Annotated in this window: 106 protein-coding genes (1 of these 106 running past the window's edge); 37 read left to right on the top strand and 69 right to left on the bottom strand. The window is 40.2% G+C overall.

The genetic code is table 11. The annotated features are described in order from the left end of the window. A protein-coding gene (locus PR795_RS11605) for an efflux RND transporter permease subunit (RefSeq protein WP_181480841.1) crosses the window boundary here: on the top strand, nucleotides 1-1,277 show its 3' portion. 1,810 nt of this gene lie to the left of the window's left edge; only the last 1,277 of its 3,087 coding nucleotides appear in the window; the start codon falls outside the window, past its left edge; the stop codon is at nucleotides 1,275-1,277. Nucleotides 1,278-1,447: 170 nt separating this feature from the next. Here the strand turns inward: PR795_RS11605 and leuE are convergent, their stop codons facing one another. Beyond that, nucleotides 1,448-2,089, bottom strand: a complete 642-nt coding sequence (gene leuE / locus PR795_RS11600; protein WP_006659852.1) for a leucine efflux protein LeuE — start codon at nucleotides 2,087-2,089, stop codon at nucleotides 1,448-1,450. 462 nt (nucleotides 2,090-2,551) lie between these two features. Here leuE and PR795_RS11595 point away from each other — a divergent pair, with 462 nt between their 5' ends. The 3 genes from PR795_RS11595 to PR795_RS11585 all read left to right on the top strand — a co-directional run bounded on the left by PR795_RS11595 (nucleotide 2,552) and on the right by PR795_RS11585 (nucleotide 4,179). Beyond that, nucleotides 2,552-3,253 carry an AzlC family ABC transporter permease gene (locus PR795_RS11595; protein WP_181480840.1) on the top strand — a complete coding sequence of 234 codons (702 nt, stop codon included), beginning with the start codon at nucleotides 2,552-2,554 and terminating at the stop codon, nucleotides 3,251-3,253. Next, complete coding sequence (locus PR795_RS11590; protein ID WP_006661772.1) at nucleotides 3,250-3,564, top strand: AzlD domain-containing protein; 315 nt, start codon at nucleotides 3,250-3,252, stop codon at nucleotides 3,562-3,564. The genes PR795_RS11595 and PR795_RS11590 overlap by 4 nt, the downstream gene beginning before the upstream one ends. A gap of 147 nt (nucleotides 3,565-3,711) precedes the next feature. Then, nucleotides 3,712-4,179, top strand: coding sequence for a DUF1456 family protein (locus PR795_RS11585; RefSeq protein ID WP_036963622.1), 468 nt, complete (start codon nucleotides 3,712-3,714; stop codon nucleotides 4,177-4,179). Between the two features lie 37 nt (nucleotides 4,180-4,216). Here PR795_RS11585 and PR795_RS11580 read toward each other — a convergent pair whose 3' ends face one another. The 4 genes from PR795_RS11580 to PR795_RS11565 form a co-directional block, all read right to left on the bottom strand. Continuing rightward, a complete protein-coding gene (locus PR795_RS11580; protein WP_036965713.1) occupies nucleotides 4,217-5,107 on the bottom strand; it encodes a LysR family transcriptional regulator in 891 nt (296 codons plus the stop codon). Between the two features lie 44 nt (nucleotides 5,108-5,151). After that, on the bottom strand, nucleotides 5,152-6,111 hold the full coding sequence (accA, locus tag PR795_RS11575) for an acetyl-CoA carboxylase carboxyl transferase subunit alpha (protein ID WP_181480839.1): 960 nt from the start codon (nucleotides 6,109-6,111) through the stop codon (nucleotides 5,152-5,154). A gap of 101 nt (nucleotides 6,112-6,212) precedes the next feature. Then, on the bottom strand, nucleotides 6,213-6,749 hold the full coding sequence (locus PR795_RS11570) for a GNAT family N-acetyltransferase (protein ID WP_036963619.1): 537 nt from the start codon (nucleotides 6,747-6,749) through the stop codon (nucleotides 6,213-6,215). A gap of 8 nt (nucleotides 6,750-6,757) precedes the next feature. Next, the gene (locus PR795_RS11565; protein WP_442960001.1) at nucleotides 6,758-8,185 is read right to left on the bottom strand and encodes an AMP nucleosidase; all 1,428 of its coding nucleotides are present in this window, start codon (nucleotides 8,183-8,185) and stop codon (nucleotides 6,758-6,760) included. A 497-nt stretch (nucleotides 8,186-8,682) separates the two neighbouring features. Here PR795_RS11565 and PR795_RS11560 point away from each other — a divergent pair, with 497 nt between their 5' ends. Continuing rightward, a complete protein-coding gene (locus PR795_RS11560; RefSeq protein ID WP_181480836.1) occupies nucleotides 8,683-9,015 on the top strand; it encodes an MliC family protein in 333 nt (110 codons plus the stop codon). A 77-nt stretch (nucleotides 9,016-9,092) separates the two neighbouring features. Here PR795_RS11560 and PR795_RS11555 read toward each other — a convergent pair whose 3' ends face one another. Further along, nucleotides 9,093-10,001: an AEC family transporter gene (locus PR795_RS11555; protein ID WP_181480835.1), complete on the bottom strand. Its 909-nt coding sequence runs from the start codon at nucleotides 9,999-10,001 to the stop codon at nucleotides 9,093-9,095. Between the two features lie 234 nt (nucleotides 10,002-10,235). Between PR795_RS11555 and PR795_RS11550 the strand changes: the two genes are divergently transcribed. Next, nucleotides 10,236-10,775, top strand: coding sequence for an NADAR family protein (locus tag PR795_RS11550; protein WP_096759650.1), 540 nt, complete (start codon nucleotides 10,236-10,238; stop codon nucleotides 10,773-10,775). Nucleotides 10,776-10,839: 64 nt separating this feature from the next. Here PR795_RS11550 and PR795_RS11545 read toward each other — a convergent pair whose 3' ends face one another. Beyond that, a complete protein-coding gene (locus PR795_RS11545) occupies nucleotides 10,840-11,298 on the bottom strand; it encodes a GNAT family N-acetyltransferase (protein ID WP_006661780.1) in 459 nt (152 codons plus the stop codon). A gap of 102 nt (nucleotides 11,299-11,400) precedes the next feature. Between PR795_RS11545 and pdxR the strand changes: the two genes are divergently transcribed. Beyond that, a complete protein-coding gene (pdxR, locus tag PR795_RS11540; RefSeq protein ID WP_036965707.1) occupies nucleotides 11,401-12,888 on the top strand; it encodes a MocR-like pyridoxine biosynthesis transcription factor PdxR in 1,488 nt (495 codons plus the stop codon). Nucleotides 12,889-12,985: 97 nt separating this feature from the next. Beyond that, nucleotides 12,986-13,567: a YebB family permuted papain-like enzyme gene (locus tag PR795_RS11535; protein WP_006659866.1), complete on the top strand. Its 582-nt coding sequence runs from the start codon at nucleotides 12,986-12,988 to the stop codon at nucleotides 13,565-13,567. Nucleotides 13,568-13,762: 195 nt separating this feature from the next. Here the strand turns inward: PR795_RS11535 and ahpF are convergent, their stop codons facing one another. From ahpF to PR795_RS11505, 6 genes are all read right to left on the bottom strand, one after another. Further along, the gene (ahpF, locus tag PR795_RS11530; protein ID WP_006661792.1) at nucleotides 13,763-15,337 is read right to left on the bottom strand and encodes an alkyl hydroperoxide reductase subunit F; all 1,575 of its coding nucleotides are present in this window, start codon (nucleotides 15,335-15,337) and stop codon (nucleotides 13,763-13,765) included. A gap of 127 nt (nucleotides 15,338-15,464) precedes the next feature. Then, nucleotides 15,465-16,028: an alkyl hydroperoxide reductase subunit C gene (gene ahpC, locus PR795_RS11525; protein WP_006659869.1), complete on the bottom strand. Its 564-nt coding sequence runs from the start codon at nucleotides 16,026-16,028 to the stop codon at nucleotides 15,465-15,467. 189 nt (nucleotides 16,029-16,217) lie between these two features. Then, nucleotides 16,218-17,342 (bottom strand): ABC transporter permease, encoded by a 1,125-nt coding sequence (locus PR795_RS11520; protein WP_181480911.1) that lies wholly within the window; start codon nucleotides 17,340-17,342, stop codon nucleotides 16,218-16,220. A gap of 5 nt (nucleotides 17,343-17,347) precedes the next feature. After that, nucleotides 17,348-20,104 carry a ribosome-associated ATPase/putative transporter RbbA gene (gene rbbA / locus PR795_RS11515; protein WP_181480834.1) on the bottom strand — a complete coding sequence of 919 codons (2,757 nt, stop codon included), beginning with the start codon at nucleotides 20,102-20,104 and terminating at the stop codon, nucleotides 17,348-17,350. Further along, on the bottom strand, nucleotides 20,101-21,171 hold the full coding sequence (locus PR795_RS11510) for an HlyD family secretion protein (RefSeq protein ID WP_006659872.1): 1,071 nt from the start codon (nucleotides 21,169-21,171) through the stop codon (nucleotides 20,101-20,103). The genes rbbA and PR795_RS11510 overlap by 4 nt, the downstream gene beginning before the upstream one ends. Nucleotides 21,172-21,552: 381 nt before the next feature. Then, nucleotides 21,553-22,029 (bottom strand): GNAT family N-acetyltransferase, encoded by a 477-nt coding sequence (locus PR795_RS11505; protein WP_006661794.1) that lies wholly within the window; start codon nucleotides 22,027-22,029, stop codon nucleotides 21,553-21,555. Nucleotides 22,030-22,455: 426 nt separating this feature from the next. Between PR795_RS11505 and PR795_RS11500 the strand changes: the two genes are divergently transcribed. Further along, a complete protein-coding gene (locus PR795_RS11500; protein ID WP_036965697.1) occupies nucleotides 22,456-24,201 on the top strand; it encodes an ABC-F family ATP-binding cassette domain-containing protein in 1,746 nt (581 codons plus the stop codon). A 168-nt stretch (nucleotides 24,202-24,369) separates the two neighbouring features. On the opposite strand, the gene PR795_RS11495 is transcribed toward PR795_RS11500, so the two are convergent. The 5 genes from PR795_RS11495 to PR795_RS11475 all read right to left on the bottom strand — a co-directional run bounded on the left by PR795_RS11495 (nucleotide 24,370) and on the right by PR795_RS11475 (nucleotide 29,987). After that, complete coding sequence (locus PR795_RS11495; protein ID WP_006659875.1) at nucleotides 24,370-24,588, bottom strand: hypothetical protein; 219 nt, start codon at nucleotides 24,586-24,588, stop codon at nucleotides 24,370-24,372. Between the two features lie 22 nt (nucleotides 24,589-24,610). Further along, nucleotides 24,611-25,150 carry a PadR family transcriptional regulator gene (locus tag PR795_RS11490; protein WP_006659876.1) on the bottom strand — a complete coding sequence of 180 codons (540 nt, stop codon included), beginning with the start codon at nucleotides 25,148-25,150 and terminating at the stop codon, nucleotides 24,611-24,613. Nucleotides 25,151-25,400: 250 nt separating this feature from the next. Next, complete coding sequence (gene tyrP / locus PR795_RS11485; protein WP_228075365.1) at nucleotides 25,401-26,549, bottom strand: tyrosine transporter TyrP; 1,149 nt, start codon at nucleotides 26,547-26,549, stop codon at nucleotides 25,401-25,403. 82 nt (nucleotides 26,550-26,631) lie between these two features. Next, complete coding sequence (locus PR795_RS11480; protein ID WP_036963598.1) at nucleotides 26,632-28,572, bottom strand: pyridoxal phosphate-dependent decarboxylase family protein; 1,941 nt, start codon at nucleotides 28,570-28,572, stop codon at nucleotides 26,632-26,634. A 404-nt stretch (nucleotides 28,573-28,976) separates the two neighbouring features. Then, entirely contained in the window at nucleotides 28,977-29,987 is a 1,011-nt protein-coding gene (locus tag PR795_RS11475; RefSeq protein ID WP_117584518.1) for an NAD(P)H-quinone oxidoreductase, read from the bottom strand. Between the two features lie 342 nt (nucleotides 29,988-30,329). On the opposite strand from PR795_RS11475, the gene PR795_RS11470 reads away from it, so the two are divergent. Next, nucleotides 30,330-31,085 carry an FNR family transcription factor gene (locus PR795_RS11470; protein WP_006659880.1) on the top strand — a complete coding sequence of 252 codons (756 nt, stop codon included), beginning with the start codon at nucleotides 30,330-30,332 and terminating at the stop codon, nucleotides 31,083-31,085. 126 nt (nucleotides 31,086-31,211) lie between these two features. Continuing rightward, on the top strand, nucleotides 31,212-32,156 hold the full coding sequence (uspE, locus tag PR795_RS11465) for a universal stress protein UspE (RefSeq protein ID WP_006659881.1): 945 nt from the start codon (nucleotides 31,212-31,214) through the stop codon (nucleotides 32,154-32,156). A 136-nt stretch (nucleotides 32,157-32,292) separates the two neighbouring features. Here the strand turns inward: uspE and pntB are convergent, their stop codons facing one another. Then, complete coding sequence (pntB, locus tag PR795_RS11460) at nucleotides 32,293-33,681, bottom strand: Re/Si-specific NAD(P)(+) transhydrogenase subunit beta (RefSeq protein WP_006661800.1); 1,389 nt, start codon at nucleotides 33,679-33,681, stop codon at nucleotides 32,293-32,295. A gap of 13 nt (nucleotides 33,682-33,694) precedes the next feature. After that, entirely contained in the window at nucleotides 33,695-35,224 is a 1,530-nt protein-coding gene (gene pntA, locus PR795_RS11455) for a Re/Si-specific NAD(P)(+) transhydrogenase subunit alpha (RefSeq protein WP_036963594.1), read from the bottom strand. Between the two features lie 387 nt (nucleotides 35,225-35,611). On the opposite strand from pntA, the gene ydgH reads away from it, so the two are divergent. The 3 genes from ydgH to PR795_RS11440 all read left to right on the top strand — a co-directional run bounded on the left by ydgH (nucleotide 35,612) and on the right by PR795_RS11440 (nucleotide 38,666). Next, nucleotides 35,612-36,562, top strand: coding sequence for a DUF1471 family protein YdgH (gene ydgH / locus PR795_RS11450; protein ID WP_006659884.1), 951 nt, complete (start codon nucleotides 35,612-35,614; stop codon nucleotides 36,560-36,562). A 370-nt stretch (nucleotides 36,563-36,932) separates the two neighbouring features. Further along, the gene (locus PR795_RS11445) at nucleotides 36,933-38,273 is read left to right on the top strand and encodes a basic amino acid/polyamine antiporter (protein ID WP_412033752.1); all 1,341 of its coding nucleotides are present in this window, start codon (nucleotides 36,933-36,935) and stop codon (nucleotides 38,271-38,273) included. A gap of 159 nt (nucleotides 38,274-38,432) precedes the next feature. Next, on the top strand, nucleotides 38,433-38,666 hold the full coding sequence (locus tag PR795_RS11440; RefSeq protein WP_006661803.1) for a hypothetical protein: 234 nt from the start codon (nucleotides 38,433-38,435) through the stop codon (nucleotides 38,664-38,666). A gap of 172 nt (nucleotides 38,667-38,838) precedes the next feature. Here the strand turns inward: PR795_RS11440 and hrpA are convergent, their stop codons facing one another. Continuing rightward, nucleotides 38,839-42,738: an ATP-dependent RNA helicase HrpA gene (hrpA, locus tag PR795_RS11435; protein WP_224120770.1), complete on the bottom strand. Its 3,900-nt coding sequence runs from the start codon at nucleotides 42,736-42,738 to the stop codon at nucleotides 38,839-38,841. Nucleotides 42,739-42,958: 220 nt separating this feature from the next. On the opposite strand from hrpA, the gene PR795_RS11430 reads away from it, so the two are divergent. Beyond that, complete coding sequence (locus tag PR795_RS11430; protein WP_272516843.1) at nucleotides 42,959-43,558, top strand: FMN-dependent NADH-azoreductase; 600 nt, start codon at nucleotides 42,959-42,961, stop codon at nucleotides 43,556-43,558. A gap of 63 nt (nucleotides 43,559-43,621) precedes the next feature. Here PR795_RS11430 and PR795_RS11425 read toward each other — a convergent pair whose 3' ends face one another. From PR795_RS11425 to PR795_RS11410, 4 genes are all read right to left on the bottom strand, one after another. After that, complete coding sequence (locus tag PR795_RS11425) at nucleotides 43,622-43,951, bottom strand: YdbL family protein (protein ID WP_006659890.1); 330 nt, start codon at nucleotides 43,949-43,951, stop codon at nucleotides 43,622-43,624. Continuing rightward, nucleotides 43,948-44,133: a YnbE family lipoprotein gene (locus PR795_RS11420; RefSeq protein WP_036963819.1), complete on the bottom strand. Its 186-nt coding sequence runs from the start codon at nucleotides 44,131-44,133 to the stop codon at nucleotides 43,948-43,950. The genes PR795_RS11425 and PR795_RS11420 overlap by 4 nt, the downstream gene beginning before the upstream one ends. Before the next feature lie 38 nt (nucleotides 44,134-44,171). Continuing rightward, nucleotides 44,172-46,814, bottom strand: a complete 2,643-nt coding sequence (locus tag PR795_RS11415) for a YdbH family protein (RefSeq protein WP_179896344.1) — start codon at nucleotides 46,812-46,814, stop codon at nucleotides 44,172-44,174. Between the two features lie 238 nt (nucleotides 46,815-47,052). After that, nucleotides 47,053-47,385 carry a EutP/PduV family microcompartment system protein gene (locus PR795_RS11410; RefSeq protein WP_179896346.1) on the bottom strand — a complete coding sequence of 111 codons (333 nt, stop codon included), beginning with the start codon at nucleotides 47,383-47,385 and terminating at the stop codon, nucleotides 47,053-47,055. 275 nt (nucleotides 47,386-47,660) lie between these two features. Between PR795_RS11410 and PR795_RS11405 the strand changes: the two genes are divergently transcribed. Together PR795_RS11405 and PR795_RS11400 are read left to right on the top strand one after the other, a co-directional pair. Beyond that, nucleotides 47,661-48,659, top strand: a complete 999-nt coding sequence (locus PR795_RS11405) for a 2-hydroxyacid dehydrogenase (RefSeq protein WP_006659894.1) — start codon at nucleotides 47,661-47,663, stop codon at nucleotides 48,657-48,659. A 14-nt stretch (nucleotides 48,660-48,673) separates the two neighbouring features. Further along, complete coding sequence (locus PR795_RS11400) at nucleotides 48,674-49,111, top strand: META domain-containing protein (RefSeq protein ID WP_006661809.1); 438 nt, start codon at nucleotides 48,674-48,676, stop codon at nucleotides 49,109-49,111. A gap of 81 nt (nucleotides 49,112-49,192) precedes the next feature. Here the strand turns inward: PR795_RS11400 and grxB are convergent, their stop codons facing one another. After that, a complete protein-coding gene (gene grxB / locus PR795_RS11395) occupies nucleotides 49,193-49,837 on the bottom strand; it encodes a glutaredoxin 2 (protein WP_036979364.1) in 645 nt (214 codons plus the stop codon). A 591-nt stretch (nucleotides 49,838-50,428) separates the two neighbouring features. On the opposite strand from grxB, the gene PR795_RS11390 reads away from it, so the two are divergent. Beyond that, nucleotides 50,429-50,740, top strand: coding sequence for a helix-turn-helix domain-containing protein (locus PR795_RS11390; RefSeq protein WP_006659897.1), 312 nt, complete (start codon nucleotides 50,429-50,431; stop codon nucleotides 50,738-50,740). Between the two features lie 250 nt (nucleotides 50,741-50,990). Here the strand turns inward: PR795_RS11390 and PR795_RS11385 are convergent, their stop codons facing one another. From PR795_RS11385 to PR795_RS11350, 8 genes are all read right to left on the bottom strand, one after another. Then, complete coding sequence (locus tag PR795_RS11385) at nucleotides 50,991-52,004, bottom strand: fimbrial protein (RefSeq protein WP_006659898.1); 1,014 nt, start codon at nucleotides 52,002-52,004, stop codon at nucleotides 50,991-50,993. Continuing rightward, a complete protein-coding gene (locus PR795_RS11380) occupies nucleotides 51,995-54,469 on the bottom strand; it encodes a fimbria/pilus outer membrane usher protein (protein WP_036975792.1) in 2,475 nt (824 codons plus the stop codon). The genes PR795_RS11385 and PR795_RS11380 overlap by 10 nt, the downstream gene beginning before the upstream one ends. Nucleotides 54,470-54,477: 8 nt before the next feature. Next, nucleotides 54,478-55,179: a fimbrial biogenesis chaperone gene (locus PR795_RS11375; RefSeq protein ID WP_006661814.1), complete on the bottom strand. Its 702-nt coding sequence runs from the start codon at nucleotides 55,177-55,179 to the stop codon at nucleotides 54,478-54,480. A gap of 88 nt (nucleotides 55,180-55,267) precedes the next feature. Next, nucleotides 55,268-55,843 (bottom strand): fimbrial protein, encoded by a 576-nt coding sequence (locus tag PR795_RS11370; protein ID WP_006659902.1) that lies wholly within the window; start codon nucleotides 55,841-55,843, stop codon nucleotides 55,268-55,270. Nucleotides 55,844-57,448: 1,605 nt separating this feature from the next. Beyond that, on the bottom strand, nucleotides 57,449-57,889 hold the full coding sequence (locus PR795_RS11365) for a YcgN family cysteine cluster protein (RefSeq protein ID WP_006661815.1): 441 nt from the start codon (nucleotides 57,887-57,889) through the stop codon (nucleotides 57,449-57,451). A 20-nt stretch (nucleotides 57,890-57,909) separates the two neighbouring features. After that, nucleotides 57,910-58,566, bottom strand: coding sequence for a fumarylacetoacetate hydrolase family protein (locus PR795_RS11360; protein ID WP_006659905.1), 657 nt, complete (start codon nucleotides 58,564-58,566; stop codon nucleotides 57,910-57,912). Nucleotides 58,567-58,586: 20 nt separating this feature from the next. Next, complete coding sequence (locus PR795_RS11355; protein WP_036975794.1) at nucleotides 58,587-59,690, bottom strand: lytic murein transglycosylase; 1,104 nt, start codon at nucleotides 59,688-59,690, stop codon at nucleotides 58,587-58,589. Between the two features lie 49 nt (nucleotides 59,691-59,739). Continuing rightward, nucleotides 59,740-60,009 (bottom strand): YcgL domain-containing protein, encoded by a 270-nt coding sequence (locus PR795_RS11350; RefSeq protein WP_006661816.1) that lies wholly within the window; start codon nucleotides 60,007-60,009, stop codon nucleotides 59,740-59,742. Nucleotides 60,010-60,138: 129 nt separating this feature from the next. On the opposite strand from PR795_RS11350, the gene minC reads away from it, so the two are divergent. From minC to minE, 3 genes are read left to right on the top strand one after another with little or no spacing between them, the layout of a single operon-like run. Next, complete coding sequence (gene minC, locus PR795_RS11345) at nucleotides 60,139-60,864, top strand: septum site-determining protein MinC (protein ID WP_006659908.1); 726 nt, start codon at nucleotides 60,139-60,141, stop codon at nucleotides 60,862-60,864. A 23-nt stretch (nucleotides 60,865-60,887) separates the two neighbouring features. Then, nucleotides 60,888-61,703: a septum site-determining protein MinD gene (gene minD, locus PR795_RS11340; protein WP_006659909.1), complete on the top strand. Its 816-nt coding sequence runs from the start codon at nucleotides 60,888-60,890 to the stop codon at nucleotides 61,701-61,703. Between the two features lie 3 nt (nucleotides 61,704-61,706). After that, nucleotides 61,707-62,003: a cell division topological specificity factor MinE gene (minE, locus tag PR795_RS11335; protein WP_006659910.1), complete on the top strand. Its 297-nt coding sequence runs from the start codon at nucleotides 61,707-61,709 to the stop codon at nucleotides 62,001-62,003. Between the two features lie 53 nt (nucleotides 62,004-62,056). Here the strand turns inward: minE and PR795_RS11330 are convergent, their stop codons facing one another. The 9 genes from PR795_RS11330 to PR795_RS11290 all read right to left on the bottom strand — a co-directional run bounded on the left by PR795_RS11330 (nucleotide 62,057) and on the right by PR795_RS11290 (nucleotide 75,516). Further along, a complete protein-coding gene (locus PR795_RS11330) occupies nucleotides 62,057-62,836 on the bottom strand; it encodes an energy transducer TonB (RefSeq protein ID WP_232373808.1) in 780 nt (259 codons plus the stop codon). 50 nt (nucleotides 62,837-62,886) lie between these two features. Further along, nucleotides 62,887-65,919, bottom strand: a complete 3,033-nt coding sequence (locus PR795_RS11325) for a TonB-dependent receptor domain-containing protein (RefSeq protein ID WP_272516842.1) — start codon at nucleotides 65,917-65,919, stop codon at nucleotides 62,887-62,889. Between the two features lie 18 nt (nucleotides 65,920-65,937). Further along, nucleotides 65,938-67,347, bottom strand: coding sequence for a surface lipoprotein assembly modifier (locus tag PR795_RS11320; RefSeq protein WP_272516841.1), 1,410 nt, complete (start codon nucleotides 67,345-67,347; stop codon nucleotides 65,938-65,940). 87 nt (nucleotides 67,348-67,434) lie between these two features. Further along, nucleotides 67,435-68,187, bottom strand: a complete 753-nt coding sequence (locus PR795_RS11315) for a Slam-dependent surface lipoprotein (RefSeq protein ID WP_006659914.1) — start codon at nucleotides 68,185-68,187, stop codon at nucleotides 67,435-67,437. Between the two features lie 520 nt (nucleotides 68,188-68,707). Beyond that, the gene (gene rnd, locus PR795_RS11310) at nucleotides 68,708-69,829 is read right to left on the bottom strand and encodes a ribonuclease D (RefSeq protein WP_006661821.1); all 1,122 of its coding nucleotides are present in this window, start codon (nucleotides 69,827-69,829) and stop codon (nucleotides 68,708-68,710) included. A gap of 110 nt (nucleotides 69,830-69,939) precedes the next feature. Continuing rightward, on the bottom strand, nucleotides 69,940-71,628 hold the full coding sequence (gene fadD / locus PR795_RS11305; RefSeq protein WP_006659916.1) for a long-chain-fatty-acid--CoA ligase FadD: 1,689 nt from the start codon (nucleotides 71,626-71,628) through the stop codon (nucleotides 69,940-69,942). A gap of 340 nt (nucleotides 71,629-71,968) precedes the next feature. Further along, nucleotides 71,969-72,571, bottom strand: coding sequence for a Slp family lipoprotein (locus PR795_RS11300; protein ID WP_006661822.1), 603 nt, complete (start codon nucleotides 72,569-72,571; stop codon nucleotides 71,969-71,971). Between the two features lie 220 nt (nucleotides 72,572-72,791). Next, nucleotides 72,792-73,487: a tRNA (adenosine(37)-N6)-threonylcarbamoyltransferase complex dimerization subunit type 1 TsaB gene (gene tsaB / locus PR795_RS11295; RefSeq protein WP_006661823.1), complete on the bottom strand. Its 696-nt coding sequence runs from the start codon at nucleotides 73,485-73,487 to the stop codon at nucleotides 72,792-72,794. A gap of 103 nt (nucleotides 73,488-73,590) precedes the next feature. Next, a complete protein-coding gene (locus tag PR795_RS11290; protein ID WP_181480828.1) occupies nucleotides 73,591-75,516 on the bottom strand; it encodes an ATP-dependent DNA helicase in 1,926 nt (641 codons plus the stop codon). Between the two features lie 148 nt (nucleotides 75,517-75,664). Here PR795_RS11290 and PR795_RS11285 point away from each other — a divergent pair, with 148 nt between their 5' ends. Beyond that, on the top strand, nucleotides 75,665-76,012 hold the full coding sequence (locus PR795_RS11285) for a RidA family protein (RefSeq protein ID WP_181480827.1): 348 nt from the start codon (nucleotides 75,665-75,667) through the stop codon (nucleotides 76,010-76,012). Between the two features lie 366 nt (nucleotides 76,013-76,378). Next, complete coding sequence (gene cui, locus PR795_RS11280; protein ID WP_181480826.1) at nucleotides 76,379-76,909, top strand: colicin immunity protein Cui; 531 nt, start codon at nucleotides 76,379-76,381, stop codon at nucleotides 76,907-76,909. Between the two features lie 28 nt (nucleotides 76,910-76,937). Here the strand turns inward: cui and PR795_RS11275 are convergent, their stop codons facing one another. From PR795_RS11275 to mdtJ, 5 genes are all read right to left on the bottom strand, one after another. Further along, entirely contained in the window at nucleotides 76,938-77,453 is a 516-nt protein-coding gene (locus PR795_RS11275) for a colicin-like pore-forming protein (RefSeq protein ID WP_272516855.1), read from the bottom strand. Nucleotides 77,454-77,530: 77 nt separating this feature from the next. Next, nucleotides 77,531-78,022 carry a hypothetical protein gene (locus tag PR795_RS11270; protein WP_181480825.1) on the bottom strand — a complete coding sequence of 164 codons (492 nt, stop codon included), beginning with the start codon at nucleotides 78,020-78,022 and terminating at the stop codon, nucleotides 77,531-77,533. A 3-nt stretch (nucleotides 78,023-78,025) separates the two neighbouring features. Next, a complete protein-coding gene (locus PR795_RS11265; RefSeq protein WP_154601126.1) occupies nucleotides 78,026-78,253 on the bottom strand; it encodes a hypothetical protein in 228 nt (75 codons plus the stop codon). Nucleotides 78,254-78,683: 430 nt separating this feature from the next. Then, nucleotides 78,684-79,016: a multidrug/spermidine efflux SMR transporter subunit MdtI gene (gene mdtI / locus PR795_RS11260; protein WP_272516840.1), complete on the bottom strand. Its 333-nt coding sequence runs from the start codon at nucleotides 79,014-79,016 to the stop codon at nucleotides 78,684-78,686. Nucleotide 79,017: 1 nt separating this feature from the next. Continuing rightward, nucleotides 79,018-79,446: a multidrug/spermidine efflux SMR transporter subunit MdtJ gene (mdtJ, locus tag PR795_RS11255; protein ID WP_006659928.1), complete on the bottom strand. Its 429-nt coding sequence runs from the start codon at nucleotides 79,444-79,446 to the stop codon at nucleotides 79,018-79,020. 655 nt (nucleotides 79,447-80,101) lie between these two features. On the opposite strand from mdtJ, the gene pdxK reads away from it, so the two are divergent. Together pdxK and PR795_RS11245 are read left to right on the top strand one after the other, a co-directional pair. Then, nucleotides 80,102-80,950 (top strand): pyridoxine/pyridoxal/pyridoxamine kinase, encoded by an 849-nt coding sequence (pdxK, locus tag PR795_RS11250; protein WP_181480824.1) that lies wholly within the window; start codon nucleotides 80,102-80,104, stop codon nucleotides 80,948-80,950. A 122-nt stretch (nucleotides 80,951-81,072) separates the two neighbouring features. Next, nucleotides 81,073-81,309, top strand: a complete 237-nt coding sequence (locus tag PR795_RS11245; protein ID WP_036983073.1) for a hypothetical protein — start codon at nucleotides 81,073-81,075, stop codon at nucleotides 81,307-81,309. An 89-nt stretch (nucleotides 81,310-81,398) separates the two neighbouring features. Here PR795_RS11245 and zwf read toward each other — a convergent pair whose 3' ends face one another. Continuing rightward, nucleotides 81,399-82,874, bottom strand: a complete 1,476-nt coding sequence (gene zwf, locus PR795_RS11240) for a glucose-6-phosphate dehydrogenase (protein WP_006661827.1) — start codon at nucleotides 82,872-82,874, stop codon at nucleotides 81,399-81,401. A 460-nt stretch (nucleotides 82,875-83,334) separates the two neighbouring features. On the opposite strand from zwf, the gene PR795_RS11235 reads away from it, so the two are divergent. Both PR795_RS11235 and pyk read left to right on the top strand, forming a co-directional pair. After that, the gene (locus tag PR795_RS11235) at nucleotides 83,335-84,180 is read left to right on the top strand and encodes a MurR/RpiR family transcriptional regulator (RefSeq protein WP_006659932.1); all 846 of its coding nucleotides are present in this window, start codon (nucleotides 83,335-83,337) and stop codon (nucleotides 84,178-84,180) included. Between the two features lie 200 nt (nucleotides 84,181-84,380). Beyond that, nucleotides 84,381-85,823, top strand: a complete 1,443-nt coding sequence (gene pyk / locus PR795_RS11230) for a pyruvate kinase (protein WP_006659933.1) — start codon at nucleotides 84,381-84,383, stop codon at nucleotides 85,821-85,823. Between the two features lie 53 nt (nucleotides 85,824-85,876). On the opposite strand, the gene PR795_RS11225 is transcribed toward pyk, so the two are convergent. The 8 genes from PR795_RS11225 to znuA all read right to left on the bottom strand — a co-directional run bounded on the left by PR795_RS11225 (nucleotide 85,877) and on the right by znuA (nucleotide 95,299). Beyond that, on the bottom strand, nucleotides 85,877-86,887 hold the full coding sequence (locus PR795_RS11225; RefSeq protein WP_036963557.1) for a fimbrial protein: 1,011 nt from the start codon (nucleotides 86,885-86,887) through the stop codon (nucleotides 85,877-85,879). Nucleotides 86,888-86,894: 7 nt separating this feature from the next. Next, complete coding sequence (locus PR795_RS11220) at nucleotides 86,895-89,390, bottom strand: fimbria/pilus outer membrane usher protein (RefSeq protein ID WP_181480823.1); 2,496 nt, start codon at nucleotides 89,388-89,390, stop codon at nucleotides 86,895-86,897. Nucleotides 89,391-89,393: 3 nt separating this feature from the next. Next, a complete protein-coding gene (locus PR795_RS11215; RefSeq protein WP_036963555.1) occupies nucleotides 89,394-90,059 on the bottom strand; it encodes a fimbrial biogenesis chaperone in 666 nt (221 codons plus the stop codon). 58 nt (nucleotides 90,060-90,117) lie between these two features. Then, a complete protein-coding gene (locus PR795_RS11210; RefSeq protein ID WP_006659937.1) occupies nucleotides 90,118-90,639 on the bottom strand; it encodes a fimbrial protein in 522 nt (173 codons plus the stop codon). A 195-nt stretch (nucleotides 90,640-90,834) separates the two neighbouring features. After that, nucleotides 90,835-91,680: a LysR family transcriptional regulator gene (locus tag PR795_RS11205; protein ID WP_154631141.1), complete on the bottom strand. Its 846-nt coding sequence runs from the start codon at nucleotides 91,678-91,680 to the stop codon at nucleotides 90,835-90,837. 213 nt (nucleotides 91,681-91,893) lie between these two features. Next, nucleotides 91,894-92,868, bottom strand: coding sequence for a lauroyl-Kdo(2)-lipid IV(A) myristoyltransferase (gene lpxM / locus PR795_RS11200; RefSeq protein ID WP_006661833.1), 975 nt, complete (start codon nucleotides 92,866-92,868; stop codon nucleotides 91,894-91,896). Nucleotides 92,869-92,984: 116 nt separating this feature from the next. Then, nucleotides 92,985-94,319 (bottom strand): murein DD-endopeptidase MepM, encoded by a 1,335-nt coding sequence (mepM, locus tag PR795_RS11195; protein ID WP_419179796.1) that lies wholly within the window; start codon nucleotides 94,317-94,319, stop codon nucleotides 92,985-92,987. Nucleotides 94,320-94,339: 20 nt separating this feature from the next. Continuing rightward, a complete protein-coding gene (znuA, locus tag PR795_RS11190; RefSeq protein WP_006661835.1) occupies nucleotides 94,340-95,299 on the bottom strand; it encodes a zinc ABC transporter substrate-binding protein ZnuA in 960 nt (319 codons plus the stop codon). A 73-nt stretch (nucleotides 95,300-95,372) separates the two neighbouring features. Here znuA and znuC point away from each other — a divergent pair, with 73 nt between their 5' ends. Further along, nucleotides 95,373-96,140: a zinc ABC transporter ATP-binding protein ZnuC gene (gene znuC, locus PR795_RS11185; protein WP_006661836.1), complete on the top strand. Its 768-nt coding sequence runs from the start codon at nucleotides 95,373-95,375 to the stop codon at nucleotides 96,138-96,140. Beyond that, nucleotides 96,133-96,918, top strand: a complete 786-nt coding sequence (gene znuB, locus PR795_RS11180; RefSeq protein WP_006659943.1) for a zinc ABC transporter permease subunit ZnuB — start codon at nucleotides 96,133-96,135, stop codon at nucleotides 96,916-96,918. The genes znuC and znuB overlap by 8 nt, the downstream gene beginning before the upstream one ends. An 83-nt stretch (nucleotides 96,919-97,001) precedes the next feature. On the opposite strand, the gene PR795_RS11175 is transcribed toward znuB, so the two are convergent. From PR795_RS11175 to aspS, 7 genes are all read right to left on the bottom strand, one after another. After that, nucleotides 97,002-97,364, bottom strand: a complete 363-nt coding sequence (locus PR795_RS11175) for a hypothetical protein (protein WP_036975824.1) — start codon at nucleotides 97,362-97,364, stop codon at nucleotides 97,002-97,004. A gap of 259 nt (nucleotides 97,365-97,623) precedes the next feature. After that, nucleotides 97,624-98,634 carry a Holliday junction branch migration DNA helicase RuvB gene (ruvB, locus tag PR795_RS11170; protein ID WP_006661838.1) on the bottom strand — a complete coding sequence of 337 codons (1,011 nt, stop codon included), beginning with the start codon at nucleotides 98,632-98,634 and terminating at the stop codon, nucleotides 97,624-97,626. Between the two features lie 16 nt (nucleotides 98,635-98,650). Next, nucleotides 98,651-99,268 carry a Holliday junction branch migration protein RuvA gene (gene ruvA / locus PR795_RS11165; RefSeq protein ID WP_006659946.1) on the bottom strand — a complete coding sequence of 206 codons (618 nt, stop codon included), beginning with the start codon at nucleotides 99,266-99,268 and terminating at the stop codon, nucleotides 98,651-98,653. Between the two features lie 84 nt (nucleotides 99,269-99,352). Next, nucleotides 99,353-99,874, bottom strand: a complete 522-nt coding sequence (gene ruvC / locus PR795_RS11160; RefSeq protein ID WP_006659947.1) for a crossover junction endodeoxyribonuclease RuvC — start codon at nucleotides 99,872-99,874, stop codon at nucleotides 99,353-99,355. 225 nt (nucleotides 99,875-100,099) lie between these two features. Next, nucleotides 100,100-100,843: a YebC/PmpR family DNA-binding transcriptional regulator gene (locus tag PR795_RS11155; protein ID WP_006661839.1), complete on the bottom strand. Its 744-nt coding sequence runs from the start codon at nucleotides 100,841-100,843 to the stop codon at nucleotides 100,100-100,102. 29 nt (nucleotides 100,844-100,872) lie between these two features. After that, nucleotides 100,873-101,307, bottom strand: a complete 435-nt coding sequence (nudB, locus tag PR795_RS11150; protein WP_006659949.1) for a dihydroneopterin triphosphate diphosphatase — start codon at nucleotides 101,305-101,307, stop codon at nucleotides 100,873-100,875. After that, entirely contained in the window at nucleotides 101,307-103,076 is a 1,770-nt protein-coding gene (gene aspS / locus PR795_RS11145) for an aspartate--tRNA ligase (RefSeq protein ID WP_006661840.1), read from the bottom strand. The genes nudB and aspS overlap by 1 nt, the downstream gene beginning before the upstream one ends. 452 nt (nucleotides 103,077-103,528) lie before the next feature. Here aspS and PR795_RS11140 point away from each other — a divergent pair, with 452 nt between their 5' ends. The 5 genes from PR795_RS11140 (at nucleotide 103,529) to cmoB (ending at nucleotide 106,631) form a co-directional block, all read left to right on the top strand. Then, nucleotides 103,529-103,864, top strand: a complete 336-nt coding sequence (locus PR795_RS11140; protein ID WP_006659951.1) for a DUF4377 domain-containing protein — start codon at nucleotides 103,529-103,531, stop codon at nucleotides 103,862-103,864. A gap of 53 nt (nucleotides 103,865-103,917) precedes the next feature. After that, nucleotides 103,918-104,322, top strand: a complete 405-nt coding sequence (locus tag PR795_RS11135; protein ID WP_036963543.1) for an NUDIX hydrolase — start codon at nucleotides 103,918-103,920, stop codon at nucleotides 104,320-104,322. 92 nt (nucleotides 104,323-104,414) lie between these two features. Beyond that, nucleotides 104,415-104,813 carry an MAPEG family protein gene (locus tag PR795_RS11130; protein WP_006659953.1) on the top strand — a complete coding sequence of 133 codons (399 nt, stop codon included), beginning with the start codon at nucleotides 104,415-104,417 and terminating at the stop codon, nucleotides 104,811-104,813. 94 nt (nucleotides 104,814-104,907) lie between these two features. Then, nucleotides 104,908-105,663: a carboxy-S-adenosyl-L-methionine synthase CmoA gene (gene cmoA / locus PR795_RS11125; protein ID WP_006659954.1), complete on the top strand. Its 756-nt coding sequence runs from the start codon at nucleotides 104,908-104,910 to the stop codon at nucleotides 105,661-105,663. Beyond that, entirely contained in the window at nucleotides 105,660-106,631 is a 972-nt protein-coding gene (cmoB, locus tag PR795_RS11120) for a tRNA 5-methoxyuridine(34)/uridine 5-oxyacetic acid(34) synthase CmoB (protein WP_006661842.1), read from the top strand. The genes cmoA and cmoB overlap by 4 nt, the downstream gene beginning before the upstream one ends. Before the next feature lie 105 nt (nucleotides 106,632-106,736). Here the strand turns inward: cmoB and PR795_RS11115 are convergent, their stop codons facing one another. From PR795_RS11115 to PR795_RS11105, 3 genes are all read right to left on the bottom strand, one after another. Continuing rightward, a complete protein-coding gene (locus PR795_RS11115; RefSeq protein WP_181480820.1) occupies nucleotides 106,737-107,165 on the bottom strand; it encodes a hypothetical protein in 429 nt (142 codons plus the stop codon). A 299-nt stretch (nucleotides 107,166-107,464) separates the two neighbouring features. Continuing rightward, nucleotides 107,465-108,226, bottom strand: coding sequence for a copper homeostasis protein CutC (cutC, locus tag PR795_RS11110; RefSeq protein WP_006661844.1), 762 nt, complete (start codon nucleotides 108,224-108,226; stop codon nucleotides 107,465-107,467). 177 nt (nucleotides 108,227-108,403) lie between these two features. Continuing rightward, the gene (locus PR795_RS11105) at nucleotides 108,404-108,958 is read right to left on the bottom strand and encodes a VOC family protein (protein WP_036975827.1); all 555 of its coding nucleotides are present in this window, start codon (nucleotides 108,956-108,958) and stop codon (nucleotides 108,404-108,406) included. A 190-nt stretch (nucleotides 108,959-109,148) separates the two neighbouring features. On the opposite strand from PR795_RS11105, the gene argS reads away from it, so the two are divergent. The 3 genes from argS (at nucleotide 109,149) to amtB (ending at nucleotide 112,755) form a co-directional block, all read left to right on the top strand. Continuing rightward, nucleotides 109,149-110,879, top strand: coding sequence for an arginine--tRNA ligase (gene argS, locus PR795_RS11100; RefSeq protein WP_181480819.1), 1,731 nt, complete (start codon nucleotides 109,149-109,151; stop codon nucleotides 110,877-110,879). A gap of 232 nt (nucleotides 110,880-111,111) precedes the next feature. Then, nucleotides 111,112-111,450 (top strand): P-II family nitrogen regulator, encoded by a 339-nt coding sequence (locus PR795_RS11095; protein WP_006659961.1) that lies wholly within the window; start codon nucleotides 111,112-111,114, stop codon nucleotides 111,448-111,450. A gap of 12 nt (nucleotides 111,451-111,462) precedes the next feature. Next, nucleotides 111,463-112,755, top strand: a complete 1,293-nt coding sequence (gene amtB / locus PR795_RS11090; RefSeq protein WP_181480818.1) for an ammonium transporter AmtB — start codon at nucleotides 111,463-111,465, stop codon at nucleotides 112,753-112,755. A gap of 71 nt (nucleotides 112,756-112,826) precedes the next feature. On the opposite strand, the gene murJ is transcribed toward amtB, so the two are convergent. Together murJ and rimJ are read right to left on the bottom strand one after the other, a co-directional pair. Then, nucleotides 112,827-114,365, bottom strand: coding sequence for a murein biosynthesis integral membrane protein MurJ (gene murJ, locus PR795_RS11085; RefSeq protein ID WP_006661847.1), 1,539 nt, complete (start codon nucleotides 114,363-114,365; stop codon nucleotides 112,827-112,829). A gap of 78 nt (nucleotides 114,366-114,443) precedes the next feature. Then, nucleotides 114,444-115,031 (bottom strand): ribosomal protein S5-alanine N-acetyltransferase, encoded by a 588-nt coding sequence (gene rimJ / locus PR795_RS11080; RefSeq protein ID WP_036965661.1) that lies wholly within the window; start codon nucleotides 115,029-115,031, stop codon nucleotides 114,444-114,446. Nucleotides 115,032-115,343: the final 312 nt, after the last annotated feature.

Raw genomic sequence — 115,343 nt, 5'->3', positions numbered from 1 at the left:
AACATAAGGGTCAGATAATTCTGACATTAACCTCCCCAAATGAACGCGAAATGTCACAAAAACAATTTGAGAATTCAATTGCGCATTTCTTACAACAAACGCCCGATGCCCGTTATACCTTCAGTAACAGTGATGGTAGCAAAGAATTTTCATTAACCTTTACTGGCGCTAACCCAAAAGAGCTAGAAACTCAGATGCATAAACTGCGGGATAGCATCGCTAACATTAAAGGTATTAATAATGTCCGTGTTATTAAACCTCTTTTACGAAAAGAGCTTATTGTCACCCCTAATTTACAAGATTTAGGTCGAACTGCAGTTAATGTGGAAGAAATCGCTAGCACATTAAGAATTGCGACTATGGGTGAAAATAACTCTCGTAGTGCAAAATTTAATTTGCCAGAAAGACAACTCACGTTACAAGTTATTTTACCTGACAACCAAAAAAATGATGTGGATGTCTTAAATAATCTCTATGTCCGAAGCGATGGTGAAAAAGCGGTCCCAATTAAATCGGTTACCCATATTGATTTTAGCGATGGTCCATCACAAATTGATCGTATTAATCGTGCGAGAAAAATGTCTATTGAAGGAAATTTAGACGGATTATCACTTGGTGAAGCATTAGAAAGTGTAACTACTCTTCCTGAATATCAGTCACTGCCAAAAAGCATTGAACCATTAGAGTATGGGGATATGGAATTTATGCTGGATATGTTTGAGCGGTTCAGTACAACTATGTTTTTTAGTGTGTTATTAGTTTTTGCCATACTCATTATTTTGTTTAAGGATTTCATGCAACCTATAACAATTTTAGTTGCTCTTCCATTCTCCATTGGCGGTGCCATTATTGCTTTAGTGTTGTATGGCGCCATGATAGATCTCCCGGTTATCATTGGTATTTTAATGTTGATGGGGATCGTCACTAAAAACTCGATTCTTTTAGTTGAATTTATTCTTGAAAAAGAGCGTTCAGGATTAAATAGACAAGAAGCCATTATCGAAGCTGGGCAAGAACGAATCCGTCCTATTATTATGACCACATTTGCTATGATTGCGGGAATGGTTCCTTTAGTACTTACAACAGGTGCGGATGCCGGATTTAGAGCCCCGATGGCAATTGCGGTCATCGGTGGATTAATGAGTTCTACAGTGCTCAGTTTGTTGTTTGTACCTGTAATTTATAGCCTAATGGATGACTTGAAGAAAAAAATACTGCCATTATTGGCAAAATGCACCTCTGTCACACAAGCGGATAGAAACATAAAGCATTGGTAGGATGAAATGCACTCTATACTTGGTGAATACTTTAATTGAGCAATAATTATTTTTTGATTACTCGCTCAAGTTTATTTCCATGCGAAGAATTACACGTTAAAGGTACCCAAGTAAACACAAAAAATAGCTGACTCACTTGTCAGCTATTTTTAATAATTATTTGTATTTTATTAAGCGGTTAGCGCTAATTTAGCGCCAAACATTAAGAAAACAGCGCCAATACAACTATTAGAGAATTTGGACAATTTCTTATTATGTTTCACCATATTCGTTACAGCAACGGCACCAAATATCAGCATAGATAAATAAAACATACTACAGGCTTCTAATATTACGCCTAATACAAAAAATGGAACGCCTGCATTTGGATAGCTAGGATCAATAAACTGAATAAAAAATGAAACATAGAAAATGATCATTTTAGGATTCAATAAGCTTAAAAAAACTGCTTTTTTATACGTTCCTTTTGTTTCCAAGATAATTTCATTAGCATCTGTGGAAGATTCTTTTTTATGTAACACTGAATATAATGTTTTGATACCTAAGTAAAATAAGTAGGTAGCCCCTGCATACTTGATCACACTAAAAAAGATTGGCGATGTTTTGACTAAAGACGCAACACCTAGAAATGACAAAAAAATGAGCAAAGCATCGCCAGTAAAAACCCCCAGAGCTGCTTTATAGCCATTCTTTACACCATATTTTGCGCTACTCGTTAAAACAAATAAAGAATTAGGTCCTGGTACCAGTGTAATAAAAATAACACCGATAAGGTAAGTCCATAAGTTTGTGATACCCAGATTTTCAAGCATAGGAAACCCGCTAACCCAATAAAAGTTATAACAATTAATTCACATTTATACTGAATGGATACTATGATACACACCTTTAAATTTTAATGAAAGATATCACCAATCATGAATAATAATACAATATATAACTTCAGAATTACCACTAAAATGCAGTTTATTGCATAAGCTTTAAAGATATAATTCAGAGTTAAATATCGAACAAAAACATTTAATCAGCAGGATGCTGAAAATATTTCTTAAGCAGTAAAAAAATTCAATAACCAATAAAAAGCCAGCATTTAAAACCAATTAAATGGCATTAATAGAGGTAGTGATTTGTTGAATATTTCAGGATATAACAATGGATATCTGCAACGTATCAAATAATGATTCTTTACCCTAAATACCTGTAGATAAATCAATGCTGTTTTTTTTAGATTTTTATTTAATGAATTCAATTTTCAACATACAGGATGCACATCAATGTCGTCTCAACAATCAAAGCCATGGCAACGTGCAATGATGGATGGAGCAGTTCATACATTACCGTTAAATCTTGCAGTTATTCCTTGGGGGATCCTTGCTGGATCTATGGCCATCGAAACGGGTCTTTCTTTCTGGCAAAGCATCGCCATGTCCGCAATGGTTTTTGCCGGTGCGGCTCAATTAGTTACCTTAGGGCTACTTAATTCCGGTGCTGGGTATATTACTATTGTGATTTCTGTTTTTTTTATCACATCCCAACACCTTTTATATGGGCTGACGATGCGCCCTTACGTTAAAGACTTCACAACGCCACAGCGTTTAAGTATTGGCTTTTTATTAACAGATGAGCTATTTGCGATTAGTGCAGCAAAACGCCAAGCCTTGAGCTTTGCTTATCTATTTGGAGCAGGCTTTAGTTTTTATCTCGTGTGGTTCATCACCAGCTTATGCGGCATTGTGATGGCAAATTTAATCGGTGATTTAAGTAAATTACACTTAGATTTTTCGGTGGTTGCGACACTATTAGCCATCGTAGTTCCACTCACGAAGAAAATAAGTACAGCTTGTGGAGTTCTCTTTTCATTAATTATTGCAATTACCCTGTCAATGTATTCAATCAGTAGTGCAATTGTCATTGCGGGTGTTGGTGGAATGTTTGTCTCAGTGGGTGTTTCTCGCGTATTAGGGGAAGAAAAATGATCTGGTTTTTAATTCTTAGTTTAACTGCTGTCGTTTTTTCTCTACGCTATGTTTTTCTTATTCCACAATTACCAATACGGTTACCGCTCATTGTACGACAAGCACTCAGCTATTCTGCGCCTTGTTTATTAACTGCAATTTGTGCTCCTGTCATTTTGCTCGAAAACCATGAACTTCGGAGTTTTCCTGATAATCCTTATCTCTGGGGAGCACTATTCTGCGTTGTGGCGGCATCCTTCCTTAAAAATATGCTCATCACAGTCGGATTAACATTAGTGTTTTTCTATGGGTTAATTTACTTTATGGGTTAACTTGATAACAGTGAAAGATTGAGTCATCGATAATGTATCGCTACCCGCCAAGAATTTATAAAGCATTGGAAGCCTCCTTTGCTTTATAATAAAACCTCATAGCTAATCAAAGCTTATTTTTAATCGATCCGTTGGATAAATGACCCCATGCTAAATAACTACGTTTTACGAAGTGTTCGTTATATGTTGGATTTGAGCGACGCTCAGATGGTTACAATCGTAAAACTTGCAGACCTAACAGTCACTAAAGAAGAAATGAATCTGTGGCTAAAAAAAGATACCGACCCTGATTATGTTGAATGTAATGACGTTGTACTTGGTCACTTTCTGAATGGATTGATTTACCATCGCCGTGGTAAAGATGAAAATCGCCCCGCCCCTGACGTTGAAGCTAGAATCAACAACAATATTATTTTCAAAAAATTACGAGTTGCTTTTGAACTAAAAGACGTTGACCTACTGGATATTTATCAATCCGTTGATTTCCGCGTTTCCAAGCCAGAATTGAGTGCCATTTTCCGCAATCCTGAACATAAAAATTATCGTGAATGTGGTGACCAGCTATTACGTTATCTCTTAAAAGGGTTAACCCTGCGCTTACGCAAAAATAAATAACTCACCTCGCAAAGAAAAGGCTGATAGCGATATCAGCCTAAATATTTTGCAATAAATATGTCAAAAAGATATCAATCTTCGGAGAAAGTGAACGCTTTGACGCATAAATTGCACGCAGCTCAATCGGTGCAGGATGCATCCCATTGATATCAATTTCCACTAGTTTTCCTGCCTGAACAGCTGACTGACACGCCTCTTTTGAAAGAATTGCCACCCCCAATCCATTTATTGCCGCAGCGCTGGCAAGGATGCCACTATTCACACGGTATTGGCTGTTTATATGAATTTTTTTTAGCTGCCCATTAGGCGTAATAAAAACCCATGGTTGCCCCTGCAATGCACTTAAACTCGTGATGCAGGGCATTTGGCTTAATGCATCTAGCGTTGTGGGTTGTCCATATTGTTCAATAAGCTTAGGCGCGGCGACGACAATACTTTCCCATGATTTAATCAACTGCGAGTGATAGCTACTGTCTATCAATTCACCTCGATGAAAAGTCAGTAATAAGTCCACATCATCACCAATAACATCTAACGGCGCTAACTGCGTATCACAGTGAATGGTCAGGTCGGGGTGAGCGAGTGCAAATTGAGCCAGACTATCTGCAAATAATAAACTGCCAGATTCACTTGGAATTGTTAACCGTAAAGTCCCACTCAATGTATCTGGAGCACTAATTTGCTGTAGTGTCTCATCTAATTCACAGTACAGTTTTTGACTTTTATTCAGTAATAACGTGCCCTGCTCTGTTAAGCGCATTTGTCGTGTAGTTCGTTCAATTAATCGACAATGAAGTTGACCTTCAAGTAACTTAATTTGTCGGCTCACATTTGATGTTGGCATCGAAAGTTGCCTTGCTGCATTAGCGAAACTTCCTTGCGTTGCAACCGCAATAAATACTTTAAGTAAATTAAGATCAACAGACATTCTTCAGCCTAATTCCAGCATTAATCAATACTTCACTAATAACACTAGCAATAACCAAATTCCATTATTTTTTGGTAACGCTGCTCAAGCAGTGCTGCTTCATCTAATAGACTAAGTTGGTTTAAATCCTCAATAAGTTGCTGCTTCAGATTTTGTGCGGCTAATGAATAATTTCGATGAGCACCACCTAAAGGTTCAGGAATAATAACGTCAATAATTCCTAACTCTTTTAACCTCGGTGCGGTCATACCCATCACCTCAGCTGCAATTTGTGCCTTCTGGGAATCTTTCCATAAAATAGACGCACAGCCTTCTGGGGATATTGCAGCATATGTGCTGTATTCTAACATGTTAATTCGGTCGCCCACGCCAATTCCTAATGCACCGCCAGAACACCCTTCTCCCGTAATCACACAAATAATTGGCGTTTTGAGACAGGACATTTCTTGTATATTACGTGCAATAGCTTCTGCTTGACCCCGTTCCTCAGCCCCAACGCCAGGATAAGCGCCCGCAGAATCAATAAAAGTAATAACGGGCAATTTAAACCTTTCCGCCATTTTCATTAGTCTTAACGCTTTGCGGTATCCTTCAGGGGATGGCATGCCAAAATTACGTTTCACTTTTTCTTTCGTATCTCGCCCTTTTTGCTGCCCGATGACCATGACTGGTCGCCCGTCTAATCGCGCCAATCCACCAACAAGTGCTTTGTCGTCAGCAAATGCGCGATCTCCCGCTAATTCTTGAAATTCAGTAAATATAAGGGAAATATAATCAAGCGTGTATGGTCGTAGTGGATGGCGAGCGAGTTGCACGACTTCCCATGCACCGAGTGAAGCGAAAATATTTTCGGTCAGTGCATGACATTTTTTTTCTAATAATTGAATTTCCTCATCAAGCTTTATTTCAGAGGGATGACCTTTTTGCTTGAAAGCATTCAGAGCTTCAATCTTTTCCTGAAGTTCAATAATCGGTTTTTCAAATGCAAGAAAATGGTTAGACATAGTGACCTTAAAATTAACCAAACAATTTTAAGAGTCTACTAAGGGAATTAATCCTATTCTATGGATAAGAATAGGATTAATTGTTATCGAAAATGGGATAATTAAGATTGAATCAGATTTTTACGCAACAATACTGAGATGCTACCGTTCATAAACACTTCTTTGTCTTGCGTGTACCCCAATTTTTCTGCGACACGCAATGATGGAATATTTTGAGGTCCTATGAAACAAATACTTTCTTGATGTTTTTGTTGGGCTATCAACCATGATAATGCGGCCTTCATCGCCTCTGTCGCATAACCCCTACCTTGATATTCGGGGGCAATCACCCACCCAGCTTCAGGAATTCCTTTAACATGTGGCTCAACAATACGATGAAAATCGGCAAACCCAAGGTCTCCAACGTAGTTCCCTGTCCCCTTTTCTCTAACCGCCCAATACCCAAATCCAAGTAATGGCCATAACCCACCGTACGCTAACATGCGCATCCATGATTCACGTTCAGTTGAAGGAACTCCACCAATGTGTTGAACCATTGACCGCTGTCCCCATAATTGAGAAAGCGCAGAAAAATCACTAACTTCATGTTTCGCTAAAATTAATCTATCTGTTTCAAGTTCAGGGATCACGTATTCCATCCTCGATATTATCTAAATGGTGGCTCGTCAAATGTTCTTAATTTTCGGGAGTGCAGCTTATCGCCTTCTTGCCTCAATAAGTCGATAGCGCGGATCCCAATTTGCAGATGCTCTGATATTGCACCTTCATAGAAACTGTTCGCTTGCCCCGGTAATTTAATTTCACCATGAATAGGCTTATCTGAGACACAAAGTAATGTGCCATAAGGCACACGGAAACGGTAACCTTGAGCTGCAATTGTGGCGCTTTCCATGTCAACAGCAACAGCACGACTTAGACTAAAACGACGAGCCGTTGCAAAAAAACGCAATTCCCAGTTTCGGTCATCCGTCGTGACCACTGTTCCGGTACGTAAGCGCTGTTTAACCAGCTCACCTGGCATATTACTCACTTGTTTCGTCGCGTCATACAACGCGCGTTGCACTTCAGCAATACTTGGAATAGGAATATCTGGCGGTAATACATCATCTAAAATATGGTCATCACGCAAATAAGCGTGGGCTAACACATAATCACCAATTTTTTGACTTTCACGCAAGCCGCCACAGTGACCAATCATTAACCAGGTGTGTGGGCGTAATACCGCTAAATGGTCACAAATATTTTTTGCATTTGAAGGTCCCACTCCGATGTTAACTAGCGTTATTCCCACACCATCACGAGCAATCAGATGATATGCAGGCATTTGGAATTTTTTCCATGTTAAATCAGATGTGGCAAATTGAGGATCTGCATTTTCAGCAGTTAAGTAATTATGCCCTACGCAAGATAATGCTATATAGCGACTTTCTGGGTCACGAATTTGTTCACAAGCCCAATTAACAAATTCATCGACATAGCGATTATAGTTCGTAAACAAAATATAGGGCTGAACATGCTCTGGGGGTGTGCCCGTATAATGTTTCAAGCGTGCTAACGAGAAATCAACTCTCAATGCATCAAAGTGGGATAATGGCATATCGTCTGTTACATGATATAAACCATCGCTAATATCATCACTTATATGGGAAAGATCTGTGATGGGAAAATGAGCAGCCAAACTACTACTCATACTTCTATCGAGAATAAGATCAGAACCGTCAATAACGAATGGATATGGAATCTCTGTTTTAGACGGACGAACTGCAAAAGATACGTCATAGTCTTGTTGGAATATGGTCAATTGTTCCACAAGGTAGGCGCGAAACAGTTCCGGTTGCGTCACGGTAATACTGTAGTCACCTTGTTTCACAAAACGAGCATAAGCTCGCGTTTTTTCACAATGGTCAACCTTACCACCCCATGTTACACACAGTTCAGGGTAAGCAAATAACCCACTATTTCGTGCGTTGACATCCGGTATAGTGCCCTTTTCAACGTAGGTTGCAATTGCATTTCTTAGAGCATCAATGGCATTTGAATAGAGTAATGAGAGTGTTTCGATTGTCTCTTCTATAGAAAGATTTTCATATTTTCGGCATTGTTCCAAAGACACGCTTAACTCCTTATCAAATGACGTAAAATTTACGCCTTCAGTGTATGTTATTCATCGAACACTCACAAGAAATTGCATTTAATCCTTGAAAATTTAATAGGTTAAACTTTTTGTTTATTTTATCTTTTATTTGGCGATTTTTACCTATATCTGTTCCTATCATGAATTCAAGATAAAAATATATATTCAAATTAACTTTAAGACTACACCTATAGATTATTAAAAGCCTTGGATAACTTATTAGCTTCTATTTTAAAAAACAAAAATACATCTAAAAATATTTATATCGTTATTTACAAAGGAGATTAAGTTGAAATTAAGAATATTATTAAATTTCATAAAATAGTGACTAAATGTTTATGCTATGTATATTTAAAAGTAATACTATATCTCTGTAGCTTATCGTTTCAATGTTTATGAACGCTGGTATAAATACTTAAAAGTATTAAGGAAAACCAATGAAAAAAACTCTTTTAGTTTCTTCTATCGCTGCATTATCCGTTTTGGCTATATCGTCATCTGCATTCGCCGCTAAAACACAAACCTATAACTGCGATGGACAAAAAATTAAAGTTTCTTTCCCTAATCAAGATACAGCAGTGATGCTTTACAGCGATGAATTGATTTTACTGAAAAACAAAGAAGCCGCGAGTGGCGCTCGCTATGTTGGTGAAAATTTCCAACTATGGAGCAGCAAAGCAGGATTAAACTTAGCGACTATTTCTGAAGATGATGCTGTTAATAACCGTATTTCTGACGACAAGGGTCGTGATTGTAAACTTGTTAAGTAACTGCATTTCTAACTTCACTTCGCCATAGAAAGCAACATCATAATAATTATGATGTTGCTTTCTATATAAAAATAATATTATTGAGTAATTAATGTTAAAACTAGCGGTAATGTAATAACCGCAAGAATAGTTTGAAAAGTAATAATTCCAGCCATCAATTGGCTATTACCATTGAGTTGTTTGGTTAAAATATAGGACGTCGGGGCAGTAGGAATAGCGAAAAAGATCACCAAAAGAACCCTTTCTAATGCTGGTAATGAAAATAAATGGGCAGTTAATACCGCTAAAATAGGCATCGCGAGCAAACGTAATAATGTTGAAACCATGATTGGTTTAAACTCTTTTCTCAATGTTGCTGTTTGTAGTGCTCCACCAATGCAAATTAACCCTAATGGTAAACTCGCTGCTGCCAGTAATTTTAAAAATTGGTCAGAACCAAATGGTAAACCAATAGGTAATAAATTTAATAAAATTCCGATGACACAAGATATTATCAGAGGGTTTTTAGCAATAGGCATCACAAGTTGCTTTAATGTGACTTTCTTACCTGCACTCAATGATAACACAGCAATCACATTGCAGCTGGGCACTAAAATCGCCATAATTACCGCAGAAATAGCAATCCCTTCCGATCCAAATAGATCAGCAATAATTGCAAGACCTAAATAGGTATTAAAACGAATAATTCCTTGAATATGGGCCCCAAATCTTGGAATCGAGATTTTGAATAAATATTTACTCAGCACCACGAACAATGAGCTTATCGCAAGAATAAACAAAATTGCACATGCAAGATAAGGCAATTTTGGATTATCTAACGGCGCATTTGCTAAACTGCTTATTAGTAAAGCTGGAAATAAAATGAAGTAATTAAGTTTTTCCGCGCTCGGCCAAAAATCAGCAGAAAACAGTGCAGTTCTACGCAATATAAAACCCATTGTAATAAGAGCAAATAATGGCCATAACACCAGTAAAATCTTTTCCATGATTAATTAATTCTGTTTTTTCAAATAATTATAAATTTATATTTGTTATGATATCGTTAAAATAAAAGGTGTGTTAGTTAAAAAAAGCGATACCAATTAATACATTTCAAGAATGTGAGCTTTATTCAAAAATTATTTTTTCTTTGCAACAAGAGTACGGGTAATTCCGATAGCCAAGCCATTGGTTTGTCGTTAATCTAACCGTATCTAATGATTATTTTTCAAGTTAGTCTTATGGATATAAAAAACCTTTGTAAGCTCTACCGAACAGGTAAAAAATTTAAATATGTCTTTTTTTGGGGGCATCAGTCTAAACAACATCAAGTAACAAAAAGCTGTTTTAGCCAATGGTATCCCGCCCCTTTTATCGTTGATAACAATCGCTTTGCTAGCGCCGAACATTTTATGATGGCTGAAAAAGCCCGCTTATTTGATGATAATGAAACGCTACAAAAAATTATTCATGCACCTAACCCTGGTGCAGCAAAAGCATTTGGTCGAGAAGTTCGCGGGTTCAAGCAAGATATTTGGGATGCAAACCGCTATAATATTGTTGTGAAAGCTAATTTGGCAAAATTCTCCCAAAATGAGGCGTTAAAACAATTCCTACTCGCGACTAATGAGCGGGTGCTTGTTGAAGCGAGCCCTGTCGACAAAATATGGGGAATTGGTTTAGCAGAAGATGCAGAAAATATTGAAAATCCACTCACATGGAAAGGTTTAAATCTATTAGGTTTTGCATTAATGGAAGTACGGGCACAATTAGCAAATTAAGATTTTTAGCAATCATATCCCGCTGTTAAAGCAACAGCGGGCACTCGATTTAATGATATCGTCGTTATAGTGGCATTCTATATTCGATAACACCCGGTTTTTCTGCCACCCAATTGTATAACTTCTGTCCCCGTAAATTAGTCTCTTGTGTATGCCAGTACAATCTTCCACACTGTTTTTTTTGCGCTTGCTGTTGAACAAACTCAATGAGTTGTTTACCCACATGGCGACCACGAACTTCAGGCGTTACATACAAATCCTCTAAATAACAAAAGTCATTTTTCGCCCATGTCGAACGATGGAAAAGATAATTAACAAAACCAACAACCTTGTCACCTTCGACTGCTACCGCACAATACATGGGTTCTTTTTCATCAAAGAAGCGCTCCCACGCTTTTAATGTAATTTCTTCACTTAAATCTACTTGATAAAACTTTTGATATTCTAACCAATAAACCAACCATTCTGGGTAGTGATCAGGGGAAACAAATTCGATAGAAACTGGTAATTCTGCATTATTCATAATAACCCTTCCATTAGTAGACATATTACTCGATGGGGTTATAGTACTGAGCTATCTGGTACTGCATAAGGTACACTTTTGTGATTTATTTAGGATCCACTTATGAGAAGAAAGCAGCAGGCTCAGTTTCCACTTTTATTGCTCGAACAAGGTCGAATCAATGAAGGGGTTTATCACACAATCCGTAGTGCAATTCTAGATGGCCGAATTGCCGCTGGCCTGAAATTACCTTCGACTCGGGCGCTGGCTGAGATGATGTCAATTTCGCGTAACTCAGTCATTGCGGGATTTGAACGCCTAATTGATGAAGGTTATTTATACTCAAAACAAGGCTCTGGAACTTATGTTTCTGCTCAAATTCCTGATGAGTTAGTTCGTACCACAGCCTCTCATCAAGCTTGTTCTCAACAAGAAAATCCTGCACTTTATCTGAACCCCATGTTGAATAACCTTCAACCACTTTGGGAACAATCACGCCCAAATACCAATAAGCGCTCAATATTTAATATTGGCGTCGGTTGTGTTGACCAATTTCCCCATGATCTTTGGGGGCGATTATTAGGGCGAGTTTGGCGAAAATCCAAACGAGAAATTACCCACTATAATCACCCTGACGGCTATACGCCGCTCAAAAAATTATTGGCTGACTATGTGCGTTCAACCCGAGGCGTTCATTGCTCTGACAACCAAATTATTATTGTGAATGGAACACAGCAGGCGATAAATTTGGTGGCTAAAGTCTTATTAAAACAAAATGATACTGTTTGGCTCGATGACCCCGGCTATGATAGTGCTCGTGCGATTTTAACCGCCGCAGGCGCCAATATTTCACCGATCCCCTCTGACCATGAGGGAATGAATATTGAATACGCCGCCGCGCATCATAGTGATGCCAAACTGATTTATACTACGCCATCTCATCAGTTTCCGCTTGGAACAACTTTAAGCTTACCCCGCCGCCTCGCATTATTAGATTGGGCGCAACAAAATAATGCTTGGATATTTGAGGATGATTACAACAGTGAGTTCCGTTTTTTATCCAAACCGATTCAAGCCTTACAAGGGCTGGATAATCATCAACGTGTTATTTATGCTGGTACATTTTCTAAAATGATGTACCCCGGTTTTCGCCTTGGATTTTTAATTGTGCCAGAAAGTCTGAGTGAAGCTTTTACGATGATGAAATATTACAGTGATAGTCATTGTAGCTATTTAGAACAAGCCGCTTTAACACAATTTATTCAAGAAGGTCATTATGCGAGACATATCCGTAAGATCCGCAAAGTATGCTATGAACGCCAAACTGTTTTTTGCCAATCCATCAATCAATATCTCCCGCACATTTTTGATGCTCACATGAATGATTCAGGGATCCATACAATCTGTTGGGTAAAAAAAGGCTATAACTTAGAGATTATCCTAGAGCAATGTCGAGCGCTCGGGTTTGGTGCGCAGCCTCTGTCTCGATATTGCATTAATAGCAAAAATAATAATGCCATTCTATTCGGCTATGCCGCCCATACCGAACAAGAAATCATACAAAATATTCAATTATTAAGTTTAGAATTGATGAAAATATACCCAAGCTAAACAGAAGTGATATTCGCCGCTATTCCGATTGTCGCGAATACCTAACGGCTTATAAGATGACGCCAAGGTCAGTTTTATCATCCGCTTGAGGTATTCCATGACAAAAATAAACTACCCTTATGAGCTTGAAGTCGGTGACATTATTTTCACTAGCATTGGTACTGAAGTTTTCCGCCAAATTGCCTCCGCATCACAATGTTGGAGTAATCATGTGGGCATGATCATCGGTCATGATGGCAATGACTATTTAGTGGCAGAAAGCCGTATTCCATTATCGACCACCACCACATTATCGCGTTTTATTGCCCGTTCATCTGAGCATCGTTACAGTGTGCGACGTTTATCCACACATTTAACCGAGACACAAAAACAGGCGTTAGTAACACAAGTTTTCCCCCGCTTAAATAAGTTTTATCATACTGGATTTAAATACGATTCATCACGCCAATTTTGCTCAAAATTTGTATTCGATATTTACCAATCAGCCCTATCTATTCGTATTGGTGAAATCGAAACTTTCAGAGCATTATTAACAAAAAATCCGAATGCCAAATTAAATTTCTGGAAGCTGTGGTTTATTGGCACCATTCCATGGGAACGCACTACCGTCACCCCTGCCAGCTTATGGCATCATCCTGAGCTTTCTTTGGTGTACCGCAGTCACGAAGATATTCATTAAATAGATATCCCAGAGACCATCAAACATGATAATCCCATTGACTATCATCAATATTAATGTCTTATTCCATCACGACATTTAACGGAAGAAAGAATATTGATGTTATTACTTTTCGCTTATCTTGATTATCTTTCACGCACAAAAAAAGGCACTCGCCCCCGAGTGCCTTTTGGCTACAACCCGCTAAACTATGAGCTATTCAGCGGTTCTGGTACTTGTGCGGATGAGGTAATCAAATGCGCTAAGTGCGGCCTTTGCACCTTCTCCGGCTGAAATGATAATTTGTTTGTAAGGCACTGTTGTACAGTCACCTGCGGCGAAAACGCCTTTCACACTGGTTTCATTACGGGCATCAACTTCAATTTCACCCATACGGTTACGTGCAACGGTATCCCCTAACCAATTGGTATTTGGTAATAAACCAATCTGAACAAATGCACCTGCCACTTCCAAAGAATGCACACTTTCATCGGTACGGTCTTTGTACTCTAAGCTAGTCATTTTGCTGCCATCCCCTTTAACTTCAAGGGTTTGTGCATTCAAAATGATGTCGATATTACTCAAGCTACGCGCTTTTTCTTGTAATACTGAGTCAGCTTTTAATTCTGATGCGAACTCCAATACAGTGACATGTTCGACGATACCCGCTAAGTCGATAGCGGCTTCAATACCGGAGTTACCCCCGCCAATGACGGCTACACGCTTACCTTTAAACAATGGACCATCACAGTGTGGGCAGAATGTAATCCCTTTTGTACGGTACTCTTGCTCACCCGGTACGCCCATATTTCTCCAGCGAGCACCGGTTGCGATGATAATACTGCGTGCTTTCATCACGCCGCCTGATGCCGTTTCGATTTGGTGATAACCGCCAATTTGCTCAGCAGGGATAAGCTTAGTGACTGATTGGCCATCAATTACATCGACATTATAGCTATCTACATGATTTTTCAGGGCACCTGCTAAAATTGCGCCTTCTGTTTTCAATACCGAAATATAGTTTTCGATATCAACGGTATCCATCACCTGTCCACCGAAACGCTCACCGATGACGCCAGTACGGATGCCTTTACGCGCAGTATAAACTGCGGCTGATGCACCCGCCGGACCACTACCGATGATTAAAACTTCAAAGGGTTCACGTTCGCTAATCGCTTTTGCCGCACGCGCATCGGCATTGGTATCAACCTTGCTCACGATTTCGCTTAATGTCATGCGACCTTGACCAAATTCTTTGCCGTTTAAGAAAACAGCGGGAACACCCATGATGTTGCGTTCGTCGATTTCATTTTGGAACAGCGCGCCATCAATCGCCGTATGGCGAACGTTCGGATTCAAAACTGCCATCAAGTTCAACGCCTGCACGACATCAGGGCAATTATGGCAAGATAATGAATAATAAGTCTCAAAGTTGAAATCGCCTTCAAGCCCTTTCACTTGGTCCAATAATTCTTGGGCTTCTTTGGATGGATGACCACCCACTTGCAGTAGCGCCAGCACTAAAGACGTAAATTCATGACCCAATGGTGAGCCTGCAAAACGCACGCCAATATTAGTCCCTGGGTTGGTAATTAAAAATGAAGGTGTTCTTTGGGTGGAGTCGTGCTCTTCACGTACAGTCACCTTGTCTGACAGCGACGCAATTTGTTCAAGTAATTGTTTTATTTCAATTGATTTTGCGCTGTCATCTAAATTCGAAACCAGTTCTACAGGTTTAGTTAATCTTTCTAGATAGGCTTTTAATTGAGCCTGTAAATTATTATCGAGCATGTAATCCCCTTGGTCATGAAATCGGGTACATATACCCGTCGTATAGCCCGTTGCAGGCTTTTTACTTAATTGTGTTTAGCGCCTGCAACGTAGCTTATTTTGCAATAGTCTTATCGAGGATAATCGATTAGATTTTGCCGACTAAATCTAAAGATGGAGACAGTGTTGCTTCACCTTCTTTCCATTTAGCTGGGCAAACTTCACCTGGGTGGCTTGCAACATATTGAGCAGCTTTAACTTTACGCAGTAAGTCAGCAGCATCACGACCAATACCTTCAGCAGTGATTTCGATAGCTTGGATGATACCTTGTGGGTCAACAACGAATGTACCACGGTCAGCTAAGCCTTCGTTTTCACGCATATTTTCGAAGTTACGAGTCAGAGCACCTGTTGGGTCGCCGATCATCGCGTATTTGATTTTACCGATAGTTTCAGAGCTTTCATGCCATGCTTTGTGCGTGAAATGGGTATCAGTCGATACAGAGTAGATATCTACACCCATTTTTTGGAATTCAGCGTAATGGTCAGCAATGTCACCTAATTCAGTTGGGCAAACAAAGGTGAAATCTGCTGGATAAAAGAAGAAAACGCTCCATTTACCTGCAACATCTTTCTCTGTGACTTCGATAAATTTACCGTCTTTAAATGCTTGATTAGAAAAAGGTTTGATTTGAGTATTAATTAATGACATTTGATGTCCTCCTGTTTGGTTGACTATTAAGTTACTGTTTCTCAGAGACTTAATCCAATCAGTCGTTGCTATCGATTTGATAGGCAAAATCTAATCATTAATTAAAAATTGATAGGCGAAGCATTAAAACGCTTACTGATAAAATCCGCAAGCGTTTTATGGAAAATAGCCGATACAGTGCGATAAATACTATGCCATCGTGGCAATAGTTTTACGGAAACGCATTAAGGCAAAGCTAAAAAATACGCTACCGATCACAACCAGAATGGCAAATTGAGGCCATACAATTTGAAAGCCTGCGCCGCGATACAAAATGGCTTGCGCTAAGCTAACAAAGTGCGTGGTTGGCATGGTTAACATAATATCCTGCACCAGTTGCGGCATACTTTCGCGGGCGGTCATTCCCCCTGAAAGCATGTTTAATGGCAATAATACCAGAATCATTAGCAGCCCAAACTGCGGCATTGAACGCGCGATGGTCCCCATAAAAATGCCTATCGATGTTGTGGCAAATAAGCTCAGCGCTACCCCACACATAAACAGCAATATTGAGCCCTCAATAGGCACCTGCAATAAGGTTTTAACCACTAACAATAAAGAGATAGCAGAAGCAATTAATACCACTAATCCCATCGACCAAATTTTCGACATCATGATTTCAAAGGGAGTGAGTGGCATCACCATTAAATGCTCGACAGTGCCATGCTCACGTTCACGGATCAACGCTGCTCCCGTTAAGACAATCGATAACATAGTGATGTTGTTAATGATTGCCATCACAGAGCCAAACCAAGATTGTGTTAAGTTTGGGTTGAAGCGCATACGAACTTCAAGATCGACGGGTAAACTCCCTTGGCTACGGTATTTTGCCAAAAATTCATTTACCTCTCCCAAGGTGATATTTTGTATGTAACTGTTCCCCAAAAAAGCCTGACTCATGCGTGTTGCATCGATATTTACTTGCAATTGAGGATGACGTCCTGCTAATACATCTCTTTGAAAATTGGGTGGAATATCAATAGCGAAAGTATATGCCCCTCTGTCGAGTAATCCATCAATTTGGCTTGGTACAATATCCGCCGGCGGCAAGAAATACGGCTCATAGAAACTATTGATGATTCGGTTCGAAAGCTGGGATTTGTCCTGATCCGCAATCGCAATCGGAGCGTTATGCAATGAGCCCGGAGTTACGGTCGCTGATGAATAAATCGAAACCGTAAAGGCAAATACAATCAGCGCCAACATTGCTTTGTCACGCCCTAAACTTCGTAACTCTTTAACGCCCAGGTTAAATATATTCTGTATTTTACGGATCATCCCTATGCCTCCTGTTTTTTCAGGAAATAAACACTTAAGCCAATCACAATCGGGATTGTGATAACCAACGGGATAAATGAGGCTTGTAAATCAAATAGATTGAGACCTTTCGAGAAAGTACCGCGCGTAATGGTTAAAAAATGCGAGGTAGGATAAATCTGCCCAACCCAACGCCCCATTCCCTCCAAAGAAGAGACGGGGTCAATCATGCCGGAGAATTGAGTCGCGGGGATCAAGGTGATGATTGAAGTACCAAAAATAGCCGCAATTTGGCTTTTCATAAAACAAGAAATCAGCAGCCCCATTCCAGTTGCAATTGTGATGTACAAAAAGGCCGCTAAGCTCAACGATAAAAAGCTGCCTTTAAATTCCACACCAAAGACATAGACAGATAAAATGCAAAGTAATACGAAGTTAAACATCCCCAAGACAATATAGGGAAGTTGTTTACCAAGCAGAAATTCTAATTTGGTGATCGGGGTGACATAAAGGTTAATAATCGAACCTAGCTCTTTTTCTCGCACCACACTCAAGGCACTCAGCATCGCGGGGATCATCATCAATAAAAGTGGGATCACCGCAGGAACAATTGCAGGTAAACTGCGAACATCAGGGTTATATCGGTAGCGAGTTTCAATATCCACCGCAGGAATACCCGCTACTCCTGCTGGCTGTCGTGCCGCCATCGTACTTAACCACGCCAAATGCATCGCTTGTACGTAACCGCGTACGGTTTCAGCTCGGTTTGGCATTGCCCCATCGATCCATACGCCCAATTTAACATTGTTTCCTTTGGCAACATCACGAGCAAAGTTAGGCGGAATTTCAATTGCAACGGTGATTTTTCCACTGCGCATACCTGCTTCGAGTTGCTCATAATCCTGCAGAGGCGGCTGCTCAATAAAATAGCGCGATCCGGCTAAATTCAGCGTATAACCTTGGCTTAATCCTGTTTGGTCTCGGTCTAATACAGCAAAACGTAGATTTTCCACATCCATACTGATCCCATAGCCCATAATGAACATCAGAATAACCGTACCTAGCAAGGCCAGTGTGGAGCGAACAGGGTCACGTCGCAGCTCCATGCCCTCACGTATGCTATAGCTAAACAAACGCCGAAAACTAAAGCGCTTTTTGAGCGCTTCTGCCGCTTGCTGTTTTAACTTCGCATCCACATGAAATTCGGGAGCGCTCTCTTGACCCGCATTTTGATCCCCAACCGCATCCTGTAGATACGCGATAAATGTCGCTTCTAAGGTTTCTAACCCACGCTTTTTAATCAGATTTTCTGGCGTATCGCAATCAAGAACTTTACCCGCATGCATCAAGGAAATGCGGTCACAGCGTTCTGCTTCATTCATAAAGTGGGTGGAGATAAAAATAGTGACACCGTCACGTCTTGATAGATCAACCATCAAATTCCAGAACATATCCCGAGCAACTGGGTCAACCCCTGAAGTCGGTTCATCGAGAATTAACATTTCAGGCTGGTGGATCACCGCCACCGCTAACGAAAGGCGTTGGCGTATCCCTAAAGGCAGGTCATCCGGTAAAGTTTCGCGAACATCATCCAAATCAAAACGCTGGCACATTTCATCAATACGCTGATTTATTTTGTCTTCGGGAATGTGGAACAGTTTGGCGTGTAACTCAAGATTTTGCTGGACGCTCAATTCACTATAGAGAGAAAACGCTTGGGACATGTATCCTACACGCTTACGGGTTTCAATGTCTTTGGGGTCAATCTCTTGCCCAAATAGCCACGCTTGCCCTTCACTTGCTTGCAATAAACCGGTCAGCATTTTCATGGTGGTGGATTTACCACACCCATTGGAGCCTAAAAAACCGAAAATTTCCCCTTTAGGTATTTTGAAATTCACATGATCTACCGCGACAAAATCACCAAAACGCATCGTTAAATTTTGCGCTTCAATAGCGATAACGTTGTCATCTCGCGTATCACGAGGCGGAATGACCACTTTTTGGTGACCTGCGCGTTTTTCCTCAGGTAATAAGGCGATGAATGCCTCTTCAAGGTCGTTACAGCCAGTTTGTGCTTTTAATTCAGCAGCATGACCTGTTGCCATTACCTTGCCATCGTCCATCGCAACTAACCAGTCAAAACGCTCAGCCTCTTCCATATAGGCGGTCGCGACCAACACGCTCATATTGGTTTGTCGTTCACGAATACGGTCAATAAGATCCCAAAATTGTGCTCGAGATAAAGGGTCAACCCCTGTTGTTGGTTCATCAAGGATCAGTAAGTCAGGGTCATGAATAAGCGCGCAACATAACCCCAACTTTTGCTTCATACCACCCGACAATTTTCCTGCGGGTCGGTCTTTAAAAGGCGCAAGCCCTGTGCTTTCGAGAAGGTCTTGAATGCGATATGCCCGCTCTTCATTAGATTGCCCAAATAGCCGACCGAAAAAATCGACGTTTTCATAAACTGAAAGCGTGTGATAAAGGTTTTTCCCTAATCCTTGAGGCATATAGGCAATTTTAGGACAAACATTGCGACGATGGTCGCTATCATGCATATCCCCATTTAAAACATTGACTTGCCCTTGCTGGATCACCCGAGCACCCGCAATCAATGATATTAAGCTTGATTTGCCCACGCCATCAGGACCAATGAGCCCAACCATTTTTCGAGCAGGAATAGAGAGGGTTATGTCGTCCAACGCACAGTTATCACCGTAATGTTGGCTGACATGCTGTAAATCAACAATCACATCATCCATCAATTTATCGGTCATTGTGGTAATCTCACCTCAAGATCAGTTGGCCACGGCGTTTGTTCATCTAGGCGAACATAGGCTTTACCGGGTAAACCTGTTTTCACATATTCAAGATGCTTTTCTAATAATTCAGGGGAAATACGTGCACGAACGCGGAACATGAGTTTCAAGCGCTCATTTTGGGTTTCGACTGTTTTTGGTGTAAATTGCGCAACGCTGGCAACAAATGTCGTTTTGGCGGGGATCACAATGTTCGGCGCGGCATCGAGAATAATATGGACTTCACTCCCTAAAGCAACTTTGCCTGCTTGCTCCGTTGGCAAGAAAAAGGTCATATAAACATCGCTTAAATCCACCATATTCAACACTCGACCACCAGCACCCAGTACTTCACCAGGCTCCGCAACACGATATTGAACACGACCACTGCGCGGCGCTTTTAAAATACTGTCTTCTAAATCAGCGGTAATACGCCTTTCTGTGGCAGTGGCAGCTTCTACACGATTTTTAGCTTGAACAATACCGGCTTGTGCGGAATCAATTGCCGCAGTGGATGCTGCCACTTGCGCTTTAGACGCTTCAAGAGCCGCCTTTGCCCCTTGCATTTGGGCAGTGTCATCATCCACTTGTTGTTGAGAAACAGCTTTAGTTTTGACCAACACGCGGGAACGATTTAAGCGTTTTTGTGCTGCATCTAATTCCGCTTCACGCTGGCGAACGACAGCCTGTGCCGCTAGCTTTTCACTTTTTCGTTGTACTAACCCAGACTCAGCGGTCGCAACAGCACTAATCGCTTGGCGTAATTGAGCTTGTACTTCATGAAGTTGTTCCTGCAAAGCACGAGTATCCATACGAGCTAGTTCTTGACCCTGCTGTACAAAATCCCCTTCTTTGACCAAGATGGTATCGATTCGCCCTGCTGTTTTAGTCGCAATATCTATTTCAGTCGCTTCAATTCTGCCATTGCTCTGTGCAAAACCGTCAGGAAGACTACTCGAATTTTGGTTCCAGTAATAATATCCAGCCGCAGCAATCGCCAGAATTAAAATAATGTAAAACGATACCTTGCGCTTATTTATTTTCATACCATCCCTTCTCTATTCATGAAATAAATTAGTGAATACAGTCATTTTTTGGTGTTAATTAAATTAATTAGTCACATTACAAAACTGTTTTTTCTTGAAATAAATATCATCTACATTTTTTGTTTTATTATTTTCATAACAGACAGAAGCTATATTACAGCCAATTATTAAGTCTATCTTGTTATTTATTATAAGTTTATCAGAATTTAGCTTAGGTTAAATCGCTATATATCACAAAAAAGTTATTCCCTCGAAGAAAGAGGCAATATCAAGTGTAGATAGGAATATAAAAAAGTAACAACAAAGCCAGTAACGTTATTTACTGGCTTTGATTTGGTGATGAAAATATTATTTAGCAGTTAATATTGTTTTATTGAAAAATTAATTGGCAAACTTCGCAATTGTTTCAGCATCCATACGGTAACGTACCCATTCGTCTTGAGGTTGTGCCCCAATACTTTGGTAAAAATCAATCGCAGGTTGGTTCCAATCCAACACGCTCCACTCTAAACGCTGGCATTGACGTTTGTAAGCTAGCTGCGCAATATGCTTAAGTAATTTTTTCCCCGCACCAGCCCCTCTGAATTCAGGGGAAACATACAAATCTTCTAAATAAATACCATTATGGCCTAGCCATGTTGAATAACTAGTAAAAAACACCGCATAACCCGCGGGTTTGCCATCAACATAACACAGTAACGCTTCGGTTTTAGAGTCTGGAGCGAAAAGGGAATTTTCAATATCAGCCACACTCGCTTTTACTTCATGGCGTGCTTTTTCATAGACGGCTAATTCAATGATCATCTCTAAAATCAGTGGCGCATCTTCACGGGTAGCCGTTTTAATTTGTATATCCATTGCTATCTCTCTTTTTGTTTGAGATTCGATTTTAACCATCGATGGTACCAAACCCTAACGATCAGCAGTTTTATTCATCAAAATACTGTGATTATAAGAATGATTTATAGCAATGGTTCACAGCAATAGCTCATAACAACAGATAAACAAAATGAATGGCTGCTATTGCTCTAAAATCGCCCTCTTTGCTATCATTCCTCCATTGTTCAACCGCAATACTGAAAATAAAAAGGAGGTTAATCTTATGCTGTTGTGTGATCTTATTGAATATTCACACTTCTTTGGTAATCGTCAGAGCTCAGGCTTTCACAGTTTTATACTGCGATAACCCTGCCTGAGCAAAGCAGCTAAAGAGTCTTTTCTCAGCTTACTGGGTTGTCGTAATGACATTACCCGGCGTTTTTACGCCTAAAATTTGAGTAAGCTATGAGCACATTATTATCCGTAAAATCATTAAACTACGATACATCAACCACATCATTACTGTCAGATATCAGTTTCACTTTATTGCAAGGTGATCGTATAGGACTGATTGGTCACAATGGTAGCGGCAAAAGTACCCTATTAAAGTTATTAACTTCCCAGTTATCTCCAAATAGTGGGCAAATTACTTATGCTAATCATTGTATTACTGCTTATATCGAGCAACATCTTCCTGCGGAAGTGGCACCCTTAACATTAATCGATGCATTGCTGCAAAAACTGCCTCGGCAAGAGCAAGCCTCTGAGCGTTGGCGAGCAGAAATGTTGTTGACAGAATTAGGGTTTGCACCTCATCAATGGGAGCAATCTGCCAATGCTATTAGCGGTGGTCAACATACCCGTTTACTACTGGGACGTGCATTAATCTGCCAGCCTGACTTATTATTGTTAGATGAACCGAGCAACCACCTCGATTTACCTACTCTTATTTGGTTAGGAAATTTTCTACAAAATTGGAAAGGCAGTTTTGTGTTGGTTTCTCACGATCAATCTTTACTCGATAAAGTTACTAACAGTACGTGGATATTACGGGATAAAACCTTACATTTTTACCGACTTCCATGCAGTTTAGCGCGCCAAGCGCTAGCGGAGACGGATCGTACTGATGAGCATCGCTACCAAGCAGAGCAAAAGGAAATTGATCGTATTGCCTCTAGTGCCAAACGTTTAGCTATTTGGGGTAAAGTTTATGATAATGAAGGACTTTCTCGAAAAGCAAAACAGATGGAAAAACAGATAGACCGTTTAAAAGAGGAACAAACTGACCTTACTGACGGTTATCAATGGCAATTACGACTCAATGGCAAATCGATTCCTGCCAATCGCGTCCTTGAGTTTGATAACACCCAAGTATTGACACCTGATGGGCAATGTCTGTTTTCAGTGCCATTTACCCAAGTAAAAAGTGGTGATCGCATTGCGATTATGGGTGCAAATGGTTGTGGAAAATCCACCTTATTGCGCTTAATTTGGCAACAGTATCTCGCTGATTTACGTCACGAAATGCAACTGAAGTTTCATCCCACGATTTCTGTTGGTTATTACGACCAGCAATTAGAACAGCTGAATGATAATGACAGTTTACTCGATGCATTACGCCACTTTGCTCCCCTTACCGATGAGCAACGAAAAATGGCACTGATCAGTGCAGGCTTTGCTTATCCACGCCATCAACAGAAAGTGGCAACTTTAAGCGGGGGTGAACGGGCTCGCTTATTATTTATTGGGCTCAGTTTAGCGCAATATGCGTTAATTTTGCTGGATGAACCGACTAACCACCTCGATCTTGAAGGTAAGGAAGCCTTGAGTGAGCAAATTGCTCAATTCGAAGGGGCGCTATTAGTTGTTAGCCATGATAAGTGGCTAATTGAGAATAGTTGTCAGCGTTATTGGTATATTCACAATAATCGCTTAGAGGAGTATTTAAATCTTGATTCACTATACCAACAGATAGAAGCGCAATCTACCGCTTCAGACGGTGTATTCAAGACGAGTCAAGCCAATTTAACTTTAGAAAATACACAGACTGAAGTGGTCCATTCTCATGAAGATGCCTTGCTTGAACAGTTATTGGCACTGGAAGAAAAGCTAGACGCTGATAAGCAACGCAAAGTTTCACATCAGAAGCCGCAACTTCAGCGACAATGGATTGAAGAAATCGCACGAATCCAAGCATTATTGAATATCTAAAATAATAAAGGCTCTAGCGCACATACCGTGTTCTAGGGCCTTTCATTCGATACATCCAGTGACAAAATAATTATTAATAAAGTAACGCAAATTTCCATTAGTGAAACTTTGTGAATTTCACTCTATTCACTCTCAGTTTATGAATAACTGTTTTGCCACAATATTAACTTAGTATTTCTGTTTTTTTGCCCGCTTAAAGTAAGACATTGGGACGCTTGGGCAAACGACTTCTTTAAATTTAGCTTTATTCTTTGGTACTGAATCAGGCTGTTTTTCTTTCGGTTCAACCTGCTTGTTTTCTTCCACTTGTGTCGCTTGTTCCGGCTGCATGGTTTCTTTCATCTGAATTTGCTCTTTTACTTGGATAATATGACGGGTTTTTGCCATGTTATTTTCCTTCTACTTCAATTTATTCTGTGATTAATAGCGCAGCATTCACCTGTTCAATTCGATTCACTGCTTGGTTAATAATCTCGACTACCTGAGCTGATTCCTTCTTAGACAATTGTTGCAAAACAATTTTATGTCTGAGTAAGGACTTAAATTTATCTACCGCTAACTCAATTTCATTGGCAAACTGATTACCTGCCTTCAGTTCTTGTGCATAATTTAGTTTTATTTTGACTTCCGCGAGGATGTCAGCCTTTAAAAGTAAAAAACAGCGCCCCTCTGGAGTAATCGTAAAACACTTACGCCCTTTTCCTGTTTCTTTACTGGTTGAAATAAATCCAAGATCTTCCAGTAATGTCAATGTAGGATAAATAACCCCAGGACTTGGGCAGTAAAAGCCTGCAGTTTCCTCACTGATTTTTTTTATCAGTTCATAACCATAATTCGCGCCATCTACGAGTAAATGCAAAATATAAATACGCAGCTGTTTAGGATTAAACATACGTCGAACACTTTTTCCCTCGCATAAACATGTTTCGAGAGGTTGTTGATTGTCCATTTGATATCTCAGTGAATGTGCAAAAAATTAAAAACCGATATATCTAATATTGTAATCTGTTTTCGGAATAATGCCAGAATTAGATATATCTGTTTTTATCACAATGTGCTAATGATAATTATTATCATTATAATAGCGGGAAAAATTGGGGTGAAAGGTGCAAAACGTGTTTTTAGTGATCTCTGTAAATGAAAAAAGCCAGTTCTGAGAGAGAACGGGCTTTTTGTACTATAAAAATAACTCGTTAGTGTTAGCCGATATCCGGCAATAATTTAAAAACAATGCCTAATTGAATTCCAATAACAACGATGCCACAGAGGAACACAATGAATAAAGCAGGTTTACCACCGAGTACTTGATATTTACGAGGGTTAATATGGCGGGATTTTAATGCCATCGCACTCGGGAGCAATAACGCTAAAATAGATAATGCGATCGCAGCATAACCTAATGCCATCACAAAACCTTTTGGATAGAACAGCGCGAAAACTAATGGTGGTAAAAATGTTAGCAGACCCGTTTGTATACGCCCTGCCGCATTATCCTGACGCTTAAATAAATCTGCCAAAAAGTCGAATAATCCTAATGCAACCCCAAGGAATGATGTGGCTAATGCAAGGCTCATAAACATCTGCGCGACCAATTCAGTTTTACCTGACTGAGCAACAGATTTAATCGCTTCCAGTAATCCATTCAGCCCAGAGTTCTCTGCTAAAATGCCTACAAACGTATTCGTTCCAATGCTACCCAAAGTGGCTATCTGCCATAAAATATAAGCAACTAACGGAATTGCACTACCTAATATAAAGATAACTCTTAGCTTTTTAACGTCCCCACCCATATATTTCACCACACTCGGCACACTCCCGTGGAAACCAAATGAGGTAAAGAACACAGGGATAGCGGCAAGGATAAGGATTTTGTCTGTCGGAGCTGAGAGTAAATTCAATTGTTCAACATGAGGGAACATCATTGCCAAAATGATCACTAAAAAGACAATTTTAGCCGTAAATAAAATTCGGTTAATAAAGTCCACGGATGATGTCCCAAAACAGACCACTCCACCACCAATAATCGTAAATACAACTATCCCCATCCAGTCAGCCATTTCGATAGCAAAGCTGCCTTTTAGGTTTGATGTAATGATCTGACCCGCACCGGTTACATACGCGGCAGTTAAAGCATACATTAAAAACATCATGCTAAAACCAGTAATAAACTTCCCACTCGAACCTAAATAACGTTGTGCAACGCTACCTATTCCAGTCTCGTGAGACTCATGCTGATACACTTCAACCAGCAAAAGTGCGGTGTAACACATCAATGCCCATAATCCAAATAACATGACTAAACTGACTGAAAATCCATTACTGCCTGCTGCAATTGGCATCGCCAACATTCCAGCGCCGATCGTAGTACCTGCAACAATAAAAACACTACCAAGTGTGCGATTTTTCATATTGAGATCCTAACAAAATTAATTAAACACTAACTTTTTGGATGGAATGATGACGTTTATTTTCTTCATCAATGAGTTGTTGTAATTTGTCTTCAAAGATGTTTCTTAATTCATTCCAGTAGCTTTCGAAATGTTGTTTATCACGCAGGCAATGCGTCATGATTGCAGCCCTTAATACATAAATAGAGTGGACTTTATGCCATTCATCTTCATTAAAGTTTGCATCTAGACACAGACTTTGAGGATTATCACCGTATTCCTCGTAAGTTAATGACGTTGATGAGGTTAAGAAATCATTTGCGTATGTACGCCCAGCGGCATAAGAACACAGCTCATATAGGCGTTTATTTAAATGATTCTGTTTTTCCAAAGAGGTATTCCCCTTCTCCCTAAACATAAAGTTGATCATGTGAAAATCAGGAGTGGGCATAGCAGCAAGCGTGAATTCGCGATCATCAATGATGAATGGTTCGCTCGCATTGATTTTTTCAATCATCCAATTCGCTGTAGTGACACCCGCGGCAATCACCTTGCCATACCCCAATAAGTTTAGTGGCACTAACCGATGCGCAGCCCATACCGCCGCTGCCGTGGCACCCGCTTTAGAGCCTTCCATAATTGATGAGCCCAACAACACATTTTGTTGTTTGTCAGTTTTGCGACTGCTCTCTTTGACTTCTTCAAATACGTACGCAGCATGATAGGAGATCAAATCGACAATACGCTTATCCTTCATACAGATAGCACCTGCTGCATAAGGAATAAAGCCAACTTTATGCGGATCCACTGTAATAGAGTCCGCTTGATTTAAGGCTCGGAAGCTTTGATAAACGTCAGGTTTTGGCCACACTACATCCGAAGGGAAAACGCCCTCATGATGATAACGTTCAATCAGCTCATCATATTCAAGGAATTGGTTGTTTTCATCACGGAACATTGCACAGGCATAGCCCGCATATGCGGCATCAATATGGACATAGAATGAAACACCAAAACGGTGTTCGCACTCTTCGCGTAATTTGATAACTTCGGCAACATTATCAATTGCCCCTGTTTCAGTGGTGCCAACAACAGCCACAACCGCAAGAATTGGCTCCCCTTTTTCAATCAACGAGAACACGATGTCACGCATTTTCGGTACGTCCGTACGATAGCTTTTATTCACTGGAAGTTGGACGATATTCTGTTGCCCTAACCCTAGGATATCCATCGCTTTCATCCAAGAGTAATGTTTGGATTGTGGCACTAATAATTTACCCAGTTTTCCTTGCTCTACCCCAGTTCCTCGACAAGTTAAATCACGGATCTCTTCGAATATCCCTTGCTTTTTTAGTTCATCAATCAGATCAAGTACCTCACTCGTACGCATATTCAGCAAGGCTTTTTCTGATGTATCTGATAACAGATTTTGGGCTTGAGGATGAGCGGCTATCGCTAAAGGTAATGTTTTGATATTCCTTGCGACCCATAACCCTTCATAGTTAGCAACGGTGCCCCCTGAAGTAATGTGTCCCCATGATGTCTGTAAGTCATACCCAAACATCCCACATAAATCTAACCCTGCTTCAATTTCTAATACGGTGGTAGTTGGAGAGGATTCTTGGGCGCAATTATTGGGGTTATACATCATCGCCATGACATAGGCGAGGTTGGAAATCATCAACGTATCTGCATTCATATGCCCCATATAACGCGGTGAAAACCACGGCACTGAGGTTGTTTTCAACTTAGAGGAAAGCTGGTTAAGAATGCCTTCTGTACGATATAACGTATCCCGATACTCCGGTGCATATCTATCGACGGTAGTCACTAAATCTGGATCTTCAGGATGATATCCCGAACGCCAGTGCATATGCTCAGTGACGGCATATTCCATCATTTCTCTGAAAAATACGGCATTTTCAGATTTTGGTCCTAGGAACAATGCATCAACGTTCATATTTTTATTTTTAAAATTATTCATTATCACTACACCTTCAAACTACAGCTGGCTGGCACCAGCTGCATTAAGTTACTCAACTTATTATCATTGGAAAGTGCAATAACGGGGGAATGTCTGTGTCGAATGACAACTTGTTAATGATATGACTAGACTTATATCACTTAACCTATATTCAGTGGTAGACAAGCCGTTAATGAGCCAACTTGTCTATAGATATAATCCATCTTCATTAAAACATTAACAAACTCATCTCAATTTTGTTCGGATTTGTGGACAGCCACAAAAATTCAAAAATTAATTGGCTGTAAAGAGATATTTACGCTTAAAAGACTTGATAATGTAAATTATTTGTTATAAATAAAAAATAATACCCTAAGTTATCGTTAACTAATCATATAAAAAACAGAGAAAAAATCAACATTCATCTATCTGTTTATTAATATAATTTTACCAATCAAATCACCTGACTCCATGTGTTGATGCGCACTCTCCACTTGGTTTAATGTATATATTTTGTTAATGATTGGTTTTATTTTACCGCTTTGGACTATATCCCAAACCTGCTGATATAACTCTCTCGCGATTTGTGCTTTTTCTTCATTACTTCGAGAACGCATTGTCGATCCCGTGTGAATTAAACGCTTCACCATTAATGGCATCATGTTGAGCTGAGTTGGGTTACCTTTCATCATACCAATTTGAATAATTCGCCCAAATTTTGCCGCAACAACATAGTTTTTACTGACATAATCACCGCCAATAATATCGACAACCATATTCACACCTTTATGGCTCGTAAAATCTTGAGTGGCTGTGACAAAGTCATTCGTGCGATAGTTAATCACACAGTCTGCACCAAGCGATTTCGCAACCGCGGCTTTTTCTTCTGAGCCAACGGTCGTTATCACCGTAGCCCCAAACGCTTTAGCTAACATTATTGCTACGCTACCAATGCCCGAAGTTCCTCCATGTATAAGCACGGTTTCCCCTTGTTTTAACTGCCCAATTTGGAACATATTCGCCCAAACTGTAAAAAAGTTTTCAGGAATTGCCGCGCCTTCTTCAAAGGATAAATTTCCAAGTGGTAGTGCGATATCTTGGTGTACTAGGCAATATTCTGCATATCCCCCACCCGCAACAAGGGCACAAATACGATCACCAATGTTCCACTGAGTGACATCATCCGCTTTAGCCACAACAGTACCAGAAACTTCAAGTCCCATGATCGGTGAAGCGTCTGGAGGTGGTGGGTATGATCCTTTGCGCTGAAAAATATCAGGACGGTTAACACCGGCAGCTTCAACTTTAACAATTAAGTGACCAGCGAGTAATTTTGGGAGTGGAATTTCTATTAATTGCAGTTCATCTGAAACGCTAGGCTCTATAATGTCTACAGCTGTCATTAGTGGCGGCAATGACATAAAATTGTTACTCATTATGACCTCTTTTTATAAACTGATAGGAAAAAATGATATTTTTATGTTTATTCTTGTGTTAATTTAATGCTAATAAATCACCTAAAATAAAACCTGTTTTTATTGAGTTTTTTATTCCTCTTTTTATATATTAAATTTATATATTTAATATATGTCAACTCATGAAATTATTAATATGCCGTAGTTTAGCATGATCTGCTAAATCTATTAGATTGGTAAATTTAGCATTCTTTGCTTTTTTAATTAAGAACCTGATTCTGTCTTATATAGATCTTACCTGTTGTCTCATCTTATGCTAAAATTGACTCATATCAATAATTTTAACCTGATTGAGCATTTAATATGATCCCAGAAAAAAGAGTTGTTCGTCGCATCCAGTCTGGTGGTTGTGCTATTCATTGCCAGGATTGCAGTATTAGTCAACTTTGCATCCCTTTTACATTGAATGAACACGAACTGGATCAACTCGATAATATTATCGAACGTAAAAAACCGATTCAAAAAGGCCAGGCTTTATTTAAAGCGGGTGATGAATTACGTTCTTTATACGCAATCCGCTCTGGCACGATTAAAAGCTACACGATTACAGAAGAAGGTGATGAACAAATTACAGGTTTCCATTTAGCAGGTGACCTTGTTGGTTTTGATGCCATTATTCATACACAACATCCTAGTTTCGCACAAGCATTAGAAACTTCAATGGTTTGTGAAATTCCATTTGAAACGCTGGACGATTTATCTGGCAAAATGCCTAACTTGCGTCAGCAAATTATGCGCTTGATGAGCGGTGAAATTAAAGGGGACCAAGAAATGATCCTCTTATTATCGAAGAAGAATGCGGAAGAGCGTTTAGCTGCATTTATTCTGAACCTATCTCATCGTTTTGCTGAACGTGGTTTTTCTCCAAGAGAGTTTAGATTAACCATGACACGCGGCGATATTGGTAATTACCTTGGTTTAACCGTTGAGACCATTAGCCGTCTGTTAGGTCGTTTCCAAAAAAGCGGTATGCTGAGTGTTAAAGGCAAATATATCACTATCGACGATATGGCTAAACTGACTGATATCGCTGGTAAAGTTTCACCTGTTTCTTGCTAATTTTCCTATAAACGGGTCACAAACTTTGTGATCCGTTGTTACTTTTCAATCACATTTCTTGCGTATTTATCCCCAATAACATAGTTTAGATAGATGGAACTATCCGTTTATTGAGAGGATGTCAGCATGGCTAACTATAAAAATCTTCTAGTAGCAATCGACCCAAATCAGGATGATCAACCGGCATTAAGGCGAGCAGTTTATATCGTGCAGCGTAATGGCGGGCGGATAAAAGCATTTTTGCCTATCTACGACTTATCTTATGATATGACCACCCTACTTTCGCCAGAAGAGCGCAATGCAATGCGCAAAGGTGTGATCAGCCAGAAAGCCGCTTGGATCAAGCAGCAAGCTCATTTCTATTTAGAAGCAGGAATTGAGATAGAAATCAAAGTCATTTGGCACAATAAACCGTATGAAGCCATTATCCAGGAAGTGGTTAACGGTCAGCATGACCTTTTACTGAAAATGGCGCACCAAACTGACAATTTAGAATCTATCATTTTTACCCCACTCGATTGGCATTTATTAAGAAAATGTCCATGTCCTGTTTGGATGGTGAAAGACAAAGTATGGCCAGACCACGGCTCTGTTGTCGTTGCCGTCAATCTCTCCAATGAAGAATCCTACCACGATGACTTGAATATCAAGCTCGTCGAAAAAACCCAAGATTTAGCCCAGAGAGTCATCAAAGAACAAGAAATTCATTTAGTCAGCGCCTATCCTATCGCACCGATGAACATTGCGATTGAACTTCCCGATTTTGACCCTAGTCTGTATAACAATGCACTGCGTGGTCAGCATCTGATAGCCATGAAGAGCTTACGTCAGAAATTTGGTATTGATGAGAAATACACTCACGTTCGTGAAGGGTTACCTGAAAAAATTATTCCTGATATGTGTGAAGAGCTGCATGCGGGTGTTGTCGTGCTCGGCATATTGGGTCGTACGGGGCTTTCCGCTGCATTTTTAGGGAACACCGCTGAGCATGTTATTGATAAACTAAAATGCGATTTGCTTGCAATCAAACCGGATGGCTTTGTTTGTCCTATTAATGCCACTGATGATTAAACCCGGTTCATAATATTAAAAGCGCATTAATAGAGTTGTGCGCTTTTTTATTGCACTTCAATGAATCGAAATTAGATGAATAATAAAAACGCCCTGAATTCAGGGCGTTTACGTTTACTTTATAGATAATGATAAATTATAGCGCTTTTAAAATTGCATCTACGCTAGCTTTTGCATCACCAAATAACATTTGGGTATTCTCTTTGAAGAATAATGGGTTTTGTACCCCAGCATACCCTGTATTCATTGAACGTTTAAAAACAATAACATTATTGGCTTTCCACACTTCTAATACCGGCATTCCCGCAATTGGACTATGTGGATCTTCTTGTGCCGCAGGGTTCACGGTATCATTCGCACCAATAACCAGTACCGTATCCGTTTCGGCGAAATCATCGTTGATCTCATCCATTTCTAATACGATGTCATACGGGACTTTTGCTTCAGCCAATAAGACGTTCATGTGTCCAGGTAAGCGCCCCGCAACTGGGTGAATACCAAAGCGAACATTGATACCGCGCTCACGTAGTTTTGCCGTAATATCATGCACTGGGTACTGAGCTTGTGCTACCGCGAGACCATAGCCTGGAGTGATGATCACTGAGGTTGAATTTTTCAACATTTCAGCAACTTCTTCCGCTGTCGTTTCACGATATTCGCCCATCTCTTCTTCCGAACCTGTTGATGAGCCATCAGTACCAAACCCACCCGCTATTACGCTGAAAAACGAACGGTTCATCGCTTTACACATAATATAAGAAAGGATCGCACCCGAAGAACCCACTAACGCCCCTGTTACAATCAGTAAGTCGTTACTGAGCATGAAACCTGCCGCAGCGGCTGCCCATCCAGAATAAGAGTTCAACATCGAAACAACAACGGGCATGTCTGCACCACCAATCGATGCCACTAAATGCCAACCAAAAGCTAATGCTATGACTGTCATGATTAGCATCATGAACACTTGCAAGCCCACACTGTCCGTTTTAACGAAGATGACCAGTAAAACAAAGGAAACAACTAAAGCTGCAAGGTTTAACTTATGGCGATTCGGTAGCATCATTGGTTTAGATGACATTTTTCCCGACAATTTACCATAAGCAACAATTGAGCCAGTAAACGTTACGGCACCAATGAAAATACCCAAGAAGACCTCAGTTAAATGGATATTTTCCATCACATTGCTGGCATGACCTTCACTCGCAATAAAGCTGTTGAAACCAACAAGGACCGCAGCCAAACCCACGAAACTGTGCAAAATAGCAACCAGCTCTGGCATCTCTGTCATTTCAACTTTCTTGGCTAAACGAATACCGATGACCGCACCAATGACCATCGCAACAATCATCCAACCCACATTCGCACTATTTGGTCCCATAATAGTCGCAATCAATGCGATCGCCATACCAATAATGCCGTAAGTATTCCCACGTTGGGAACTTTCATGACGAGATAGCCCCGCAAGGCTAAAAATAAATAGGATAGCAGCAACGATGTAGGCTGCTGTCACAACTCCACTTGACAACATAAGTTACCCCTTATCCCTTACGAAACATTTTTAACATACGTTGAGTTACTGTGAACCCACCGAAAATATTGATGCTTGCGATCAATATAGCAATAAAGGATAAGAAACTTACCCAGCCACCACTGCCAATCTGCAATAGTGCACCAACAACAATAATGCCCGAGATAGCATTTGTTACTGACATTAAAGGTGTATGCAATGCATGAGTCACATTCCACACCACGTAATATCCGACCACACAGGCTAATGCAAAGACCGTGAAGTGCGATAGAAACTCAGCAGGCGCCGAATTTGCAAACCAGCCAAACAGAATGATAGCCAATGCCATAAGAACCATTTTGGTCATAGGTGACATTTTTTTCTCTGGCGCTTTCACTTTCTCAACCGCTTTCGGCTTAGCTTGTGGTTGTGCTGAAACTTGAATTGGCGGTGCAGGCCAAGTGATTTCTCCTTGTTTAATCACCGTAACACCTCGAATCACTAAGTCGTCGAAATCGATAGTGATTTCACCATCTTTCTCTTTACACAACAGTTTCATCAAGTTAACGAGGTTAGTGCCATATAACTGAGAAGATTGGGTTGGTAAACGGCTTGGTAAGTCTGTGTAACCGATAATTTTAACGCCATTATCTGTAACCACTAACTTATCAGCCTGAGTGAGTTCGCAGTTACCCCCAGTTTGAGCAGCAAGGTCAACAATCACGCTACCGGGTTTCATTGATTCAACCATTTCTTTGGTGATCAACTTCGGCGCAGGTCGTCCTGGTATTAACGCGGTCGTTACAATGATATCGACCTCTTTTGCTTGCGCAGCAAATAATGCCATTTCCGCCTTAATAAATGCCTCAGACATCACTTTCGCGTAGCCATCACCGCTGCCTGCATCCTCTTTAAAATCCAATTCAAGGAATTCGGCGCCCATGCTTTGGACCTGCTCTTTAACTTCAGGGCGGGTATCAAATGCACGAACAATTGCGCCTAAACTTCCTGCGGCACCAATGGCCGCCAAGCCTGCAACGCCAGCACCAATGATCATCACTTTCGCTGGTGGCACCTTACCTGCCGCGGTAATTTGCCCCGTAAAAAAGCGACCAAATTCATGGGCAGCTTCGACAATCGCACGATAACCCGCAATATTGGCCATTGAACTTAAGGCATCTAACGATTGCGCTCGAGAAATTCGAGGTACCGCATCCATAGCCATTACGTTGATATGACGAGATTTCAACGCCTCCATTAAATCAGGATTCTGTGCCGGCCAAATAAAGCTGACTAAGGTCGCCCCTTCTTTTAACAAAGGAATTTCATCTGATAGTGGCGCATTCACTTTAAATACAATGTCTGCAGCAAATGCACTTTCACAATCAACAATTTCCGCACCGGCTTGCTCGTAAGCCGCATCATCAAAACTTGCTAGATGTCCCGCATTTTGCTCAACACACACTGAAAAACCCAATTTTAGCAATTGAGTCACTGTCGATGGTGTCGCGGCAACACGCGCTTCATTGGCAAGTCGTTCTCTTGGTATACCAATTCGCATAATATTCCCTTTTTAAAGCTCGAAGTAATCTATGTTGTCGGTTATTCGCCCAAAAAATGACTGCCTTATCAAAAGGAAAAGTCTTATTTTGTCGTTCAACAGCTGTAAAATGTCCTAATAACCTACTGAAATTAACCCTATTGATCCATAATTGATCACGATTCTAAGACAGTAAATGGAATTCACCGTGTAAATCTTAGTTTTAGGTCAATAAAATACTGGATACTTAAAAAAAACTGGTAAATTTGACTAGTCAATCATTATTTGTGTCTTATAAAAATAAAATAGTGCGACAACATGGGCAGTTACGTGTAATAATCACCGCCATGTGTTACTACTATTATTCAGCATGTTTATAATAAATTGCGCAAGGCGGAAGGATTTTGTATGAAGCTGAAAACTACGGTCATCGCAGCCGCGGTGCTATCATTAACTAGTATAACCGCTACACAGGCGGCTGTTGAATTAACGCCAAAACAGGCTACTGAATTACAACCTTATGAGCGTATAACCGTCACTGGGCGTTTTAATGCTATCTATGAAGCATCCGATGCAGTTTCCCGTAGGGCTGATAAGATGGGGGCATATGCCTTTTACATTCAAAGCCTTGATGATGTCGGTGACAGTGGCAACATGCGTGTTGTTGCTGATGTATATGCGAAAGATGCACCAAAAGTTGAAGAACCCGCTCGCCGAGTTTTCGGTGGTGTAGAAGAAATGTCTAAAGCGGATGCCAAAGTGTATCAACCATTTGATACCGTTACCGTAAGTGGTTTCTACCCATCCGAGCCTGACTTATACGAAGCAATCGCGAAAAAAGCTAAAGAAAAAGACGCAGCCTCCTTTTATGTGGTTCGTAACGTTGCCATGAATGATGGTGGTAATACTTTAGCAACGGCATATATCTATAAGAAAGATGCTCCTAAGCGACAAATTCAAAAAGAAGACGCCGTTGTCCCTGCTGATTCAGAAGCAGGACGTGCGATGTTAGCACAAGGTGGCGAAGCTGCAGATAAAGTACTGATCCCAGGTGTTGCAAGTTCAGATGAACCAACAACAGCCGTAGGTCGTTTCTTTGAAACATCCACGAGCCAACCTGGTCGTACGAGTGTGACTTTACCAAGCGGTTATGTCATCGAAGAAGTGAACAAAACCGCCGCAGCAATGATGGTTCCATTTGATTCTATTACCTTCTCAGGTTATTACACAAATACCCCAGAAGTGCGTTATCAAATCGCCAAACGTGCTGAAGCAAAAGGTGCTAAGTACTACCATATCACTCGTGAATGGCAGTCAAACGGTGGTAGTGTTACCATCAGTGCAGACCTGTTTAAATAATCTATTATTCTATTTTATGATGAAAGCCAGTTTGCTATTCGAACTGGCTTTTTTTATTGAATCGCTATACGTCGCTGTTTGCTCGAGCACATTCCGATTAAAAATCCCCTTCCGTTTGCCTTGAAATAAAAAAAGTGAATAAAACATCTTGTTAAGTGCATATTTTCCCATTGCATCTGATGCATTTCATTCGTAGAATCCACACTCTAATTTAGCAGGCGATCCAACTGGATTTAAAAGCTGTAACAGTGAATCTATTTATATCATTGCTATCTTAACGTGATTTTAACTTTTGATTGCACAACAACCAGGATATACATTGAAAAATACATTAAGCCTTACCGCACTTACCGCGCTAGTTCTTAGCTCCATGGTAGGTGCTGGTGTATTTAGCCTTCCACAAAATATGGCTGAAGTGGCGAGCCCGTTAGCATTAATCATCGGCTGGTCCATCACGGGCGTTGGGATCTTATTTCTTGCATTTTCTCTCTTATTTCTTTCCAGAATTCGTCCTGATTTGGATGGTGGAATATTTACTTATGCAAAAGTCGGATTCGGTGAGTTTATTGGCTTTTGTTCCGCATGGGGTTATTGGTTGTGTGCCGTTGTCGCCAACGTTTCTTATTTAGTCATTGTTTTTGCTGCAATCAGTTTCTTTACCGATACACCAGACCATATAGTGTTTGGTGATGGTAATACTTGGCAAGCCTTGATCGGTGAATCCATCTTATTGTGGGTTGTGCATTATCTCGTCCTGCGCGGTGTACAAACTGCTGCGGGGATTAATAAATTAGCAACGATGGCAAAGTTAGTCCCTCTTGGCTTATTTATCGTACTGGCATTTTTTGCTTTCAAACTCGATATTTTTGATGCGGATTTCAGTGGCATTGACCTTGGTATCCCTGTTTGGCAACAAGTTAAAGATACAATGCTGATCACTTTATGGGTATTTATCGGTATTGAGGGTGCCGTGGTTGTCTCAGCCAGAGCCAAAAATCGTCGTGATGTTGGTCTCGCAACTATTTTTGCCGTGAGCTCCGCTCTCATCATCTATATTCTTGTTACCTTATTATCACTTGGGATCATGCCTCGCGCTGATCTTGCTGAAATTAAAAACCCCTCCATGGCAACTTTAATGGTTTCCTTAATTGGTTCGAGTGGCGACATTATTATCGCCGCAGGGTTAATTATTTCAGTGTGTGGCGCTTACTTGAGCTGGACAATCATGGCAGCTGAAGTGCCATATATCGCCGCACAATATCAATCATTTCCTAAGATTTTTAATAAACTGAATAAGAATGATGCCCCTTCTTCATCTTTATGGCTAACCAATGGTGCCGTTCAATTATCACTTGTACTTATTTGGTTAAGTGGCAGTAACTACAATACCCTGCTGACCATCGCCTCAGAGATGATTTTGGTTCCATACTTTTTAGTGGGTGCATTTCTAGTCAAAGTTGCCTATGAACGCCACAGTAAAGCGTTGCTTGCTGTCGGCTTTGTAGCAAGTGTGTATGGCTTATGGTTACTTTATGCCTCTGGTTTGATTAACTTGATGCTTTCCGTTGTGCTGTATGCTCCGGGAATCTTGATTTTTTTATATGCCCGTTCACAGCAAACTGCAAAAGCACCACTTAAATTAATTGAAAAAGTATTGGCGTGGGCGATCGCAATCGCTTCTGTACCTGCGTTATATTCCTTGTTAGCGTAATTCATACTTTATCTGCGAGCTAAACTTAACCACTTGAATTTAGCTCGCTTTCTATTCCCTTCTCTTTATTACCCGTTATTCAGCTCTGCGTTTTTTACAACTCGCGCTCTTCTGTCTGTTGTAGTGTTTAAATACATTAAATCAAGTAAGGAGATTTAAATGCGTATTCCCCCTCGGACCGTCACGTTTGCTGATAACCCTTCTTTTATTAATCGTGGATTAGCGCGAAATCGCTCGCTACCACAACAAATTTCTGCGGTTACTCAACAAGCTCCACAACAACAGTTAAGCTTCTTTCAACAAAAACGAGCAGAAATTAAAGCTCAAGATCGAACTGAAGGTATGAAGTTTAAATCAACTGCTCAACAAATTGTACGAAGGAATTGCCCCTGATTTATCTGAGTGACTGGCATGATGACCAACAGCACAGTTGTTAAGGTAAATGTATTATCACCCAATAGTATGTTGTAACTAAAAAAGCAAAACAGACTAGAATGACGAAATAAAAAACGCGTGAGTGGCAATGTTCCCACTTCACGCGTTAATGATTATCTTGACTGGCTCATTACAGTTGCTGAGTCAAACTTTCCATCGTTTGGATAATACGTTTATCTGAAATCGGATAAGGTGTTCCAAGCTGCTGAGCGAATAAACTGATTCGTAGCTCTTCAATCATCCAACGAACCTCTTGTACCTCAGGTAATTGTTTTTGCAGCGGTGTCAGTTTACTCATCCACTGTTGCCACAGAGTTTGCACATGCTCAACTTTACTCATCTGCGCACGGTCACGATTCGGATCAATCGCCAATTTTTCTAATCGTCGCTCAATTCCATTTAAGTAACGCAAGATATCGGGTAGTCGCTTCCAGCCCTGCTCCGTGACAAAACCCTTAAAGACTAACCCTGACATTTGTGCTTTTACATCAGACAACGCCAATGCCATCGAAAAATCCACACGTCCTTTTAATCGTTTATTGATCGCAAATACTGCGGTTAAGATCTGCTCAACCTGCTTCGCAATATTGACAACTACATCATTCAACTCTGCCCGAGCATACTCTTTCAATGATTCAAACTGCTCTTCATTCCAGACCGCACCACCATATGTTGCAATCAACTGATCAATACCACATGCGATACAATCATCAATTAATTCAAGCACTTTACCATAGGGGTTAAAATAGAGGCCCAATTTAGATTTATTTGGCAATTTCTCATGAAGATACTTAATCGGTGATGGGATATTCAATAATAATAATCGACGAACTCCGCCCCACATCGCTTGCTGCTGCTCAAATTCAGTTTCGAAAACCCGAATACCTACACTGTTCTTTTCATCGACTAATGCAGGATAAGCTTTAACAGAATAACCGCCACGTTTTTGCTCATAACGTTGAGGCAGTTCACCGAAACTCCAAATATGTAAGCCACTTTGCTCAATACCATCATCCACAACTTCAGACAGTGTTTCTTGCACTTTTTCCTTAAGGCTATTTTTTAAAGCATCTAAATCTTGCCCTTCAGCGACAGTTTTATTTTTATCGTTTACCACCCGATAGGTCATTTTTAAATGCGCTGGCAGTTGGTCTAACTGCCAAGACTCGCGTTCCACTGTCACACCAGTCATTCGGCGTAATTCACGCTCTAATTTATCGAGCACGCTGCCTTCAGGCGTTGGAACTCGCTCTAAAAATGCCGAAGCATAGTTAGGCGCAGGCACAAAATTACGGCGGATTGGTTTTGGCAATGATTTAATCAACGCAACAATCAATTCATGACGTAATCCTGGCACCTGCCAATCAAAGCCAACATTGTGTACCTGATTTAAGATAGCCAATGGGATATGAACAGTAACCCCATCAGCATCCGTTCCCGGCTCAAACTGGTAACTGAGGCGGAATTTAAGATCCCCCTGATACCAGTAATTGGGGTAATCCAGTGCGGAAACGGTACTTGCATCCTCTTTGATCAGCATGTTTTTTTCAAAACTAAGTAAATCAGGCTGCTGTTTTGATACAGTTTTCCACCAATTATCAAAATGGCGAGATGAGATCACATCATTCGGAATACGTTGGTCATAAAACGCAAATAACGTTTCGTCATCGACCAAAATGTCACGTCGGCGTGATTTGTGTTCTAAATCTTCCACTTCAGATAACAATTTTAAGTTAGCTTTAAAAAATGCGTGACGGGTATTCCAATCCCCTTCCACTAAGGCATGACGAATGAATAATTCACGGCACAATAGTGGATCAATCACCCCATAATTGACTTGGCGCGATGCCACAATCGGAAGCCCATATAATGTCACTTTTTCTGATGCCATAACGGCACCTTCTGACTTCGACCAATGTGGTTCACTATAGTGATGTTTAACCAAATGCTCCGCTAATGGCTCAATCCATTCAGGATCAATAGACGCGGCAATACGCCCCCATAATTTTGAGGTTTCAACCAGCTCAGCAACCATCGTCCATTTCGGTGGTTTTTTAAATAAACCTGACCCAGGGAAGATAGTAAATCTGGCATTCCTTGCTCCGGTAAATTCATGTTTTTCCGCATCTTTTTGACCAACGTGCGATAACAACCCTGCCAATAAAGAGACATGAATACTGCGAAAATCTGCCGCCGCACTATTGATAGCAAATCCTTGCTCTTTTACCACTTGACGCAATTGTGTGTAGAGATCTTGCCACTCACGAATCCGCAGGTAGTTAAGGAAATCCTGACGACACATTTTTCTAAATTGTGCGTTAGAAAGTTCCTCTTGCTGTTGTTTTAAATAATCCCACAGATTTAAAAATGCCAGAAAATCTGACTGCTTATCATGGAAGCGTCGATGCTTTTCATCGGAAGCTTGCTGTTTATCTAACGGTCTTTCACGAGGGTCTTGAATGGACAATGCGGAAACAATCACCATCGTTTCACGTACCGCACCATATTTTCGTGCTTCAATCACCATTCGCGCTAAACGTGGGTCCACAGGTAATTGTGCTAACTGGCGGCCGATATCAGTTAAACGGTATCCTTTGTCTACTTCCTTATGAGGTTGGATCCCACCGAGCTCTTCCAGTAATTTGACACCGTCTTGAATATTTCGCTTATCCGGTGCTTCTACAAATGGGAATGCAGCGATATCTCCAAGCCCTATCGAGGTCATTTGTAAAATGACGGATGCCAAGTTAGTTCTCAGAATTTCAGGATCGGTAAATTCAGGTCGAGATAGGAAATCTTCTTCAGAATACAAACGGATACAGATACCATCTGAAACACGTCCACACCGCCCTTTACGCTGGTTAGCGGAAGCTTGAGAAATCGCTTCTACTGGCAAACGTTGTACTTTCGTGCGATAACTATACCGGCTGATCCGCGCATAACCTGTATCAATAACATATTTTATACCGGGTACTGTTAACGACGTTTCTGCCACGTTCGTTGCAAGTATAATTCGACGCCCACCATGAGGATGGAAAATACGATTTTGTTCACTGTTAGACAACCTTGCGAACAGTGGCAAAATTTCGGTGTGACGTAATTGAAGTTTGGATAAAGCGTCAGCGGTATCTCGAATTTCACGCTCACCGCTCATAAAGATCAGAATATCACCTGCACTTTCACGTCCAAGCTCATTAACAGCATCAATAATGCCGTCAATCTGGTCACGATCGCTGTCATTATCATCGCCCATAATGGGACGATATCGCACTTCAACTGGATAAGTACGCCCAGAGACTTCCACAATTGGCGCATGACCGAAATGACGAGAAAATCTTTCAGGATCAATGGTTGCAGACGTAATAATGACTTTTAAATCAGGGCGTTTAGGTAATAATTGACGTAAATACCCTAAAATAAAATCGATATTTAAACTCCGCTCGTGAGCTTCATCGATAATAATGGTGTCGTATTGCAGAAGTAATTTATCATTTTGTAATTCTGCTAATAAAATACCATCCGTCATTAACTTAACTTGAGTGGTATCACTAACCTGATCGCTAAAGCGAACCTTATAACCGACATTTGTACCCAATTCACACTCTAATTCTTGTGCTAAACGTGAAGCGACAGAGCGAGCAGCCAGCCTCCGCGGTTGAGTATGACCGATAAATCCTTTTACTCCACGCCCCAGTTCTAGACAAATTTTAGGGATCTGCGTCGTTTTACCTGAGCCAGTTTCTCCGGCAATAATCACAACTTGATGCTGACTTATAGCATCAAAAATAGCTTGTTTCTTTTGGCTAACAGGTAAGTTTTCTGGGTAAACAATTTTTGGCATATTCAGGCGTTTTTTCTCAACTTTCTGTTTCGCCTTTTCAACATCCCCTTTAATCACGTCAATCACTGCCATACGGGATTTTGGGTCTTGTATTTTTGCTATGCCATGCAAGCGTTTCTTCAATTGCCATTGATCACGCAATGATGTTTGTTCAATTTCAGCCTGTAATGCTGACAGAATGGGATCCATTCTTAAATCCTTATATTTCAATTTGTTATAATGCCACTGTTCTATTTATCATCATGAAGCGGCTAAAGATAATATTTTGGTCTGTTTTATGATTTTAGTTATCTCATACAAATACCATCAGTTTTTTCGAACTAATCCTTCTAAATTTCTTCTTATTAATGCGTCACATACGGAGTATCATCATTATTCAATGAGCGACATATGAGTTTTGAGGAAAATAATGAGTAAAGTATTACTATTGAAATCCAGCATTCTGGCGGATTACTCACACAGCAACAAAATGGCCGATTATTTTGTACAACAGTGGAAAGAAAAAAATCCTACTGATGAATTTCTCGTTAGAGATTTAGTTAAGCAGCCTATCCCTGCCATTGATGGCGAAATTTTAGCAGCTTTTGCGCCAACTGACACTAAAACAGCACAGCAACAAGCACTTTTAGACCTATCAAATCAACTGATTGATGAGATTAAGCAAAGTGATGTTTTAGTGATCACGGCACCTATGTACAATTTTTCAGTGCCTTCTCAACTGAAGCACTATTTTGATTTTATCGCGCGCTCAGGGCATACCTTTAAATATACCGAGCAAGGTTCTGCCGGTTTATTAAATAATAAACGTGCATATGTACTAACAAGTCGTGGCGGAATTTATAAAGATACACCAACGGATATTATGGTGCCTTATATCACGTTATTCTTGAATTTTATTGGCATTACAGATATTGAATTTATTTTTGCAGAAGGTACTGCACTCGGTGCTGAATCAGTTGAGAATGCTCATTCTCAGGCCAGAGATCATATGAATACATTGATTGCCTAATAAAAGCCTCGTTAAACTAGGCATTCTTATTTGTCACTATATGCGCACAACCTAGTGCGCATTTTATTTTTTCTGTACCCATTGCCCATTAATACCGCGTACATATTCTCCTGTAGGCGCCCGGTCTACCAGCTTTTGCCCTGCGATTCTTGCGACATCATTGGTTTTAAGCCCGTTTTTATCCGCAATTTCCGCGTATCTATTTTTCCTTTCAGCGTTAATACGCTCAACTAATTGCTTTGCATTATCACTATTTTGGTCAATCACTGCCAAATACCCTGACAATGTTTCACCAACAAGCCCATGAGATTTCCCTTCTTCAACCGTCAGAGCAAATGCAGAGAATACGCTTAGCGTCGAACATAAAGCGATTGCCTTAAACCAATTCATCATTTCGCTTTCACCTCACCAAATAAATCACTATTTTCTTTTAGTAACTCTTCGACTTGCCTATCAGCTTTGATTTGAATTTCATGTTCAATTTTGACATTCATATTGATATTAATCGGCTTATCAGGTGTAGCGACTTCAACACGTAAACACGCTGTTAATAACGAAGCCATTGTCATCATCATGATCAGTTTTAATGTTTTCACAGTATTCCTTTTATCTCTTATAGATTTTTTTCGAGCCATTCTTCTAAGCCACTACCAAAACGCAGACTGCGCCACAACTGAAAAATATTTTCTTCATGCTGATAATTTAAATGTACTTCACGCTTTTTCGCTTCTTTGGTGTTATACCCTTCAAGAATAGTCGACATAGTGAGTAATCCCAAATTCGTGACATTGACATCGGTGCGACTACGTTGAATTTCAAGATATTGCAGCCAACCAATTGCAGAGCCTGCTGAAATATTATCAGCCGCGATAGATTCCACAAAATTGGTATCCAAGCGCAATGTAAGTGGTCCGCTATTTTCCATCCATCCCGCTTTAATTATCCATTCCGGATTATCCAAATAAAACGGTAATTCCCCGTTTACTCGCCCAGAAACGGCAAATTGGGAAACTTTTAGTTTTGTAAATAGTTCACTGAGTTCCACTTCGTGAACGCTAATTGTCGCTGGTTTATTTTGTGGCCAACGCAATATATCGAGGCTAATTTCACCGCCTAGCATGTTAAATCCAACATTGCTTAATTGAATTGGATTCGTCTCAGTCGGGGGATACGTACCTGACAAATCAGCTTTAACATTGGTAAATTCAAATAAATTCGAGATGTGTTTAATACGCAATTCAACCGGTGATTTCTCACCTAACGTCCAAGTGCTATTGTGTAATTTCCACGGTAGGACAAAGTCCAATCCATTTAGCTCGCCATCTTTCATCCATAAGCTGGTATTTTGAACTCGCCAATGTCCACCAGCAATAAACCCATTTTCTGGTGTCATGGAAAAAGCAGCCTGAGAAAAAAGTTTACCTTCGCGCAATTCAATTCCAAGGTCTTTCGGAATTAATGTCTGAAATGCTTTTACCGACTGTTCAGGCCAACGCGCTTCACCACGTAAACGCTCTCCATCCCAACGCCCAAAAATGACAATAGGTCCAACTTGGCGGGTACTTAAGTCCCCTTTTAGCTGAAAACTTGCCGGTGATGTGCCTTTGAGCTCGGCATTAGCTGTGATTTTAGGCAAATAACTCTCAGAACCAAATAACATACGATTACTGGTTAGCTGTAATCCGCCGTAAAAATTCGCTTTTGCCGGATCCCGTTGCCAAACTAATGGTGATGTGAGCTTAAGTCTAGGTGCAGACATCGAAAGTAGACCATATTTAATCTGGTCGAAACCTGTATTTAAACTATTGAGTGTCAATTGCGTATCTTGCCAACTACCATTACCCTTAACATCCCAGTGTGCAGATAATGCAGGTAATTGAGCATTTCCCCAATAATTCCAAAACCATTTGCCTTGATCGATATTAAATTTATTCGCGCTACCATCAAGATGAATATCAAAATCACCCCAATATTGCTCTTTCACTTTTAAAATAGCCTGTAAACGACCGGTGATCCCATCTGCATTTAAACGCGTTCCAGCGAGAGGGAATCGTATTTCACGTAACAAAATCGTGGGGGAAAGTCGTCCATAGGCTCTCATTAAGGAGCCTGGCATAAATGCCACTGTAGGGGAAACCAATTGACCTGCAATTTTTGCGGGTAAATTGATATCTAACACCATGTCATCATACTTAACTTGACCATTCAGCCTAAAATTAATGTCGCCATCGAGAAGGTTAATTCGGCTTGGTTCAACAGTAAGAACTAAATTTGCTTTACCTTTTTTCGCATCAGTTAGCATATTTAACCGCCCTGAAACGACAAATTCACTCCAAGTTTGATTCCAGTTATCAATCTGAAATGCAATCCCACCATGTAATGGAATGTCAGCATCATTCCAGCGCCACTGCCCATCAGTCACAATGACTTGGGACGATGATACGTGCCAAGGAAGGTGAAATAATTCTTGTTGCTGTTCGACATCCATCACAGTGAGTAAACCTTGGTCTTGCTGCCAGTGCAGTTTAGTCTGCAAAAGTTTATTTAATTCAAGAAGCTTAAACTGAGCATCAATATCTCCCGTCTCGGGAAGTTGATCGCTAGTGAGCGGTAACGTTAACTGAGCCGTTAATTCAATATGCTGTGGTTCCTCTTTCTGCTTAAGCACATCTGGTGCTTGTAACTGTTCCAGCATTAATGGACTTTGGGGTAAGGTTGCAGAAAATTGATTGATAATTAACTGGTTTTGTTGATTGACTAGAGAAGATACGCGTAAATTTTCACTTTGATAATCAAGCATAAGTGGAAAATCAGGCGTGCTTCTCAACCACAAACTACCTTGATACTGTTCCCAAGAACGTAAATTAATTTTATCAATAACCAGTGAAAATTGAGGGATGGCATCCAATATATCAGTCATATTCACCGGTGGGCTGGGCGGCTCTTCGCTCGTTTTAACCTGATTCAAACACTCGGCATTGATATCAAGCCCATCAGCCTTGATTCTGATAGGGAAAATAGAAATATAGATATTGGTTAATGTCACGAGCGAACAATCCGTTGCCGTTAACTCCGCATGAGAAAATCGAATTTGCCGGTCAACAATATGCGGTGCGGAAAGTGACAACGTCACGGGGCTGGGTAAAAAGTGATTGGCTACAACAGGCGCCCAACGTGTTAACGTTGACCACAAAATCATCAGAAGCACTACCATAGCGCCTAAGAATAAAAGCAGTATTTTTATCGCTCGTTTCATGAATATTCTCTAAACATAGCTATATTCATAAAGCGGCAATGAAGATCATTGAAGAAATGGATGAAAACAAAGCGAAAGGATGCATTGGAACTAGCAGCTCAACAACTTGCATAGCGATATAGGTCATTTCCATAATAATCTTCTCTATTTAGATAAATATATTCTAATCTTTTAAAACAGAAATGAACAACTTAACCCTATCCGTTCATTCTGTTACTACATTATTTTCAGTCAGTTATTAGTGATTATGCGATGTGGCATGGTTGGTAATTTCACGAAAATATGATTGTGTATCATGCACAATCTTCACTTTTTCGGCAAATATAGGATTAGCTGCGAAAAATGGCACTAAACACTTGTCATAAGACCCTTCCATTATCCTGCTATCTTTACATTTGATCTCCGAAATTAGTGACTTCATAATTCCCAGAGTCTTTTTAACGTACTCAGTTTGGGTTTTATCCCAATAAATTTCATCATAACCATATGCAGGGAGACTAAATTCTTCCGATAACTTTTGAGCGAGCGTTGTTTTCCCTGCCCCGGATATGCCAATAATGCAAATTTTCACGTAACTCCTTAACTTTATCTATTCTTTAAAATCTATCTAGTCCTTAAAAGGAAAAAATAAAACTTAACAATTGCAGCATTTTAACACTAAAAAGACCTTTATTTGTTAAACAGGATATGTAAACGAAAATCAAACGTAAACAGAGAGATATTTTATTAATTTAAAGGTGATTTACATCACTATTTGTCTTATTCTGGACGCATATTTTTGTGGGTTTGTTTATTTTACCTACAGTGTCTCATTTATTGGTTCCTATACATTATGGAGTTCCTCTGATGAAAATTGTTTCCTATAGCACCAAACAGTATGATCGAAAACATATGGAACAGGTCAACCAACAGTCAGAGTTTAATTTTAATATTGAATACTTTGATTTCCCATTAACAGTCCAAACCGCCAAAAATGCCGTAGGCGCTGATGCTGTTTGTATTTTCGTCAATGATGAAGCAAACCGTGCCGTGTTAGAAGAGCTTGCTGCTCTTGATATCCATATTCTTGCTTTACGCTGTGCAGGTTTTAACAATGTAGATTTGGATGCCGCCAATGAATTAGGTATTCAAGTTGTACGAGTTCCCGCTTATTCTCCTGAGGCCGTCGCCGAACATGCTGTTGGTATGATGTTGTGCCTGAATCGTCGCATTCATCGTGCTTATCAACGCACGCGCGATGCTAACTTTTCGCTGGAAGGCTTAACTGGCTTTAATATGCACAACCGCACTGCGGGCATTATTGGTACAGGTAAAATTGGTCAAGCTACCTTGCGTATTTTGAAGGGGTTTGGAATGCGTTTGCTGGCTCACGACCCTTACCCAAACCAAGTCGCTCTCGATATTGGTGCAGAATATGTCGATTTAGATACCCTCTATAGAGAATCTGACATTATTTCTCTACACTGCCCGTTGACCCCAGAAAACCACCATTTACTCGATGAAAATGCCTTTAATCGCATGAAACCTGGCGTCATGATTATCAATACCAGTCGTGGTGCTTTAGTTGACTCCGCGGCTGCTATTAATGCACTAAAATCCCAAAAAATTGGTGCATTAGGCATGGATGTATATGAAAATGAAAGAGATTTGTTCTTTGAGGATAAATCCAATGATGTCATTCAAGATGATATCTTCCGCCGACTGTCCTCTTGCCACAACGTATTATTTACTGGGCACCAAGCATTTTTGACGGAAGAAGCGTTAACCAGTATCAGCTTAACAACGTTGAGCAATATTCAACAAGTCAGCCGTGGCGAAAACTGCCCGAATGTTGTTAAGCCCTAGCGGGATCACGCATCATGAAAAGACTGATCCCACTAACCCTCTTTGGATTGTTGCTCGCAGCTTGCCAAACTCATCAAGTCAAGGCAGGTAGTAGCCAACAATCTCTTGAGCAACAATTGATGCATCATAACTTTGTCTTAACTGAAGTAGATGGACGCCTGGTTCCCAAAAAGCAAACAACCCCATCAATTTCTTTTGGTGAAAAAATGTTTGTTTCTGCCTCAATGTGTAATGATTTTAACGGAATGGGTGTAATCAATAATGCAACATTGAAAGTTAAAACATTAAGTAAAACAGAATTAGAGTGCGTAGATGAAGATCTTTCACGATGGGATGCATTAATTAATCGTATGCTGACCAATGGCGCAACAGTAACATTATCCAAAAATCATTTAATGTTAACGCAAGGGCACTATAAACTTGTTTATACTTTGAGTGATTATATGCAGTAATTTTGCCTTTATTGCAAAATAAAAAACCGCCATTTTAAATCTGGCGGTTTTTTTATCTTATTCTTTCAAAAACCTTATAGACTACTTAGCTTGATTAAATAGTAAATTAATTCCTGTCGCTTTTGATGTTCGGTCCATATAATCATGAATTGTTGTGCTGAACCCTATTTCCTTCACAATACTCAAACTACGCAACACAGGGAAAATAATGAAGTCATTAATATCAACAAGCGCTTTGTTACGTTTTTCCAACCATACATCTAAGAGATCCAGATACGGTTCTAACTCAATTAATAACGTATGAGTTTCTTTACGCAACACGGATAGATCATCACCATGGAACTTGCTAACACGCTGAATATACGTGGCTTTAGCTTCCGCGGTGGCTATTTCTGGAAACTCAGATTCAGTAAAACGTGGCGTCACTAATTTGGATACCGTCGAAGAAACTGCTTTATACCAATTATCAATCTCGGGATTAATATTCCCTATCGCTAAGCGAGGTTCACTTAATTGATCAATATAGCGCACAATATCTAAACTCTCGGGTAAATAGCTACCATCATCTTTTTGTAGAATAGGTACCATTTTACGCCCTATCATACGTGTTGGGGTTTCAATATCGTTATCCAGCAAAATAACCTCTTCTACTGCAACTTTTTTTAAACCAAAAATCATTCTTGCACGAACACAAAATGGACAATGATCATAGATATACAGTTTCATGTTACCCTCACACACTCAGTGATAAAACGAATAAACTTCATTTAAGTATACTTTATATTTATACTTAGTATAGTGTTGCGCATTTTATTTTTAATCTAAAATATCTTCCCACAACGCTTTAAAGTACAACTTTATTTTCTTTGATTAAGCTAGATTTCATATTTAAATTTTATTTTGAAATTAATTTAATATATTTAAACTTAATAAAAAAAACAAAATTAATAGTTCCAATAAAAATATCAAATAAAAATTAGGAATATAAGTAATGTTTCGAAATGGAACATTTTAACCAAATGAATCAATAATTTAAACAATTTAACTACAAAATTCATGTTACTTGCTTTACTGAATAAACAGGTTTAGCCGTATTGTTTTAGCGGTATATTCTTATTGTTATTTTTATTATAAATATTCAAAATAACTTAAAGCCAATTATTGAATGCATTGTTAAATTTGAGCATCATTAAATGAAAAATGATGATTGAAATTAACATTAATTCTAATTATTAGCTTTTAAAGTAGTATGTATTTTAATATAATATCTAGCGTAAACGACTAATAATATCCTTAATAATAAGTTGAGTATGTCATATGGACATTCATAGTGTCATTGGGCTTAGAATAAAAAATCGGAGAAAAGAACTGGGTTTGTCAGGCGCAAACCTAGCCGATAGGTTGCATTTAAGTCAGCAGCAAATATCGCGTTATGAAAATGGGGTAAACAAGATTCCAATTGACCATCTACTTGATATTTCTGAAATTTTAATGTGTCCTATAGAATGGTTTTTTAATGGTTATAAAAGTGAAATAAAAAATAACGATGGTTTAGCATTTGATATTCCAAATAAAGAATTACAATACGCAGCAGAAAGTGTAATTGTTCCATCTAAACATCATCTTTAATAATCATTTTTTGATTATCTAAAAATACCCAGTTTAAGTTAATGAAATTATTGAGCTTCATTGGTCAAGATTAACTTTCTGGGTATTTGCCTTATTAGCCATCTATAAAATAGTATGTCATCCCTATATTAAAAATAAGATCAGACCTCATACCACTCTTAATAATTAATATTATTTAGAAACAAAAAATGCCTATCTATGATTTCATAAAATAGGCGTTTTTTAAGATGAACTTAATTCATAATTGTTGTTAATCGTAAGTCACATTAAATACCATATGCGACCTTACTTCACCGGAAGAGATAGAATCGGCAAATTGAAAGTAACGGGCAATCAACTCGATTGTAAATATTTTTTCTTGGGAGTTTGCCAGCTTACCAACATAAAAAGGTTTGCCAAAATTGATGGGTGCATAACTTTTTCTTTCTATTACCTGAATACCAACACCTTGTGCGGCGCTGGATCCTGTTGCATCATTCTTTAACACGCCTTCAACAGCACTAACTGATCTATTCGCACTGAAATCCATCTTAATATCAGCCTGCCCCGATACCGTTGTTCCACCGCTACATCTTAAGACAATATCAAAATCTTTCGCACCTGTAGTGTGATCTCTTGCAGTTAAATCAGAACGTTTAATCGTATTGAGATACACATTCTGTTGTTTTCCACTTTCAATAATGCATGAAGGTGAAACAATGGTGATCGCATTCGCATTTAACGATGTCGTCAAAATAGGGTCCGAGCGTCCTTGATAACCATATTCCGTATATTCGCCTCTTGCAATCGTACCTGAACCAGTAACTTCCGCTGTTTTAATTAACTTCAACGTGAATGTTGAACCCGCTAAATAGTAATTTGTTCCACTCCAACCACCGTTAACCACATATTGGCTAGGGTAAACCATACTCACTTGACCCGTTCTTTCAAATTTCATACCGATCCCCGGTATGCTAGATTGGTATACCTTATCACCTATATCTCGTAAGCCAGGCATAACGATTTCTGCGTCAATCACGTTACGCCCATAACAGGTTAGATAAGTACGGTTTGTTGTATCCAGTGGCCATGTTTTACTGGCGATAACACCACCTACAGGCAAAGTGGCATCAACCACCACTCTCCCCATATCCATATTTAGTCGGTAGGTGGGCTGCCTACTTCTGTCGCAATGATCCCAGCCTGTAATATGTGCAGCCGCATACTGTGTAGTAAGAAGTACACTTGCGCCAATTAGCCAGCGCCATTTTTTGATTATTGACATAGACTTTCCTGACTATTTTCAGCCGTTAATGGGAATGAACATTCACCGCCTTCCCATTTTACTGTCGCGATTTTTGATTCATTATTGCTGATAAATACGGTACCACCTTGCCCTACAATACCAATGTAATCACCTTTTGAATCAACTACATTGGCTCCAAATGGTAGCGTTTTATTACCTGCTCGAATCACGTTGTACACTTCATTTTTTTCAATTTTGGTATCAAAAACGACTTTAACAACACTGCCTTCATACGGTACAACTTGTGCCGTAGTACTGCTGAATACGATATCTTCAGGGCTACCTTTCGGGTCAAGATCGATATTATTAATACGGTATGGTCGAACATATGGCGCCACCGCATAGCCACGACTATCAATCTTGGTATTGTGCGATCCCACCACTGATGCACCTTCCGCACCTTTTGCTTCAATTAGTGCGATGGTTGATGAGGTATTTGGTGATAAAGTCACTCCGCCAGAATGCACTATCATGGATCCATTCGCGGATGCGCCATATTGACGATAGCCTTGACCTTGGCTGTAGTTAGCATTGGTCGTCACTACTGGCGTTTGGTAGCCCGTATTCAATGCAAAATTGCTGCTTCCACCATTTTCTACAGAAGTGTTTAAACCGTAAGTCCAGTTATTGTCCGCATCAAATGAGCCGTTAGCACCCACTTGAGAAGATCCAAATTTATCATTATTAAACGTGGTGTTGGACGTAATTGTCGTATAGTGGTTATCCCCAAAATAGAGTGGGAAGTTTACGTTTAAACTTACACGGTCATCTTGGCTTCTTTGTGTGTTATCGGAATAGACTCTCATAAACGAAACACCGTATGAGACGCGGTCATATTGATTGGTGTAATTTAGTTGATACTGTTTTTCAATACCTGAGCGGTTCCAATAACTTGAAATACGTCCTGTAAAATAGAAACTTCCTAACTCGTAAGGCAAGTTTTGGTTAATCGTGTAGCTAAAACCATTCTTTTCACGACCCAATGAGCTATTCATACCTTTTTTATCTGAGTCAATGGCATACAGTGCATTGGATAGGCTAAAGTAATCTTCAGTTGAATAACGATAAGCCGCTAAGACTAGGTTGGTATCTGTTTCAGAAAATAGTTTATTAAATGTAAAACGGTAGCTTTGCCCCATATCGGTCTTTTGGTTAAACACCGTTCTTGACTGTGTCACATCCACAGCAACGGCACCAATAACCGTATTCACACCTGCACCGAGCAAATAAGCCTGATAATCATCAAATGCGGTCAAACCGCCATACAGCGTAAAGGTATTATTTAAGCCGTGTTGCAGAGTACCTTGCATAATAAACGGTCGATTACTAATGCCTTCAGCATCAGATTTACCACCAGAGAGCTGATAGCGGGTATAGCCAGGGCGTAATAATTGAGCCAAAGAGGTGTAAGGTACGCTAAATGAAGATTCGCTACCATCAGCTTCTTTTACTGTCACCACAAGGTCATTTCCGTAACCTGAGGGATAAACATCCGTCAGGTTAAAGGGTCCAGGTGAAACTGATGCTTGATAAATGACCACATCATTTTGTCTAACGGTCACTAATGCGTTACTCTGTGCCACTCCACGAATTTCAGGTACAAAAGAACTCATGCTATCGGGATACATACTGTCATCGGTGGCAATTCTAGCCCCTAGCAGACTAATGCTATCAAACATGTCACCGTCGGTATAAAACTGACCCGCAGTTGCTTTTGCTTTGAGCGAGGCAACAGGACGTTGTAAATACGTTTGGTTACTATGCCAACTCGCTCCCTCTTTACGCTGCCAGCTTAAATTCCCAATATGCTTTAACATCCAGCCGTCATAGCTTAGTCCAGCATTTAATCCAAGATAAGCACTCGCACTATTATTATCGTTAGAATGGCTATCATAATAGTTCCCCATATAACCTAGGTTTAATGCGGGGATCCCTGTTTCCCAGAATTGTTCTGAAACATAGCCTCGAGAGGATTTTTGCTCATATATTTGCGGTACAGATATATCCACACGTAGCGTAGAGGTGTGAAATATATCGCTCACATCAGCCTCACTGTTCCATTGATTCAAAACGAGACATTCTTTGCTATCAAGGGATGCAGCTGGTGCAAATTTTTCAACATTAATTCCAAGGTCAGATAATAGTGCAGGCGTATAACAGGTGCCGAGTTGACCATTTTCTTTTGCTACAAAATCAAGGTCGTAGCGCCCTTTCCAACTACCGTTGGTATACACGTCAACAGAATACTTTCCTGGACTAATCCCTGTGGTGTTAAATCGGTCAAAATCAACATTCTCTTGGCTACCGATAATAAAACCACTGTTAAATTCATACGTGGTTTCTTCTTCACTCCAAGCATAAAAAGACGGCAAAGCACAGACTGTGACTAAACCCGTCACGGAGAGTATGTTGGAATATTTATATTTTAACTCTCTCTGCTTCATTCCAAATCCTATTTAACGGTAGTTTTTACCGCTACATCTGAGCCGTAATCATTGATATTGTTAATAATAATTTTTGTTCCTGACGTCAGCGCTTTTTTAAGCTCTACTGTCGACTGGCTTTTCGGATCTAAAAAAATCGTCTTATCATTCAATGCACTAGAGCCATCAACAGAAATTTTTGTAATAGTAATAAAGTATGGCGTCGGATTGTCGATATTAAGTCTGCTACCAGCGGCTTTTACCACTAATTGTTCAGGAGCAAGTTCACGGCTACCTAAACCTGATGGGCGATAGAAAAATTTAAAACGAGAACGAATCGCTAGTTGCAGCACATTTTGATTTTCTGCTGCTTTATTTTTGACCATAGGTGGAATATCTAAAAGGTTAAGCCACCAGAGTGATTCTCGGTCTTGTGGAATGGCGGATTTATCCATCAATTTGATGCGGATAGTTTGTCCACCTTTAGCTTCAATTCGGGAAATCGGGGGTGTGAGTTGAAAAGGCGTTTTAATGGTGTCGGGTGTTTCAGATGCATCACCATTATCAAGCCATGCTTGAGCCATAGCAGGACGATCAGCCGTATTATTTAATTGAATTGTAATTTCTTTTTCATCGCTAGGATAAATAAAGCGTGTACCGTTAACGATAATATTATTTGCAAATGCCGTCATGCTAGACAGTAAGCAAAGACTAAATAGAATGGCTTTCATGTGGGCCTCAAAGCAAAAAGCGGCAGTTTACCCACCGCTTACTAACTCATGCTTTTATCGAAAATGCCGATAAAAACTGACTGAAAAATTAGTTATAAGTAATTTCGTAGGTCGCGTAGCTTTGAATTTCACCCGCGCTTACTGCATCTGGAGTACTTGTGGTGTAACCAACATAGTAAGTGAAACGTGTATTTTTGCCGTTTAACTCACCTGTGGCTTTTGGTTGGCTAGTTTGACCTGGGAAAATTTTAGTTGCAGCTTTACCATCAGTAGATAGCGCTAACTGAATGTTTTTAGCACCATTAACTACAGTGTTAGCTAAGCTACCTTTTGTGTTAGCGGCTAAGTTACCACCAGTCCAGCGTACGCCTAAACCGGAAACATCAGAAACAGCTTTACCACTTTGTGCACAATCACTGATTTCGATAGCAAATGTTTTTGGTTTTAAAATTGTATCGGAGCCACCATCTTTAACTTCTTTTAAAGAAACCGGCGCTAAATACACAGTAGCATCGCTACCTTGACCATCAACGGAAACGTTACAAGAAACATCCATAACTTTACCGTTGAAGTTAACTTGACCACCACCAACTGGTGTTGCTGCGTTTGCTGTTGTTAAGCCAAGAACTGTTGCTGCGATAGCAGTCAGTAAAACTTTTTTCATTTTCAATTCCTAAGATGAGTTTTTATTTATTACTTATAAAAATTATTAAGTGGTCTTTATTTAGTTGTTGGTAACAGCAAAAACGGAACCCAGCTGCATTAAAATACAGCGAGAAGTCAGTATGTTTTTATTTTCAGCGAATTGCTGTAACGCATACACAGGGAATGACTTAATACATTCTATTTTTGAACCGACAAGCTATTTGACCCTCTAATTCGCCGCAAAGCATACATAAAAACTTAAGTATCCTTAAATCGTTTTTACCTTAGCTTATTAATATTTTGATAGATAAAATCTATTGTAATTGATCTATTAATTGATGATTCCAATATATTAATTACGCGCAATAAGTCATATTTAGAGTTATAATTAGTAATTTGTTAGATTTAGCCTAATTTAATTAGAGTTATATTTTGGTTTTTTATAAATTAAGAGATTTATGTGAAAATTTTAAATTTGAGATGTAAGTTAAATTTTATGACTTCATTTACATTTAGACACTTTTTCTAGTAGTTTCGTAACAAAATAATATCCCTGTATACGTGTTAAAAAGCCATAAAACATAAATATTTCTTATTGATCATACCGTTGTTCATATTGGAACATCGAATAATAAATAAAATTAAATATCGAATTATTATTCCAAGACTCAATTCACTCTCTATTGGTGTAAATGAATTATCTATAACTTTATTGCGCTATAAGTAAGGATAAAAATTCGTGAAATCGAAAGTTATTAGGTTGTAATTTCGCTATAGTGACAATTAGGAAAACACGTTAATGAATAGGACAAGAGATTTGTGATAAAAAATCATAAAAACCGCAAGATAATGCTTACATTATATAATTAGGCTTTAATGATTTAGTCTATTTAAGAGTATCGGGACGTGAATCTATGTTAGAGGAAATTATCATTTCTGATCTGACAATACTAAATAAGTAGTATTTTCTTGCCAAAAACTTGATCTGCCTCAAAATTTGGAAAATATCTATAATTTATTGATATATAAAGAAATTCTATAAGGCAATCAATTCGACCAAATTTATAAAAATTGCCTGAAAAATACATATTAGGAATATTCCTAAAAACACATATTTTGTGTTTATGATTTACCTTATGTATCGATTTTGGGCAAAAAAGCATTTAAAGCTAAGTGCTATTCTATTTTAAGACTAACTATTTTACTCCGTATATTCATGAACAATCGTGACAATAACGCTAATAATAGTGCTATTTAAATCACATCAACTCATTAAATTGATAACAAAAATGCAAGATGATATTTGAAAGAAATGGCTTAAAAAATATTTTATTTCAACAAGATATGAAATATGGTTTAAATAATTCAGGTGTATGCATTAGATGAGTTGAATATTAGAACATTTGATATTAATAAATATTTAACATTTTTAAAACCATTAATGAACAAAATCCATTTCATGCATATCTTATTAATTCTGATTGATATAGCAAAGACGTTATTTTCTGATTAAGTCGATTAATTGGCTGGTAAATATAATATTTGTCGTATTTTCTATCCCCTATTCATTTAGTTAATAAAAAACCCGCACTAAGCGGGCTTTTTGAGGGGGCACAATAAAATGCTATCTAGCATTAGGATGATTCATAATATGATCTTCCCATTCCACCACATCAATTTCTCGTACAGCAATGTGGCGAACAGAAATACCTTCATTATGCATTGCAGCTTTTGAACCTGTTTTCAATGGATGCCATGCAGGAAGTGATTTTCCTTCCATAAGCAAACGATAGGCACAGGTGCTCGGTAACCAAGCAAATGTTTCTAAATTGTCCCGTGTCAGTTTGATGCAATCTGCTTCATATTTGAAACGATCTGCATAATGCTTGCACTGACAGGTTTTAATATTTAATTGGTTACAAGCCACATTAGTGAAATAGATCTCATCGGTATCTTCATCTATCAGTTTGTGTAAACAACATTGCCCACATCCATCACAGAGCGATTCCCACTCTTCATCGGTCATTTCATCTAAGGTTTTAACCTGCCAGAAAAACTGAGACATAATACTGCAAAATCCTATACTTAAATGACTCTAGTGGTCAGTGAATTATCATTAATCGTTAGCGTTAACATATCCCCAGAAACCAGCGGACCAACACCGTCTGGTGTTCCTGTTAAAATAACGTCGCCAGGACGGAGGGTAAAGAAGCGGGACATATAGCTAATCAGCGGTAAAACTGGCGTGATCATATCACGAGTCGATCCAGACTGACGAACTTCGCCGTTGATCTCTAAACTCAATGACATATTTTGTAAGTCACTTGTACCACTAACAGGAATAAAACCAGAAATCGGGCAAGAACCATCAAAGGCTTTGCTTTTCTCCCAAGGTTGCCCTGCTTTCTTAAATTTCGCTTGTAAATCTCTCAGCGTTAGATCAAGCGCAACGGCATAACCGGCTATTGCACGGGCAACTCGGTCTTCATCCGCATTTTTTAGCGGCATACCAATTAAAATAGCCATCTCTACTTCATGATGGACAGAACCTAAATCTTTAGGGATTACAATCGGTTGGTTTACATCACACAGTGCTGTTTCAGGTTTAATAAATAAAACGGGCTCTTCCGGTAATGCTGACCCCATTTCTTTAATATGTTTTGCATAGTTACTACCCACACAAACTACTTTATTGGCAGGGAAATCTAATAAAGCACCTTGCCAGTCGCGATGTTGATACATATCGGTAACTCCTATTATCGTTATTGTATTTTTGTAGCGATACCATCCGCCATCATACAAACACTTAATGCGAAATAATATGAACGATTCCAATGCATAATCGTGCGGAAGTTTTGGGTGACTAAGAAAGTTCGACCTTCTGGATCATCGGGAATGACCACCCAAGTTTTTATCTCTGGTGATAACCGGGAAAATGCAGGTAGTTTAACGCCTAACTGTTCCCATTCCTGAACTGTTTTACCTTGTTCCGTTTTAACGCCTTCTAAACGACGGTTAAAATCAGCGGGCAAAGAGACTTGGTAGCCCCATGGTAATGCAGATTGCCATCCTTCCGTTGATAAATAATTAGCAATAGAAGCAAAAACATCCGCTTTATTATTCCAGATATCCATTTTGCCATCACCATCACCATCCGCTGCATAAGATAGATAAGATGTTGGCATAAATTGGCTTTGACCCATTGCACCCGCCCATGAGCCTTTCAGCTGTTGATCTTCAGGAATATAACCTTTATCCATGATTTCCAATGCAGCCAATAATTGCTTACTAAATAGAGCTTCGCGGCGACCTTCGAAAGAGAGTGTTGCGAGAGCAGAAATGACATCTTCTTTACCCTGTGAACGACCAAAACCACTTTCAAGTCCCCATAAAGAAACAATATATTGAGGTGGTACACCATATTTCTGGCTAACGGCATTCAGAACAGCTTGGTTTTCATAATATTTTTCCACACCCATATTAATGCGAGATTGTGGCAAAACATTTTTTAGATAACTTGCTAATGTCACTGTAGCACGCTTTTCAGGCTGCCCTTTATCCGCTTTTACAACACGTTCTAGGAAGTAAATATTAGCGAAACCACGATCAATCGTAGATTGTTTAATACCTTGAGCAATCGCATGTTGTTTCAACAACTCCACATACGCTGGAAACTGGGAAGGTTCTCGTTGTTCAATCGGAAATGCTTTATCCAATGCGATAATTTCTTTTTCAATCGCAGCCTCTTGTGCCGTTGTCAGAGTTCGCGTTTCATTCGCATGGGTTGCAGTAGTTTGAGTATGTGGCGCACTGCAACTTGCTAAAAGTAGACCAGCGACTAATGTATATAATAACGTTGGCTTCATTTTTATCCTCCTGACGATAATGGCTTTTTAAGGATCTTCCTAAATTGTCTTAGTCGTTTAGTTCACGGTATTCAGAAAGTAAATCTTCGACCGGAGGTGGGAATTGCAAGTAATAACCAACGTCTTGGAGATCAGCGCGAACTCGCTCAATATCAGCATTAGCCAGCTTTTCACGTTTATCTAACGAAATTAACATTGAGAACTGAGGTTTGCCAAACTGTTTAAGGAGTTCTTCAGGAACGCGTGAAAAATCATCTTTTTTTTCGATATATAAATAAGTTTGATCACGGTTCGGGCTTCTATAAATTGCACAAATCATTATATTTAACTCTTTTTCTTGGTTCGTAAGCTTGCTTGAAGTATGCAGTAACTATAACATGCTATTGTTTTACTGAGTATCTTCACCCGAGGATTGTTTCGGAAATTTTAATTTGCTGAGTCTAGATAGATGCCACAATCGCCAATAGAACTTAAAGGCAGCAGTTTTACTCTTTCAGTCATTCACTTACACAGTGAAGAGCCTAAACTCATCAAAAAAGCGCTGCAAGACAAAGTAAGTCAGGCTCCTGATTTTCTTAAAAATGCCCCAGTTGTTATTAATGTTGCAGAATTAACGCATCACGCGGATATGTACAGTATTCACAAGGCGATAGTTTCTGCTGGTCTTCGAATTGTTGGCGTTAGCGGTTGCACTGACCCACTATTAAGACAAAAAATCAATGAAGCGGGACTGCCCGTACTCAATGAAGGTAAAAGCAAAAAAACGCCAGAACCATCAACGGATGACGTCACTTTTGCAAAATCTGATATTGCACCTCAGTCTGCCCCTATCGAATCTGCTTATCGCAAAACTCGCATTATCAATACTCCAGTACGTTCAGGTCAGCGCATTTATGCGCCAAATAGTGATCTCATCGTCACAAGTAATGTTAGTGCAGGTGCAGAATTATTAGCAGATGGTAATATTCATATCTATGGTGTTATGAGAGGTCGAGCCCTTGCTGGTGCCTCTGGAGATATGGAAAGCCAGATTTATTGTACTCATTTGCAAGCAGAGCTAGTGTCGATTGCAGGCGAGTATTGGTTGAGCGATCAAATACCTACTGAATTTCTCACCAAAGCAGCTAAACTTTGTTTAGTTGATAACAAACTTAATATTGAATACTTAAATTAGACCTTATTTACAAGGAATTATTCATGGCACGCATAATTGTTGTTACTTCTGGTAAAGGTGGCGTTGGTAAAACCACTTCAAGCGCGGCCATAGCTACCGGCCTAGCTCAAAAAGGGAACAAAACTGTAGTTATCGATTTCGATATCGGTCTACGTAACCTTGACCTAATCATGGGGTGTGAACGTCGCGTAGTATATGACTTCGTCAACGTTATCCAAGGTGATGCAACTCTAAATCAGGCGTTAATTAAAGATAAACGTACTGAAAACCTCTATATTCTGCCTGCATCACAAACTCGTGATAAAGACGCCCTGACTCGTGAAGGTGTTGAAAAAGTTCTTGATGAACTTAGCAACGAAATGGCGTTTGATTTTATTATTTGTGATTCTCCCGCGGGCATTGAAAGCGGTGCATTAATGGCGCTTTATTTCGCTGATGAAGCCATCATCACAACCAACCCAGAAGTCTCTTCTGTTCGCGACTCAGACCGTATTTTAGGGATCTTATCGTCTAAGTCTCGTCGTGCAGAAAAAGGTCAAGACCCAATTAAGGAACACTTATTACTGACTCGCTACAACCCAGGTCGCGTAACCCGTGGTGACATGCTCAGTATGGAAGACGTTCTAGAAATTCTGTGCATTCCATTAATTGGTGTGATCCCAGAAGATCAATCTGTTCTACGTTCTTCTAACCAAGGTGAACCGGTTATTCTGGACTCTGACTCTGACGCAGGACAAGCATATAGCGACTGTGTAGAACGTATTTTAGGTGAAGATCGCCCTATGCGTTTCATTGAAGAAGAGAAAAAAGGCTTCTTAAAGCGTCTATTTGGGGGATAAATAATGGCTTTATTGGATTTCTTTCTGTCGAGAAAAAAGACGACAGCAAATATCGCAAAAGAGCGACTGCAAATCATCGTTGCTGAACGTCGCCGCGGTGATAGTGAGCCAGCTTATCTTGCTGATATGAAGCGAGATATTTTGCAAGTTATTTGCAAGTATGTTCAAGTTGACCCAGAAATGTTATCCGTACAATTTGAACAAAAAGATGATGATATTTCTGTTCTCGAATTAAACGTCACTCTTCCTGAAGCAGAGGAAGGTAAAGATGTTAAAGAGACAAAACCAGCAGAACAGTAATATTGTACAATGCCGCTATACCACTATAGCGGCTTGATTTTTACCCCATTTTTCTAATCTAATTTAAAATTAATCTCTAATTTCAACTGCCTGTTCATATCCTCTGGTGGTTTACCCAAAGGTTTGCAACGCTTAATTGCATCTAATATCGATTGTTCAAAAAATGAGCTCATTTCTGAATCCAGCACTTTCGTATTGACCAATTCACCTTTCTCTGTGACATCAAACTGAACTTGAATATCCCCTTGCATACGCATTTTGCGTGCTCGTCGCGGGTACTGTTTGTGGCTATCAATTTCCCGTTTGATCTGGTCTAAATAGCGCTGTTTGGCATTGATGTTATTTTCGCCATCAGAAAAATGAGCGAGGTCACCTTGCTGCCCTGCAGCTAAAGAATTTGCTTTGCTTTCTCCTTCTTTTGCTCTTTGGGTTTGCAAATCATCCCGAGAACTGTCTTTCTTGGCTTTTTCTTCTGGTTTAGCTTTATTTTTTACAGGATTACGCTTTTTAGATTTCACTTCATTGGGTGTTTTATCAGCGACGGTATTTGAGGCATTATCTTGATGGTTACGCTGCTTACTGACCTTGATATTCGCGTACTCAAACTCCTCGATGGCATTGAGTTCATCTCCAGTTACCGATTGGCTTTCTTGGGGGACACTCACTTGCTGCTCAACTAAAAACTGAGTTAACGCGACGGTCACCACTGGAGAAATTAACGGTGCTGTCATTTTGAATGACAATGAATTGACTGTAAAAAAACAGAAATAAATAATGGTGCCGTGTAATAAGCCAGAAAGCGGTAATCCATAATAAATTCGAAAATAATTCATGGCGATATTCCTAATCAGCCCCAGCAAATATACTTTGCTGGGGCTGAGCCTTAGAAGTGACTAGTCACACTTAAACGAAGAGATCTTCCCGGCGCAGGCATCATGCTACGCGTCAATGGGTCAATGTAATATTCGTTTAATACGTTAGAAGCTAATAACTCCACTAACAGGTTTTTATTCACTTGGTAGGTAACATAAGCATCCGTGACAAATACCGCATTCCAACTCATCGGGTTATTGTTTAACGGTGAATAAGAAGGACCAAACTTGCTCGCTATCTGTGCTTCATCTTTATTTTCTGTTTTGGCGTGATAGCGTATACGTCCGCCAACTTCCAAACTTTCATTAAAGAAACGCATACCGAGGTTAGTATGGATACTGTATTTAGGTTGTAACTGGGTTCGGAGATAGCCGTGCGGAAAGCCGCCTTCAGTACAGATTGACCCTTTGTACTTATTCAGCGGGTCTAAACGAGCCATCGATGCATCATCACAAACTTCATTTTTCAGCCGGAAATCAATTCCTAAATCCCCAAAGAAACGTCCATTATCATAACGGGCTAGCACTTCCAATCCAGCGGTTCGGTGCTGATCCATTTGTGCAAAAACCAAATTACCATCACGATCAAAGGCGTTTTCAATCATATTATGGTAATAGTTGATTCTAAAATCGGCGGCATTTTCTGACTTCAACCAGCTTTGTAAATTACGCACATACCCAATTTCAAAAGTATGGCTGCGTTCTGGCTTAAAGGGGCGATGCCCTATAGTGACTTTACCGCCGCCAGAAAAACCGATGGTATCTTCAAAAATACTGGGCATTCTGACGGTTTCGGCGTAACGCGCAAACACTCGGTCATTATCGGAGAGGTAGACAGATCCCCCTATTGATGGACTCCACGCGGAATTAATACGTTTACCTGGGTTTTTATACTTTTGGTTCTCGTCGACTGAAATATAATCCCATTCTTTATTTGGAGCACGATAAGCAATAATTGCTTTGACTTTTTTCTGGCTAATCGGGTCAATCACCTCTTCTGAGAGGTCAATTTCGCCGTTATAGAATGGGTTATTCTCCGCAGTGAGCTTGCCATCTTCATCCACTCGCCATTTGATATAGTCGAATCCGGAAATACGAAACCCCTCATACTCTTCATGAATTGTAGAATAGTGCTCGGCTTTTTTTAGGGAATGCTTAGGGAGTGATAACGCTTCTGCGACAAACCATTCAATTCTAGAAACGCCAATAGTACTGTCCGGCCAATTACCCACGTTATCGTAACCATCAAAAGTACGCCCTTTACTATCCACATAGCCCTTAACCTTACTGGCTTCCTCTTCAGTAAAGGGTCGAGTATATTCAAAATTCATGGCTTTCTCAATTTGATGCGCCGCAAATCGGGAGTCTTTTGCTTTTAATCGACGTTCCCTTAATAAATCTCGCGACCAATAATTTTGATACTGAATACCTGCATTGACATGTAGCCAATTCGTGGGGCGCCAATCCAATCTAATTGCTCCACTGTATTCTTGGCGTTTGCCTTCGCGCGGAATCGCTCGAAATACGTGATATTTAGGTACTTCAGCATTAGGATCATAAATATCATCATGACTATGAATTTTCTCATTCATAAAATTACCAATGAGAGTCACATCAAAGCTAGGCATTAATTGGGTCTTATTAGACAAGGAAATACCTTGCCTGTCATTGAGCTGACTCAGTTTTATACCATCCACTAGTTTTCCATTTACAAAGGGATTTCTATAAGTCATATCAGTAGACCAGTCATACTCCATCGCTTGTCTAGGTAAAGCACCCGCAGTGTTTGAATTTAAATCCATTTTTGTTAGCCAATAACTTAACTGAAAATCAAAAAACGGCTGGTCGCTGGGTTTAAATCCATAGTTAACAGAAAAAGAGCCTAAACTAAGATTTGCCAACGGCCATTGCGGAATTTCTCCCGCTAAATCATGAAAACGAATTTGTGAGGGCATTATTTCCCCATAATGACTTTTAGTATGTACATACCCAAGGGAGACACTCTGTGATTCAGAAAGTTGTAAATTCATTTTTTGCAGAAAAGTCTCGATATTGCTGGAGGTATTACCCACTTCTTTGGTGGGCAAATAGACATTTGCCACAAAGGGAATGTTAGGATCTAGCGTCTTTTCTGAATACTGATTATCTCGAGTAATAATAGGTTCTCGGAAATAATGTGCGCCATGACGACCTGAAAAATAGTTTCCTTGGTTTCGGTGGCTATAAGCAAATAGCAGATTAAATTTTTCTTGCCGTAACCCAAGTGCCACTCGCATCGCGCTGTCTTTTAAATTAAAAAAATTCGAACTTCCTGGTTGATCTGGCTCTACAGATGTCTCAGGATCACGGAACATCACTAACGATAGACTGTCATTATAATGATTAACTAAACTATCCATCAGTTCTGGGTCATCGCGGTAATCGCTTCCAAGATGCAACTGGTTAATTCGAGGCTTTGTCGAATTAGTTCGCGTTTCCAATTTAAGATCGACAGCAAAATGTTCATCTGATGGGACGATATCATCAATACTGAGGGTTTTAACCGCAACGCCACCACCAATAGAAGTACGAATATCACGATCTAACATCGGGCTTTTTATCACTGTGATGCTACTGATCATATTAGGGTCAACATAATTACGATTATTCGCACCGTTGTAACCACGCCATACCGTTATAGCTTGTTCCGTACCGTCGACAGTAACGGGTACGCGCCCTTGCCCTTGAATGCCGCGAACATTTGGGTCTAATGCCCCGCTATTACGCGCATCTCCGCTATAAACCCCAACGCCATGATTTAAAATATCGGCAGGGTTAGTACCTTTATAACGTTCGGCTGCTTCTTTACTGATATAAATATTGGATTCATCTCTATCATATTGGTCATCCGCACCTTTTTGGTCACGTTGCTTAATCGTGTCGATTTGGTCTTTTACCTGAATATTGCCCACTTGTTCCCTTGAGCTGGCATAAGACGAAAGTGAAATGCCCCCCATAGCTAACCCTGTGGCAATTTTCATTGCCACCACTGTTGTTACTTTCATATTAAATCTCAATGCAAACTAAAATGTTTTACTTAAATTTAAACCCACTTCGCTTTTATTATAGGAATAGCTTATTCTTGCACTGCTATCATTGAATTTGTAATTAACATAGAACGTTGGTTTTAATGATAGAAATGTATGATCTAATAATGTTATTTGGCTATTTAATTCCCACGATTCATCACTACGTTTTGTATTAAGTGCACTATCGAAATCAAAAAAATCATAATTGCTGCTTGTTAGTTTATTGACTAACTTATTCGAGCCAACAGCATTAATTGAGCCCACTGTTAACCCTGACACTTGGTAGCTATCACTTTTATATTTTTCAATATTTTTACCGCTATATATATTTGAGAATACACTCCATTGTGGGTTAATCGAATAAATAGCGGTCATACTGTAATTAATATCATAGCCTGAACGTGATGTTCGTTTACCAAAGAAAGTTTGATTTTTATATGCCAGGTTAGATAGCAAATAAAGCTTATTACTGGGGAAATATACCCCAGTAATGCTTGCACCTACACTGTAATGATCAAACAAATGCCCCCGCCAATTGATATCTGCAATAGGTGAAAACGTGATCTTTTTATTCCCATAAAGATACTGATAGCTTATTGATGAGTAACTCGAAAAGCGCCTTTTTACTGAGCGATGTGGGTATTCCCATACATTTCCACCCATACTGGCTAACAGCGAGTGACCTCGATATTGCCAAAGGATTTTATTGGCATTTCCTGAAAACCCGTACACTAAACCAGATTTAATTTCACTGCCTTGCATACACCAGATCGTGCCACATTGCTGTTCCTTGTTACCATGAGCCTCAGTATAGTTTGTGTCATACTTTAAATCCGCATTGAAATTTCCCTGCCAATGACCACGTTTTTCTAATGCTGTGATTTCTTTGTCTATCTGCTTGATTCGGTCTTCCGGTAAATTGACTCGATATTTATCTTTTATCTTTTTATATAAACTTAATGCTTCACGATGATAACTGTTTTTTATATAGACATGAGCCAATTTCATTTCAGAAAAGACTGAGTCAGGGTTACCATTGACTATTTTCAAATAAAATTTTAGTGCTAATGGATAATCACCATTAAAATAAGCTCTTTCTGCTGAAATATAATCCAACATACCTTTATCATGATTTTCATCATTCAGATAGTCAGGTAATATTCTATCGATTTGCTGGAATTTTTGCCGATTAACTAAATCATAAAGAATAAAACCAAGGTCGTCGACATTTTTATTTATTTTAAGTGGGATTATCGTGGGCGCTTTATTTCTTGTGTTATTTATTTCAGTTAAAACTTCAATTATCTGTTCATATTGCTGATGCCCATAATTTTTCTCAGAAAATGAATTCATAGAAAACAACAATATAATTAATACTTCAATCTTGTTGATTATTTTTTTCATCCGCCTTCCTTTTCCTTTTTCCACAAAAATACAGGTAGGCAAAATGACTTTTGCCTACCTGATAGCAGCTATATTGCGAAATAGAGATTACTCTTGGTTCTGGCTACCACCAAAAGCGGTATCATATTGATGTTCACTATTAAACACGGCGACACCACCAACATGTTCCGCATTCTCGCCAAAGAAGCGTCCATAGCTCATACCTGATACGGTATCATTAGCAATTGCTGAACCTGAGAATGAACCGGCATCATGTATTTGACCCTCAAGAGCAATTTTTAAGTTCTCGCCTTGTAATGAACCGGTATAGCCCTTATCACCAAAGTCAGCTTCAAATACACCGGAAAGCTTTTTCTCACCATCATATTGATTGATCCCTGCAATGGTGTAAGTGGCTTTACCTTCGGTTGGTACTGATGTTGTTGCATCTTGGCCAGAGAAGAAAGCAGTGTGCTTAGCATCATCTTCCATTCCAGTTTGTGACCAATCCCCATAATAAACTTCGGCATCTGCGATTTTAGAGAACTGGAATTTCCCCATATCGACATTACCGTGCGGTGTTCTAGGAACAACATAGACATTGCCCTCTTTTGGGAACATAACCAATCTGGTTAAACCAGAAAATGAAATCCTTTTTCCATCAGATTTGTGACGATAACCAATGCCCGGCGAACCAATCTCACCACCATGTGGGTCTTTAACTGATTGCGTTACTCCTACCGTTACATCCGACCTTTCTGTCTCATACGTTTGGCTCTGTGCAGATTCCGTTATCGCACTCGCATAGGTAGACATACCTGCCAAAATAGCAATTAACGTCGCTTTAGTACTTTTATTCATAGTGATTTCCTTATTCAATTAGTAAAAAATTAAAAGGAGATGATGCTTTTTACTCTTTTCTCTTGGACATATTTGTGGACCCACAAACTGAAAATGATTTTATGAGAATGCGTTTTATTTACAAATAAAGGTTTTATAATTCAATGAAAAATCATTACATTAGAATGGTGTTTTTTCTTTTTATTTTTCAATAAACTATAAAATAGCTCCCCCCCTATAAATGTTAATCATCCCTGTAATGAGCTATTTTAAGTTCGATCTTTATTTATCTTTGCTATTTTTTTAAGAGTAATTACAGAATTGAACGGCATTAAATAATGATATTAATCTCAATGGATGGGGTTATTTTTAGATTAGTGTTAAATAATAATCTTCATTATTTAAAGAGGAATAAATATTTAGGATTGTCGGAATGAGAATAAAACTTACTGATAAGAATAACAAAATACCCAAGAAAAAAAGTGCCTTGAAAATCACATAAAGGCACAAAATTATCGCTATTTTGTGCCTTTATCACGGATTACGCTTGGCTAAGTAATCGAGTTAAGGGTCCTTCCAATAATCGTCCACGCCAACCTGCAAGCAGTTCAGGCTGACATGATTTCTCTTTTAATCCCCAATGCACTGCTAGTAATTGGTTTATTTGACGGCGAGATGCCAGTAATTCAGGGTTGAATTTTTCATTCTCAGCGATCTCTTTCACCACAGCTTTTATTTCTTTAAAGATACTTTTGTACTGGCTTTGCTCTGTGATATTAGCCACAGGTGCAGGATATTGGCTTTCATCGAGTTTTTTCGCGTCCTCAACGATACTTAATAAACGCCGACCGTGACAACGAATTTCCTGCCCTGATAAACCTAATGCGTCCAGCTCACCTAATGAACTTGGTAAGTAGCGAGCGACCTTCCATAAATTTTCTTCTTTAATGACGAAGTTTATTGCCATATCCCGTGCTTTCGCTTGGTCAAGACGCCATGCTGCCAGTAATTGCAAACAGGCAAGTTGCTCATCACGTAGCTGCCATGCATTAGTGATGCTTAAATAAGCTTTTTCTGGTTTGACTGTTTTTTGACGACGCGCAACGATACGCTGACATTCATCTTGTGCGTCCGCTAATAAACCTTCTTCTGACACTTTTTCCATCAAAATTTTCGCGAGTGGCAGCAAATAAAGGACATCTGCAGTCGCATAATCACACTGTTTCTCACTTAAAGGTCGAGCAAGCCAATCTGTTCGTGATTCGCTTTTATCTAGCTCGACACCCAAATGTTCTGCAACTAACGTCGCAAAACCACAAGAAATTGGATAACCCAAGAACGCGGCAAGCACTTGAGTATCTATCATTGGCTCAGGCACACAACCAAAATCATGCATAAAAACTTCTAAGTCTTCACTGCCTGCATGTAGAAATTTTAATTGGTTTGGGTTGGTTAACAGTGCCTTAAATGGGCTAAAGTCCGTCATTAAAAGCGGATCAATCAATGAAACCTGTTTTCCATCATACAACTGCAATAACCCCAGTTGAGGGTAATAGGTTCTAGTGCGAACAAACTCAGTATCTAATGCTAACCACGGTGCATCGCTGGCCTCTTGGCAGACTTTGGCTAATTCGCTATCTGTTGTGACTAAACGGTAATTCAAAACAAGTTTCTCTTTATTATAATTTAGTTAAGTGTATCTGACGGACACAGTAACGCCGGTAAAAACCGGCGTTACACATTGCTTTTGTTAATTCACCACTCAATAATTCATTATGACGGTGATTTTTCTCGTGCTTGCTGCTCTTCGGCTCTTAACTCTTTTCGTAGGATTTTCCCTACGTTAGATTTTGGTAGCTCATCACGAAACTCAAAAATTTTCGGTACTTTATAAGCGGTTAACGAACGACGGCAAAATGTTTTAAGATCTGCAGCGGTCAATGAAGAATTTTTAGTAACCACGAAGACTTTTACTGCTTCTCCAGTGCTTTCACTTGGCACACCAATGGCCGCACATTCAACCACATCAGGGTGCATGGAAATTACATCTTCAATTTCATTTGGATAGACGTTAAAACCAGAGACAATAATCATATCTTTCTTACGATCAACAATACGAATATAGCCTTCATCGTCTATTTCAGCGATATCACCGGTAGCTAACCAGCCATCCACAATGGCTTCGCTCGTTGCATCAGGACGATTCCAATACCCTTTCATTACTTGTGGACCTTTTACCCACATTTCACCCGCCGTACCACGGGGAACTTCATGCCCATCATCGTCTAAAAATTTCACATCTGTTGATGGAACGGGTATTCCGATACTACCACTATAAGCTGTTAAATTATATGGGTTACCTGAAACTAATGGTGAACACTCAGTTAAGCCATAGCCTTCCAATAAATGCCGCCCCGTCAGCGCTTGCCATTTCTGTGCGACGGCTTTATGGACAGGCATTCCTCCGCCAACGGACAGCCGCAAGCGCGAGAAATCCAACTTTTGAAAATCGGGATTTTGCAACCACGCATTGAATAATGTGTTAACGCCCGTGATCGCTGTAAATGGATATTTAGCTAACTGTTTAACCGTATCCGGAACATCTCGCGGATTGGTAATCAGTAAGTTCACACCACCGACATTAATAAATAATAAGCAATTTACCGTAAGTGCAAATACATGATAAAGCGGTAGAGCTGTAACCACATATTCATGACCAAAATGTAAAACTGGACCATATGCTGCTCTGGCCTGCGCAATATTTGCCAACATATTGCGATGAGTTAACATTGCACCTTTTGCCACCCCAGTCGTTCCACCGGTATATTGCAAAAATGCCAAATCATCACCCTTGATATTCGGCTTGATATACTGCATCCGATATCCCTGATGCATCGCACGGCGAAACGAAATTGCATCAGGCAGATTGTATTTCGGTACTAAGCGCTTGATGTATTTCACGACAAAATCCACGATGGTGGCTTTCGGACGGGGAAGTTGGTCACCAAGGCGAGTTAAAATGACGTGTTTAACCTTTGTATTAAATACGATTTTCTCTAGGGTATGCGCAAAGTTAGAGACGATAACAATCGCTGTCGTTCCACTGTCATTAAGTTGATGCTCTAACTCTCGCGGGGTGTACAGTGGATTGACATTCACCACGACCATACCCGCACGTAAGATACCAAACAGTGCAATAGGATATTGCAGTAAATTTGGCATCATTAAGGCAACACGATCCCCTTTTTTAAGACCCAATCCATTTTGTAGGTATGCGGCAAATGCTCGGCTTCTCTCTTCAAGCTTACGATACGTCATCACAGCGCCCATGTTAATGAACGCAGGTTGATCCGCATATTGAGCAACGGCATTTTCAAGTAACTCTGCTAATGACGCGAAGTCATCAGGATTTATTTCTTCAGGTACATCAGCAGGATAATTTTTTAGCCAGATTTTTTCCAAAATGTTACTCCTGAATTTAGTGAGTTATTATTTTACACAACCCTTTAACAAATTATTAACTCATTGTACCAGTTTGAAAATTAAACAATGCTAAGGTTGAGAGCTATATCACTAAATAAATTTCATTCCTTCGAGATAAAAATAAGGCGGTCTATGCCGCCCTATTCAACTTAAGATTAATTCATCAGAGTTTTACTCTGTTTATATCCCGTAATTATACACCGTTGTGAGAAATTTTTGGAGAATTAAGCGGTTAATCATCCACTGCCATTTCGTTTTTTTGTAAAAAAAATCCTAGATTAACTAGGATTTTTAGCAGAATAATAATATTGATTACTCTTTAATCTTCCGTTAAATAGGTTTGCACCTGAGCAGGTCCTACTGGATATCCATAGCCCCATCCCCAAGGATGATTATAGTAATATGGAGAACCATAATAACCATAACCCCATGGTCCCGCAGGCGGTGGGATCATCACACTTTGAGCAATACTCCAACGTTGAAAGCCAGTCACATTCATCGTCACGTATTGATAAGGAACTTCACCAATTTTTCCAGCTTGCTCTCCGGTAATATTACCTACAACAGTCACATAGCGGTTTCTAAAATCATTTGGTTCAACGAACCCATTGATATAGGCATAGATACGACCAAGAGATGCGGAATTTAATTCCGGCGCAGCATCGTATTTATTTAACGTCATGACCGCTATTTCAATTCGCGTTCTTTTCGGTTCATTTAAAACAGAAATAACCTTGCCGCCAAAACGCGCTTCTTGACCGATAAACATTTCCGGTGCATTTTGTACCGATTTAAGATTTTCTGCAGGATTAGGCACCGAACCTTTGATCGATTGAGGGATCGATACACAACCAGCCAGCGCTAATATGCCCGCAAGTAACAGCGTTTTCATTGCTGAGCGGTAGCTAAATTGAATTTTCATTTTCCACCTCCAATTAGCCATCATTATAAACTGAGATAATAAGTATTAATACAGCCCAAAAACCTCACCACATTATATGTTCAATTCAATTGTTATTAGTACTCATTTGTTCAATGATAGCTCAATTAAAAGCCAATTTTATGTCTTAGGTAAAAAAAATAGCTATCTAGTATTAACCTAATAGCTATTTATTTTCATTCTACAAAAATGGTTTTTATTTTTATTCGCGACCGGGTAATTTTTTCCAAGTGACTTCATTACGCAGGTAAGTTGGCTCAACATTCTCTACCGCAGTTATTTTACCCGCTATCCATAACTGTTCTGCTATTGGCAACATATCTTGCGCAGCTGGCAGAGTAATCAGGCTATCACTTATGGTCGAACCTTGTAACAATTCAGGATAAGCACCCCAACCAGTACCGGCGTAGCACCATTGTCCTTGTAACTCTGAGAGTTTAGCTTTGAAATCTGCTGGAAGCATGACAGCTTCAGTCTCTTCACCTAACCAAAAACCTTGCTCATCACGTTGATATTGTGCGCAGTAGATTTCTGACATTCGAGCATCAATCGCGACCAGAACACGTGAGCAATCTGTTGTGCGATATGCACCTTGTGCCAGTGTCATTAATGAAGAAATGCCGATCATAGGTAAATCAGCGCCAAGCGCTAACCCTTGTGCGATCCCCACGCCAATCCGCACGCCAGTAAAACTACCGGGTCCGCGCCCAAATGCTAATGCATCTAATTGATTTAACGTAATACCCGCTTGCACTAATACTTCTTCAACCATAGGAAGTACTTTCTGGGTATGTTCACGAGGAGAAATCGCAAAACGCGAAATAATTTCACCGTCACACAAAAGTGCAACAGAACAAGCTTCAGTGGCTGTATCAACAGCTAGAATACGACTCGACATGCCTAAACTCCGGCAAATATTAGGTTTTTTGTTGTCGCCTTATGACGGCAACCTGAAAGATGGGCGGTATCTTAACATAAACCACCCACGAGATTGCACTAAATTAGTGTTTTTCCATTGACTCGGAACGCTTTTGCGCCAAAAAATCAATCGCTTTATTCAGGCTACGAGTGCGTGGTGATGGTGGTAAGCTACGTAAAAACACTTCGCCATAAGGTCGAGTCACTAAGCGATTATCACAGATTACAATCACTCCATAGTCTTTCGTATCACGGATTAAGCGTCCAACGCCTTGCTTCAAGGTGATCACGGCATCAGGTAACTGCACATCAGCAAATGGGTCCCCACCACGGAGCTCACAATCTTCAATTCGTGCGCGTAATAACGGATCATCAGGAGCCGTGAAGGGCAGTTTATCAATGATCACACATGTCAGTTCATCCCCTCGGACATCCACCCCTTCCCAAAAACTACTCGTTGCCACTAAAACCGCATTCCCCGCGGCAATAAACTGAGCTAACAGCTTATTTTTGCTGCTTTCACCTTGCATAAGGACAGGCAGCGTAAGCGATGCTTTAAATTCTTCTGCAAGTTCTCGCATCATCAAATGTGAAGTGCATAAGAAGAAACAACGACCTTGGTTTTTTTCGATCAGTGGACGCAGCATATTCGCCAATTTCTGTGCACTTCCCCGTTGATTAGGTTCAGGTAAAAATCGCGGGACACACAGTAAGGTTTGGCGTTCATAATCAAAGGGGCTAGCAAGCAACAATGTTTTCGCGTCACTAAGACCGAGCCTGTCTGTAAAATGGCTTAACTTTTCATTCACGGACAATGTCGCCGATGTGAATACCCAACTTGCCGAGGTACTGGCTATCATTTCACTGAATTTATCCGCAACAGTAAGTGGGGTTAACGCCAATAAAAAATGACGCCCATAACTTTCAAACCAATAGCTATAGCCTGGGATAGTCACCTCTTTTAGGCGACTTAAACGGTTACGGTAAATGGTCACTCGCTCAAAAATAGAGTCTAAACTTTGAGAGCGACCTAATGATGTTTTGATCACCTCATAGCAGAGTTCAAGCGCATCATCGAGCAACGTTAGTGCACGCTGTACTTCAGATAACTTCAGTAATTCACGTAAATTACCGCGAAAACTGTTTTCCCCTAAATTAAGGCGAAAATCCAGTGTACTTTGGGTTAGCCTATCTGCGCTTTTTTGCAGTTGGGCTTGATCTTTTAGCTCCGTACGATAAGTCATGATCATATCACGAGCCAAATCTAATAATTGGCGGCTACTCAGCTGCTGACCAAAATACTGACTTGCAATATCTGGAATTTGGTGGGCTTCATCAAAGATCATCACATCCGCTTGAGGAATTAACTCTCCAAAACCAGTATCCTTCACAACCCGATCTGCCATAAATAAGTGATGATTGACCACCACCACATCCGCATCAAGCGCCTTACGACGAGCTTTAAGCACAAAACACTCTTGATAACGCGGACAATCACTACCTAAACAGTTGTCATTCGTGCTGGTGACCAATGGCCAAACCGCACTATCTTCAGCAATATCATGGCAGGTGCTGGTATCCCCTAACTCCGATTCGATGGACCAACTGCGTAATCTGACTACCGCCGCCAGAATTTCAGGTTCGAGGCTTCCTCCACCAAGAGATTGCTGGTCCAACCGTTCAAGGCACAGGTAATTTGAGCGTCCTTTCAGCAGCGCCGTTTTACCCGTGTAATTCATCGCATTGATGATCGTAGGTAGGTCACGATGGTAGAGTTGATCCTGAAGTGCCTTCGAGCCCGTAGAAACAATCACTTTTTTGCCGCTACGCAATGCAGGGACGAGATAAGCGTAAGTTTTCCCTGTTCCTGTCCCCGCCTCAGCCACCAGCACATGTTGCTGTTCGATAGACTGAGCCACGGCGTCAGACATGGTGACCTGCGCCTCTCGAGGTTGGAATCCAGGAATTGTTTTTGCTAGAAAGCCATCTGCTGAAAAGTCGTTAGACACTACAAACCTATATTGCTTACTGTTAATGGGCACACTTTACCATGAGTTCAAGATGGCTGCTGAGCTAATTATCGTTTCATTAACGAACTGATTTTCATCATAGTAGCAAACTGATATCCTTGGTCAGCACTGATAATAAGGAACAATTATGACTATTGAACGCATTGACCCAGATACCCGTTGGTCTGAAGCAGTTATCCATAACAACGTGGTCTATTATACTAGCGTCCCAGAAAAACTGGATGGCGACATTATTATTCAAACCGCGGATGCATTGGCTGCCATTGATGTCATGTTAGGTCGAGTCGGTTCAGATAAAAGCAAAATTTTAGATGCCACTATCTTCCTTGCAGATAAAGCAGATTTTACTGGCATGAACCAAGCGTGGGATGCCTGGGTTGTCGCTGGCAGTGCGCCAGTCCGTTGCACTGTTCAAGCCGCATTAATGAAGCCAGAATATAAAGTTGAGATCAAAATCGTTGCGGCGATTGATTGATATTACTTGAAGTTTGATTAAGACTTGAAAAAAGAACCATCAGTTTAATGCCGATCACTTGAATTGAGCGGCATTATTTTTAACGGGATGTTTTGACCTTTTATTTTCTCACTACTCTCACTTCTTTTCTGTCTCACTGCATATCACAGCATGACGGCATTAACGAGCTTTGTCCTCTATTTTACCTATCCATTTGATTTATTATTAAAAGTAAAAACGTATTATTTAGAGTCTTTACTGTTTCTCATATTCTTTTTTCATCTCAAATGAAATTTGTATTTCTCTACACAGTAGGAAGTAATAAATCTTTACATGACAATAGAAATGAATATTATTATCACCATCATGTGAAGTAGGAATTCTAAAATGTCTTTCAAGATCAATTCAAGCTTAGTTTTTATTATTACCATTTTGCTGGGGGTTATTCCTCTTTCTGCTATATGGTTACACATGATACCCAATATAGTAATAATAAACATTAGTAATTGGATAGGTGAGATACCTGTAATTTATTCAGATTATTATCGAAATGAAAGCTATCTATCCGCTTTATACTGTAAAATGGCACCTTTTTTTTCCATTCCATACTATTTGATTGTATGGAATTCTATAGAAATAAAAAAAGAACATTTTAAACTATACAACAAAGGGATAGTTACAACCATATTTGGTTATTTTAGTATAATTTTAATTGTTTTTATTATTACATATATTAATTACTTCTTAAACTATAACATGTCAAACGGAAATATAAATTTGCGCTCAATTTCCGCTTTTGAATTTACTTCATTCCTTTATTATTACGCTATCTTTATATCAGTCTTCACTATTACTTGCGCTACAGTAAATGCATTTCTATTTCTACCTATTAAATATAAAAAATTAAATACAGACTAATTCATAATTATGGCTTTAAAAATACCTTTTATGGAATAATTTCTTTATTTATTGCAGCAGCAAAATCTGCATCAATATAAGATGTAATCACAGCGGTTAATACGATGGCAGATACAGATAAAAGTGTTACTGAAATAGTAACCGGTAATAATAAGCTTAGACTTGCTGATGTAAATGCTAATACAATAGGTGATGCAACTCCTGCTAATGCCATAGCTTCAATTTCCAAAACTAGAGGTCTCCAGTTTCCCGTTTCAAACCCCTCTTCAACCTTAGTTTTTATTTTTTCAAATTTAAAAAATTTATCCGCAAGCCTAAAAGAGCCACCTAGTTTATATAAATTCTCCGATAACTTCTTTCCATCTATAAATTTTATAGCCTGAGAAATGGCGGGAAGGTCTTTCTTATGAACTTTAAGGTATGGGTTATTTATTGTTTTCTCTAAAATTTTTAACGTATCACTTGAATTTTTGATTTTTTTACCTTTAAAATCATTTAATTCATTAATTATTTTATCAGATGCAACCTTATATTTATCTCCAATAACTTTAGATGTTTTATCACCAATATCTGAAATTATTTCTGATGCTGTCTTAATAGCTTCATTTATTTGTAATTTTATTATTTCCTCTTTGGCTTTACTTTGAATTTTTTCAATTCCTCATCAGCTTGCCTTTTGGCTATTGCTTCATCAGTAATAGTATCTAATGCTAAATAGCTTTCTAAATCTTTAGGCATCATTTTGTAAAAAATTTTAGAAGCTCTATTGAAATCATTTTTTCTCAAAGCATCTATCATTTCAGGGTAGTTTTTAATATTTCTAGCACCATCTAAAGTATTTAAATATGTTAATACCACAGATGTTTTAGAATTAATCTTACTGAATATTGAACTCTTAATGTGTTTATCAATATATACTTCCTTTCCATTTACCACCTTCCTATTCAACATATCAAATAAATTCATATACTTTGAAAACATTTCCTGCCTAATCTTTAGCGTTGGAACAATGCCATTTTTTTTAAGAACACCAGCGAGTTGATTTTCAACTTTATTACGATACTCATCAACAACCTTTGTAAATGGAACTCCTATCGTTTGGCTTTTAACCATTGTTTATTTAAGTTCTTTATCATTAGGCTTTTTTAGTAAATCATCGCACAATCTTTTGAAATAAACACAATTCACCTCACCACACACAGGGCAAATCATATCTTTCTTCATGCAGTATATATTTACTGCATCACTTAATGAGATATTTCCATATTCTGTAGAAGCCATTCCATCATAAATCAATCTATCGCGAAAACTACTATGTGGGGTTACTATCATTACATCATTCATGATATTTCCTTTCTATGAGCATAAAAAATGAATATATTTATTAAATAAAATCAAAATCAATCGCATGCAATATATAAAATATAATGATCTTAATTATAAAAATATAAACATTATCCTTATTGCTGATTTTTAAAAATAAACATCCCTTTTTAGTCATTCTATCTAAAATATGATAGATATAAATAAACTTTCTACTCTGAAGGGTTTAATGCTTTTTTTTATAAAAATGAATTAATAGAATAAAGAGAATCTAATTTTTCAAAAAAACCAGTGAATAAATAATCATATATTATTCCATGGACATTAGATCAATATTTTAAATATTTTCATTTTACTGAAACTATTAACTTTGGATGTAATTATATATTGAAAAGCTATTAGTACTATATTGTAGAATAAGTACTAATAGCTTTAAGAATTGTATTATCCGTTACGACATTTTAATCAGCACCATACCGATAAGCAGGAAAACTAATCCGCCCCAACCTTTATAGTTCAAGCGCTGATTAAACAAGATCCAACCGGCTGCGACTGTAGCAATTAAGCCAAATGCACCCCATAACGCGTAGGCAACTGACAATTCAATTCCCTTCACCGCTTGCGCTAGCGCACTGAATGCACCTAACACCGCAACCAGAGAAAGAATACCTAACCAATAACGCTTAAAACCGTCAGACATTTTTAAAAATACGTTGGCAAGGATTTCGAGTACCACTGCAAGGATCAGAAATGACGCATGCCACCATTCAAATTGACTGGCCATATTACACCTCCGATTTAGCGGTATTCGTCACTAAAGCTCGGGCTTTGGCGGCATCAACCGCATTCTTCGCTGCTTGTTTTACTTTTTGAGCAGACTTGTTAACTGTGGCTTTTTTGGTACCTGATTTGATCAATGCGATTCCCGTGATCAAGAAAACTAATCCACCAATTTTCATCGGTGACAAAGATTCCCCAAACCACAGTACACTGAACGTTGTGATCAACAGAACACCCACCCCTTCCCACATGGCGTATGCAACGCCTAAGGCGACTTTTTTAACCGCAACAGCGAGTAAAATATAGGAAGTGGCAATCATCACATACATCACCGCCATACCCGTGAAATCACCACTCACACTGGCATGTTTCATTGATAAAGTACCAATGACTTCAGTAACGATAGCTAATGCTAAAAATATCCAGTAAATCATTATAATATCCCCCTAGATTCAGCATCATCATAGCCTGTTTTTTAAACAAGTTTAAAAGACAATTAGCTTAATACATGGGCTTAATGCTGTTAAAAATTCAAACAAAAACAATAGAGTTGCTGATTTTATTCAGCTGATTGAATAATCTAGAAAGACGCTATAACGCGCCGCACCAGTGATACTCACTGGATAGAATGGCAGAAAGGAAAAGCTTATGTGTTGATCTTCTTTGGGACTTACTGATCTTTATGCTAGTCACGCTAAGCATGATATCTCATTCATTTCATCGGATGGACATCCATCCAAGTTACTCCGAACCCTCATATAATTGTTAGTTTCAGCTTATTTCTACCATGGCAAAATTATTAAGTCAATGAATGCAAAAGCTTTTTGAATTCATTCTTTTTATGCATAATTATGCATTAATATGCTAAGCAACACAGTGGCAGACTCAATTTTACGAATAATTCCACCATTTCACTCGCATTTATTTTTGGACGAACTGAGCAAAAAAAGTTTTTATTACCGTGTTTTATGCTGCTTTCATCTCATTCAATATTCATTTTTACGGTTACCATTGACAATAGATGCCAACACGCTTCTTATCATGCTATCCGTACAAAATAGAAATAATGCACACCAATAAGAGAGAGTCATGGATACCTTTACGCTAACGTCAAATAGCTTTCAAAACGCCGCCGATGCCACCCCGCTTCCTTATGATGTCATCTCCATTCAATCCCAAGTTGTCTATGGCAGTGTCGGTAATAGCATCGCTGTGCCTGCATTGACCAAACAAGGATTACGCGTTGCTGCGGTTCCCACCGTTATTCTAAGCAACACACCCCACTATGCTACTTGTTATGGTGGAGAATTACCCGGTGAATGGTTTCGCGGTTATTTACAAGGCTTCGTTGAACGCGGCAGCTTAAACAGCGTTAAAGCCATTTTAACGGGTTATTTAGGTTCACCAGATAAAGCTCACGACCTTGCAAATTGGTTAGCCTCTGTGCGTGAGCAGCATCCTAAAATGCCTGTCATTGTCGACCCTGTGATGGGGGATGAAGATAGTGGCTTTTATATTCCTCCAGCGATTGCCGATGTTTATCGTCATGAAGTCATTCCACTTGCGACGGGCATCATTCCGAATAAATTTGAGCTTTCTACACTCAGTGGACAAACCATCAATAATTTAGACGACGCGACTCGCGCAGCGCGTTCATTACTCAACGGTCATACTCAGTGGGTCATTATAACCAGCGCTTTCCAACCTGATGATGAAAGTATCGAAGTGGTTTGTGTTACTCGACAAGATGTCGCGGTTATTCGCCATAAGCGTTATCCCGTTACACCAAAAGGAACTGGGGATCTGTTTGGTGCTGAACTTACCGCTCAGTTACTTGCAGGTTTATCGGTTCCAGATGCCGCTAAAATGGCGTGTTTACGAATCGAACAAGGAATTATTCATATGGCGGCGACAGGTCGCAGTGAATTAGTGCTTTAAAATAACCAAAATTGAATGGTTACCTTGAGTCAGCAATCTTGGTAACCATCATATTATGAAAGAAAAGCGTCATACTCCACGGCAAACTCTTCATTCCATAAACCCATCATGAAGGGATTTAAATGCCATTAATATCTTGTTTTTCAAAACAAAAAACCATCTCAAATAACCCAACGATATGCCATTCAAGCATCAAATTGGTCTGCCCCAAAATCATAAATGAATTAAACAATTTTCCGATGCTAAAAATAAAAAACTCGCCACTTTCATTTGAATTAAAACAGGACGAAAAAACGTTAGTATTTAACCAAAATGAAGTGAAGTGGTTAGCAGAAATTTCTATCGCGAAAAAAAAATAAGAAAAGATAAAGAAGAAAATATTAGCTAAAAAAATGGCGGGAATTCAACCTTCCCGCCATTTCATGGTCCAATTTATAAAGATAAAATATTACTCAAACTCATTCCACGAGCGACCATCACGAGCGATCATGGCGACAGAGGCAATCGGTCCCCATGTACCGGCTTGATAAGGTTTAGGCGCATCGTTATCCATCGCCCATGCTTCCATAATAGAATCAACCCATTTCCACGCCTCTTCCACTTCATCACGGCGGACGAACAAGGCTTGGATACCACGCATCGCTTCTAACAATAAGCGCTCATAGGCATCTGCAAGATGCGTTTGGTTAAAGGTCTCAGAAAAGCTCAAGTCCAATTTAGTCGTCTGTAAACGGTGTTTATGATCCAAGCCTGGAGCCTTGTTCATAATTTCGATATCAATCCCTTCATCAGGTTGCAGACGGATCGTCAATTTGTTTTGTGGTAAATCTTGGTAGCTTTCAGAGAAAATATTCAATGCCGGTTTTTTAAAATACACCACAACTTCTGAACATTTGGCAGGAAGACGCTTACCTGTACGCAAATAGAATGGTACGCCAGCCCAGCGCCAATCATCAATATCCACACGCAAAGCCACGAAAGACTCCGTCTGGCTCTGCTTGTTCGCGCCTTCTTCTTCTAAGTAGCCCGGTACTTTCTTACCTTGCACAAAACCCGCAGTATATTGACCGCGTACGGCTTTCTCACGCACGTTTGTGTGGTCAATACGACGTAAAGAACGCAGTACTTTCACTTTTTCGTCACGAATACGGTCCGTGGTTAAATCAGCCGGAGGAGACATCGCGATCATGGTTAAAATTTGCAGAAGGTGATTTTGCACCATGTCTCGCATTTGACCCGCCTGATCAAAATACCCCCACCGACCTTCGATTCCGACCTCTTCTGCCACGGTAATCTGCACATGATCAATGGTGCGATTATCCCAGTTATTAATAAATAAAGAGTTTGCAAAACGCAGAGCCAGCAAGTTCAGTACCGTTTCTTTACCTAGATAGTGGTCGATTCGGTAAACTTGGCTTTCATCAAAATATTTCGCAACTTCGTTATTAATCTGTTGAGAAGATGCTAAATCCGTCCCTAATGGTTTTTCCATCACGACACGGTTTGGTTTTTTGTTCAATCCTGCATAGCCTAGCCCCTGACACATTTCACCGAATGTGCTTGGTGGCATAGCAAAATAGTGAATCGCCGGCTGCGTGTCTTGTTTAAGCATATCGGCTAAACGCACAAAATTATCGGTTTCACTCACATCTAGATTACAAAAATCTAAACGTGCGCTTATTCGCTCCCATAATGTTGGATCTAATTCTTCCTTCAAAAAGTCATTCAATGCCTTTTTGACAAATTCCACATAATCGCTCTGTTCCCATTGGGCACGACCAACGCCGATAATGCGAGTATCTGGATGGATATAACCTGCTTTTTCCAGTTGATACAATGATGGAAGTAACTTGCGACGCGCTAGGTCACCTTTAGTGCCGAAAATAATCAGGTCACAAGCTTGAGCAGCATTATGTACCGCCATGTTGGTTCTCCTCAATCTGCGGAATTTAGAAACTATCTCATTAGAGCCCAGAAAAACTGAGCGCGAAACGCCACTCTAATGAGATAGGTTCTGGATATCGTATTATAAAAATATAATCGTTTGCCTGCTAATGTACCCGTTTGCTACTGCTCAGTAAATATTGATGACACGGGTCACAGTTTTTATGCTGAAAAATCCAGCATACCCAGTCTTCAACAAAATTTTTTATCACTGAATGCTTCCAGCTTTTGTTAGAAAATAACGATTTATGTAATCCGTTTTCTTAGTTGAAAATTAGATACGGGTCATATTTTCGTAAAAAAAGCCCTTAGTTAACCCCAGTGTATAGATAGCTTACTATCAACACGTAGTATATTTTCAGTCATATCTGGATGTTAATGCCACCATACTCCGATGGCAGAAATATTTCCCCTTTTGCTGAAATAGGCACTTTTGCTATATGAATATTTTAGAACAAATGAAAACCAGCATCGATTTTTTGAGTAAATCAGAAAAAAAGGTGGCAGAAGTCATTTTAGGGATGCCCCAAAGTGCTATTCATTTGAGTATCGCCGCATTGGCTCAATTGGCGGATGTTAGTGAGCCTACTGTTAATCGATTTTGCCGCAAAATGGAAACCAAAGGGTTTCCAGATTTTAAATTGAAACTGGCGCAGAATCTCGCCAATGGTACGCCTTATGTAAATCGCCATATTGAAGAAACAGACACCGTCAACACATATACCCATAAAATATTCGAGTCCGCGATGGCGGGACTGGATAATGTCAAGCACACCCTTGATACCAACGCAATTAATCGCGCAGTAGATTTACTGACTCAAGCTCGCAAAATCAGTTTTTTTGGATTTGGGGCTTCCGCCGCGGTTGCTCATGATGCCATGAACAAATTCTTCCGGTTTAATATTCCAGTCATATACTTTGATGATATTGTCATGCAACGTATGAGCTGCATCAATAGTAGTGAAGGCGATGTGATTGTGTTGATTTCACACACGGGTCGTACAAAGGCCTTAGTCGATATGGCACAGCTCGCTCGCCATAATGATGCAACAGTTATCGCTATCACATCAGAGGGCTCCCCCCTAGCTAAAGAAGCCAGCCTATCAATTATTATCGATGTCCCTGAAGACACGGACATGTATATGCCAATGGTCTCCAGAATGGCACAGCTCGCAGTGATTGATGTGTTAACAACCGGATTTACTTTGCGCCGAGGCGAAAAATTTAGAGATAACTTGAAACGGGTCAAAGAAGCATTACGCGATTCGCGGTTTGATAATGTCTGAAAGATGGATACAACAATGTTAAAAATGGGTTCTTAATTCTATCGGTACCAAATAGTTTTTATTCTCCCGATGGCTTTAAGAAATTTGCTGTATATAATAGCTGTGCTCGTGTCAGCACCCCTATTTGCAGTAAATAGGTTTCAAAATGGAGTGAAAAGGCTTCACTTATATTTGTACCATTACAGGTCACGGAGTAATACATGTCTAGACGGCTTAGAAGAACTAAAATTGTTACAACCCTTGGTCCGGCAACCGATCGTGATAATAATCTAGAAAAAATTATCAATGCTGGCGCTAACGTTGTTCGCCTTAATTTCTCTCACGGAACTCCTGAAGACCACATGGCCCGCGCAAACAAAGTGCGCGAGATTGCGGCTCGATTAGGGCGTCATGTCGCTATCCTTGGGGATCTACAAGGTCCGAAAATTCGTGTTTCTACTTTTAAAGACGGTAAAGTTTTCCTCAATATTGGTGACAAATTCACGCTGGATGCCTCATTAGGCAAAGGTGAAGGTGACCAACATAAAGTCGGCATCGATTACAAAGGCTTACCTGCTGATGTTGTCCCTGGCGATATTCTTCTGCTAGACGATGGTCGTGTGCAGTTAAAAGTTCGTGAAGTTCAAGGCTTGCAAGTGTTCACTGAAGTGACTGTAGGCGGACAACTGTCTAACAATAAAGGCATTAACAAACTAGGTGGTGGCTTATCCGCAGAAGCCCTCACTGAAAAAGACAAAGCTGATATTATTACCGCAGCCAAAATTAATGTCGACTTTTTAGCCGTGTCTTTCCCTCGCTCCGGTGAGGATCTTGATTATGCTCGCCGTTTAGCGCGTGATGCAGGCTGTGAATGCCAAATTGTTGCGAAAGTTGAGCGTGCTGAAGCTGTTGCCACTGATGACATTATGGATGAAGTGATCCTCGCATCAGATGTCGTGATGGTCGCCCGTGGTGATTTAGGTGTCGAAATTGGCGACCCTGAGCTAGTCGCTGTACAAAAGAAACTGATCCGTCGTTCACGTCAATTGAACCGTGTGGTGATCACCGCAACTCAAATGATGGAGTCAATGATCACTAACCCAATGCCAACCCGCGCCGAAGTTATGGACGTGGCAAACGCCGTTTTAGATGGTACAGATGCGGTTATGTTATCGGCAGAAACGGCTGCGGGACAATACCCAGCAGAAACCGTCGCCGCAATGGCGCAAGTCTGCTTTGGCGCAGAAAAAATGCCAGGTCTGAATATTTCTAAACACCGTTTAGATGCTGAGTTTGAAAGTTCTGAAGACGCGATTGCCATGTCAACCATGTACGCGGCTAACCACCTGAAAGGTGTCAAGGCAATCATCGCCATGACAGAATCAGGACGAACAGCTCGTATCATGTCACGTATCAGCTCTGGCTTACCAATTTTTGCTATGTCACGCCATGAAAAAACACTGAATCAATGTTCTCTGTACCGTGGCGTCACGCCTGTCTTCTGTAGCACGCATACTGATGGAATTGCCGCTGCAAGCGAAGCGATCGCGCGTCTACGTGACAACGGTTACTTAATGGTTGGTGACACGGTTATCGTGACACAAGGTGACCAAATGGGCACCATCGGCAGCACCAATACCTGCCGTATTTTAGTCGTTGAATAATCATTAGCTCTTCTATAAATTAAGGGAGCCTGTGCTCCCTTTTCTCTTTAATTTCAATGATATTGTAAATTAAACTGTAACGTCCCATTCGCTTTTCCCCCTCGCGTCTTTTCCTCTGTTTGAATATAAACTGCCTCCAAAGGAATAACATAGTGTTGCGCACTATTTAAGCGAGAAACTTGTAACGTTTGGTTCAATTTAATCGGTCGCCCTTTATATTTAATTTGGATCCCAAAACCTTGGGCAGTTTCTCGATGCTCTGCATTATTGAGTGCAATGGTGCCGGGTAACCCACTCGAGTCGACCATCCCCATAAAGTGAATTTTTATTGGTGAAGTTTCATCACAATCCAGTTCAATTTTAAACCGTTTGCGACTATTCATAAGCGTAGACCCCACACCTCGAGCCCCGGATTTATCTACTTGACCGAATGCCACATTGACGATGGTATTTTTAACTTCGCATCCATTCGCAACAACCGGAATAGGCGACAACCAAATTTTAGGTTCAAAATTGCCCACAATATCTTGGGTAATAAACCGATTATTAAAAACGATAAACATCGCAGCACTGGTGGATTGTAATAGCTGAGTATTCACGCGTGGGCGTATTTTATAGAACTCAGCCTTTAAGGTGACATTGTAATTACCTTGAGATGCTGAGCTGGGACATAAAAAGCGATTTGCCGGGTTTCCGTCACGGCTATTTTTACCATTTACATACCCTCTTGCTGAACATGGGCTATTAACCGAGCCATGCAAAGCAAACCCAATGCCAGATAACCCTATTTCCTTAACAGCACCAACACCTGCGATTTGATAATGCCCATCAAAAATTCCCGGTAAATTAATGCCAACCCTTGTTGTGCCTGTCTCATTCCACCACACCCAAGGCGTATAAGTACCTAACTCTATCGTTGCAATATGTGTGTTGATGGGAGCACTTTTAGGAACATACAGCGTTTCGGTGATGGGCACGGTATACGTTGAAAATTCAGCACGATAATCAGCAAACGCTATTGATGAAAACAACAGCATTCCGATATAAATAGCAAATTGATTCATAAATCCTCTACTGGCATGTTCCTTCAATGAATTGAATATTTGAATTACTCAAGTCAATATGAAGCGGTAACTGGCACTGTTGCGACTGATTAGCCCCCCACTTAACTTGAACGACACTATTTTCAGGCACACCACTCAAATAAACTTCCCCATCAGTCGCCACAATTCCCGATGAAATCTTATGCTGCTGTTCCAGAACATTCACTTGAGTGCCAAAACCAACCAATTGATTATTATGTTTTAGTTTTAATACAATGCGACCACCACGTTTAGCGTTAAAATCCATCAAAACAATTGCCCCTCGTGTGGGTACGACCGTTGTTGAATTCAGTGCAACATCGTAATTGCCGATTAATGTTGAGGTATCAACACTGACATTGTTACGCTCATATTGTGTTAGCATTGGAATCACTGCATAACCTTGTTCATTGGTATACAACGAAGGTACATTATTAATTTTTAAATTATTAATGCCCTCAGCTTTAACTAACCCAATAGCATCCGAGAATGATCGGGAGGCAGTAACCCCTCCGTGATGAAATAAAAATGCCCCAGTGGCAGCTGCATGGACAATTTGATGTCGAGGAGAGTGATCCCAACCAAGAGCAAACTCCCCATGAGAGGTTAAATAACTACCGCGAACACCGTAACTCACCTGCTGATTTTTATGATGGTATTGCTGTGTGAGGTCATATCGTAACTGATGAGAGTCAAGTGCTGAGCCACTCAGGCTTATGGTGCTAATACCGCCAGCGTAACGACTGGTGTTGTAATGATAATTACCCCAATAAATATTTTCTCCCCAACGTAATGGCATGCTACAAGTAAAAGAGAATACTCTATCCCGCTTTTCACGATGATATTGTTCAGAATGTGAATAAGAAAAACTGTAATTAACTGATTGATACTGCGAGGCAAGACTGACAGTAAAATTTTTATCTGAGCCTGATTGCGCCCAATACTCTTGTTGATAGCCATTTATATTCAAAGATCCCCTGTTTCCCAATGATTGGCTAAGCGATATTTGTAGTCGCTGTTTCTTTGACATTCGATCCATATTTGCTGTTTGAGAAATAAAATTATCTCCATCCGGTTCAACAGAATATTGAGCAGATAAATTAAGCCCAGTCGCTGTATTTTGAACATATTTGTTATATTGAAAACGATACGTTTGCTCAGTGCTCTTTAAATTAGGATCCCACTGAGATGTTGAATGAGTCATATCCAATGAAGCTCCGCCGAAATTGCCTAAATTAACGCCAGCCCCAACTGTATAAGTTTGTCTATATTCCGAGATGAATACGCCACCTAACAGAGATAAATTTCCATAATGAGATAGGTGAATAGGTAATCCGTAGATCCCAGAAAACTGAACAAAATAAGGCTGTCGCTCTTCACTCTCAGCTCGAGATTTTCCAAATTCCATACTGTATTTTAATGTTCCTGCCCTTTGCATAACTGGCACGCTGGAAAACGGCTGTGTAAATACTCTCGTCGAACCATCAGACTCTTCAATCGTCACTTGCAACTCACCATTGAAAGACGTTGGATAGAGATCATTTAACGTAAATTCCCCCGCAGGAACGGATGTTTGATAAATTATTTGACCATTTTGCCGAACAATCACTACAGCATTGGAGTTCGCAATACCATTTACTGTAGGTGCGAACCCTCGTTGACTTTGTGGGAGCATACTTTCTTCTGACATCAGTTTTAAACCACGGTACTGAAAAGTATCCATAATCCCGTTATCTGATGAAGTTTCACCAATAATTAAGTGGCTATTTAAACTACGAATATTTCTTTCTAAGAAAGTTTGTAGACTATTCCAACGGCTATCACCGTAAACATTATTGTAATAACTGTGATTACGTAATCGCCAGGCTTCCCAATTAACTCCATTTCGCAATCCAAAATAAATAGATTTATGGTTGCTTGGACTTTTCCATGATTGATTAAAACGTGCAGAATAATTAATAAACAATCCAGCGACACCATCATCCCATTCAATCGGATTAATATAGCCCCGGCTAATTGTCTTCATCGCTATTTGAGGAACACTGATATTTAGACGGTTAGAAAAAAAATCATGGTAAATATTTCCACCTTTGATAAATTTTCGAACATCAATGAATTCATCAATTTCAGAGCTATCATTCTTAAAAAATATCGAAGGCTTAACGCCCCAATTAATTAACTGCCGTCTTGTAATCTGCGGTTCTAGTGTTTGATTTTCTTCACTAAAAATAAATTCAATATATTCATCGGCCACACTATCATCATTCAGGTAAATATGAACCCTATATCTACCAGGAAGTTGCCCTTCTGATTTAGAAAGATAATTTAATAGCATAGGATCTGAAAGATGGTTATCAATGCCTGTATTAATTGCATTAATATCGAAGATTTCACTTGCACAGGTTATCGATGAAAAAATTGTTATGCTAATAAAAATCGACTTATTACTAAAAATCCAATCCTTAATAAAAACGTTTTTTCCCATAAGCTAGCTCTTTGTCATGTTTTTTTCCACAATGGCACCATAATCATTGATAAATTCGATTTTAACAGAATGCTCTCTTTCTATTTTTTGTTTTAAAACATACTCATTCATCCAAGGATGAATCATTTTTATTCCTTTTACGCCCTTGCCATTAATTAAAATACTTTTTATTGATAAGTGATAAGGAGTTCTATTATCAATTTTCACCCCATTAATATCTTTCGTTATATTAACGTCATCGAAATTTAACGGCTGAATATCTTTTGAACGCAAAAAAAACTTAAACTGTGAGTTAATGATAATTTGCAATTCATTTTCAATACTTTCATTTTTAGGTGGAATGGATTTTATATTTAATAGGTATATTTTTTCTTGATTAGAACTCAGTGGTTTTCCAGTATATGTAATCCTTGCTGAGCCATAGCTATTGGGTTCAATTCTAAATAAAGCAGGTGTTGCAATAAATGGTGCTTTAACTTCTTCGTCAAACCCCGTCACCCAACTTTGAATTAAAAAAGGGGTTTTATCACTACTATTAAAAATTGGAATTGTAATTTCACGTTTATTATCCATATAGACAAAACGCGTCCCCCCCACACTAATACCTTTAGCTGAAGAAAAAGAAATAAAACAGAAATATAAAAAAACAGTAACATGGATTTTTTTCATATAAATACCGACATAAAATAGAAATAAAGAAGGATGATAAATATCACCCTTCATATTATTATTGATATTTAATACTATAGACCGCACTGCTGTTTGCTTGCCCTGCGGTTGCGACACCTGTCGCTTTATACGCCGCAACATACTCTAATTCAACGGAGTCCCCGTCTAATTCAACTTCTTTCGTATTTTCATACAGCTTTATTGGCGTTACCGCATTCTTTTCATATAGTGCAACACCGACATTTTTTGCCATCCCATTCCCTTGATGTAAAGCAAGAATATGATGATCAACTGAGTCACGTGTCCCTGCAAAATTGACCGTCACTTTAGTATCATCTGGACAATCAACCAATTTAATAATGAAATTGGTTACCCCTGCAACTTCCCCCTGAGAAGACAAGCTTCTTGTTGAAACACGACCAAGATCTACATTTAAATTACGTGATTTACTATCTACAGTGCAAGCTTGCTCGGTTATTTCTCCTGTGAAATTAATTACACCAGAAGCCAGCACGGTTGGTACTGTAAGCATTGCTAAATTTATTCCCAATATATTTAGAGTTTTATTAAAAATATGCATGATTTCTCCTATAAATAGAGTAAATGATCTTTGATTTGGATTTTATTAAAGAAATATAGGTAACATTTCTTGTAAGCAAGAAATATAACATCCTATTTTAATTAAGTTAATGAATGGTTATATTCAATTTTTCAAATTAAAATCAAAAATACTTATTAACCTTGCGTGAAAAATTTAAAATAAAAATTAATTAGTTCAAAAATCATTAAACAAATAGTTTATTAATAAATCATTTATTATGATATTTTTTCCTTTGTAAATATAGAAATCATATTTTACTTTTTCAAAATCAGCATTAACTTCACTTAAAAAGCCCTCCGCTATCAAATCATGAACAATATTTTCAGGAAGCCAAGCATACCCAATAGAATCGCTAATTAATTTAATCGCAGTTTCCGTATTTTTTACTTTAATGACTTGATGACTTTTTATTTTATCCTCAAAATTTGAGGATAAAACAATATGAGGCGTCATCTCAAGCTTGGCATTTATTTTATCTTTGGCGCATCGCTGAAGGACATGGTTTGGCTCTGTAACAAGTAAGGCATCAACCTCCCCCAGAAATGTAGGGTTCAGTGAGCCCAAATGATGATGAGATATCAATAAGTCAAATTCTTTAAATGTGAATATATCTTCTCGACTCATCAATGTTTTTGTTAATTCAACATCATAATCTTTTCTACTTTTGATTAGCCCTCCAATTTTATGTAATAAACAGTCACTCTCATAAAGTGAGTCAATAACTATTTTTATTTTATTATTTTTCTTATTTATCAATTTTGCTGCTATTTCTAATGCAATCGCTTTATTTGTGACCTCTCGAGATAATGCTAATAACGTTTCCCCTTGCGCCGTTAATATTGCACGTCTTTTTTCCACTACAAATATTTTCATCCCTAAGATTTGCTCTAATTTACTAATAGTATAACTAATTGATGATTGTGTTTTATGTAACACTTCAGCGGCCTGAGCAAACCCACCATAATCAACTATCGCTTGTAACGTTATCCATTGTTCTAATGTCGTTTTTGTTTTATCCATATATCATCCATAATTTAACTAACTATTTCATTCCATTAAGAATATAACAATGTATTTATAATATCACTTCATCATGATGAATTTTTAATGTCCTTGAAGTTTCACCCTGCAAATTAAACTGAAAGAATATCTATTGATAAATAGGTAACGTCTAAAAACAAAAAAGCCACAGGTAGTTATCTCCGTGGCTTTTTATACAATATCACCTTGTATCTAACGATATAAATCCTTGCGCTGATACGGCTCAATTTCACCTTCTTTACGCGTCTTCAACAACTTAAGGATCCAAGTATATTGCTCAGGGTTAGGCTCAACCAAAAATTCTAATTCTTCATTCATACGACGAGCAATATAGTTATCATCCATTCCATCAATATCATCCATAGGTTCGCGAACATAGATATGCAATTGATGATTAACATGGTCGTACACCGGAAACAGTGGGACAATTTTGGCCTTACACACTTTCATCAAACGACCGATTGCCGGTAATGTTGCTTTATAGGTACCGAAGAAATCGACAAATTCGCTGTGCTCTTCCCCATGATCTTGGTCTGGTAGATAAAAGCCCCAATAACCTTGTCTGACTGATGCAATAAAAGGTTTAATTCCAGCCTCTCGGGAGTGAAGGCGACCACCAAAATGGTAACGTGCTTTATTCCATAAATAGTCGGCAACAGGGTTTTTCTGATGGTGAAACATCGCTGCCATATTTTGTCCCATCGCTGCTAATAGCATAGCTGGCGCATCAACCGCCCAGCCGTGAGGAACCATAAAAATCACATTACTCTGTTGCTTCTGTAACTGTTCAATAATTTGTTTATTATGCCACTGAGTACGCGCTAATGTGCGTTCAGCACCACGAACACACAACTCTGCCAACATAACAAAAGATTGCGGCGCGGTTTCAAACATGCGGTCAACCAATACCTCTCTTTGCTGTTCAGTCATGTCAGGAAAACAATAGAGCAAGTTAATTTTTGCACGACGACGAGCGCTTTTTGCCAAACGACCAACCCACTTTCCTATTTTAGCCAACATGGGATCACGGACTTTGACAGGAATGTACGCAAGCGCAACAAACACAGCCGCTCCCATCCAAACTCCCCAATATTTTGGTAATAAATAGGATTTGTGAAATGTTGGCACATAGCCTTTTTTGCTGTCGGTATCTTGTTCTTTATTCATGTTATACCCAAGAATCGCGGCTATTTTGATAACCAAAAATGAATGTGTAAGAGCATTACAAAAAAAACTGGCAGACACAAGTATCTGCCAGTCATAGGATGAAGAAACTGAAATAGCTATTTCAATTTAAGCTGCGGCTTGGTCTCTTTGACCAACTCTAAATACTCTTTACGCTCTTTGCCCGTTAAACCGCCTGAGCTTGGTAATTTTGCCGTCAGAGGATTCACCGCTTGTTGGTTTACCCACATTTCAAAATGCAGATGAGGTCCCGTTGAACGTCCTGTATTACCCGATAGCGCAATACGGTCACCACGTTTTACTTTTTGACCTGGCTTCACTAACAATTGGCGTAAATGCATATAACGCGTGGTATATTGGCGACCATGACGAATCGCAATAAAGTTACCTGCGGCGCCACTGTATTTCGCTACAATCACTTCACCATCGCCCACGGCTAACACAGGAGTGCCAACCGGCATCGAAAAATCCACACCTTTATGAGGGGCTACACGACCCGTGACAGGGTTTACTCGACGCGGGTTAAAATGCGATGAGACTCTAAATTGCTTAACAGTTGGGAAACGCAGGAAACCACGTTCTAATCCATTACCTTCGCTATCATAGTAGCGACCATCTTCTGCGCGGAAAGCGTAATAATTCTTACCGCCAGACTGTAAACGAACACCGACTAATTGACTCTGCTCATGTGTACCATTCAGCATTTCACGCCCCATAAGGACCGTAAATTTATCGCCTTTTTTCAGCTTATTAAAGTCAACTTGCCACTGCAACGCCTTGGTAACTTCACGCCCTTCAGTACGCGTCAAACCCGCTTTTTTCGTACTTTGAGCAAATGTGCCATCGATGGAGCCCGTCATCACCGTGTTGGACCAATCGCCTTTGCGGATCTCTTTCACTTCTTCGAACTTATTGGTCGCACCAACACGGTTAAAGATACGCGTTTCGCGACGAGAAACATCCCATGTTAAGGATTCTAATTCGCCATCCGCGTTTAATGTCCAACTTAATGTTTGACCGATTTTTAAGTTACGTAATGATTTATGTTGATTCGAGAGTGTTGCCACATCGCCGGCTTCGATACCAAACTGCGTCAAAATGGACGATAAATTATCACCACTTGAAACAACATATTCATGAGCGAGTGGCGTCGCATCCGCATCAGATGCGTCAGTATCTGTATCAGCAACACCTTCGTCAGGTAACTGTTCGCTACTATCTTGAATTAAATCATCCCCTTCTGTTTCAATCGTAGATTGAGATAAAGGAATGATGGTATCTGGAGAGCTGTCACGTTCATGGGAGGTAGGGATATGTACTGGCCGCCAAATTGCGACGGCCATGGTGGCGACAGTGAGTGTGCTCAACACAATTTTATGGGTCTTGGACAAGCTATTAAATGCCTGCACAATACCACTTGCCATTTGCTGCACTTTAAACTATTCCTCTATGCTTAATTCAGGCAGCTTGCGTATTGTTCTGATAACGTCGTCAGAAACTTCATGTAGCTATCTGGTCCAATTGCCAGCCCACTACCAAGTGGGTCGAGAGTACCCATTTTGACTCCCGTATTTTTCGCTACGCTTTCAATAACCGCAGGCCTGAATTGTGGCTCAGCAAAAACGCATTGCGCTTTATGCTCAACCAGTTGTGTTCGTATTTGATGCAATTTTTGGGCACCGGGCTGAATCTCAGGGTTTATCGTAAAATGCCCTAATGGAGCAAGCTGATAGTGTTTCTCAAAGTAGCCATAAGCATCGTGAAAAACAAAATACCCTTTATTTTGAGCCGGTTTTAAAATACTAGCAATTTTCTTATCGCTTTGCGCCATATTTTCTTTGAATTTACGAAGGTTTACGTCCAGCTTCTCTTTTTGATCAGGATAAAGCTCTACTAAACGCGCGTAAATGTCATCGGCTGCCAAATTTGCAATATCTGGGGATAACCAGATGTGCATATTATACTCACCATGGTGATGATGTTCGTGATCCTCATCATGATTAGGCTTATCGGCATGTTGATGGCTATCTTCCTCCTCGTGGTTTTCTGCCATTAATAGCGCATGAATATTTTTCTGTTCGGCTAACGCTAGACGTTTATTCTGAGCTAACCCATTGATCGGCTTCTCTAAAAACATCTCTAATTCAGGACCAACCCAAACAAACAAATCTGCTTGTTTTATCTTTTTTAAATCCGATGGTTTCAGTGCATAATCATGTGGCGAAGCACCATCCGGAAGTAAAACTTGTGTATCCGTCACCCCATCCGCAATTCCAGCGGCAATGAAGGCTAAAGGACGGATAGATGTAACGACATCGGCATTTGCCATCGGCAATATCGATGCAGTTAAAACTGAGGCTAACGTGGCTTTGCAGATGAATTTACGGGTAATAAGTTTCGATTTGTGTATCATGAACATTTTTCCGTGATCTTAAAATTGAAATGTTATAATATAACACAACTTGATTTCTGCAAGATGTTTTCATATGCAACCACTACTATCTTTAAATAAAATTTCTGTTTCATTTGGCGATAAACCCGTTTTAAAAGATGTCACTTTTGCTCTGAACAAAGGTGATATCGTGACATTATTGGGTCCTAATGGTGCTGGTAAATCGACGATTGTCCGCGTGGTACTAGGCTTGCTATCGCCAACGTCAGGTACAATCAACCGAGCCTCATCTCTCGCGATTGGTTATGTGCCCCAAAAACTGCATTTGGACACAACCCTACCTTTAACCGTCAAGCGATTTATGATGTTAAAGCAAGGTGTCCGCGTGGAACATTTAGTCCCCGCACTTGAGCGCGTCAAAGCGACACATCTCATTGACCAACCTATGCAAAAGCTATCTGGCGGTGAAACTCAACGGGTTCTGCTCGCACGCGCACTACTCAATAAGCCCGATTTATTGGTTCTTGATGAACCCGCCCAAGGTGTCGATATTAACGGGCAAGTCGCTCTTTATGATTTAATCAATCAATTGAGAACTGAACTGGGTTGCGCGGTTCTCATGGTCTCTCACGATCTGCATTTAGTGATGGCAAAAACGGACCAAGTTTTATGCATTAATGGGCATATATGTTGTTCGGGTACCCCTGACGTCGTGTCTAATCACCCTGAATTCGTTGCTATGTTTGGCTACCGTGGAGCACAGCAATTAGGCGTTTATCGCCACCAGCATAATCACCAACATGATTTAGAAGGTAATGTGATTAGAACCCACCAACACAGCAAGGACTGCCAACATGATTGAGTTATTACTACCTGGTTGGATTGCAGGTATGTTACTCGCGATTGCTGCGGGTCCTTTAGGCTCGTTTGTGGTTTGGCGCCGCATGTCCTACTTTGGTGACACTCTCGCCCACGCGTCTTTATTAGGCGTTGCATTCGGTTTATTACTGAATATCAACCCGTTCTATGCCGTTATCGCAGTGACTCTATTATTAGCCCTAATTCTTGTGTGGCTAGAAAAACGACCTCAGTTAGCCGTCGACACATTACTCGGTATTATGGCTCACAGCTCACTCTCTTTGGGATTAGTGGTTGTCAGCCTAATGGCAAATGTCCGTGTTGACCTGATGGCTTATCTATTTGGTGATTTGTTATCAGTAACATATGAAGATATTATAACGATTTTAATCGGTGTGGTTGTCGTTTGCGGGTTGCTTTTTTATCGATGGCGGGCGCTTTTATCCATGACAGTCAGCTCAGAATTGGCTTTTGTGGATGGTATTAACTTACAACGTTCTCGCTTATTGTTGATGATGGTAACGGCGTTAACTATCGGGATCGCAATGAAATTTGTTGGTGCGCTGATCATTACCTCTTTGCTGATCATCCCTGCCGCTACCGCTCGACGTTTTGCAAAAACACCAGAACAAATGGCACTTACCGCGATTGGGATTGGCATGATTTCAGTTACTGGTGGGCTAACCCTATCGGCATTTTACGATACTCCGGCAGGTCCTTCCGTTGTGCTCACATCCGCCATTTTGTTTATCTTGAGTTTATGTGTAAAAACAAAAAACTAGTTGTATAACACAGAGTATCTTAATAAAAGCCAATCCTAGAAGACCCGCTCATTTAGCGGGTTTTTAGTTAAACTCAAGGTCGTTTATTGTTCCGCTTTCTGTGTTCCATTTTTAACAGTTACTTCTATATCGCCAATACTATCGTTTATAAATCCACCGACACAATTCATAAATTGATTTACCTTTACTTTGAATCCTTCACCTGAATATTTTGGATCGCCTGATTTATCATCGGGTACATTAACATTCAAATCGCCATGGAATTTCTTATTAAGATCTATTTCACCCTCGATACTCACCCAATATGTTGACCCTTCTGGCAGATATCGAGAGCAACTCTCAATAGTTTCTTTATTCGTGATGGATGTGGTGTTTTTTGTACAACCAGACACTGCGGCTATAGATAAAAGCGCAGCAAGCGTTAGTTTGTAAGAGATTTTATTCATATTGAGCTTAACCTTCTATAAGAGAAAAAATACCACATGATAATAAAAATTATTATCAATGCATCTATTTTAAAACCTGCTGAAATACAATCTCAATGACCTTTTTTACTCACTAAACAGGGATCACTTCTCAATCAAGTAAGAGATGGATATAAAAAACCTCAGTAACTGGGAATCAATCACTGAGGTCATCTCATTTTGTATGAGCTTTAGTATTATTTCAATTATAGCAATTTTGTATTAATCAATACGTTTAAAGCTAAATTTCTTTAGGCGTTAATCCAAAATGTAAATAGGCATGAGCCGTCGCCATCCGCCCTCTTGGGGTTCGCTGAATAAACCCTTGCTGAATAAGATAAGGCTCTAGCACATCTTCGATGGTTTCGCGCTCTTCTCCGATAGCAGCAGCTAAGTTATCGACGCCAACAGGTCCACCCATAAACTTATCGATGATGGCCACCAGCAGTTTACGGTCAAGATAGTCAAAGCCGGCAGCATCCACATTCAACATATCCAGTGCTTGGCTCGCAATCAACTCATCAATACTGCCATTGCCTTTAACTTGCGCAAAATCACGCACACGTCGTAATAAACGGTTGGTAATACGTGGTGTTCCACGAGAGCGCATCGCAACCTGTAAGGCGCCTTCTTCGGTGATATCCAGCCCCATATATTGGGCACTACGCTTCACGATATGCTGCAAATCATCAACTTGATAAAACTCTAATCGCTGTACGATACCAAAGCGGTCACGTAAAGGTGACGTTAATGAACCTGCTCGCGTGGTTGCGCCTATCAATGTAAATGGTGGCAAATCAATCTTAATGGAGCGGGCAGCAGGACCTTCACCAATCATGATGTCTAATTGGTAGTCTTCCATGGCGGGATACAATATCTCTTCAACCACAGGAGACAAGCGATGAATTTCATCAATAAATAAAACGTCATGCGGCTCAAGGTTAGTCAACATTGCCGCCAAATCCCCTGCTTTTTCTAATACAGGCCCTGACGTTGTCCGCAAATTAACGCCAAGCTCATTGGCGACAATACCCGCTAATGTGGTTTTTCCTAACCCTGGAGGCCCAAAAATTAATAGATGATCAAGCGCATCACCCCGCATTTTGGCTGCCTGAATAAATATTTCCATTTGATGCTTAACTTGCGGTTGCCCAATATACTCATCCAGTAATTTAGGGCGGATCGCGCGATCAATGGCTTCTTCTTCAGAATGCAGCACTTCAGCAGTAATTAGGCGATCAGCTTCAATCATCGTATTAATCTCTCAATTAAAGTGCTGCGCGTAAGGCATCACGGATCAGGGTTTCAGAATCGCTATCAGGTTTCGCGACTTTACTCACCATACGGCTAGCTTCTTGCGGTTTATACCCCAGCGCAATCAAGGCAGCAGCCGCTTCGGCTTCAATATCTGCTTGGCTTGGTCCTTGGCTCTTCACGCTTGGTAAATCAATATCGCTCACTGAATTGAACAGATCCCCATTCAAGCCTTTGAAGCGGTCTTTCATTTCGACCACTAAACGCTCGGCAGTTTTCTTGCCAATACCCGGTAGTTTCACCAGAGAGGAAATCGCTTCTTGCTCAATGGCAGACACAAATTGCTGAGCGGACATACCCGATAAAATCGCGAGTGCCAGTTTAGGGCCTACACCATTAACTTTAATCAGCTCTTTAAATAGTGCGCGTTCTTGCTTGTCATTGAAACCATACAGTAACTGTGCATCTTCTCGCACGACAAAATGTGTGAAAACAATAGCTTCCTGACCAATTTCGGGTAATTCATAGAAACAGGTCATTGGCATATGAACTTCATAGCCAACACCTTGCAGCTCAAGTAACACAATGGGTGGTTGCTTTTCTAATACAATGCCACGTAAACGACCTATCACACTGAACCCCTTAAATTTGATTAGCGTCCTAAATTTTAACTTTGCTGTTTATACCATAAAAAATGCTGGATGCATATCCAGCTTTCATCTTAATCTTCCGCGGGCTAGCACTAAACGAGGATCACCGACTTTCAACAAGTTTTGATTAAAGTGACAATGTGTAATGGCAATCGCTAATGCATCTGCTGCATCGGCTTGGGGGCTTGCCGATAATTTTAGGATCGACTTCACCATATGTTGAACTTGGCTTTTCTCTGCGGATCCTGTACCGACGACCGTTTGTTTGACTTGGCGAGCTGCGTATTCAAAAACGGGGATATTTTGATTTGCCGCCGCCACAATCGCCACACCACGGGCTTGCCCTAGTTTCAGCGCTGAATCCGCATTTTTTGCCATAAAAACTTGTTCAATGGATAGAACATCCGGTTGATATTGGGTGATAATTTCCGAGACTCCCGCATAAATACGTTGCAGACGGCTTGGTAAATCATCAACTTGCGTGCGAATACACCCGCTTCCTAGATAAAGTAATTGTCTACCTTGTTGGCGAATAACACCGTATCCTGTGATCCGCGAACCAGGGTCAATACCTAGAATAATCGCCATATAAAACCTATAGTTGCTCTTTATTTATTTTCATATCATCTTATCGCCATCTAATGACTGCCACAATGGCAACATAGGAATATCACCATTCCCACCGCAATCACAGTGTAAATAGCGTTCGCTTAATCATAAATATAGCAAATAAAAGAAAAAATGAAGGTCGAAGAGGCGTTAGAGAAAACAGGCTGGACACAGCCCGCTTTCTCTACGCAGACATCATCTTAATTACAGTTGCTCAGCAACTTCATCAGAGATATCACCGTTATGATAAACTTCTTGGACGTCGTCTGAATCTTCTAACATGTCGATCAGGCGCATTAATTTTGGTGCTGTTTCAACATCAAGTTCAGCTGTAATCGATGGGATCATAGAAACTTCAGCGGCTTCGCTAGTGAAACCAGCAGCATCTAGTGCGTCTTTAACGGCACCGAACGTTTCAAAGGTGGTGTAAACATCCATTGCACCATCATCATATGTTTCAACGTCATCTGCACCGGCTTCGAGAGCCGCTTCCATCAGCGCATCTTCGTCCACACCCGGTGCGTAAGTGATTACGCCGCGCTTGGTGAACAGGTAAGATACAGAACCATCAGTGCCTAAGTTACCGCCCGTTTTGGTAAACGCGTGGCGAACTTCCGATACTGTACGATTACGGTTATCGCTCAAGCATTCAACCATAACCGCGGTGCCACCGGGACCGTAACCTTCATAAATGATGGTTTCCATATTATCGTTGTCATCATTACCCACACCACGCGCAATAGCACGGTTTAAGGTGTCGCGCGTCATGTTGTTTGATAATGCTTTATCCACAGCAGCACGCAAACGAGGGTTAGTTGCCGGATCGCCGCCGCCTAAACGCGCAGCAGTCACCAGCTCACGAATAATTTTAGTGAAAATTTTACCGCGTTTCGCGTCTTGTGCCGCTTTACGGTGTTTGGTGTTGGCCCATTTACTATGACCTGCCATGAAATATCTCCAAAAACGTCAATAAATAATTAAACAGCAAATTCTAAAATAGCCTGGCTGTTGCTCCACGATTTTGTTAGCTCCGCCGCCTGTTGCGGGTCAAGCCAACGAAATTCAGTGTGTTCAGTCAGCAATGGCGTTTGTTCATCGCTGAGCACCAATTTAAACCAATGTTCTTTACAGTGGGTCACATCCGGTGCATAACGATGCCTGAAATGCGGGAAAATTTCAAAGATGATACTTTTCGACAAATCATGTAATTGATTTGGTTGCGGGTCAAACCCCGTTTCCTCTTTGATTTCACGAAGTGCTGCAACGGCAGCACTATTTTCATGATGCTCCAGACTCCCGGTCACAGACTGCCAAAAGTCAGGGTCATCTTTACGCCGCATCATAAGCACCCGCCCCGTTTTTTCAGCCACAATAATGACTAATACCGATTCTGGGCGCTTATAATTTTCCATTACTCTTCTTCTTTCGCCACAACCGCAATCGCTAATTCTGCCAGCGAATCTGGGTTTGCATGGCTTGGTGCATTAGTCATTAAGCATGCCGCTGCGGTGGTTTTCGGGAATGCAATAACATCACGGATGTTATCAGTTCCAGTTAACAGCATCACTAAACGGTCTAAACCAAATGCTAAGCCTGCATGTGGTGGTGTACCGTATTTCAGCGCATCTAACAGGAAGCCGAACTTCTCACGTTGTTCTTCTTCGTTGATGCCTAAAATACCAAATACAGTTTGTTGCATTTCGCTACGGTGAATACGGACAGAGCCACCACCCACTTCGTAACCATTGATAACCATATCGTAGGCATTCGCTACTGCATCTTCAGGATTCTTCGCCAGATCTTCCGGAGTGAAATCTTTTGGTGACGTGAACGGATGATGCATGGCCGTTAAGCCTCCTTCACCGTTTTCTTCAAACATTGGGAAGTCGATAACCCACAGTGGTTGCCAGCTATTTAAGTCCGTCAGCTCGAAGTCACGACCCACTTTCAGGCGTAGTGCCCCCATAGAGTCAGTCACAACATTTTTCGCACCTGCACCAAACAGAATGATATCGCCATCCGCTGCACCCGTACGCTCGATAATTTGTTCAATGATTTCTAAGCTCAGGAATTTCGCGACTGGGCTTTGGATGCCTTCTAAGCCTTTCGCACGTTCGTTGATTTTCATCCACGCTAAGCCTTTCGCACCATAGATACCCACAAAATTGCCGTATTCGTCAATTTGCTTACGGGTCATCACTGCGCCACCAGGCACTTTCAGTGCCGCGACACGACCTTTAGGATCATTTGCTGGCCCCGCAAATACGGCGAATTCAACATCTTTAACGATGTCTGCCACATCGACCAGTTCCATCGGGTTACGCAGGTCTGGCTTATCTGAACCATAACGACGCATCGCTTCGGCGAAAGTCATGATTGGGAAGTCGCCTAAATCAACGCCTTTCACGTCGATCCACAGATTACGGATCATGCGTTCCATCACTTCGCGAACTTGTTCCGCCGTCATGAACGACGTTTCAACATCGATTTGGGTGAATTCAGGTTGACGGTCAGCACGTAAATCTTCATCGCGGAAGCATTTTACGATTTGATAGTAACGGTCAAAACCAGACATCATCAGCAACTGTTTAAACAGCTGAGGAGATTGTGGTAAGGCATAAAATTTGCCTTTATGGACACGGCTAGGCACTAAATAGTCACGCGCCCCTTCTGGCGTCGCTTTCGTTAGCATTGGTGTTTCAACGTCCATAAAGCCTTCTTTGTCCATAAAGTTACGAACAAAGCTGGTGATTTTCGCACGAGTACGCAGACGATCTGACATCTCTGGACGGCGTAAATCTAAATAGCGGTATTTTAAGCGACGCTCTTCTGTATTCGTTTGGTTGCTGTCTAACGGAAGAGGTTCAGATTTGTTAAAAACGTCCAGACCTTCAGCAAAGATTTCAATCTCACCCGTTGCCATGTCTTTATTTTTTTGGCTATCTGGGCGCGCACGTACCGTACCTGTGATTTGGATACAGAACTCATTACGCAGTTCTGACGCTTTCTCAAATATGTCTTTACGTTCTGGATCGAAGAAAACCTGAACGATACCTTCACGGTCACGCATATCGATAAAAATCAAACCACCTAAGTCACGACGGCGGTTTACCCATCCACAAAGAGTGACCTTCTGGCCTTCATGAGCAATGTTTAATTGCCCACAATAATTAGTACGCATACTCTATCCTTTTACTCAGCTTATTGTTTACTCAGCGTATTGTGCTTTAGTTTGCTGCGGGAATTTGGCATTTTGCTGAACCCATTTGCTAAACGTTGTGTTTGCGAAACCTATTGTTTATAAAACCAATCGTTAAGAAACACGGAGCTGAAAATTCAGAATGTCAAAAAAGGCAGACATTATATAGGAAATTCTATTAGACAAACAGTTTGCTCTATAGCTTAACTGCGAAATTGATACAAAAAAACTATCTATAATCAATAAAAACTGTCCTTACCCAGAAAAACGATTCTCACGCGACCTTCTCAGCAGATGAAAAAGATTGCATATCGAGTTGATGATTAAAATTTGATTGTTTGTCAGATCATCATTTTTTTGGGAATTATTACCCATTTCATTTTGCTATAATTACTCATATTCAGACACTTTCGCCTGAAATCAGAGGACACTTTATGAAAAAAATTCTACTCGCATCATCCTTTCTTGTTCTGCTTGCAGGATGCCAAAACGGAACCAATGCCAATACGATGAAGCCTGCTAATAATAACAAAGTCTTTTATATCGATTCCTCTCTCGCTGACTGCGTTGGTGTTGCACCAATGAAATGCATGAAAGTAAAAGAAAAACCAACTGATGAATGGCAGTATTTTTATAGCTCAATTCAAGGATTTAACTACGAACCTGGTTATCACTACGTAGTAGAAGTTCAACAATTTGATGTCCCTAACCCTCCCGCTGATGCATCAAGTATCCGTTATGAGTTGGTCAAAATTATCGAGAAAAAATAAGATTGAAGCAGGTGGTTTTACACCTGTTTTTTACTGCACTCAAAGGCAATATCATGAGCACTAAAATCATTGATAAGTTAGGTTTAATTACTGTCCAAAACGGTAAAGTGGCAATGGTCCGCTCCCATAATAAAACTCTATTTTATATCCCAGGAGGAAAACGTGAGCATGGTGAAACAGACCAACAAGCCCTTTCCCGTGAAGTCGATGAGGAATTGACGTTAACCCTGCATCCCGACTCTATCCAGTTTTACGGTGAATTTGTCGGGCTGGCAGATGGCAAGCAAGATGGTACACAAGTCTGTATTCGTTGTTATCAGGCTAACTATGATGGTACGCCCCAGCCTGCCGCTGAAATTGCGGAACTGGCGTGGTTAGATTCTACTGATGCCGACCGCTGCTCTACGACTGCCATTGAGATATTGAAACAGCTTAAAGCCGATAATCTTATTCAATAACTTAAAAATGAATTATTTCTATTTGTAGATTTACTGATTAGGTTTTAAAATTTAGAAAATTTAATTTATCTCCATGGAGGTAGAGCAAAAAAATGGTCAGCTCTTTATACGCTGTACTAGGTGCCTTACTGCTACTGAGATTATCGCTAAATGTAGTAAAGCTTAGAAATCAGTACCGTGTGTCTGTTGGCGATGGTGGGTTTTCTGAATTACAAACGGCTATTCGCGTGCATGGTAATGCTATCGAGTACATTCCAATTTCATTAATTTTATTACTGTTAATGGAGATGAATGGTGCCAAAGTTTGGATGATCCATGTGTGTGGAATTGTACTCATTGCGAGCCGCATTCTGCACTCTTATGGTTTAAAAAATCATGATTATTCACAACGACGAATGGGGATGATGGGGACATATCTCGCTATCGGGTTAATGCTCCTTGCCAATGCGTATTATCTACCATGGCTGCAAATGGTTTCCTTTACGCTTTAATTTTACCCTTCCTTCTGTGCGGATTGGTTTTCAGGTTCAGTTGCTTTCTGCTACAATCCGCCACTACTTTTGTTCTTCTATTTAATACAAGTCTATGTCAAGTCAGGATCCAAACCATAAAGACAGCCTTTTTTCTGCGCCAATCGCCAATTTGGGTGACTGGAAGTTTGATGAAAAAGTGGCTGAAGTTTTCCCCGATATGATTCAACGTTCCGTACCGGGCTACTCGAATATCATTACTATGATTGGAATGTTAGCGGGTCGTTTTGTTACGCCAAATAGCCAAGTGTATGATCTTGGATGCTCTCTTGGTGCGGCAACACTATCTGTGCGCCGAAATATCTCCGTGGAAAACTGCAAAATCATTTCGGTTGATAACTCCCCAGCAATGGTCGAGCGCTGCCGCCGGCATATTGATGCTTATAAAGCCGAAACACCGGTGGATGTTATCGAAGGGGATATTCGCGATATTCACATTGAAAATGCGTCAATGGTCATCCTTAACTTCACATTGCAGTTTTTAAATCCTGATGACCGCGAAAAATTGCTCACTAAAATTTACCAAGGATTATTACCGGGTGGAATCTTAGTGCTATCTGAAAAATTTAATTTTGAAGATCAGCAAATTGGTGAATTACTGTTCAATATGCACCATGATTTCAAACGTGCCAACGGCTATAGCGAGCTTGAAATTAGCCAAAAACGCAGCATGTTGGAAAATGTGATGCTCACTGATTCTGTTGAGGCACATAAAACTCGTTTAAAGCGTGTCGGGTTTACCCACTGTGAAGTCTGGTTCCAATGCTTTAATTTCGGTTCCTTATTAGCCTTAAAAGAGGGGCAGTTATGATCGATTTTGGTCGCTTCTATCAACAAATTGCGATTGGTCCTCTTAGCCATTGGTTAGAAACGTTACCTGCGCAGCTAGCGGAATGGAAAAAAGACGGTTTGCATGGCGGGTTCTCTTCATGGGAGAAAATGTTAGATAACCTTCCCGTAATGACACCAACCCAGCTCGATATCAAAAACAGTGTCACCGCCCTACGCGACCCTGAGTTAACCGAGGGCGAAACTCGCCGTTTAAACAATATTTTAGGGCAATTAAAACCATGGCGCAAAGGTCCATTCTCCCTGTATGGCGTCGAGATTGATACTGAGTGGCGTTCAGATTGGAAGTGGGATCGTGTTCTACCACATATTTCCCCATTAAAAGGTCGCCACGTATTAGACGTGGGCTGTGGGAGTGGTTACCACATGTGGCGTATGTTGGGTGAAGGTGCTGAGTTTGTGGTCGGTATCGATCCAACTGAACTATTTCTATGCCAATTTGAAGCCGTAAGAAAGCTGTTAGGCGATGATCAACGCGCACATTTACTCCCTTTAGGTATAGAGCAACTCCCCGCATTGAAAGCCTTTGATACCGTATTCTCTATGGGCGTTCTGTATCATCGTCGTTCCCCGCTTGATCATTTATGGCAATTGAAAGACCAATTAGTCAGTGAGGGGGAATTAGTATTAGAGAGCTTAGTGGTAGAAGGTGATGAATTCCAATGCCTGATCCCTGGCGACCGTTACGCACAGATGCGCAATGTTTACTTTATTCCTTCCGCCAAAATGCTCAAAGTGTGGCTAGAAAAATGTGGTTTTGTGGATGTTCGCATTGTTGACCAAGCGGTCACTTCATTAGAAGAGCAGCGCCGCACCGATTGGATGCAAACTGATTCATTAGCTGAGTTTTTAGATCCTAATGATAGTACCAAAACGATTGAAGGTTATCCCGCGCCTTTACGAGCGATCTTAGTCGCGAAAAAACCGTAAAATAGACCCCGTGACGGTTTTTAATACCGTTATGTGTAAAACGCCCGAGAGCTGATATTCAATTCTCGGACGTTTTTGTTTTTATTTGAACAACGGTATTCCAGTTTATAAATTATTCATCAAATACTCTTCTACCGCTTTAGTATCATTCGCCGCATCAAAATCCATGCCTAGCGATAATGAGCCCTCTTTCAATTCAATCACTCTAGGTTTTGTATAGGAATAGGTAATATTTTTGATTTTCTCACCGACTGATTGTTTTGCGAGCTCAGAGTGTTCACAGACATTGGCTATCCCCTTAAGCATCTCTTTGCTATAGCCATCAATACCGATGGTATCGAGTTGCTCTTTGGTGAAGGTCGACCAATCAAAACTCACTTTAATCTCAGAGCCACACGTTTTATTTAATGCCGAGACTTGAGAGGAAACTTCCGTTTCATACCTTTGATGCTTCTCTTTTTCAGCTAATGAAAATGCAAATGAGGAGATAGTGAATAGAACAAGCGACGACGCTAAGATAATTTTTTTCAGCATGATTTTTTCCTTAAAATTCATTCAGTCGTTTTTAGTTTTTACAGTGTAAAAAAATCTAAAAACAAAGGGAGGTATTTAACCTCCCTCAGACCATGGGCAAACCCATCAGGTTTGGAAATGGCTCTTTTGGGTTGTAAAATTAACAAGGAAAATCAATTTATTGATTTTCCTCTGATAACACAAAGAGGGAAAAACCACGTTTTTATCCCTCTTTGTCATCAACCTCGGGGAGGTATTTAACCTCCCTATCTTAACTCTCCTTATCATAAATTCAGTCAGTCCTATTCTGAATTTACGACTTATGCCGGCACTTTTTCCGTGATTGAAATAAAGTCCATCATGGCTTCTACCGTGGGTCCATCCACACAGTAGTGCGTGAACTCATCGGTTTCACTGTTCGATGCCATGGTCACACCCGCCTTGCGATAACTCATACTGGAAGGAACGGTTTTACCTGCTGAGCTGTGCACTTCAGTTAAGCCAATCTCCATAAACTTGGTCAGATTAGCCAATCGAACCCCTGCACCAGCCATAATGATTGGACCATCTATTTCACGACTTTTTTCATGTAACTCTTTGAGTAATGGCAAACCTAATTCAGCGCTTTGCTGCTGACCGGACGTTAAAATACGTGCCACACCTAGGTTTTTGAGTTGTTCTAAAGCCAATAACGGATTGATACACATATCAAAAGCACGATGGAAAGTTATTGCCATACCATCCGCTATTTCCATCAAAGTTTGCATGCGTTCAACATCAATACGCCCTTCAGGATCCAAGATCCCCACCACAGCGCCGGGAAACCCCATCTCTTTGATCATCTGCAAATCTTCGCGAATCACATCAAATTCGCTCATGTTGTAGCAAAAGTCCCCACCACGTGGACGAATGATTGGATGAACGGGAATATGAAGTTTCTCGCGTGCCAGTTTTAAATAACCATAACTGGGTGTTAATCCCCCATCCGCTGCCCCCGAGCAGAGTTCAATACGATCTGCACCATATTCTTGCGCAACTTGGGCGCATTCGATACCAAAACAGCAAATTTCCAGTTTCGCCATGAAGATCTCCAAAATGGTCATAAGCTCAGTAGAATAAGAGCTGAAAATTGAGGGCCAAAACGTGCTTTTTATTAGACATTCAACTAACTATGCCATTTTTTATTAAATGTTATCTGCGTGATATCACACCGTTTAGAGTTATATCTGAGTAATGATCAATAACGTTAATTGCATCACTTATTTTTCGCTTTCAACGATGTTTCTAAGGGAAAATGGGTGATATTTGAGAGTAATTAAGCCGTTTGTCACGGCCAAAGTCGGATTTGGCAGTCTTTCTTGCTGACCTTTCGGCTGACTAACTTTATAGGAGTAACCTTCAGGTAGTGACTCTGGCAACAAACGACGAGCCGTTTCGGCAAGTGCTTCTGGTGCGACATCAATTACCATTTCAATATGTTCCCAACTTTCTTGTGGGTAGGTTTTATCTTTTGGAAAAGGCAGCTCAATAATATAGACATCCTGCCCAGCCACCTGAATTGGTTTTTTCAAATCATAAAGACGAATAGGACGACCATTAATTAGATTATCCGAAAGCAGTTCAGCGCATTGTAGCAATCCCTCATGCCAGCGTTCTGCCGTTGCCTGATGATGACAGCGTACCGAAATATGGTCGATAATATAATCTGTCAGGGAGACATTTAAAGTCTGTGCCATCGCCAGCAGATTTTGCTCAAACTGTGGTAAGTCACACCATAAATCGTTTAATTGTGGGATTTTATCGAAATCTAACATTCACATGACTCTCGTTGACCCCCCTGCGTCAATAAAAAGCAGGGATAATAAAAAGCGAAACAAGCGGCAGACTGTAGCACGACTCCCCCAAAATGTGGTATAAAACCTGCCGTTTTTTCTCTTCCACCTTTTAGTTACGCCCATGAAATGGCACAATGCGGTAACTATGTTCGTTATTTAAGGTAATCCGGTGAATATTCAGGCTATTCTTTCAGATAAAATCAGTGCTGCAATGCTAGCAGCGGGAGCTCCAGAAGGCTGTGACGCCCTTGTTCGTCAATCAGCCAAAGCGCAATTCGGTGACTATCAAGCTAACGGCGTGATGGGCGCAGCGAAAAAAATGGGCATGCCTCCCCGACAACTGGCCGAGCAAATTGTTAGCCAATTAGATCTCGAAGGTATTGCATCTAAAGTTGAAATCGCCGGTCCCGGTTTCATCAATATTTTTATCGACCCAACGTGGATTGCGGCTCACGCAGAAAAAGCACTGACCAGCGACCGCTTAGGTCTTGCTCCCGTCAAAGCTGAAACTATCGTTATTGACTATTCCGCACCTAACGTTGCAAAACAAATGCACGTCGGTCACTTACGCTCAACGATTATTGGTGATGCTGCCGCGCGTACTCAAGAATTTATCGGTCATAAAGTGATTCGTGCGAACCACGTTGGTGACTGGGGTACGCAATTCGGTATGCTGATTGCTTACTTAGAAAAAGTACAAAATGAAGATGCCAGCGATATGGCTCTGGCAGACCTCGAAGAGTTCTACCGTGAAGCGAAAAAACATTACGATGAAGACGAAGACTTTGCCATTCGTGCTCGCGGTTACGTCGTAAAATTACAATCTGGTGATGAATACTGCCGTAAAATGTGGCGTAAACTGGTTGATATCACCATGCAACAGAACCAAGAAACTTATCGTCGTTTAAACGTCACCTTGACGGAAGACGATGTGATGGGTGAAAGCCTGTATAACAGCATGCTACCGGGTATCGTTGCTGATCTTAAAGCCAAAGGTTTAGCCGTAGAAAGCGAAGGCGCTACTGTTGTTTTCCTTGATGAATTCAAAAACAAGGAAGGCGAACCGATGGGCGTTATCGTTCAGAAAAAGGACGGTGGCTTCCTGTATACGACTACCGATATCGCCTGTGCCAAATACCGTTATGAAACGTTGCATGCCGATCGCTCTTTGTATTACATCGACTCCCGCCAGCATCAACATTTAATGCAAGCTTGGACTATCGTCCGCAAAGCGGGCTATATTCCTGAATCAATGGCGCTTGAACACCATATGTTTGGAATGATGTTAGGTAAAGATGGTAAGCCATTCAAAACACGTTCTGGCGGTACAGTTCGCCTTTCCGACCTATTAGATGAAGCGGTTGAACGCGCACAAACGCTGATCCGTGAAAAAAACCCAGATATGGCGGAAGACGAATTACTGAATCTGGCGAATGTCGTCGGGATTGGGGCTGTCAAATATGCTGATCTGTCTAAAAACCGTACTACAGACTATATCTTCGATTGGGATAACATGCTGGCATTTGAGGGTAACACCGCCCCTTATATGCAATATGCGTATACCCGTGTTGCCTCTATCTTTAAGAAAGCCGATATTACCGAATCGGATTTAACTCTACCTATCGTGTTAGAAGCGCCACACGAAATGGCGCTGGCAACACGCTTGATGCAGTTTGAAGAGACTATCTTAACGGTTGCTCGTGAAGGGACTCCACATGTCATGTGTGCTTATTTATATGACTTAGCAGGACTGTTCTCCAGTTTCTACGAACATTGCCCTATTCTGTCCGCAGACACCGATGCTCAACGCCAAAGCCGTTTAAAATTGGCATTATTGACACAAAAAACCTTAAAAGTGGGTCTCGATACACTCGGTATTGAAACCGTCGAAAGAATGTAAGCCCGTTGATTTGCTTAAAGCCCACTTCGGTGGGCTTTTTACTTTTTGTCGCCTAATTTGCACTCTTTTTGAACATTTTTTTTGTAACTTACCTTAAGTTTGCACTTATTTGGTGAGCAATATCTCATTATTCTCTCTATTTAGCGCCTTCCTTACTAAAAAAACAAAAAATTAACATTTGGCATGATGCTTGCTTTATCTCTTTTGCCTTTTCAAAAAGACAGGGGGATTTATGAAGTACATCATCGCAATTATTAAACCGTTCAAATTAGAAGATGTTCGAGAAGCACTTACTGAGCTAGGCATTCAAGGAATGACCATCTGTGAAGTCAAAGGATATGGCAGGCAGAAAGGTCATTCGGAGCTTTACCGGGGTGCCGAATATGAAGTGAGTTTTCTACCTAAAACCAAAATGGAAATTGCTATTAGCGATGACCTATTGGAACCCGCCCTTGATGCCATTATGCGTACCGCAGATACCGGCAAAGTCGGAGATGGAAAGCTATTTGTTTTTGAACTTCTACAAGCAGTCCGTATTCGCACGCGCGAATCGGGCGATGACGCACTATAAGGGAGACGTACAATGAGACGATTTTGGTTATCCACCGCACTATTTGCCTTAAGCGCTTTAGCCCTTCCCGCCTATGCGTCGGAAGTGAATACCGTTGATAAAGCAGATAACGCCTTTATGTTGATCTGTACTGCATTAGTCTTCTTTATGACCATACCCGGTATCGCATTGTTTTATGGGGGATTATTACGCAGTAAAAACGTATTATCGCTGATCACTCAAGTCATGCTGATTTTTAGCGTAGTGATTATTTTGTGGTTTGTGTTTGGCTATAGCCTCGCATTCACTGCGGGAAACAAAGTGTTTGGGGACGGTTCATTAACTTTCTTAAACGCGATGTCTATCGATGACTTATCGGGCTCCATCAACCGATATATCCATGTTGCGTTCCAAGGCTCATTTGCCGTGATCACGTTAGCCTTAATTGTCGGAGCGTTAGGTGAGCGAGTTCGTTTTTCAGCTTTGCTCATTTTTACCGTCATTTGGTTTACTTTTTCTTATGTTCCTATCGCGCACATGGTATGGGCTGAAGGTGGCTGGTTAGCAGATGACGGCGCTTTGGACTTTGCTGGTGGAACTGTTGTGCATATTAATGCCGCAGTTGCCGCACTCGTTGGTGCATATTTACTCGGAAAACGTAACGACTACAGCCAAGTAGTGTTAAAACCCCATAACTTACCAATGGTGTTTATGGGTACGGCAGTCCTGTACATTGGTTGGTTTGGCTTTAACGCAGGTTCTGCTGGCAGCGCCAACAACATTGCCGCACTCGCATTTATCAATACCATCATTGCGACAGCTGGCGCAATCCTTTCATGGACCTTTGCAGAATGGGTACTTCGTGGAAAACCCTCCATGCTCGGCAGCTGCTCAGGTTGTATCTCCGGATTAGTCGCAATCACACCAGCCGCGGGGACGGTTGGACCGATCGGCGCATTAATTATCGGTGTTGTTGGCGGCGTGATCGGGCTTTGGGGTGTTGTGGTCCTAAAACGTTGGCTAAAAGCCGATGATGTCTGTGATGTATTTGGTATCCACGGTACCTGCGGGATTGTAGGGTGTATATTGACTGGAGTATTTACATCAACCATGCTTGGTGGCTTAGGTTACCGTGACGGCGTCACGTTATCTCATCAAGTTTTTGTTCAGCTTGAGAGTGTTGCCGTGACGATTGTGTGGTCAGGCGTAGTGGCATTCATCGCCTTTAAATTAGCGGATAAACTTGTCGGTTTGCGGGTTTCCCCTGAAGAAGAGTGTGATGGGCTGGATATTACCACCCATGGTGAAAGTGCGTACCATCAGTAATTGTCTACTCCCCCTCTGTTGAGGGGGGAGTTTGTTGGCATCTATAGCAACTCAATACCTGTTAAGTGAAATTACGCAACACTGCGTTTCATAAAATCACGAGGACGGAAACCTAACACATACAGTGCCACAAAATAGCTACCCGCCCCGATAATCACGACACCGATTAAACGTAACATGCGCATCAGCATATTGCCGTCTTGCCACGGTGGCATAAAGTGCAACACGCCAAATAACACTATAACCATCACCGCCAATGCGATAAGTAGCTTCACAAGGAAACCACGCCAACCCGCCAGTGGTTGGAAGATATCTTGCTTGCGTAATTGCCAATATAACGCTCCAGCGTTAAAACACGCAGCCAGCCCAATAGACAGCGCTAAACCTGCATGTTGCATTGGACCAATAAAAGCTAAGTTCATTAACTGGGTCATAATCAGCGTGACAATTGCAATCCTCACAGGTGTACGGATATCCTGACGAGAATAAAATCCAGGTGCTAAAATTTTCACTAAAATCATGCCAGTTAAGCCCACACAATACGCCATCAATGCATACTGGGTCATCAAAGAGTCATGGGCAGTAAACTTGTCATATTGGAAAAGTGAAACTGTCAGCGCTTCCGATAACATCGCTAATCCGATGGCACAAGGTAGAGCCAGTAATAAACACAAGCGCAGACCCCAGTCCATTAAATGCCGATATTCTTGGTGGTTTCCACTGGTAAAACTTTTTGATAATGATGGGAGTAAAATGGTTCCAAGCGCTACGCCCAGCACCCCTGACGGCAATTCCATTAAGCGATCTGCATAATACATCCATGACACTGAGCCTGATTGCAGAAATGAAGCAAAAATCGTGTTAATAATTAATGAGATTTGCGCCACGGATACCCCGATAATCGCGGGTCCCATCATTTTCATAACACGCCAAACGCCACTATCATGGAATGACAAACGCGGTAATACCAACATGCCAATTTTCTTTAAATGCGGTAATTGGTAACCTAATTGCAGCACACCACCCACTAATACCGCCCATGCCAGCGACATAATTGGTGGATCAAAATACGGTGCCGCAAAGGCTGCAAAGAAAATCATACTGACGTTCAGTAACGTGGGGGCAAATGCGGGTACCGAAAAACGATTCCAAGTATTCAAAATCGCACCCGCGAGCGAAGCCAACGAAATTAAGAAAATATACGGGAATGTCACCCGTAATAAATCCGTCGTCAGTACAAATTTGTCAGCATCTGTCGTGAAGCCTGGCGCAGTAACATAAATGACCCAAGGCGCAGCAATCATCCCGATAACCGTAACAACTGCCAGAACCAAGGTAAGCAGCCCCGAAATATAAGCGACAAACGTTCGTGTCGCCTCTTCGCCTTGCTGGTTTTTATATTCCGCAAGAATCGGGACAAACGCTTGAGAAAACGCCCCTTCTGCAAAAATTCGGCGTAACAAATTCGGGAGTTTGAAGGCAACAAAGAAGGCATCGGAAGCAGCCCCCGCACCAAACACACGGGCAATAATGGCATCACGGATGAAACCCAAGACTCGAGACATCATCGTCATCGAGCTGACTGCTGCCAAAGATTTTAATAAATTCATGATAGCTAAACTAAAAGAAGACAATCGTAGCAGTTTAACAGCGGATGGCTAGACTGACTACGATTGTAGAGTAAATGTTTAGGCTTTAGTCGATTTCCACGTATCGTCCGTTAATGCAGTGAGTACGTGGTCACGCCATTCCCCATTGATTTCAAGGTACTGCCTTGCATAGCCTTCACGTTCAAAGCCCAAGCGCGCCAATAAATTACCACTGCGCATATTATGCGGCATGTAGTTCGCCATGATACGGTGTATCCCTTGATTTTTTTGCATATATCGGATGGTTTGGGTTAACGCTTCATACATTAATCCCTGCCCCTGCCATTTTTCCCCCAGTGAATACCCCAGATAACAGGCATGGAATGATCCTCGTAAAATATTACTGAAATTTGCCACACCAATGACTTCGTTTTCGTCTTTATCCAGTAATACAAAATGGAAGGCGCTACCTTGACGATGCATTTCACTCATCGCATGTAACCGATTATTCCAACCAGAGGGGTTAAAATGGGAATTGTCACGGGTTGGTTCCCATGGCGTCAAAAATTCTTTATTTAAACTGTAATAGTCCGCTAGTCGGTAATTATCGCGTTCATAGGCCAAACGGATAATCATTCTGTCAGTCATTAGACGCACTTTGGGTTCATTTGAACGATAACCAAACATCGTTAGCCCTTAATTAATAGTGTTACCAGTCTTACTCTCGATGCTTGAATTATAACTTAAATTTATCACTTAACTAATTCAATTATCTCCATAATTAAGTCATTTTTTGAGCGATTAGTTTATTACGTTCTATTCAAGCATTAGGAATATGCAATAAGGTGAATGCATCATGGGCAATATTCAAACCATAAATCCTAAAGATTTCGCATTAGAGGTAGGTGGCAAGTCAGTGAGTCCCTTGGAGCATACATAAGTATGTGACAAGGACGAGCGAGCGCAGCCAACACCCCTATCATGGGCAATATTCAAACT

It is taken from the genome of Providencia sp. PROV209 (assembly GCF_028479485.1).
Lineage (GTDB): Bacteria > Pseudomonadota > Gammaproteobacteria > Enterobacterales > Enterobacteriaceae > Providencia > Providencia alcalifaciens.
Note: the sequence above shows the minus strand (reverse complement) of the source record. Positions and strands in the feature narration are given on the sequence as shown.

Excerpts from the sequence above, each read along its gene's own strand:
- leuE (WP_006659852.1), bottom strand. The coding sequence starts at position 2,089 with ATGCTTGAAAATCTGGGTATCACAAACTTATGGACTTACCTTATCGGT.
- PR795_RS11595 (WP_181480840.1), top strand. The coding sequence starts at position 2,552 with ATGTCGTCTCAACAATCAAAGCCATGGCAACGTGCAATGATGGATGGA.
- PR795_RS11590 (WP_006661772.1), top strand. The coding sequence starts at position 3,250 with ATGATCTGGTTTTTAATTCTTAGTTTAACTGCTGTCGTTTTTTCTCTA.
- PR795_RS11585 (WP_036963622.1), top strand. The coding sequence starts at position 3,712 with ATGCTAAATAACTACGTTTTACGAAGTGTTCGTTATATGTTGGATTTG.
- PR795_RS11580 (WP_036965713.1), bottom strand. The coding sequence starts at position 5,107 with ATGTCTGTTGATCTTAATTTACTTAAAGTATTTATTGCGGTTGCAACG.
- accA (WP_181480839.1), bottom strand. The coding sequence starts at position 6,111 with ATGTCTAACCATTTTCTTGCATTTGAAAAACCGATTATTGAACTTCAG.
- PR795_RS11570 (WP_036963619.1), bottom strand. The coding sequence starts at position 6,749 with ATGGAATACGTGATCCCTGAACTTGAAACAGATAGATTAATTTTAGCG.
- PR795_RS11560 (WP_181480836.1), top strand. The coding sequence starts at position 8,683 with ATGAAAAAAACTCTTTTAGTTTCTTCTATCGCTGCATTATCCGTTTTG.
- PR795_RS11555 (WP_181480835.1), bottom strand. The coding sequence starts at position 10,001 with ATGGAAAAGATTTTACTGGTGTTATGGCCATTATTTGCTCTTATTACA.
- PR795_RS11550 (WP_096759650.1), top strand. The coding sequence starts at position 10,236 with ATGGATATAAAAAACCTTTGTAAGCTCTACCGAACAGGTAAAAAATTT.
- PR795_RS11545 (WP_006661780.1), bottom strand. The coding sequence starts at position 11,298 with ATGAATAATGCAGAATTACCAGTTTCTATCGAATTTGTTTCCCCTGAT.
- pdxR (WP_036965707.1), top strand. The coding sequence starts at position 11,401 with ATGAGAAGAAAGCAGCAGGCTCAGTTTCCACTTTTATTGCTCGAACAA.
- PR795_RS11535 (WP_006659866.1), top strand. The coding sequence starts at position 12,986 with ATGACAAAAATAAACTACCCTTATGAGCTTGAAGTCGGTGACATTATT.
- ahpF (WP_006661792.1), bottom strand. The coding sequence starts at position 15,337 with ATGCTCGATAATAATTTACAGGCTCAATTAAAAGCCTATCTAGAAAGA.
- ahpC (WP_006659869.1), bottom strand. The coding sequence starts at position 16,028 with ATGTCATTAATTAATACTCAAATCAAACCTTTTTCTAATCAAGCATTT.
- rbbA (WP_181480834.1), bottom strand. The coding sequence starts at position 20,104 with ATGACCGATAAATTGATGGATGATGTGATTGTTGATTTACAGCATGTC.
- PR795_RS11510 (WP_006659872.1), bottom strand. The coding sequence starts at position 21,171 with ATGAAAATAAATAAGCGCAAGGTATCGTTTTACATTATTTTAATTCTG.
- PR795_RS11505 (WP_006661794.1), bottom strand. The coding sequence starts at position 22,029 with ATGGATATACAAATTAAAACGGCTACCCGTGAAGATGCGCCACTGATT.
- PR795_RS11500 (WP_036965697.1), top strand. The coding sequence starts at position 22,456 with ATGAGCACATTATTATCCGTAAAATCATTAAACTACGATACATCAACC.
- PR795_RS11495 (WP_006659875.1), bottom strand. The coding sequence starts at position 24,588 with ATGGCAAAAACCCGTCATATTATCCAAGTAAAAGAGCAAATTCAGATG.
- PR795_RS11490 (WP_006659876.1), bottom strand. The coding sequence starts at position 25,150 with ATGGACAATCAACAACCTCTCGAAACATGTTTATGCGAGGGAAAAAGT.
- tyrP (WP_228075365.1), bottom strand. The coding sequence starts at position 26,549 with ATGTTGGCGATGCCAATTGCAGCAGGCAGTAATGGATTTTCAGTCAGT.
- PR795_RS11480 (WP_036963598.1), bottom strand. The coding sequence starts at position 28,572 with ATGAATAATTTTAAAAATAAAAATATGAACGTTGATGCATTGTTCCTA.
- PR795_RS11475 (WP_117584518.1), bottom strand. The coding sequence starts at position 29,987 with ATGAGTAACAATTTTATGTCATTGCCGCCACTAATGACAGCTGTAGAC.
- PR795_RS11470 (WP_006659880.1), top strand. The coding sequence starts at position 30,330 with ATGATCCCAGAAAAAAGAGTTGTTCGTCGCATCCAGTCTGGTGGTTGT.
- uspE (WP_006659881.1), top strand. The coding sequence starts at position 31,212 with ATGGCTAACTATAAAAATCTTCTAGTAGCAATCGACCCAAATCAGGAT.
- pntA (WP_036963594.1), bottom strand. The coding sequence starts at position 35,224 with ATGCGAATTGGTATACCAAGAGAACGACTTGCCAATGAAGCGCGTGTT.
- ydgH (WP_006659884.1), top strand. The coding sequence starts at position 35,612 with ATGAAGCTGAAAACTACGGTCATCGCAGCCGCGGTGCTATCATTAACT.
- PR795_RS11445 (WP_412033752.1), top strand. The coding sequence starts at position 36,933 with ATGGTAGGTGCTGGTGTATTTAGCCTTCCACAAAATATGGCTGAAGTG.
- PR795_RS11440 (WP_006661803.1), top strand. The coding sequence starts at position 38,433 with ATGCGTATTCCCCCTCGGACCGTCACGTTTGCTGATAACCCTTCTTTT.
- hrpA (WP_224120770.1), bottom strand. The coding sequence starts at position 42,738 with ATGGATCCCATTCTGTCAGCATTACAGGCTGAAATTGAACAAACATCA.
- PR795_RS11430 (WP_272516843.1), top strand. The coding sequence starts at position 42,959 with ATGAGTAAAGTATTACTATTGAAATCCAGCATTCTGGCGGATTACTCA.
- PR795_RS11425 (WP_006659890.1), bottom strand. The coding sequence starts at position 43,951 with ATGATGAATTGGTTTAAGGCAATCGCTTTATGTTCGACGCTAAGCGTA.
- PR795_RS11420 (WP_036963819.1), bottom strand. The coding sequence starts at position 44,133 with ATGATGATGACAATGGCTTCGTTATTAACAGCGTGTTTACGTGTTGAA.
- PR795_RS11415 (WP_179896344.1), bottom strand. The coding sequence starts at position 46,814 with ATGAAACGAGCGATAAAAATACTGCTTTTATTCTTAGGCGCTATGGTA.
- PR795_RS11405 (WP_006659894.1), top strand. The coding sequence starts at position 47,661 with ATGAAAATTGTTTCCTATAGCACCAAACAGTATGATCGAAAACATATG.
- PR795_RS11400 (WP_006661809.1), top strand. The coding sequence starts at position 48,674 with ATGAAAAGACTGATCCCACTAACCCTCTTTGGATTGTTGCTCGCAGCT.
- grxB (WP_036979364.1), bottom strand. The coding sequence starts at position 49,837 with ATGAAACTGTATATCTATGATCATTGTCCATTTTGTGTTCGTGCAAGA.
- PR795_RS11390 (WP_006659897.1), top strand. The coding sequence starts at position 50,429 with ATGGACATTCATAGTGTCATTGGGCTTAGAATAAAAAATCGGAGAAAA.
- PR795_RS11385 (WP_006659898.1), bottom strand. The coding sequence starts at position 52,004 with ATGTCAATAATCAAAAAATGGCGCTGGCTAATTGGCGCAAGTGTACTT.
- PR795_RS11380 (WP_036975792.1), bottom strand. The coding sequence starts at position 54,469 with ATGAAGCAGAGAGAGTTAAAATATAAATATTCCAACATACTCTCCGTG.
- PR795_RS11375 (WP_006661814.1), bottom strand. The coding sequence starts at position 55,179 with ATGAAAGCCATTCTATTTAGTCTTTGCTTACTGTCTAGCATGACGGCA.
- PR795_RS11370 (WP_006659902.1), bottom strand. The coding sequence starts at position 55,843 with ATGAAAAAAGTTTTACTGACTGCTATCGCAGCAACAGTTCTTGGCTTA.
- PR795_RS11365 (WP_006661815.1), bottom strand. The coding sequence starts at position 57,889 with ATGTCTCAGTTTTTCTGGCAGGTTAAAACCTTAGATGAAATGACCGAT.
- PR795_RS11360 (WP_006659905.1), bottom strand. The coding sequence starts at position 58,566 with ATGTATCAACATCGCGACTGGCAAGGTGCTTTATTAGATTTCCCTGCC.
- PR795_RS11355 (WP_036975794.1), bottom strand. The coding sequence starts at position 59,690 with ATGAAGCCAACGTTATTATATACATTAGTCGCTGGTCTACTTTTAGCA.
- PR795_RS11350 (WP_006661816.1), bottom strand. The coding sequence starts at position 60,009 with ATGATTTGTGCAATTTATAGAAGCCCGAACCGTGATCAAACTTATTTA.
- minC (WP_006659908.1), top strand. The coding sequence starts at position 60,139 with ATGCCACAATCGCCAATAGAACTTAAAGGCAGCAGTTTTACTCTTTCA.
- minD (WP_006659909.1), top strand. The coding sequence starts at position 60,888 with ATGGCACGCATAATTGTTGTTACTTCTGGTAAAGGTGGCGTTGGTAAA.
- minE (WP_006659910.1), top strand. The coding sequence starts at position 61,707 with ATGGCTTTATTGGATTTCTTTCTGTCGAGAAAAAAGACGACAGCAAAT.
- PR795_RS11330 (WP_232373808.1), bottom strand. The coding sequence starts at position 62,836 with ATGAATTATTTTCGAATTTATTATGGATTACCGCTTTCTGGCTTATTA.
- PR795_RS11325 (WP_272516842.1), bottom strand. The coding sequence starts at position 65,919 with ATGAAAGTAACAACAGTGGTGGCAATGAAAATTGCCACAGGGTTAGCT.
- PR795_RS11320 (WP_272516841.1), bottom strand. The coding sequence starts at position 67,347 with ATGAAAAAAATAATCAACAAGATTGAAGTATTAATTATATTGTTGTTT.
- PR795_RS11315 (WP_006659914.1), bottom strand. The coding sequence starts at position 68,187 with ATGAATAAAAGTACTAAAGCGACGTTAATTGCTATTTTGGCAGGTATG.
- PR795_RS11300 (WP_006661822.1), bottom strand. The coding sequence starts at position 72,571 with ATGAAAATTCAATTTAGCTACCGCTCAGCAATGAAAACGCTGTTACTT.
- tsaB (WP_006661823.1), bottom strand. The coding sequence starts at position 73,487 with ATGTCGAGTCGTATTCTAGCTGTTGATACAGCCACTGAAGCTTGTTCT.
- PR795_RS11285 (WP_181480827.1), top strand. The coding sequence starts at position 75,665 with ATGACTATTGAACGCATTGACCCAGATACCCGTTGGTCTGAAGCAGTT.
- cui (WP_181480826.1), top strand. The coding sequence starts at position 76,379 with ATGTCTTTCAAGATCAATTCAAGCTTAGTTTTTATTATTACCATTTTG.
- PR795_RS11270 (WP_181480825.1), bottom strand. The coding sequence starts at position 78,022 with ATGGTTAAAAGCCAAACGATAGGAGTTCCATTTACAAAGGTTGTTGAT.
- PR795_RS11265 (WP_154601126.1), bottom strand. The coding sequence starts at position 78,253 with ATGAATGATGTAATGATAGTAACCCCACATAGTAGTTTTCGCGATAGA.
- mdtI (WP_272516840.1), bottom strand. The coding sequence starts at position 79,016 with ATGGCCAGTCAATTTGAATGGTGGCATGCGTCATTTCTGATCCTTGCA.
- mdtJ (WP_006659928.1), bottom strand. The coding sequence starts at position 79,446 with ATGATTTACTGGATATTTTTAGCATTAGCTATCGTTACTGAAGTCATT.
- pdxK (WP_181480824.1), top strand. The coding sequence starts at position 80,102 with ATGGATACCTTTACGCTAACGTCAAATAGCTTTCAAAACGCCGCCGAT.
- PR795_RS11245 (WP_036983073.1), top strand. The coding sequence starts at position 81,073 with ATGCCATTAATATCTTGTTTTTCAAAACAAAAAACCATCTCAAATAAC.
- zwf (WP_006661827.1), bottom strand. The coding sequence starts at position 82,874 with ATGGCGGTACATAATGCTGCTCAAGCTTGTGACCTGATTATTTTCGGC.
- PR795_RS11235 (WP_006659932.1), top strand. The coding sequence starts at position 83,335 with ATGAATATTTTAGAACAAATGAAAACCAGCATCGATTTTTTGAGTAAA.
- pyk (WP_006659933.1), top strand. The coding sequence starts at position 84,381 with ATGTCTAGACGGCTTAGAAGAACTAAAATTGTTACAACCCTTGGTCCG.
- PR795_RS11225 (WP_036963557.1), bottom strand. The coding sequence starts at position 86,887 with ATGAATCAATTTGCTATTTATATCGGAATGCTGTTGTTTTCATCAATA.
- PR795_RS11220 (WP_181480823.1), bottom strand. The coding sequence starts at position 89,390 with ATGGGAAAAAACGTTTTTATTAAGGATTGGATTTTTAGTAATAAGTCG.
- PR795_RS11215 (WP_036963555.1), bottom strand. The coding sequence starts at position 90,059 with ATGAAAAAAATCCATGTTACTGTTTTTTTATATTTCTGTTTTATTTCT.
- PR795_RS11210 (WP_006659937.1), bottom strand. The coding sequence starts at position 90,639 with ATGCATATTTTTAATAAAACTCTAAATATATTGGGAATAAATTTAGCA.
- PR795_RS11205 (WP_154631141.1), bottom strand. The coding sequence starts at position 91,680 with ATGGATAAAACAAAAACGACATTAGAACAATGGATAACGTTACAAGCG.
- lpxM (WP_006661833.1), bottom strand. The coding sequence starts at position 92,868 with ATGAATAAAGAACAAGATACCGACAGCAAAAAAGGCTATGTGCCAACA.
- znuA (WP_006661835.1), bottom strand. The coding sequence starts at position 95,299 with ATGATACACAAATCGAAACTTATTACCCGTAAATTCATCTGCAAAGCC.
- znuC (WP_006661836.1), top strand. The coding sequence starts at position 95,373 with ATGCAACCACTACTATCTTTAAATAAAATTTCTGTTTCATTTGGCGAT.
- znuB (WP_006659943.1), top strand. The coding sequence starts at position 96,133 with ATGATTGAGTTATTACTACCTGGTTGGATTGCAGGTATGTTACTCGCG.
- PR795_RS11175 (WP_036975824.1), bottom strand. The coding sequence starts at position 97,364 with ATGAATAAAATCTCTTACAAACTAACGCTTGCTGCGCTTTTATCTATA.
- ruvB (WP_006661838.1), bottom strand. The coding sequence starts at position 98,634 with ATGATTGAAGCTGATCGCCTAATTACTGCTGAAGTGCTGCATTCTGAA.
- ruvC (WP_006659947.1), bottom strand. The coding sequence starts at position 99,874 with ATGGCGATTATTCTAGGTATTGACCCTGGTTCGCGGATCACAGGATAC.
- PR795_RS11155 (WP_006661839.1), bottom strand. The coding sequence starts at position 100,843 with ATGGCAGGTCATAGTAAATGGGCCAACACCAAACACCGTAAAGCGGCA.
- nudB (WP_006659949.1), bottom strand. The coding sequence starts at position 101,307 with ATGGAAAATTATAAGCGCCCAGAATCGGTATTAGTCATTATTGTGGCT.
- aspS (WP_006661840.1), bottom strand. The coding sequence starts at position 103,076 with ATGCGTACTAATTATTGTGGGCAATTAAACATTGCTCATGAAGGCCAG.
- PR795_RS11140 (WP_006659951.1), top strand. The coding sequence starts at position 103,529 with ATGAAAAAAATTCTACTCGCATCATCCTTTCTTGTTCTGCTTGCAGGA.
- PR795_RS11135 (WP_036963543.1), top strand. The coding sequence starts at position 103,918 with ATGAGCACTAAAATCATTGATAAGTTAGGTTTAATTACTGTCCAAAAC.
- PR795_RS11130 (WP_006659953.1), top strand. The coding sequence starts at position 104,415 with ATGGTCAGCTCTTTATACGCTGTACTAGGTGCCTTACTGCTACTGAGA.
- cmoA (WP_006659954.1), top strand. The coding sequence starts at position 104,908 with ATGTCAAGTCAGGATCCAAACCATAAAGACAGCCTTTTTTCTGCGCCA.
- cmoB (WP_006661842.1), top strand. The coding sequence starts at position 105,660 with ATGATCGATTTTGGTCGCTTCTATCAACAAATTGCGATTGGTCCTCTT.
- PR795_RS11115 (WP_181480820.1), bottom strand. The coding sequence starts at position 107,165 with ATGCTGAAAAAAATTATCTTAGCGTCGTCGCTTGTTCTATTCACTATC.
- cutC (WP_006661844.1), bottom strand. The coding sequence starts at position 108,226 with ATGGCGAAACTGGAAATTTGCTGTTTTGGTATCGAATGCGCCCAAGTT.
- PR795_RS11105 (WP_036975827.1), bottom strand. The coding sequence starts at position 108,958 with ATGTTAGATTTCGATAAAATCCCACAATTAAACGATTTATGGTGTGAC.
- PR795_RS11095 (WP_006659961.1), top strand. The coding sequence starts at position 111,112 with ATGAAGTACATCATCGCAATTATTAAACCGTTCAAATTAGAAGATGTT.
- amtB (WP_181480818.1), top strand. The coding sequence starts at position 111,463 with ATGAGACGATTTTGGTTATCCACCGCACTATTTGCCTTAAGCGCTTTA.
- murJ (WP_006661847.1), bottom strand. The coding sequence starts at position 114,365 with ATGAATTTATTAAAATCTTTGGCAGCAGTCAGCTCGATGACGATGATG.
- rimJ (WP_036965661.1), bottom strand. The coding sequence starts at position 115,031 with ATGTTTGGTTATCGTTCAAATGAACCCAAAGTGCGTCTAATGACTGAC.